84 protein-coding genes and 3 pseudogenes (1 of these 87 running past the window's edge) are annotated in these 115343 nt (G+C 61.6%); 56 read left to right on the top strand and 31 right to left on the bottom strand.

Going from position 1 to position 115343, the window contains the following annotated elements:
• Positions 1–597 carry the 3' portion of an NmrA family NAD(P)-binding protein gene (locus HV675_RS06740; protein ID WP_175110098.1) on the top strand. 498 nt of this gene lie to the left of the window's left edge, so only the last 597 of its 1095 coding nucleotides appear in the window; the start codon falls outside the window, past its left edge; it ends in the stop codon at positions 595–597.
• 161 nt (positions 598–758) lie between these two features.
• Here the strand turns inward: HV675_RS06740 and HV675_RS06735 are convergent, their stop codons facing one another.
• Positions 759–1673, bottom strand: coding sequence for a pirin family protein (locus HV675_RS06735; RefSeq protein ID WP_175110097.1), 915 nt, complete (start codon positions 1671–1673; stop codon positions 759–761).
• A 341-nt stretch (positions 1674–2014) separates the two neighbouring features.
• On the opposite strand from HV675_RS06735, the gene HV675_RS06730 reads away from it, so the two are divergent.
• The 3 genes from HV675_RS06730 (at position 2015) to HV675_RS06720 (ending at position 3924) form a co-directional block, all read left to right on the top strand.
• The gene (locus tag HV675_RS06730) at positions 2015–2536 is read left to right on the top strand and encodes a tautomerase family protein (RefSeq protein WP_175110096.1); all 522 of its coding nucleotides are present in this window, start codon (positions 2015–2017) and stop codon (positions 2534–2536) included.
• Positions 2537–2808: 272 nt separating this feature from the next.
• Positions 2809–3306: a DUF302 domain-containing protein gene (locus tag HV675_RS06725; RefSeq protein ID WP_175110095.1), complete on the top strand. Its 498-nt coding sequence runs from the start codon at positions 2809–2811 to the stop codon at positions 3304–3306.
• A 168-nt stretch (positions 3307–3474) separates the two neighbouring features.
• Positions 3475–3924: a tautomerase family protein gene (locus tag HV675_RS06720; RefSeq protein ID WP_175110094.1), complete on the top strand. Its 450-nt coding sequence runs from the start codon at positions 3475–3477 to the stop codon at positions 3922–3924.
• Positions 3925–4157: 233 nt separating this feature from the next.
• On the opposite strand, the gene HV675_RS06715 is transcribed toward HV675_RS06720, so the two are convergent.
• The 3 genes from HV675_RS06715 to HV675_RS06705 form a co-directional block, all read right to left on the bottom strand.
• Positions 4158–5225, bottom strand: coding sequence for an NAD(P)/FAD-dependent oxidoreductase (locus tag HV675_RS06715; protein ID WP_281364010.1), 1068 nt, complete (start codon positions 5223–5225; stop codon positions 4158–4160).
• Positions 5201–7636 carry a hypothetical protein gene (locus HV675_RS06710; RefSeq protein WP_175110092.1) on the bottom strand — a complete coding sequence of 812 codons (2436 nt, stop codon included), beginning with the start codon at positions 7634–7636 and terminating at the stop codon, positions 5201–5203. The genes HV675_RS06715 and HV675_RS06710 overlap by 25 nt, the downstream gene beginning before the upstream one ends.
• A 439-nt stretch (positions 7637–8075) precedes the next feature.
• Positions 8076–8939 carry an SDR family oxidoreductase gene (locus tag HV675_RS06705; protein ID WP_175110091.1) on the bottom strand — a complete coding sequence of 288 codons (864 nt, stop codon included), beginning with the start codon at positions 8937–8939 and terminating at the stop codon, positions 8076–8078.
• Positions 8940–9049: 110 nt separating this feature from the next.
• On the opposite strand from HV675_RS06705, the gene HV675_RS06700 reads away from it, so the two are divergent.
• Positions 9050–9382, top strand: a complete 333-nt coding sequence (locus HV675_RS06700; protein ID WP_175110090.1) for a winged helix-turn-helix transcriptional regulator — start codon at positions 9050–9052, stop codon at positions 9380–9382.
• 274 nt (positions 9383–9656) lie between these two features.
• Here the strand turns inward: HV675_RS06700 and HV675_RS06695 are convergent, their stop codons facing one another.
• The gene (locus HV675_RS06695; RefSeq protein ID WP_175110089.1) at positions 9657–10994 is read right to left on the bottom strand and encodes an MFS transporter; all 1338 of its coding nucleotides are present in this window, start codon (positions 10992–10994) and stop codon (positions 9657–9659) included.
• A 127-nt stretch (positions 10995–11121) separates the two neighbouring features.
• Complete coding sequence (kce, locus tag HV675_RS06690) at positions 11122–12060, bottom strand: 3,5-dioxohexanoate:acetyl-CoA acetone transferase (RefSeq protein ID WP_175110088.1); 939 nt, start codon at positions 12058–12060, stop codon at positions 11122–11124.
• 167 nt (positions 12061–12227) lie between these two features.
• Here kce and HV675_RS06685 point away from each other — a divergent pair, with 167 nt between their 5' ends.
• Positions 12228–13256, top strand: a complete 1029-nt coding sequence (locus HV675_RS06685) for an AraC family transcriptional regulator (protein ID WP_175110087.1) — start codon at positions 12228–12230, stop codon at positions 13254–13256.
• Positions 13257–13582: 326 nt separating this feature from the next.
• Here HV675_RS06685 and HV675_RS06680 read toward each other — a convergent pair whose 3' ends face one another.
• Entirely contained in the window at positions 13583–15343 is a 1761-nt protein-coding gene (locus tag HV675_RS06680; RefSeq protein ID WP_175110086.1) for a phospholipase D-like domain-containing protein, read from the bottom strand.
• 125 nt (positions 15344–15468) lie between these two features.
• Positions 15469–16068, bottom strand: a complete 600-nt coding sequence (locus HV675_RS06675; RefSeq protein WP_175110085.1) for a hypothetical protein — start codon at positions 16066–16068, stop codon at positions 15469–15471.
• Positions 16069–16210: 142 nt separating this feature from the next.
• Here HV675_RS06675 and HV675_RS06670 point away from each other — a divergent pair, with 142 nt between their 5' ends.
• Entirely contained in the window at positions 16211–16381 is a 171-nt protein-coding gene (locus HV675_RS06670) for a hypothetical protein (RefSeq protein ID WP_175110084.1), read from the top strand.
• On the opposite strand, the gene HV675_RS06665 is transcribed toward HV675_RS06670, so the two are convergent.
• Positions 16348–18579 carry a GGDEF domain-containing protein gene (locus HV675_RS06665; RefSeq protein ID WP_175110083.1) on the bottom strand — a complete coding sequence of 744 codons (2232 nt, stop codon included), beginning with the start codon at positions 18577–18579 and terminating at the stop codon, positions 16348–16350. The genes HV675_RS06670 and HV675_RS06665 overlap by 34 nt on opposite strands.
• A gap of 580 nt (positions 18580–19159) precedes the next feature.
• On the opposite strand from HV675_RS06665, the gene HV675_RS32200 reads away from it, so the two are divergent.
• From HV675_RS32200 to HV675_RS06650, 3 genes are all read left to right on the top strand, one after another.
• Positions 19160–20083, top strand: coding sequence for an NUDIX domain-containing protein (locus tag HV675_RS32200; protein ID WP_217478033.1), 924 nt, complete (start codon positions 19160–19162; stop codon positions 20081–20083).
• A gap of 377 nt (positions 20084–20460) precedes the next feature.
• Positions 20461–23088, top strand: a complete 2628-nt coding sequence (locus HV675_RS06655) for a sensor histidine kinase (RefSeq protein WP_175110082.1) — start codon at positions 20461–20463, stop codon at positions 23086–23088.
• Complete coding sequence (locus HV675_RS06650) at positions 23085–23786, top strand: response regulator (RefSeq protein WP_175110081.1); 702 nt, start codon at positions 23085–23087, stop codon at positions 23784–23786. Before HV675_RS06655 ends, HV675_RS06650 begins: the two co-directional genes overlap by 4 nt.
• A 33-nt stretch (positions 23787–23819) precedes the next feature.
• Here the strand turns inward: HV675_RS06650 and HV675_RS06645 are convergent, their stop codons facing one another.
• The 4 genes from HV675_RS06645 to aspT form a co-directional block, all read right to left on the bottom strand.
• The gene (locus HV675_RS06645; protein WP_175110080.1) at positions 23820–25550 is read right to left on the bottom strand and encodes a SulP family inorganic anion transporter; all 1731 of its coding nucleotides are present in this window, start codon (positions 25548–25550) and stop codon (positions 23820–23822) included.
• 122 nt (positions 25551–25672) lie between these two features.
• A complete protein-coding gene (ppk2, locus tag HV675_RS06640; protein WP_175110079.1) occupies positions 25673–26575 on the bottom strand; it encodes a polyphosphate kinase 2 in 903 nt (300 codons plus the stop codon).
• Positions 26576–26737: 162 nt separating this feature from the next.
• Positions 26738–28117 carry a glutamate decarboxylase gene (gene gad, locus HV675_RS06635; protein WP_175110078.1) on the bottom strand — a complete coding sequence of 460 codons (1380 nt, stop codon included), beginning with the start codon at positions 28115–28117 and terminating at the stop codon, positions 26738–26740.
• A gap of 93 nt (positions 28118–28210) precedes the next feature.
• Positions 28211–29902: an aspartate-alanine antiporter gene (gene aspT, locus HV675_RS06630; protein ID WP_175110077.1), complete on the bottom strand. Its 1692-nt coding sequence runs from the start codon at positions 29900–29902 to the stop codon at positions 28211–28213.
• A gap of 859 nt (positions 29903–30761) precedes the next feature.
• On the opposite strand from aspT, the gene HV675_RS06625 reads away from it, so the two are divergent.
• The 9 genes from HV675_RS06625 (at position 30762) to HV675_RS32390 (ending at position 40622) form a co-directional block, all read left to right on the top strand.
• Positions 30762–33188, top strand: a complete 2427-nt coding sequence (locus HV675_RS06625) for a DUF3141 domain-containing protein (protein ID WP_175110076.1) — start codon at positions 30762–30764, stop codon at positions 33186–33188.
• 73 nt (positions 33189–33261) lie between these two features.
• A complete protein-coding gene (locus tag HV675_RS06620; protein ID WP_175110075.1) occupies positions 33262–34200 on the top strand; it encodes a phosphate acetyltransferase in 939 nt (312 codons plus the stop codon).
• A gap of 4 nt (positions 34201–34204) precedes the next feature.
• Positions 34205–35401 carry an acetate/propionate family kinase gene (locus HV675_RS06615; protein ID WP_175110074.1) on the top strand — a complete coding sequence of 399 codons (1197 nt, stop codon included), beginning with the start codon at positions 34205–34207 and terminating at the stop codon, positions 35399–35401.
• A 22-nt stretch (positions 35402–35423) separates the two neighbouring features.
• Complete coding sequence (fabI, locus tag HV675_RS06610) at positions 35424–36206, top strand: enoyl-ACP reductase FabI (protein ID WP_175110073.1); 783 nt, start codon at positions 35424–35426, stop codon at positions 36204–36206.
• Between the two features lie 38 nt (positions 36207–36244).
• On the top strand, positions 36245–36499 hold the full coding sequence (locus HV675_RS06605; protein WP_175110072.1) for an RNA recognition motif domain-containing protein: 255 nt from the start codon (positions 36245–36247) through the stop codon (positions 36497–36499).
• A 36-nt stretch (positions 36500–36535) separates the two neighbouring features.
• Positions 36536–37579, top strand: a complete 1044-nt coding sequence (locus tag HV675_RS06600; RefSeq protein ID WP_175110071.1) for a coiled-coil domain-containing protein — start codon at positions 36536–36538, stop codon at positions 37577–37579.
• 264 nt (positions 37580–37843) lie between these two features.
• On the top strand, positions 37844–38725 hold the full coding sequence (locus HV675_RS06595) for an oxidoreductase (protein WP_175110070.1): 882 nt from the start codon (positions 37844–37846) through the stop codon (positions 38723–38725).
• A 200-nt stretch (positions 38726–38925) separates the two neighbouring features.
• Positions 38926–39342, top strand: coding sequence for a universal stress protein (locus tag HV675_RS06590; protein ID WP_175110069.1), 417 nt, complete (start codon positions 38926–38928; stop codon positions 39340–39342).
• Between the two features lie 164 nt (positions 39343–39506).
• On the top strand, positions 39507–40622 hold the full coding sequence (locus HV675_RS32390) for a PTS sugar transporter subunit IIA (RefSeq protein ID WP_246270123.1): 1116 nt from the start codon (positions 39507–39509) through the stop codon (positions 40620–40622).
• A gap of 30 nt (positions 40623–40652) precedes the next feature.
• On the opposite strand, the gene HV675_RS06580 is transcribed toward HV675_RS32390, so the two are convergent.
• Positions 40653–41360, bottom strand: coding sequence for a glutathione S-transferase C-terminal domain-containing protein (locus HV675_RS06580; RefSeq protein WP_175110068.1), 708 nt, complete (start codon positions 41358–41360; stop codon positions 40653–40655).
• 306 nt (positions 41361–41666) lie between these two features.
• On the opposite strand from HV675_RS06580, the gene HV675_RS06575 reads away from it, so the two are divergent.
• From HV675_RS06575 to HV675_RS06565, 3 genes are read left to right on the top strand one after another with little or no spacing between them, the layout of a single operon-like run.
• Positions 41667–42389, top strand: a complete 723-nt coding sequence (locus HV675_RS06575; protein ID WP_175110067.1) for a (2Fe-2S)-binding protein — start codon at positions 41667–41669, stop codon at positions 42387–42389.
• A complete protein-coding gene (locus tag HV675_RS06570) occupies positions 42389–43372 on the top strand; it encodes an FAD binding domain-containing protein (RefSeq protein ID WP_175110066.1) in 984 nt (327 codons plus the stop codon). Before HV675_RS06575 ends, HV675_RS06570 begins: the two co-directional genes overlap by 1 nt.
• Before the next feature lie 33 nt (positions 43373–43405).
• Complete coding sequence (locus HV675_RS06565; protein ID WP_175110065.1) at positions 43406–45637, top strand: xanthine dehydrogenase family protein molybdopterin-binding subunit; 2232 nt, start codon at positions 43406–43408, stop codon at positions 45635–45637.
• A 201-nt stretch (positions 45638–45838) separates the two neighbouring features.
• On the opposite strand, the gene HV675_RS06560 is transcribed toward HV675_RS06565, so the two are convergent.
• The 14 genes from HV675_RS06560 to tssK all read right to left on the bottom strand — a co-directional run bounded on the left by HV675_RS06560 (position 45839) and on the right by tssK (position 62724).
• A complete protein-coding gene (locus HV675_RS06560; RefSeq protein ID WP_175110064.1) occupies positions 45839–46774 on the bottom strand; it encodes a LysR family transcriptional regulator in 936 nt (311 codons plus the stop codon).
• A gap of 364 nt (positions 46775–47138) precedes the next feature.
• Positions 47139–47840: an HAD hydrolase-like protein gene (locus HV675_RS06555; RefSeq protein WP_175110063.1), complete on the bottom strand. Its 702-nt coding sequence runs from the start codon at positions 47838–47840 to the stop codon at positions 47139–47141.
• Positions 47841–48038: 198 nt separating this feature from the next.
• A complete protein-coding gene (locus tag HV675_RS06550; protein ID WP_175110062.1) occupies positions 48039–48956 on the bottom strand; it encodes a pirin family protein in 918 nt (305 codons plus the stop codon).
• Positions 48957–49455: 499 nt separating this feature from the next.
• On the bottom strand, positions 49456–49785 hold the full coding sequence (locus HV675_RS06545; RefSeq protein WP_175110061.1) for a DUF4148 domain-containing protein: 330 nt from the start codon (positions 49783–49785) through the stop codon (positions 49456–49458).
• Positions 49786–50333: 548 nt separating this feature from the next.
• Positions 50334–50744: an oxalurate catabolism protein HpxZ gene (hpxZ, locus tag HV675_RS06540; RefSeq protein ID WP_175110060.1), complete on the bottom strand. Its 411-nt coding sequence runs from the start codon at positions 50742–50744 to the stop codon at positions 50334–50336.
• A 226-nt stretch (positions 50745–50970) separates the two neighbouring features.
• Entirely contained in the window at positions 50971–52113 is a 1143-nt protein-coding gene (locus HV675_RS06535) for a porin (protein ID WP_175110059.1), read from the bottom strand.
• Positions 52114–52715: 602 nt separating this feature from the next.
• A complete protein-coding gene (locus tag HV675_RS06530; RefSeq protein ID WP_175110058.1) occupies positions 52716–53870 on the bottom strand; it encodes a methionine aminotransferase in 1155 nt (384 codons plus the stop codon).
• Positions 53871–53996: 126 nt separating this feature from the next.
• Positions 53997–54800 carry an alpha/beta fold hydrolase gene (locus HV675_RS06525; RefSeq protein ID WP_217478031.1) on the bottom strand — a complete coding sequence of 268 codons (804 nt, stop codon included), beginning with the start codon at positions 54798–54800 and terminating at the stop codon, positions 53997–53999.
• 238 nt (positions 54801–55038) lie between these two features.
• Positions 55039–55470, bottom strand: coding sequence for a type VI secretion system baseplate subunit TssE (gene tssE / locus HV675_RS06520; protein ID WP_175110140.1), 432 nt, complete (start codon positions 55468–55470; stop codon positions 55039–55041).
• Between the two features lie 34 nt (positions 55471–55504).
• Complete coding sequence (gene tssH / locus HV675_RS06515; RefSeq protein WP_175110056.1) at positions 55505–58219, bottom strand: type VI secretion system ATPase TssH; 2715 nt, start codon at positions 58217–58219, stop codon at positions 55505–55507.
• A gap of 150 nt (positions 58220–58369) precedes the next feature.
• Entirely contained in the window at positions 58370–58855 is a 486-nt protein-coding gene (locus HV675_RS06510) for an Hcp family type VI secretion system effector (RefSeq protein ID WP_175110055.1), read from the bottom strand.
• A gap of 103 nt (positions 58856–58958) precedes the next feature.
• A complete protein-coding gene (locus tag HV675_RS06505) occupies positions 58959–60701 on the bottom strand; it encodes an OmpA family protein (protein WP_175110054.1) in 1743 nt (580 codons plus the stop codon).
• Complete coding sequence (locus HV675_RS06500) at positions 60701–61366, bottom strand: DotU family type IV/VI secretion system protein (protein ID WP_175110053.1); 666 nt, start codon at positions 61364–61366, stop codon at positions 60701–60703. Before HV675_RS06500 ends, HV675_RS06505 begins: the two co-directional genes overlap by 1 nt.
• A gap of 8 nt (positions 61367–61374) precedes the next feature.
• Positions 61375–62724: a type VI secretion system baseplate subunit TssK gene (tssK, locus tag HV675_RS06495; protein ID WP_175110052.1), complete on the bottom strand. Its 1350-nt coding sequence runs from the start codon at positions 62722–62724 to the stop codon at positions 61375–61377.
• Between the two features lie 518 nt (positions 62725–63242).
• Between tssK and tssB the strand changes: the two genes are divergently transcribed.
• The 31 genes and pseudogenes from tssB (at position 63243) to HV675_RS06345 (ending at position 109297) form a co-directional block, all read left to right on the top strand.
• On the top strand, positions 63243–63758 hold the full coding sequence (gene tssB / locus HV675_RS06490; RefSeq protein ID WP_175110139.1) for a type VI secretion system contractile sheath small subunit: 516 nt from the start codon (positions 63243–63245) through the stop codon (positions 63756–63758).
• 73 nt (positions 63759–63831) lie between these two features.
• Positions 63832–65367, top strand: a complete 1536-nt coding sequence (tssC, locus tag HV675_RS06485; protein WP_175110051.1) for a type VI secretion system contractile sheath large subunit — start codon at positions 63832–63834, stop codon at positions 65365–65367.
• Positions 65368–65519: 152 nt separating this feature from the next.
• Complete coding sequence (locus tag HV675_RS06480; protein ID WP_246270127.1) at positions 65520–67898, top strand: type VI secretion system Vgr family protein; 2379 nt, start codon at positions 65520–65522, stop codon at positions 67896–67898.
• Between the two features lies 1 nt (position 67899).
• Positions 67900–68772: a DUF4123 domain-containing protein gene (locus tag HV675_RS06475; protein WP_175110049.1), complete on the top strand. Its 873-nt coding sequence runs from the start codon at positions 67900–67902 to the stop codon at positions 68770–68772.
• Complete coding sequence (locus HV675_RS06470) at positions 68769–71498, top strand: T6SS effector BTH_I2691 family protein (protein WP_175110048.1); 2730 nt, start codon at positions 68769–68771, stop codon at positions 71496–71498. Before HV675_RS06475 ends, HV675_RS06470 begins: the two co-directional genes overlap by 4 nt.
• A gap of 3 nt (positions 71499–71501) precedes the next feature.
• A complete protein-coding gene (locus HV675_RS06465) occupies positions 71502–72491 on the top strand; it encodes a DUF6708 domain-containing protein (protein ID WP_175110047.1) in 990 nt (329 codons plus the stop codon).
• A 160-nt stretch (positions 72492–72651) separates the two neighbouring features.
• A complete protein-coding gene (locus tag HV675_RS06460) occupies positions 72652–73644 on the top strand; it encodes a DUF6708 domain-containing protein (protein WP_175110046.1) in 993 nt (330 codons plus the stop codon).
• 112 nt (positions 73645–73756) lie between these two features.
• Positions 73757–74749 carry a DUF6708 domain-containing protein gene (locus tag HV675_RS06455; RefSeq protein WP_175110045.1) on the top strand — a complete coding sequence of 331 codons (993 nt, stop codon included), beginning with the start codon at positions 73757–73759 and terminating at the stop codon, positions 74747–74749.
• Between the two features lie 112 nt (positions 74750–74861).
• Complete coding sequence (locus tag HV675_RS06450; RefSeq protein WP_175110044.1) at positions 74862–75854, top strand: DUF6708 domain-containing protein; 993 nt, start codon at positions 74862–74864, stop codon at positions 75852–75854.
• A 71-nt stretch (positions 75855–75925) separates the two neighbouring features.
• Positions 75926–76177 (top strand): PAAR domain-containing protein, encoded by a 252-nt coding sequence (locus HV675_RS06445; protein WP_175110043.1) that lies wholly within the window; start codon positions 75926–75928, stop codon positions 76175–76177.
• 11 nt (positions 76178–76188) lie between these two features.
• Positions 76189–77436, top strand: coding sequence for a hypothetical protein (locus HV675_RS06440; protein WP_175110042.1), 1248 nt, complete (start codon positions 76189–76191; stop codon positions 77434–77436).
• Positions 77433–81014, top strand: coding sequence for an ImcF-related family protein (locus HV675_RS06435; RefSeq protein WP_175110041.1), 3582 nt, complete (start codon positions 77433–77435; stop codon positions 81012–81014). Before HV675_RS06440 ends, HV675_RS06435 begins: the two co-directional genes overlap by 4 nt.
• Complete coding sequence (gene tssA, locus HV675_RS06430) at positions 81014–82606, top strand: type VI secretion system protein TssA (protein WP_377700593.1); 1593 nt, start codon at positions 81014–81016, stop codon at positions 82604–82606. The genes HV675_RS06435 and tssA overlap by 1 nt, the downstream gene beginning before the upstream one ends.
• Before the next feature lie 29 nt (positions 82607–82635).
• The gene (gene tssF, locus HV675_RS06425) at positions 82636–84414 is read left to right on the top strand and encodes a type VI secretion system baseplate subunit TssF (RefSeq protein WP_175110039.1); all 1779 of its coding nucleotides are present in this window, start codon (positions 82636–82638) and stop codon (positions 84412–84414) included.
• Complete coding sequence (gene tssG, locus HV675_RS06420; protein WP_175110038.1) at positions 84378–85514, top strand: type VI secretion system baseplate subunit TssG; 1137 nt, start codon at positions 84378–84380, stop codon at positions 85512–85514. The genes tssF and tssG overlap by 37 nt, the downstream gene beginning before the upstream one ends.
• A 9-nt stretch (positions 85515–85523) precedes the next feature.
• The gene (gene tssJ / locus HV675_RS06415) at positions 85524–86057 is read left to right on the top strand and encodes a type VI secretion system lipoprotein TssJ (RefSeq protein ID WP_175110037.1); all 534 of its coding nucleotides are present in this window, start codon (positions 85524–85526) and stop codon (positions 86055–86057) included.
• Positions 86058–86287: 230 nt separating this feature from the next.
• Positions 86288–86518 (top strand): hypothetical protein, encoded by a 231-nt coding sequence (locus tag HV675_RS06410; RefSeq protein ID WP_175110036.1) that lies wholly within the window; start codon positions 86288–86290, stop codon positions 86516–86518.
• Positions 86519–86651: 133 nt separating this feature from the next.
• Entirely contained in the window at positions 86652–89327 is a 2676-nt protein-coding gene (locus HV675_RS06405) for a winged helix-turn-helix domain-containing protein (RefSeq protein WP_246270121.1), read from the top strand.
• Between the two features lie 545 nt (positions 89328–89872).
• Positions 89873–90571 carry a response regulator transcription factor gene (locus HV675_RS06400; protein ID WP_175110034.1) on the top strand — a complete coding sequence of 233 codons (699 nt, stop codon included), beginning with the start codon at positions 89873–89875 and terminating at the stop codon, positions 90569–90571.
• Positions 90568–91965, top strand: coding sequence for a FecR family protein (locus HV675_RS06395; protein WP_175110033.1), 1398 nt, complete (start codon positions 90568–90570; stop codon positions 91963–91965). The genes HV675_RS06400 and HV675_RS06395 overlap by 4 nt, the downstream gene beginning before the upstream one ends.
• A gap of 19 nt (positions 91966–91984) precedes the next feature.
• Positions 91985–94414, top strand: a complete 2430-nt coding sequence (locus HV675_RS06390) for a CHASE2 domain-containing protein (protein ID WP_175110032.1) — start codon at positions 91985–91987, stop codon at positions 94412–94414.
• Positions 94415–94462: 48 nt separating this feature from the next.
• Positions 94463–95068, top strand: coding sequence for a DUF4136 domain-containing protein (locus tag HV675_RS06385; RefSeq protein ID WP_175110030.1), 606 nt, complete (start codon positions 94463–94465; stop codon positions 95066–95068).
• Between the two features lie 357 nt (positions 95069–95425).
• Positions 95426–96685, top strand: a complete 1260-nt coding sequence (locus tag HV675_RS06380; protein ID WP_175110028.1) for an EAL domain-containing protein — start codon at positions 95426–95428, stop codon at positions 96683–96685.
• A gap of 153 nt (positions 96686–96838) precedes the next feature.
• Positions 96839–96964 (top strand): annotated as a pseudogene (locus HV675_RS32925) (ESPR-type extended signal peptide-containing protein); the annotation flags it as partial.
• A 324-nt stretch (positions 96965–97288) separates the two neighbouring features.
• Complete coding sequence (locus HV675_RS06375) at positions 97289–102460, top strand: YadA-like family protein (RefSeq protein ID WP_377785490.1); 5172 nt, start codon at positions 97289–97291, stop codon at positions 102458–102460.
• A 162-nt stretch (positions 102461–102622) separates the two neighbouring features.
• Positions 102623–103747 (top strand): DUF2827 domain-containing protein, encoded by a 1125-nt coding sequence (locus tag HV675_RS06370; RefSeq protein WP_175110024.1) that lies wholly within the window; start codon positions 102623–102625, stop codon positions 103745–103747.
• A gap of 38 nt (positions 103748–103785) precedes the next feature.
• Entirely contained in the window at positions 103786–104295 is a 510-nt protein-coding gene (locus tag HV675_RS06365) for an OmpA family protein (RefSeq protein WP_175110022.1), read from the top strand.
• Between the two features lie 241 nt (positions 104296–104536).
• The gene (locus HV675_RS06360; protein WP_175110020.1) at positions 104537–105682 is read left to right on the top strand and encodes a DUF2827 domain-containing protein; all 1146 of its coding nucleotides are present in this window, start codon (positions 104537–104539) and stop codon (positions 105680–105682) included.
• Between the two features lie 17 nt (positions 105683–105699).
• Entirely contained in the window at positions 105700–106848 is a 1149-nt protein-coding gene (locus tag HV675_RS06355; RefSeq protein WP_175110018.1) for a DUF2827 domain-containing protein, read from the top strand.
• 159 nt (positions 106849–107007) lie between these two features.
• Positions 107008–107961 (top strand): GlxA family transcriptional regulator, encoded by a 954-nt coding sequence (locus HV675_RS06350; RefSeq protein WP_175110016.1) that lies wholly within the window; start codon positions 107008–107010, stop codon positions 107959–107961.
• A 451-nt stretch (positions 107962–108412) separates the two neighbouring features.
• Entirely contained in the window at positions 108413–109297 is an 885-nt protein-coding gene (locus tag HV675_RS06345; protein ID WP_175110014.1) for an FkbM family methyltransferase, read from the top strand.
• A gap of 247 nt (positions 109298–109544) precedes the next feature.
• Here HV675_RS06345 and HV675_RS06340 read toward each other — a convergent pair whose 3' ends face one another.
• Complete coding sequence (locus HV675_RS06340; RefSeq protein WP_175110012.1) at positions 109545–110756, bottom strand: MFS transporter; 1212 nt, start codon at positions 110754–110756, stop codon at positions 109545–109547.
• Positions 110757–110896: 140 nt separating this feature from the next.
• Here HV675_RS06340 and HV675_RS06335 point away from each other — a divergent pair.
• Positions 110897–111016 (top strand): annotated as a pseudogene (locus HV675_RS06335) (IS6 family transposase); the annotation flags it as partial.
• A 268-nt stretch (positions 111017–111284) separates the two neighbouring features.
• Here HV675_RS06335 and HV675_RS06330 read toward each other — a convergent pair.
• Positions 111285–112541 (bottom strand): class I adenylate-forming enzyme family protein, encoded by a 1257-nt coding sequence (locus tag HV675_RS06330; protein ID WP_175110010.1) that lies wholly within the window; start codon positions 112539–112541, stop codon positions 111285–111287.
• A 108-nt stretch (positions 112542–112649) separates the two neighbouring features.
• On the opposite strand from HV675_RS06330, the pseudogene HV675_RS06325 reads away from it, so the two are divergent.
• Both HV675_RS06325 and HV675_RS06320 read left to right on the top strand, forming a co-directional pair.
• Positions 112650–113096 (top strand): annotated as a pseudogene (locus HV675_RS06325) (DDE-type integrase/transposase/recombinase); the annotation flags it as partial.
• Positions 113097–113347: 251 nt separating this feature from the next.
• Positions 113348–114097 (top strand): SDR family oxidoreductase, encoded by a 750-nt coding sequence (locus HV675_RS06320; protein WP_175110006.1) that lies wholly within the window; start codon positions 113348–113350, stop codon positions 114095–114097.
• 306 nt (positions 114098–114403) lie between these two features.
• Here HV675_RS06320 and HV675_RS06315 read toward each other — a convergent pair.
• A partial coding sequence (locus HV675_RS06315; RefSeq protein WP_175110004.1) for an ISNCY family transposase occupies positions 114404–115343 on the bottom strand: 940 nt, incomplete at its 5' end.

Here is a 115343-nt window from a genome sequence, read left to right as displayed (position 1 = left end):
GAGATGGCGATTTCGGCAATGACGCCCATGTCGCCCATGGTGGAAGACGGGATCTTGACCTGGAGAGTACCGCTCGGCAGCGGGGCCGTGCCTCACGTTGCGCTCGATGACTGCGGATATTACGCACGATGGCTCTTCGACAATGCGGAGCGCGCGAATGGCATGGATCTCGAAGTCGCTATCGAGCATGTCGGGTATCAAAAGCTTGCTGAGGCATTCGAGAAGGTGACGGGGCATCCGGCACGCTACATCGACACTGATTTGGATACCTACTGGAATGGTGCGCTCAGGATGGCCGCCGCTTTGCCCGCCGGGTACAACGCGGATATCAATGACAAAAGCACCATGAGTTTCCGGGATAATTTCACCGGGTTCTGGAATGTCTGGAAACACGGTGTCATTCAGCGGGACTATGCGTTACTGGACGAAATTCATCCCAATCGGATCAGAAGCGTTGAAGCGTGGCTTAGGCGCGAGGATCAACTCGGTAGAGCACTTGGAAAAGGGAGCCTTTGGGAGCGGGTCCAGCCAGAAAACCTCTATAAATCGCCTCCGCTTCTTAAGCTGAGTGAGGACGGGCGAAAGGGGAGACTGTAAAGGCATGGCGACGGGACGTGGGCGCGAAACCTGATCGGACCTTCCCCCGTTGGGGCGAGGGTCCGTATCAGGGCGCGTCTGCCCGGCGCGGACCGGTCAACGCGGCCCACTCCGTAGGTTCGACGTCGGGCCGGCTTTGGCCAGTATTGAGTGAAACTAACTTACTGGCCGTGCCCAGTCATGGTCGACATTTGACGTTCGACGCGGGCCGCCTGCTCGGGGGCTAGCCTGCCGTCTACGCACAGTTGGGCCCCGAGGCGCCTGATCTCCGCCTCGCCGTATTGAAGGGCTGCAGTGTTTGTATGCACAGAGTAATAGCCTTCGACCAGATCGAATGGGCTGTGCGCGGCCGATCCCAATACAAAACCGCAGTTCGCGCTTGCAACAAAGTCGACGCTGCGCTCGGATTGCTCGAAAATCGCCAGCTCGCCTTCTGAAACGTGCTCACCCGCGTCGAGAGATCCGGAATACAGGGATATCCACAAGACATCGTGCCCGGCAGGAGGGGTGTAGCGCCAATTTTCGCCTTCCCTAAGACGAACATGCAGGTAAGTAATGGGCTGAGGCTCGCAGATCGGACTTGCCCGTCCGTTCAGAGAACCCAGCAAAACGTGCGCGGGGCCGTCCGAAGGGACGTCTTCGGGGCGCAGGAACATTTGGGACGGCGCGCTCAATTCGAGCGGTGGCGGCAGTCCAATCCACAACTGATACATCCTGGCCGTGCCGGTGCTGCTGACGGAGCCGCCATGCCAGATACCGCGACCCGCCTGCATCCATTCGACGCCCCCATCCATCACGGATCTCGGTTGTCCGTTGCTGTCCTGGAAATGAAGCGATCCGCCCACGAGCGTCGTAAGCGTTGCAATGCCCGAATGAGGATGCAGCCGGGCGTCGATCGGTGAAGGCAAGTCGAGCTCGGCATAGTCCAGGAGCACAAACGGCTTGATCAATTGCCCAATGTCCGACGGGCTTGCCAGCCGAGTGATCGGGCCGGTGGTTTTTCCGCTGGTTCGTTGCAGAATTCGGCGTGCTTGCTGCGAGTCGACTGCTGCTGGAGGACGTGTCTCTGAATCCATCGCTTCACCATTTTGTCAGGATCGAGGTGGTAGTACTGGGCGCCGCAACCACGTGTCTGCGGTGAGTCATCGTGCTTTCGAGTGACCAATGGCAACCCCAGGCGTTGCTGCCATGTCCGTAACATTTCAACGCATCATGTGTTCCTTTGCCTGACGAGAGCCATACGGCTAGAAATAAAAAGCGATCTCGTCATTCGACGTAAAAGTCGACGAACTCGCCTGTGGTTCACGCGCCGGCTCGCTGTGAACGGACCGGACGATGAAAGGCATGCGAGTTTCTTGACTTATTACCAGCATATGCAGATACCGGATTCATCGCAACCGAAATGGAGCTTGCTGCCATGCCATGGGTCGAAATCACCACGCGCGAACCGCTGAGCGATGACGTTCGGGCGAACCTCGCGCGAAGCATCTCGGACACGATGGAGATCATTGAGTTCGGCCGCCCCACAGAGAAGGCCCGTAAGATGGACTGGGTATGGTTCCATGTGCTGGCTGCCGATAGGTGGGCCATTGGCGGTCGGCTTGACGATACCTATTTGCAAGGACGCAAGATGGCTTTCGCGCGGATCATCGCGCCCGAAGGTTTCATGAACTCGGAACTCAAGGCAAGAGCTTTAAGCGAAGTGGCGAAGAATATCCGCGAGGCGCTCGCAGTCGGCCCCGACGATGACGCAACCGGCATCTGGGTGGTGTGCACGGAAGAGCGCGAGTTGCACTGGCTTGTCGGGCACCGCACAACCCCGTTGAGAGAAATCGTCGACATGATGGACGGCGATGTTTCGCAGCAGCGTCGCGACGAAATGCAAGCTCTGTTCGACGGTCAAGCCAAGCTTAAAGCCGAATTCGGCATCCCTCGATAGCGCGCGCGTCAAAGATGCATCATTAATCACCGTCACGAACGTTTTCGGGTTTTCGATCATCGTTCCGTTAAGTCATGCTTATCATGACAATGATTCTCTGGAGGTAAGTCATGAGCGAGCTTAACCTGATCCAATCTCCCGCGCCTGACGAACTGATCGACTCACGCGAACGACAGATGTAACGAAAGTGTTCTACAAGGCAATCGCAAGCGGTATTCGCGCGCAACGTGCATTACTCCATCCCTGTGAAGTATTTTCCAGAAGGAAGCATGATGATTGAACAGATCACGGTAGACCACGTCACCATCTCGACGAAACGTTCGTTCGACGAGGTCGTGAACGCTTTCGAATCGCTGGTTGGCAGTGCGGAAATCGACGGATTGTCATCGATGGCAGAACGCGCAACGGACAAAGCCGACTTCGAAAAACGCGTCACGGCGACGCTTGGCTCGAGCGGCTTAACCCGCTTCATCACATTCGATCACGGTCAATGGGCGGCTCTCGAAGGCCACCCGCACAAGATGCGCATGTACGTCATCGGCAATCCGTTGATTGCCATCACGATGATTCGGCACGATATCGGGGCGGGGCTGGACGTACCTGTGCGCGTTGCCATTTACGAAACCACGAATGGCGAGACCCGTTTCATGTACAACAAACCGTCGACCCTGATGAGCGGCCTGAAAAATGCTGCGTTACACGAAGCCGCGTTGAAGCTCGACGCGAAATTGCTCGCCCTTGCAGAATCGTCCACCGGCGCCCGCGCCTGATCTGACGCCGCGTCTTTCTGTGAGTCAAACTGTGGCGCCGGTGGGGTTCATCAGCAGGGAAAGTTGCTGGATCGCGCCGTCGCCATCGCGGCAAGGAAGGGTGGGCAAACAGGCTGGCGTATGCCAGTGTATGCAACTGCATTTCCTTAGACGTTTTGGAGATTCGAAATGCCGAGTTATCGAGTAACGGCAACGAGGGGTACCCTCAGCCCGGAGCATAAGGTAAGGCTCGCGCAGGCAATTACGGCAGCTCACAGCGACATAACAGGCGCGGATGTGTTCTTTGCGCAGGTCATGTTCCACGATCTCGAGTCAGGCGATTTTTTCCTCGGCGGCACGCCGGTTGAGGGACAACAAATCTTTGTTCACGCCTTCATACGAGCGAGGTCCCTTGAACTCGAGGAGAAACTCATTGCCCGCCTTCTAGCAAACACGATGGAGACGACAGGGCTCCCGTCCCGTTTCATTTGGGTATACGTTTCTGATCTGCCGCAAGAGTTGATGATCGAGTACGGTCACGTATTGCCCAAACCCGGGCAGGAAGCGAAGTGGAAGGAAGGGTTCTCCGCGGTCGATCTGGAATATATGCAACGCACGGAGTATACGAGGCCGCGGTAAGTCATCGCTTTAGAACATGCACGTTGCAGCAAGAGGTGCAGCGCGTGGTTGCAAATGTGGCTTTTACCCATTTCGATTTGCCACCTCCTTGCACAACGCTGATCTTCAAGCCTGGCGTCTTACTCATGGAACAGGCCCGGGGTGCACCCGGCCTGTCGTCGTTGCGGTGTCAGACGTACAAATCGTTGCCTGGGGACTGCGCAACCGCGGCGCCTTCGATCAGGCCACCTTGATCAGTCCAGGCTGTCGCGGCGCGATGCCGGCGGAACACGCGAACTCAGCTCCGCGCATTTGTGGCGAAATTCGCTCATGACGAATGCGTCGTAAGTTGCTGCTTCGAAGGAGCGCAAATGCGGCGCCTGCTCGACAGCAATGATCGAGCGCGCTGCCGCTATTGCTGAGAGCAGCGCAAACAGCACACCTTGCCCAGTGCGAGGGTCGAGCAGTGCGGCAGCGTCGCCGACGATCCAGTAAGCTGCGCCGGCAGTCGGTCGGACCACGCGCCAACTCACATCGAATCCGCGCGCATGTGCAACATCGCATAGGCCGGTGTCGTCCGGAGAGGGCGCCCGCGGCGGTCGGTTCGCGTCACCAGCCCACGTCCAGGCCAGCGAACCGTCGTCGAGCGGCGCTTGCCACAGCCAGCTCGAGCCGAACGTTTGATACGTCGGCATTGACGATGTTTTTCTGTCGTTCGCTTCAATATTGCCGCGATCGCGTTGAATGCGCGTCACACCGCGCCACGCGAACATTTGCTTGCCCGGCCGGAGCACGGCAAGGCGGCATAAGCGCTGCAGCACACCGCTGCGCCCGGACGCGTCGACCAGCCAGCGCGCCCGAACCGATGCAGAGAGGCTTTGCGCCATGACGCCATCCCGCGTGAATTCTACCGCGGTGAGCCGCTCGCGCATGATCGTCACATCCTGCTCGAATACATGATTCAACAGAACCCGATCGAATAGCCGCCTATCCACATGCCAGCCCTCACCGGGCATGTGAGACGTACCGGTTTCTTCCAGAAAAGGGCGCACGACGCCGTCCGACACGATGCCGTGAAAACGCCCGGCAATTGCATCGGCGAAGTGGTGGTGGGGCAGTCCGGCGGCTTCAAGCAGGCGGGGCACGTTCGGCGGCAGGCTCTCGATTGCGCCTTCGCGGTTCGCAGGCATTCGCGGCGCGATCATCATGCATCGCAAACCCGCGCGGCGCAGCTTCAACGCGATCATGCAGCCGGCAGGACCATCGCCGACAATCAATACATCACAGGTGGCAGTTGTCACGGCACGTCGCGAACCTGCCATTCGCCGTACCTATCGGTCGCATCGTCGAACCGCGCATAACGGACCGAGCGGGGCACGAGGCCGTCCGGACCGTCAAAGCGGCACTCGGCCTTGATCCGGTTGCCGACTGGTCGCCACACGCGCCAATAACCGGGGGCGGCCGCATTTTCCACTGTGCGCGACTCGACAGTCCGTGCATGGGCGTTATCGGGCACGCACAACTCGAACGTATAGCGTGGCGCACGCGCATCGGTGTCGCGCACGGCCTTTGCCCCGACAACCCAGTAGTGTGTTTCCGAGGGCATTGTCGAGCCCGCCTTCGGAATCGCATCAAGGCATGCGCGAAGCGCCTCTATCCGGCGAATCAACTCATCACTCGAAAGATCGAAGACACGCGACGCGAACGTGTTCTGCGTGGCGTTGTAAACATAGTCCGAGCGTCGAATATCCGCCGAATTGACACCCGGCACGCCATCGCGGGTTTCGAAGAATGGACCGAACTCGCCGTCCCAACCCGGCTTCGCATCAGGCGTGCCGTCCGGGCTTTCCGGGTGAAAGCCCAGTTCGTCGTCGAGCATCGGTACGGCGGTCGGAATGTTCGGCCTCTCGAATGTACGAGCGGCATCGGGCGACGCCGCGGGCCAGTACGCGTTGGCCGATGCGCAGAATTTCACGTCTTCAGGAAACGGTGAACCGAGGCCATGTGTGGTGTAGTAATACGTGCCGTCCAGTTCGTCGTACGACACATCCCATCCCGGCGCGAACTCGTCGGACGCGCTATCAGGCAGGAACCCGCCTGCGTGCCGTCGAAAATCCGCAACCTCGGGCTGCGGGTTTTCCGAGCCTTGCGGCAACGGTCGACCGACCACTGCGGTGGCGGTGTTATCCGCGCGCGTAAAAAGCGGCGCATCGCGCCGCAAATCCTTAAGCAACAGGTTGGGCACAAAACGCCCCGCGGACAGCGGCGTGGGACCGCCTTCCTTGAACTCATGCCACGCAGCGCGCGACGGGTTCGTTTTGCTCCACGCCTGAAGATCTTCTTCGTCCGCGCGCGGGAAGAAATCCGGCGCCGTCACCAGCACGAACGCCGCAGAAGCCGGCACACCGTCTATGTCCGCCCACACGGCGCCGTCCATCGTGCCGTCGTCGAACATGGCCGCTTCGAAGCCGCCGGCGTCGAGTTGCGCTTCATATTCGCCAGGCGGCAACGTATTGCCCAGCACGGTGATACGGCCATCGGGCTCGACACGATGCCGCATATTGACGAACTCCGGCGCGGCCCGCGGCCGAACCTTCGGCAGCGGATAGAGCACACTGGGCAAGACGTGCTCGAACTCCGCAAATACCGCTTCAATCGCAAGACGGGTCTTGCTGGACGGTACCTGCAGCGAAGTGTAGTGGCGGTTTATGCTCAGGTTGCCGACGTCTATGCCATGCCCGCGCAACAGCGACGGCGGCCCTTCGCGCGGCGGCACAACGAATCGCGCAATCTGCGTGTCCTGCGTGGCGACCGAAACGAGCTGCGCACGCGGCCGTGGGCCGACGATGCACGCGCCGTCGAACGTATTCATTTCGATCGCGGTGTCGCTCGTTTGCGAACCGGCGGGTACGTCGAGTTGCGCTTCGTTAACGAAGGGCGGGCGACTGGTGTCGAGCGTACCTGGCACGGCGGCGCCGCTCACATCGATCACACGTTTGAGCTTGTCGCCGAGAAAATGTCCACGAAAGCGGATCGACTGAATCATGGAAGCATTGTGAAGTCGTGCCCCCACGAAAAGCTTGCGTACCGGTAATGCAAAGCTGCGTTGTCCGTCGCCGTCCACGCGATCGAGAATTGACACATTGGCGGCGTTCCCGTCGACGAGACGACAGAGAAACAACCCAAGACGCGCGCGCGTGACGCGAAAACCGTCACCGCCCCAGGATTCCCATGTCTGTCGCTCGGAATCGAAGCGGGCGTCGCGCGTTCCGACGCGAGTGACGGCTACCCGGGAGTAAACCATGTCCGCGTGCAGTCGATGCGCGGTCGCGGCGCGCTTGCGGTATGCGTACGCGAGCACCATCGGTACGAGCGGCTCATCCGGCAACGACTCGTGCTGGCCCAGCAGATAGATATAGTTTTCGACTGCATCGAGCTCGCGCAGAGGTGGCCGATCGAGACCGGGAGTCGAATGCGAACCGGCCCATACGTGGTAGATCACGCTTTTCGCCGGGTCGTTCGGGCACAGTGCTGCATTTGCATCGGCCGCCAGATCGCTGACAAGCGGATCTGCGCGATCGAACGCCGCAAGCGGCCGAAGCAGCGCATCGCGTACCGCTTCAACCGATGCTCCGAAATTGGGCGCGATTCCGAAGCGCGCCAACACGGGTGCCCAGCCAGCCTCGAACCGCTTGTGCAGGATGTCGAGCGCTTGAGTTTCGATGTCAGTCATGTTGGCAATCTCTGGTTGTGGCCGCGCGGCGATTGCCGCCCACCTGTTTCCACCAGAACACGCTTGCATGTCGACTCATTCCGTAGTCAGCTAATCGGCAGTCCAGCTGCGTTGCGGGTTGTCACATGCCATTGCAATGTACGCTCGACGTCGCCCTCGCTGCGGAGCTTTCATCATGCCTCGCATATCAGTTGCCAGAGATGGGTGAAGGATGCCAATTCGTCAGTGACGTGTCACTGACCGATAAGACTGAAGCACCCGATGCATGCATGTTGAACCTGAGCGCCGTCGCAAGATTGCCCAACGCAATGTAAAAGGTCGCGCAGGCCGGTGCCGATCTGTGCTCAACCATGGAGGCAGTTCGTGATGCGATAGTGAAAGGTCGACACCGACACCATCGGCACCTGCGAGCAAATCATCAGCGGCGACGCGGTGTGCCCTATATTCCGAGGTCGCTCAGCCATTGCTGCGTGCTGCGGGGTGTCATTTCCAAAAGATGTTGAACGCTGTACTCCGGCGCCAGAGAGAACGTGGATAACGATGCGATCGCCGTATAGAGCGCGACGATTCTGGCCGCCGTGTCGGCGCCGACCAGGGGAATCATCGATGAGCCAAATTCCTCGGGCGTGATCGCTTCATACTCCACGTTTGTGCCGAGGCCCTCGGAGAATGCGCGAGCGAGGCCGTCGCCGGTGACGGGCGGATACTGGCCGACGGCCACCACGCCGTTGAAGTCGACTCGCTCGAATAGCTTCACTGCGACATCCGCGACATCGAGATGCGAGGCCCAGGACACCGGAAGATCCGCGCGCAACGGGTAGCGCAATACGCCGCGCGAGCGAATCCCGTCAATCACCGGGGGGAGCAGCAGATTTTCGAGGTAGATCCGCGGAGCGACGATCGCATGTGAGAGGCCGAGTTCCGCGACGCCGCGCAGCAGCGTGGGCAACGCGGTTCCAGCGGCCTGCATCAGCGGAGAATCCGGACTGTCGATAATCTGACCGCTGGTCGAGATAACGACACGATCGGGGCGCGCGTCGGCTAACGCGGCAACCATATTGTGCGCGTAGCGCAGGCGAACTTCCTCTGAGCCTAGAGGCAAGTGTATGAATACGCCGGCGGCGCCTCGATACGCGTTGGCAAGCTGCTCGGCGGAACTGTAGTCGGCCGCGATAACGCGCGTCGCCGCGGCATCATTTCCGCTGTTTCGGTCCAATGCCACGACAGGCTTGCCATCGCTGTTGAGCGCGGTCAGTACGGGTCTTCCTTGAGCGCCGGTCGCGCCGTGAATGACATAAGTCATGAATTCTTCAGCCTTGAAAAATTGGGCGGATGCGATGTTTTACACATCGTTCAAGCATGCTACATTTCGAGCGTCAGTTACATCAACTGCACTATTGGAGGTTGCAGCGAATGAGCGGAAAACTTCCCGAATGTGGAGTCGCGCGCTTTCTGGTTCTGCTGGAAGGGCCATGGGCGACGCTCGTCGTGCGAGAGCTCCTTCATGGAACACTTCGCTTCAGTCAGTTGCGCGAGGCGCTGCCCGGAATAAGCCCGCATACGCTGACGAGCCGCCTGCGCCGCTTCGAAGCGTTCGGAATCGTCACGCGCGCGGTTTACGCTGAGGTGCCACCCAGGGTGGAATACACGCTGACGCCGGTCGGTGAGCGCTTGCGGCCCGTGCTCGAAGCGATGGCGGTTTGGGCGTCAAGCGTTCCTCAATTGGCGCCCGCCTCGGCGATTTGAGTTTTAAGAGTCCGAAAAAGCGGCGTGCGCTGTCTATGCGGCGGAATGGTCTCGATCAACCAGGAAACCAGTGCGTGGCCGCAAGAGGTCAAGAGTATTCGTAGGCGTTCACAACCGGTAAATTAGCCGAAGAAGATCCGGGTCCGCGGCTTACCGGTGAATCATCGGCAACTCCGCGGCCGGCGGCGTGAAGATACGCAATGCCATTGCGCCTGATCGGACTCACATGTCTCTTCGTGCATCGCTCGATGCTGGCGAGCCGATCGTGGAAATTTCAATTGAACGCAGCGGCGCGCGCGGCTGCAGGCCGTTGCGCGAGCCGGATCGCTCTTGCAAGAAGCGGCACGAGACACAAGCCGATTGCCGAGGCCGCCACGATCACCTTGAAGCCCGCATCGCTTCGATGGCTCCAGGTCTCCGCGAGTCCGAAAAGATACGGCCCGGCAAAGCCGCCGAGCAATCCGATGGTATTGATGAAGGCGAGACCCGCAGCGGCTTGAATACCCTGCAACCTTTTCATGGCGACCGCCCAGTACGACGGCAGAATGCCACCCGCGAAGAATCCGGTTACGCCGAGAAGGACGATCTGAACGGTCTGGCTTGCGCTCTCGATAAATACGAGCCCGCTGACCACGAGTCCCGCCGTCAGAACGCCAAGGAACGCACAATCGTTGCTCACGCGGCGGTGAATGCGCGGTAGTGCAAGCACGCCCACCAGAAAGCCGAAGCCGACGCTGCTGGACAGCAGTCCGACCAGCAGCGGCGACTTCACGTGCATCTGCGAAACGATTGACGGCGTGAAAAAGTACAGGCCTACGAATGCCACCTGATTCAGGAAGTAGATCAGTGCGATCAGAACGGTGGTCGGCCGCCTGATTGCCGCAAACCAGTCTGGCGAGAACAGTTCGACATGACCATGCGTGTCGATAACCGCATGCGTCTCGAGGGATTGCGCCTGTAGCGGCGTGAGCCATTTGACCGAACCGGGCCGGTCCGGCAGCTTGAAGTAGAGGACGACGCCGGCCACGATGGTCGGCACTCCCTCGAGCAGAAACATCCATTGCCAACCGCGCAGACCGCCGACACCGCCCAGTTGCATCAGCGCCGCGCCAAGCGGAGTGCCGAGCATCAATGCAAGCGAAGGCGCGGTGTAAATCCAGCCGACCGCAACGGCGCGGTCTTTCGGCGCAAACCAGAGCGTCACCATATACATGAGGGCAGGGAAGAGCCCAGCTTCCGCGATGCCTAGCAGAACGCGCAGAACGTAGAACGACCACTCGCCCCGCACGAACATCATCGCCGTCGATAACACGCCCCAACTCACCGCGATGCGCGCGATCCATCTGCGCGGTCCGACGCGATGTGCGATGAGATTGCTGGGCACTTCGAGCAGCGCGTAACCGATAAAGAATATGCCTGCGCCAAGCCCGTATGCGCCGGCACTGATGCCGAGATCCGCGGCAAGCGCGTTCTTGGCCAGTGCGACATTCGTGCGGTCGATAAACGACAGAAAGTAGATCGCGCACATCAACGGCAACAGCCTGAGCATCGCCTTATGCGTCGCAAGACGATGGGTTGCGTCCATGCCTTCGCCAACGGTAGCGGCATTCATATCGTCTCCAGTTGTTGTTCGCCTGCTGCTTTTTACCGGCCCTTGAGTGCTGCAGATGTGCTGGTTGCAGCTTGAAAATGATGTGGCGGTTAGAACAAACGCGTCTTGCGGCAAGCGGTGGTGCGGCTCACAGCGAAACCTTGTCGCGGCCCTTCAACCCAAGCATGGCGCGCGCATCGGCGGGCGTCGCAATCTCGAACGACAGTTCTTCGAGAATGCGACGAATCTTGTGCACCTGTTCGGCGTTGCTGCGGGCTTTCACACCCTTTGCCAGATAGACGCTATCTTCGAGTCCGACGCGTACGTTGCCGCCCAGAATCGCGCCCATGGTGACTAGCGACATCTGATGCCGTCCCGCGCCGAGCACCGAGAATTGATACTGATCGCGGCCGAACAGACGGTCGGCTGTCGAGCGCATCACAACGAGATTCTCCGGATCGGGGCCGATGCCGCCCAGAATGCCGATCACCGACTGAATGAAAAATGGCGGCTTGATCAATCCGGCGTCGACGAAATGGGCGAGCGTGTACAGGTGCCCGACGTCGTAGCATTCGAATTCGAAGCGGGTGCCGTAATCGTTGAATTCGGTCAGGATGTTCCGGATGTCGCGCAATGTGTTGCGGAAGATCATGTCCTCCATTCCCTCGATATATTCCTTCTCCCAATCGAACCGCCACGACGGCATGCGCGCCGCGATCGGGTGCAACGAGAAGTTCATCGAACCCATGTTCAGCGAGCACATTTCGGGTTTCGCGACGCGCGCATAGGCGAGCCTGTCGTCGAGCGTCATGCGCGTGCTGCCGCCGGTCGAAATATTGATGACCGCGTCGGTGCGCTCGGCAATCGCGGGAACAAACTGCCTGAACACTTCAGGCGCCGGCGTGGGCCGGCCGTCCGCCGGATTGCGCGCGTGCAGATGAAGAATGGCGGCGCCCGCTTGCGCCGCGTCGATGGCGTGAGTGCGGATGTCCTCGGGCGTGAACGGCAAATGCTCCGACATCGAAGGGACGTGCGCCGAACCTGTGATGGCGCAGGTGATGATGATCTTGCGATTCAGGTTGCTCATTGATCGATGCCGGCGCAGGGCCGGCTGTCTCCGTCTGGTTGGCGGGCGTTCCGGCTGCAACACGGAATCCCTCTCTTGTTGCACAAGATGATAGTGAGATACGATTCCGTCCGTAAGGTCTATTTCGGACAGAGGGATGTCCGCTCAGGACACTCGGAGGAGGCGCATTGTCTTCCAGATTTCCGCTTCTGAACGAGCGCATTTATGCGCCATACAAAATCGCGGCGTTGGTCGAGGTGCTGGCGGAGCAAGGCATTTCCGCCGAAGACAGTCTTAGCGGAAGCGGCATTGCTCCCAGCCAGATTGACGATGCATCGGCATTGACATCGGTGCGCCAATACGTTGCGGTGTGCGGTAATGCCGTGCGTCTTTCAGCGGATCCGGCCACGCCGTTCAAGACGGGTGCCCGGCTGCATCTCGCCGCTTACGGCATGTATGGATATGCGTTGATGTCTTGCCTGTCGCTGCGCGATTACTTCCGGCTCGGGGTGAAATATCATCGTCTTGCCACACCCACGCTGACGATCGAATGGACGGAGTGTCCGGATAGCGCCGTCTGGACCTTTCCCGATGCGTTCAGGTCGGATCTGCCGCATGACATACAACAGTTTTTGCTCGAGCAGCAGTACACGCAGCACGTCACTCATCTGCAGGATGTCGCGGGGAAAAGCTGTCCGCCGCTGCGGGCGTGTTTTTCTTATGGCGCGCCGCCTCATGCGCGGATGTATTCCCAGTATCTAGGCTGCCCATGCGAGTTCGACGCGCAACAGTGCGAACTCGTGTACGACAGCGCCATACTCGAATTCAAGCCGCAACTGGCTCACAGGCACTCGGCGGCATTGCTTCAGGAAACCTGCGACCGGCTTATCGGGCAAGCGAAAACCTCGTCGGGCGCGTCCGGCGAGGTTTATCAGGAGTTGATGCGCAAACCCGGTGAGTTTCCGAATATGGAAGCGGTGGCCGATACGTTGAAGATGACCAGTAGAACACTGCGCCGCCGGCTCGAGGCGGAAGGCACGTCGTTCGGGGCCATTGTGGACGATGTGCGGTGCTCGTTGGCGACTGAGTATCTGAAAACGACGAGGATGAGCACCGAAGATGTCGCGATGCTGCTTGGGTTCAGCGATGTAGCTAATTTCCGCAGAGCGCTGAAGCGGTGGACCGGGAAAGGGCCGGGAGAGATACGGCAGCAGTAGGGTTTGTGGCGCAGCTTGCGATTGATTGAAGCTGCAGCTATCGACGGTCAATGGACATTCGGCGGCATCGTTGAGGCCAAGGCAGGCGTGGATCTTGTGCTGGCCGCGCGGCCGATGATGCGGCGGCGATCCTGCATGGCGCGTCGATCTGCGCGGCGCAGTCGCGCTGCTGCGAGCCGATCTACAACGTGACCCAAGCCGCGCTGGTGACGTGTTCGAAGAACCTGGCGAACGAGGTGGTCAAAGATAGTCGCCGCTTGGCATGGGCTTCAATCTTTTCGCGAATTCGTTAGCGCGGTTTGGCTGGCGGCCAATCCGGCGGACCATCAACGCACCCAGAAGTCGAGCTCCCTCTTCGCGTCGCCGTTGAGTTGCGCCTTCTGCCAGTCGCCGGTCTCAAGCAGGAAGCCGCCAGGTTGCTTACCCCTCTTCTGCAGATCGTTCACATATGCCAGCCAGCGGTAGTGGTGATACACCGACAGAATGTGCGTGGCATAGTGCAACGCCAGCTCCTGATTGCCGCGCACGATGATGAAGTTGTCGTCATTCTTCTTGCTTGCCGAGCCCGAAAAGTTGTGGCTCCCGGTCACGACGACCGGTTTGGTAAATGGATCGACGACGATCAGCTTTGAATGCACGATCGCGTAGCCGACAACTCCGCCTTGGCGGGTGAGAAACTCGTTGCGGGTGACCGTCGCCGCCCAGTTGGCAAGCTTGTTCATGCCTTCCGGCCGGACGATGTCGAGCGTGGCACTGGCCTTCTTGTTCTGGGTGAACGTCTCGACGGTAACCTCGCTCTCGTCGGTGCTATCCCCATCACTGGGCGGAGTACTGACCACCCCCTTGATGTAGAGCGACTTCCTGGCTGCCTGCAGAGCACGAATCGTGGCGAGCGTGGCCGTGCCGCCGGGTTGAAACATCAGGAACATAACGGCTTCCTTCGCCGAATTGACCACATCGTTCAGCGCCGCCAGATCGACCTCGTTGTGCGTGCGCGTAAACCAGATCTCGCCGGAAGAGGACTGCTTGCCGGACTTGAAAGTGGCAGGCTGATCGTTCGCTTCGACTAGCGCCTTCGGGAACGCGCTTTCGGCGTCCCGGAGCCGCTCCCACTGCGCCAGATATTCGGCGGCCGCACCCGGGCTCTCGATACGCAAACCGTTGTTGATCTGCGTGCAAAGGCCAGTAGTGGTGCAATTTGCGCTGCCGGTCCAGGCAATCTTCGCGTTACCTTTGCTATCAGTTAGCGTAAGAAACTTGTTGTGACCGAGCGCGCCCGGCGATAAAAAGCGGTTAAACACCTCTACTCCGCTGTCCTTCAGCAGTTTGCGGGCGCGCTTGTTTTCATCTCTCCGGCGTGCTTCTTTCGAAGTTTCGGTCTTCTTCTTTTCGATCGATCCATTGGAGAGCACTACATGCGCATTTCCCTTGAGCGCCGTCAGACCTGCAATCAACTCGTCGTCATCGAGTTCGTACAATGCCGCGTAAAGATGGCCTTTCGATTTTTTTGCACTATCGAGCAGCGCCAGCATCTCGGTTCGCAATGTGCCGGAGAGGAAGTTCCGGATGGGCAGCTCGTGCTGGGTCAGGCTGTCCTTGAACAGCTTTAGCGCTTCCTTGCGTGTCTTCAGGTTGTTCTTGACACGAAGATCTTCCAGATAGCGCGACATGAACTGGGAAATGACCAGGCCGCGATTGAAGTATGAGGAGAATCCGTCCTGCGTGCCGCCCGACAGCTTGCTCCATGCGGTCCAATCGCTTTGCTCGCTGACTAGCTGGCGTAGCTTGCCTTGCGTATGGATCATTGGCGTGACGCGATATCGCACCTCGTCACCGAGGTTCGCCGTAAAGTCCGCCCACCAGAATCGCTGGAATGGCCAGTCAGTCGACGGGCGAACCTCACCAAGCTTCGGCTTGTCTCGTTCAAATCCCTTCCGGTTATCGAGTGTGCTACGGACTACCTTGCCGTCGAGTGTTCTCGAATCCTTTTCAATCGCAAAACCCAGGCAATCCGTAATAGGCTTTGCAATGGTCCAGAATATTACCGCGTCGTCGCAATTGACGATCAGGCGAATATTGGTGGTCATGCGGATTCCTTTCTAGCCTATGTGAATCAGTGACAGGAAGAGGAGGATATGTATCCGCTAGCCCTCATTCTGCAAACCGTGTGAGCGCACGGAGACAGCCGGACAGACAAGGCGCTATTGTTCGATTACGTCATTTCACGAACCTGTTCCTTCGTCGCCGTTTCAACAAGACGAGTCGCCGAGGCGACAAGTGGTTCACGAAGCGTTGAGTCCGCTAGCATAGCGGCGGCGTGTCTGAACTGCACCGCCATCAGGAGCAACTCCTCCGGCCGCAGCTTTATCACATCGTCGCCGCCCCAGCCCGGCGGCCAAGGCCAGTGAAACGGAATATGAATCCGGCGCGGCTCGTTCCCGCAGTACCAGTCGACGATTTCCATCATGCGCCGGCTGATCGCGTTCGTCGCGCCCTCGGTACCGCCGGGTCCCATGAGGCAGGCCAGATCATGTTGTGCGACCAGGTACTCGATAGTGGCACGCGCCAATGCGATCGCACGCGTGCCATCCTCGGCCTCCGAAACCGGGCCGCTTTGCGCGCTAATCGATGGATACTGCGTCGACCGTGCCGACGCCCGGTGCAAAGCGCAATCGCGACGAAAATACCAATCCCGATCCGGCAAGAAACGGTTGTCCCAAGGAATTGGAATCAAAAGAGGCGGGGAGGAATAATAGTCTGCCGCGGTGGACGAGGCTTGAACTGAAGCAGTTAGTGTGGCGGGTTCAGGCATGACGGACTCCCTTCATGCGGAAACAGAAGTGCTGCGTTGTCCCGGGGCTGATGCGCGAATGGAAGTGCGAGGATTGCAAACGGCTGATGTTCGTTTGTGGTTCTGACCGACTTTCAGATTCACTATATAGTGCGCGTGCCAAATGGCAAGGTACGATCGCTATCGCTTCAGGGCATGGCAGGCGAAAGGACAGGATGAAGGCAAGACGCTGTTCGACGGCAAGATGAATGGCGACGATAACTGGCCACCAGGAAATCCCACCGATACCAATCCCCAGCACTACAAAGAGTCCACCGACACAGGCGCAGCCTGACTCATACCCGGTTGCGGCGCCAACACAACCTGATTGCGACCATTCGCCTTCGCGCGATACAGCGCGCCGTCGGCCCGCGCGATAAGCTCCGCCGCCGATTCGCCGGCCTCGTATTCGGCCACGCCGAAACTGCACGTGACCGATCCCACCTCGCCGAACACGACATGGCTGATCGCGTCGCGCAGCTTGTCCGCGGCTTGAAACGCCATTGAGCCTGACGTCCCCGGTACCACCATCAGAAACTCCTCTCCGCCCCAGCGAGCAAGGAAATCATTCTTGCGCAGCAGATTGGGCACGAAGCGCGACAGTTGAACCAGCACCTTGTCGCCCACGGGGTGGCCGTAGCTGTCGTTGATTCGCTTGAAGTTGTCGACATCGAACAGGATCAGCGAGAGCGGTGTGCGGTATCGGTCCGAGCGCGCGATCTCGTCAGCAAGCGTCTTGTCCAGCATCAGCCGGTTATACAAGCCCGTTAGCGGGTCCGTGCTCGCCCGCAGACCCAGCTCGATTGCCTGTTGCTGAAGCCTGATACGGTTGCCCGTCTCGATCTCATCCTGAACCCAGCGCCCTCTGCCTAACATGTAAATTAACGCCATGATCGTCACGAGCAGCGTGATGACAATGCCAAGAAAGCGGCTCACAAAGATCTCGTGCGTCGGCTTGAGAATGACCAGCGACCACTGGGTCTGCCCCACAAAGCGGCGGCGCACGTAATTGCGGTCGTTGTCCACGTTGGTCCAGCTGCCGTCGACGACTTCCTTTTCCAGCATCGGCCGCTCGCTGAGCTTTGCGAAGCCGCGTACGATTGGCGACGGAGGCGACCGGCCGCCTGCGGCAACCGGCCAAAGGTGACGCAGTCGCGCGGCCGGCCGGTTCGTCATCACGACGACGCCCTGCGGATCCGCAAAGAAATACGGCCGATCGAATTGCCGGAGATCCGTTTCAAACGTGTCCAGCGACCGGGTCAGCACGGCAACGCCGACCACCGTTCCATCAGGCTCGCGGATCGGATAGCTGGCGTAGTAGTCGAGCGCGCCGGTCGCGGCGTCGTACACGAACTGGTAGCCCGCTTTGCCGGCTAGCGATGTCCGAAAGTACGATGCTGCGCTGCGATCCGGAACACCGGCAATCATCGCTCGCCCGTTCGACGCGGCGACTACCACGCCCGCGGCGTTCAATAGATAGCCTTGCTTCGCGCCCGACGATGCAACGTCGAGATCGAGCGTGGCGCGCGCGGCGGCTTCGTCGCGAACATCGGCTCCTTTCAGCAAGGGCAGTACGGAAGGCGATCCGGCCAGCGCTTTGACCATGCCTTCGACGGTCGCCATCTCGCCTGCCAGCCGGCTGGCAAGCAGATCGATGTCGGCACGCGCCTCCTGCTGCACGTTGCGCCGATAGATCCCTCCCAGGTACTCGGTCAGGGTCCAGCCGCACAGGAGAATCGCGGCCATCGCAACGAGCGTCCACGTGAGATGCCGGCGGACGTAGGCGGTGTAACGCGCCGAAGAGATGTCCGCGGCAATCTGCTGGCAGAAGATGCCCCAGATCGAAAACGACAGCCAGCAGGCGAGCAAGCCGCGGACAAGTTGAACAGGAAGTCCCGTCACACTGGAGAAGGACCGGTAGTTGACGACATTCGCAGGCCAGAATGGCGCTGCAGGCACCACGATGCCTGCAGCGACGGCATAGAGCAGGAAACCGGCGGACGCGAAGACGGCAAATCGCTTTGCTGCGCCGGAAGCGGCGCTGGCCTGCCATGCGAACACCAGGCTCGCCGCGAGTGCGCCCGTCAATCCGATGGCGTACCGCGCGACAATGTGAGCGGGAGTCAGGCCGTAGGCAACGCCGACCAGCACGACACACGTCACCGGGAGCACATGTATCCATCGGCCCGGCACACGCAGACCCCATCCGATTGCCAGCGACCGGGCAAAATCCAGCAGCAGGACGAACGATAGGGCCATGACCGCCGTTCGCATTTCGGCGAACGCGGGGCTGTCGCCCACGATCAGTGCGGAGAGATCCAGCCACTCGCCCAGGCCGTGCACGAAGCCAAACCCGGCCAGCATCCCCCAGGCTGCGCGTGTCGTTCCCATCGAGCTTCTCGCGATGGCGAAACACGTGAAGCCGAGTAGGATGAACGCCAGACCGTAAAAGAAGAAAATGAAGTCGAGCTGGTTACTCATAAAGGCAGCCATGTCTCCCTTCCTTCGTGTCGATTCGGTATCGGCTGCAGCAGAACCCGTCGCGCGATCAGACCGGGCCCGCGCGTCGATTTTCGGTCTTTCGGCCAACCTGGTAACCCGGATTCCACGGTCGCGCCAGGATGGGTTCAGTCCGTATCTGCCACAGCGTATGCGGTTATAAGGTTATACGGTAGCAAGGCACTTGCCAGCGCTGTTTCGTCGTCGAGTCGCGGCTCGAAATCGATCTTCCGCGCATAAATTCGACGCGTGGATTGCCTCCAGGCTCGAAATTCGCTTGAGTGCCGCCGGCAGGGACGTCAAAGCGCTATCGGATCGACGGCTTGGCAGACGCTTCCCGGAACGGCTGCTATCGAGCGTGCCGAGCGCCCCTCGATGGGTCGGTTAAAGACGCGCTCATGCACGTCCGCATTGGCATGTAGCTACTTTGCCTGCCGGGGACGTCCCGATCGCGCGTTCATCCATTTCTCCGCAGTAGGTGGTTCGCTCCGCTGCCGGCTTGCCGCGACAACACGTATCGCGTCCGGCCTGTCGTACCATGACGACAGTTCGAACTACCGTAGCGGGAAACGACATGCCGTTCAAATCGCTGGATGCCGCCGCGATCGAAGCAGCGCTTGCCGGTCACACGCGTCAGTATCTGGCCGGCGCGCTGCAAGCGCCGCAGCCGCTGTCGCATGTTCACGACGAGGACATCGAAGTCGGCATTTCCGACTACGTACACGCCGGGTTCGAACCCGCGCATCGCCACGCACGCGCGAAGGAGTATCAGTACGTGCTGCGCGGCATGACCGAATACCAGGACATCGATACCGGCGACATACACCGCTTTCGCACCGGCGATTTCTACGTGATCTATCCGGGCACCGCATACGTGCAGCGCATCAAGCGCGACACGCGCATTCTCTTTGTCAAATATCCAGCCGGCAACGACAAGCAAACCTTGCCGATGACGCAAGCCGTCGACGCATGGGCACGCGAAACCTTGCGTGTCACGCGTATCGATCTGAACGCGCGGGCAGGGCGCACGGATCACGAAGCGCCCGCGCTACCCGTCGCGAATGCGCTAAAGCCCGCGGTTGCGGTCGCCGTGTTCGACGTTTCGGGCCGGCTCCTGCTCGTCAAGCGCCGCGATAGCGGTTACTGGGCGATGCCCGGCGGCACGATGGAACTGACCGATTCGCTCGAAGGCTGCGCGCGCCGCGAGGTGCGCGAAGAAGCCGGCATCGATATCGCGATTACCGGAATGATCGGCAGCTACACGGACCCGGCGACGATCATCGCGTACTCGGACGGCGAAGTACGCCGCGAGTTTTCGATTCTGCTCGCGGCGTCCGCATCCCCATCGGGCGAACACCTTTCGCACGACGACGAATCGACCGACGCGCAGTGGGTGAAGCTCGACGAACTCGCGCGCTTTCCGATGGTCGCCGCGCAGGCGCGCCGCGTGCAGGATGTGCTCGCGTGGCGCACGCATCGCGAGGTCTTTATCCGTTGATGCCAACGCGCGCTGCGGGGTTCAAACCGGACGCGCTGCACGACTTCATAAACCGTTTTAAGCCGTCTCAACCCGGCGTGATCCCGCTCGCGCTTAAAGGCGCGCGTTATCGCGCGGAACCGCGCAACGCCTGTTGTCGCGTAACTTGTTAATCTACGGAGTGGGCGGTGTGATCGCGCCATTCATCGGCATCAAGCATGATCGACATGCTTATCACGCTATTTTTGTAGAGCTTTCGATACGTCTTTTATACGGTTCTGGCGAAAGTCTTTACAGCATCTTTATGGATCGTTGTGAAGGGAATGCAAAGCGCGTCCGAACCCCGCGTTCAAGGACAGGAATCTCAAGCTCAAGCGTCTGGCGTCGAACGGGGCAGGTTGAAAATTTTCTTCGGCGCCTGTCCCGGCGTCGGCAAGACGTGGGCGATGCTGCAGGCGGTGCGCCGGCAGCGCGACGACGGCATCGATGTCGCGCTCGGCGAGATCGATACGCACGGCAGCGAAGCGCTGCGGCGGCTCGTCGACAACCTGCCGGCGCGGCCGCCGAAGCACGTTCATCATCATGAACGCATGTTGCGCGAATTCGACGTCGACGGCGCGTTGGCTGCGCATCCGCAACTGGTCGCAATCGACGAACTCGCGCGTGCGAACGTGCCTGGCGGACGCCATGCGAAACGCTGGCAGGACGTCGACGAACTGCTCGCAGCGGGCATCGACGTGTACGCGACGCTCGACGTCGCGCAACTGGAGAGTCTCGGCGATACGGTCAGCAATCTGATCGGCCTGCGCGTGCGCGAGACCGTACCCGACCGTTTCTTTTTCGATGCAGCCGATGTCGTGCTGATCGATCTGGCGCCCGACGATCTGCTGGCACGCCTGATGTCGGGCAGCGCGCGGCTCACAGCGGCGACCGAAGGCGCGCGCAGCTACCGCGTGCGCGCCAATCTGCTCGCGTTGCGCGAACTGGCGCTGCGCTGCGTCGCCGATCGTGCGAATGCGGACGTGCATGGGCAGCGTCTGAAAGGGCGTCTGCGCACCGTGAGTGCGGCGCGCGAACGGATCATGGTGGCGATTCGCGCCGAGCCGTCGCACGAGCGGCTGATCCACGAAGGCGCGCGGCTTGCGCAACATCTGCGCGCCGAATGGATAGTCGTGCATGTCGATCAGCCGGCCGACGGCCGCGACCCGCACGGGCGCGAAACGCTGCTCACGCTCGCGAATCTCGCCGACAGCCTCGGCGCCGAGTTTGCGAACCTGCCGGGCGAGGACATCGCCAGCACGCTGGCCGGCTACGCGCACGAGCGCGGCGCGACGCGGCTCGTGCTCGGCAGCGATCCGCCGCGTTCGCGCTGGCGAGCCCTGTGCGCCGCGCTTTCGGGAGCGAACGTTGCCGAACGGATCGTACGCGCGAATCCGCGCGTCGGGCTGGTGGTCGTCGGCACGGCGGACGATGCACAGGCGCCGGCCGCGAAGGCACTGACGCAACGCGCCGCCGACACGCCGTTGAACGGTCTGATACTCGCGGTGATCGCATGCGCGCTGACCACGCTGGTGGCGAGCGTGCTGCTGCACTTCTTCGCGACGCCTAACGTCGTGATGCTGTTTATGCTGAACGTCGTGCTGCTGTCGCTGCGGCTCGGGCGGCTCGCGGGCGCGTGGGCCGCGCTGATCAGTGTGGGCAGCTTCGATTTCTTTTTTGTCGAGCCGCGCTTTTCGTTTGCGGTGTCCGACACGCAATATCTGGTGACGTTCGTGCTGATGCTGACGGTCGCGCTGGTCACGAGTCAGCTCGCGGCGCGGCTGCGCTACAAGGCGAAAGTGGCGACCGCCGGCGAGCGCCGCGCAACCGCGGTCGCGCGCGTCGCGCGGGACCTCTCGAGCGCCATCCGTCCCGCGCAGATCGCCGCGGTGTGCCGGCAAACCATTGCGCCGCTCTTCAATGCGCGCGTCGCACTGGTGTTGCCTGATTTGACAACCGCGTCCAGCACGCCGCAAACGGAATTGCTGCAACCGGCCGGCGAAGAATTCGTCGATACGTCTGTCGCGCAATGGACCTACGACCATGCGGAAGCGGCAGGCGCCGGCACGCCGACCTTAAGCGGTGCGCGCGCGCTGTATCTGCCGTTGAAAGGGCCGATCTCCACGCGCGGCGTGCTCGCGATCTGCGCAGAGGAAGGCGAACTGTCGCACGACGCGGACGACCGGCGCCTGCTCGACGCATGCTGTCTGCTGATTGCGCTCGCGCTCGAGCGCACGCACTTCATCGAGATCGCGCAAGACACACAGGTGCGGATGGAAGGCGAGCGGCTGCGCAACGCGCTGCTGGCGGCCGTGTCGCATGACCTGAAAACGCCGCTCACCGCGATTCGCGGCCTCGCGGAAACCCTCGAGCAGGTCAGCGATCTGCCGGAGCACGAGCGCGTCGCCGCGTCGCGCTCGATCCGCCTGCAAACCGAAGAGCTGCACCGGCTCGTCACGAACCTGCTGGATCTGGCGCGCATGCAGAGCGAAGGCGTGCGCCTGAACAAGGAATGGCACGCGCTCGGCGAGATTACCGGCAGCGCGCTGGCGCGCCTCGGCACCACGCTTGCCGCGCATCGCGTGCGCACAGAGCTGCCGCCCGATTTGCCGCTGATCGAAATCGATGCGATCGCATTCGAGCGCGTGCTGGTCAATCTGATCGACAACGCTGTCAAATATACGCCGGATGGTTCGACGATCCAGATCCGCGCGCGCGCAGTCGGAGACACGATGCATCTGTTTATCGAAGACGACGGCCCGGGTCTGCCGAATGTCGACCCGGAGCATTTCTTTGAAGCATTCACACGTGGCGTACGGGAATCGACGATCTCCGGTGTCGGCCTTGGGCTCGCGCTGTGCCGCACGATCGTCGATGCGCACGAAGGCGCGATCGACGCGGAGCGGCGCGCGCCGCAGGGCACGCGTTTCGAGATCCGTCTGCCGCTGGGCGTCCCGCCTGTCATCGAAGAAGAGAGACCCGCATGAAAAAACCGCGCATTCTGCTTGTCGAAGACGAGTCCGATATCCGGCGCTTTATCCGCATGGCGCTCGAGCGCGACGGGATGACCGTGTTCGAAGCCAGCACGGCGGCGCAGGCGCGGGTCGAAAGCGCGAGCCGGCAGCCGGAACTGCTGATCGTCGACCTCGGCCTGCCCGACGAGGACGGCAAGGTGCTGATCCGCGACGTGCGCAGCTGGTCGCGTGCGCCGGTGCTGGTGCTGTCGGCGCGCGATCGCGAAACCGAAAAGGTGGAAGCGCTGAATATCGGCGCCGACGACTACCTGACCAAACCGTTCGGCGTGCCCGAACTGATCGCGCGCGTGCGCGCGCAGCTGCGCCGCGCAAGCCTCGTGGCAAGCGACGGCCCAACCGCGTCGACCGTGCATTTCGGGGACGTGCGCGTCGATCTGGCGACCTACGAAGTGACGCGCCACGGCGCGCCGGTGCATCTGACGCCGACCGAATTCCGGCTGCTCGCCGCGCTGATTCGCGGCTACGGCAAGGTGATCACGTACCGGCAGTTGCTGCTGGACGTCTGGGGCCCGGGCTATGCGGACCGTCCGCAGTATCTGCGCGTGTATATGGTGACGCTGCGGCAGAAGCTCGAAGACGACCCGACGCAGCCGCGGCATCTGATGACCGAACTGCAGGTCGGTTACCGTCTCGCCGGGCTTGCGTCGTAGCCGCAAGCACAGGCACAGGCGTCGACGCCGCGTTCAGCGTGGGTCGCGCGTCTGGCCGGCCACCGTCGTGCAATACCGTTCGACCGCCTGTTCGAGATTGTGGAACATCCGCTCGCGGCCGAGCGCTTCGCCAAGCGGCGAGCGCTGCACCATGGCGAACACGTCGGGATTCATCGCGGCGAGCCACAGCGTAATGCCGCGCGCGCGCAAGCGCTGCTCGGCATCGGCGAACATCTTGAGCGCCGTGTATTCGATATCGAACACGCCGCTCAGATCGACCACCACCGTTTGCGGCGCGGCGGCCGTGATCAGCTTCAGCATCTTCAGGCCGACATGCTGCACATTCGCGAAGAAGATGCGTCCTTCGGGCAGCAGCAGCAACAGGCCCGGCCATGTCTCGTCGTTCGGATGCGCGGCGGACAGCGGGCGGAACACGTCGGTGTTGCGCTTGCGCGCGAGCACATACACCGGCGGGTCGGAAATCTGATGCGCGAGCGCCGCGAGCGACACGATGATCGCCACCAGAATGCCTTGCAACGTGCCGACCACGACCACGCCGGCCAGCGCCACGAGGGCCCACACGAACTCCATGCGCCGCACGCGGGCAATCGCGCGAAATTCGATCGGATCGAAAAGGCCGATCGAATACACGATCACAACCGCCGCCAGCACCGCATGCGGAATCAGGCCGATCAGCGGCGACAGCAGCAGCATCGCCGCGAGCGCGACGGCCGCCGTGACGAGCGACGACGCCTGGCTGGCGGCGCCGGCGCGCCGGTTCACCGCCGTCTGTGTGGTGCCGCCGCCGCCCGGCATCGCGCCGAACAGCGCGCCGGCGAGATTGGCAAGGCCTGTGGCCAGCAGCTCGCGGTTCGCCACCGGCGTCGGCTCGCCATGCCGCGCGAACGCGCGGCCCGCGGCGGTGGTTTCGGTGAAGCTCATCAGCGCCATGCCGAGCGCGATCGGCCACAGCGCGTGGGCCAGCGCGAAGACCGGCAGCGTCGGGGCGGGCAGTCCCGCAGGCACCGCGCCGACCGTCTCGACGCCGTGCGCATGCAGGTCGAGCAGCCTGGACGCGACGATCGCGCAGCCCACCACGAGCAGCGGGGCCGGCACGCGCGGCACGAAGCGGCGCAACACGATCAGCGCGATCAGCGCGAGCGCCGCGACGATCACCGTCGGTGTCGACGTCCTCGGCAGGCCCTCGACGATATGCGCGACGTTGTAGAAAAACTCGCCCTTCGCGACATGAATGCCGAGCAGCTTCGGCACCTGATCGACAAAGATCACGACCGCGATGCCGGCCTTGAAACCGACCAGCACCGGCTCCGAGATAAAGTTCGCGACGAAGCCGAGGCGCAGCAGCGACGCCACGAGCAGCATCGCGCCGACCAGCACGCCCAGCGTCGCCGCGGCGGCGAGCAGCGTCACTCCGCCGGCGCCTTGCGACACTTCAGCGAGCGCCGATGTGGTCAGAATCGCGAGCGTGGTGGTCGTGCTGACGCTCAGCACCCGCGAGGTGCCGAACATCGCGTAGACCAGCATCGGGATAAACGCGGTGTACAGGCCGGCTTCGATCGGCAGCCCGGCGAGCGTCGCGTACGCGAGCGCGTTCGGAATCACGACCGCCGCGGCGGTCAGACCGGCAGTCAGGTCGTGCCTGATCCATTGCCGTTGATAGTGCAGCAGCCATTCTGGCAGCGGTATCCAGCTGCGTCTGTGGAGTTGCCGAAGCGGGGCGGTTTGCGGGTCGGGCGGCGGCATAGTGGAAGGCCCGATCGGGCGCGAAGGCGCCGGCGGGCACAAAAAAAGACAGCGCGAAAGAGCCGCTGCGCGCCGGCGGCGCGCAGCACCAGTGCCGGTACACGCAGCGCGCGGCGCGTCTTTCAGAACCTTTCGGGTACGTACTTGAACGGGTAGTCCGGTTCGCGATAGTCGCCGCGCTTCTGCCGTTTCGGCAGCGTGATTTTCGCACGCGGCATCGCCCGGTACGGAATGCTCGACAGCAGATGGCTGATCAGGTTCAGCCTTGCGCGCTTCTTGTCGTCGGAACGCACGACGTGCCACGGCGCGACGCCGGTGTCCGTTTCGACGAACATCTCATCGCGCGCACGAGAATAGTCGTACCAGCGTTCATACGAGCGAAGATCCATCGGCGAGAGTTTCCAGATCTTGCGCGCGTCAGTGATGCGCGCTTCGAGCCGGCGCGTCTGCTCCTCTTCGCTGACTTCAAGCCAGTACTTGAGCAGAATCACGCCGGACGCGAGAATCGCGCGTTCGATGAGCGGCACGCCTTTCAGGAAATGCCGCGCCTGCTCTTCGGTGCAAAAGCCCATCACACGCTCGACGCCCGCGCGGTTGTACCAGCTACGGTCGAATATCACGATTTCGCCGGCGGCGGGCAGATGCGGCAGATAGCGCTGCACGTACATCTGCGATTTCTCGCGCTCGGTCGGCGCAGGCAGCGCGACCACGCGGAACACGCGCGGACTCACGCGTTCGGTGAGCGCCTTGATCGTGCCGCCTTTGCCGGCGCCGTCGCGCCCCTCGAACACCACGCAGATTTTCGCGCCGGTCTGCACCGCCCATTCCTGCAGCTTGACGAGTTCCACATGCAGACGCGCGAGTTCCTTTTCATATTCCTTGTTCGACAGCTTGCCGGGCAGGCTGGCGCCGTCGGCGACGCCTGCTTGGCTGGCCTCTTTTGCGGCGTTGCTGGCGGTGTCCTTAGCGGACTTTGCGGAAGTCTTTCCGGGCGCTTTTTCGGCGGCTTTTTTCATCTGAGCCATGGCGGGGTCCCCTCGAACGGTCGTACCGATGCGATGATGCGGTTCCCTATCGAGTATGGTCGGGCGTCGGCGGCGCCGCAACTGGACTTTGGTCCAATGCGCGGCGCTTGCCTGCCTGCTTTCTTGTGGCCCACCGGCCTTTGGTCAGCCAGCGTACATGCGTCAGCATTTGGCCGGCGACGTCTTTTCGTCCGCATGCGCATGCAGCTCGGGCGGCTTCGCGCTGCCGCCGTGCTTTTCGAGGTATTGGCACGCGCTGACGATATCGTTCCCGAGCAGACACGCGACGTTGTGATTGATATGCGGCCGCACGACCACGCGCAGGCTCATCACCTTTTCGGCAGCGGGCGGCATCGAGTAAGCGGACAGCACCCAGCCTTTTTCACGCACCTTGTTCGACACGTCGAATTCGTTGAAATTCTTGATCTTGCTGTCGAGCGTGACCGCCACCACCGGAATGCGCTGCGTCTCGTTCATGATCGTGAAGTAGCCGCTGTCGACCAGTTTCTTGCGCAACGTGATCGCGTTGTTCAGCGTGTGCTGCATCACGCGCTTGTAGCCGTCGAAGCCGAGCCGCAGGAACTGGTAATACTGCACCGCGATCTGAAAACCATTGCGGCTGAAGTTCAGCGTCGCGGTCGGCATTTCGCCGCCCAGGTAGTTGACGTAGAACACGAGGTCCTCGTTGAATATCTTGCGTTCGCGGAACACCACCCAGCCGAGCCCCGGCGGCGTGAGCCCGTATTTGTGGCCCGACGCGTTGATCGACTGCACGCGCGGCAGCCGGAAATCCCATTTGTAGTCCGGATACAGGAACGGGTTCACAAAGCCGCCGGACGCCCCGTCGATATGCATCGGAATCGAGATGCCGGTGCGTTTTTCGTAGGCGTCGAGCCAGTCGTGAATTTCCTGAATGTCGTCGTCTTCGCCGGTGAAGGTCTGCCCGGCGATCGCCACCACCGCGATCGTGTTTTCGTCGACATACCGTTCGAGGTGCTCGGCGGTGAGCCGGTAGTTGCCGGGTTTCAACGGCACGATGCGCGGCTCGACGTCGAAATAGCGCATGAATTTCTTCCAGACAATCTGCACGTTGCCGCCGGTCACGAGGTTCGGGCGGCTGCCGTCCTTGCCTTCGCGCTCGCGCTTTTGCCGCCAGTTCCACTTATGCGCGAGGCCCGCGAGCATGCACGCTTCCGATGAACCGACGGTCGCGGTGCCATACACCTCGACGCCCTTCGGGCCGTGCCACAGCTGATGCAGCCAGCGCACCATGCGCGTTTCCATCGCGAAGAGCTGCGGATACATATCGTGGTCGATGTAGTTCTTGAAGATATTGCGGCGCGCGGTTTCGGCGGCTTCCGGTTCCGCGAAGGTCGTGACGAACGACGACATGTTCAGCATCGGGTTGGTATCGGTCCATTCGTCGCTGATCACGATCGCCGCGGCGGCGCGAGCCGACACGCCGCTTTTCGGAAACTCGTGCTCGGGCACTTCGAAATTGAACTCGTCGTACGGCGTGAGTTTTTCGACTGGGGTCTGCATATGTCGCTCTTTCCCATTCAAGGACCAGCAGGAACCCGCCGCGCGACGTCGTGCGCGCGGCGGACAAGAGGACAACGTGAGGGAGGGCGCGTGCTAGCTCAGCAGCATCACGACGATCATCCCCCAGATGGTCAGCAGCGTATTGCCGACCGCATAGGTGACCGTGTAGCCGAGGCCCGGCACCTGGCTTTTCGCCGCGTCGCAGATCATGCCGAGCGCAGCGGTCGTGGTGCGCGCGCCCGCGCAGACGCCGAGCAGGATGGCCGGATGGAAACGGAACACATACTTCGCGATAAACATGCCGAGAATCAGCGGCACCGCGGTCGCGACGATGCCCCACAGGAACAGGCTGATGCCGAGTTGCTGCAGCCCCGCGACAAAGCCGGGCCCCGCGGTGATGCCGACCACCGCGATAAACACATTCAGGCCGACCGAGTTCATGAACCAGAGTGTCGAATCCGGAATGCGGCCGAAGGTCGGATGGATCGCACGCAGCCAGCCGAACACGATGCCGGAGATCAGCGCGCCGCCCGCGGTGGACAGCGTGATCGGCACCGCGCCGACCTTGATCACGATCGCGCCGATCAGCGCGCCGATCGTGATCGCGATGCCGATAAACGCGACATCCGCGGAGGCGGACGGGCGATCGATCACACCGATCACCTTCGCCGCGGCCGTCGTGTCCTGCGTGCGGCCGACGATCATCACGGTATCGCCGCGATGCAGTTGCGTGTTCGGCAAGACCGGAATCAGCGTTTCAGTCGGGCCGCGCTTGATGCGCCGGATATACACGCCGCGCGCGTTCGGCCGTTTGCCGAGATCGGCCAGAGTTTTGCCCTCGACGTCCTTGTTCGTCACGTAGACGTCGACGCCTTCGGCCGGCACCGCGAGCAGTTCCGGATCGTCGACTTCAGTGCCGAGCGGCCCGAGCAGCTCGACCAGCAGCTCCCGTGCGCCGACAATCGCGACGATGTCGTCCGGCTGCAATACCGTGTCGATGCGCGCCTCCTCGATCGTGCCGCCGCGCCGGATGCGCTCGATGTAGAGACGGCTGCCGTCCGGCACCAGCGCTTCGGCCTGGCTCACCGTCAGGCCGACCGCGCGGCCGCCCTGCTGAACGCGGTACGCGCGCAACTCGTACTGGTGCCACGCCTGGCCCGCGCCGCCCATTTCCTTCGCGCCGCCGAGGCTCGCTTCGTATTCCTTGCAGGCGGCCACGAGGTCGATGCCGAGCAGCTTCGGCCCGAGCGCCGCGAGAATCAGTGCCGAGCCGACGGTGCCGAAGATGTAGGTCACCGCATATGCGGTTGGCATCGCATTGAGCAGGGCCTTGGTGTCGTCTGCCGGTAAGCCGAGACGGTTGATCGCATCGGTCGCGAGGCCCATCGACGCGGAAATGGTTTGCGATCCCGCAAACAGGCCCGCGGCGGACCCGATCGAGTAGCCGGCGAGTTTCGCCGCGATCACCGGCGCAGCCAGACACAGCAGGCATTGCACGACGGAGAAGATGGCTTGCGGAATGCCGTCCTTTGCGATGCCGCGCACGAACTGCGGCCCGACGCCGTAGCCGACCGCGAACAGAAACATCAGGAAGAACACCGCTTTCACGTTTGCCGAAATCGTGATGCCCAACTGGCCGATCGCGATGGCGGCAAGCAGGGTCGCGGTGACCGCGCCGAGACTGAACCCTTTATAGCTTTTGCCGCCGACCCAATAACCGATGCCGAGCGACAGGAAAACCGCGATTTCCGGATATTGCCGAAGTGTTTGTACTAGCCAGTCCATGCTCGCTCCTCATCATCGTTCGTTATAGAGACGTGCAACCGGAACAGAACCGTAACGGGGACTCGGGTGACGCGGCGAACACACCTCGTGCTGGACAGGTGACCGGGCAACGATGTGTTCCGTCATCGAGGCTGCAGTGGCGGCAAAGCGCGGCAATGACCGCCGCACGCACTCGCGGAATCGCGCGACGTGCGCATGCAAACGCGTGATGCATAAAGCCCGGACATGGGGGCGCAAAGTGCGGTCCGGCTGCAAGCAAACACGAAACACAGTAACTGCGCGGTAAATCGCACGATATGCGGCGTGGTGCGCCGGCGACGCGCGATTTCATAGATGGCTTACTAAACGAAAGTCAGTATAGGCAACGCCGATCGAATATTCCATGATGAAGCTTATACGTTTAGTTCGACTGATGTCATGGCGAGAATGTCAATGTTTGGCATCGCTGTTTTTTGCGTCTTCGGGTCTTTGCGGATGCCTTTTTAAATACCGCATGCAATCGGCGCCGCGCAAACACCACGCAAACACCACGCAAGCACCGCGCACGCGCGGTTGCGCTCTTTTGTCACGCGTCATGGGACCTTGGTCCAATTGACCGGACCGAACGCCGCACGCCACAATGCACAAGCGCTGATTCAGCGTTGCGCCCATGCGTTGGGCGCATCTCCCTCGCGCGTTGCCCAATTGTTTCCTGATTGACATCGCGACGACACCCGCGTCTTATACGTTCACATACGCGGTTAAACGTGTTTCCCGAACGAGGCATCGGCCACGAGCCGGATGCTGGCGCCCGAATGCGCGGCGCCCGGATTGCCGTCTGTCCACGGCTATGCGGTCTTCGACCACGAGGTCCCACGTTATGAACGCAGGTACTCCATTCGCGCACAGTCAACAGATCGGCGCAAAGGTCGCAAGAATCTTCCAGAAGCGTGCGCAGGTCGCGCAGCACAACTTCACCGAACGCTTGCATGACGCGCTCGACACGAAGACCGGCGACGGCGCCGCGCCGGGCGCATCGAGCGACGCAACGGCTGCGCCGCCTGGCGCGGCGTTCACCACGCCCGCCGCATGGGCCGCTCCGTTCACCGCGCCATTTTCAGGCGCGCTCAACGCGGCATTCGACCCGTTCAGCGCATACCGCTATGCGATCGACTTCGCGCAACGAAGCGTGCTCTTCTGGGACACGCTGCGTCAGCGCGGCAACCAGTTCGTCGATCAGACCGCGCAAGGTCTGAAGCCCGTGCTGCATTTCGACTATGAAACCGTGCTCGACGGCCGCACGTTCGAGCGGCCCGTGAACTATGCGCTGTTGCGCATCCGCGCGCCGGAAGGCGTGACGATCGACGCGCGCAAGCGGCCGTATGTGATCATCGATCCGCGTGCGGGGCACGGCCCCGGTATCGGCGGTTTCAAGGACGATTCGCAGGTCGGCGTCGCGTTGCGCGCGGGCAGCCCGGTCTACTTCGTGGTGTTTTTCCGCGACCCCGAACCCGGCCAGACGATGCTCGACGTGTGCGCGGCCGAGCAGCGCTTTGTCAAAACGGTGCGCGAACTGCATCCGGATAGCCCGAAGCCGGCGATCGTCGGCAACTGCCAGGGCGGCTGGGCCGCGATGATGATCGCGACGTCCGATCCGGACGATACCGGCCCGGTCGTGATCAACGGCGCGCCGATGTCGTACTGGAGCGGCGCATGGAGCGAAGGCGAGGGCGACAATCCGATGCGCTACGCGGGCGGCATGCTGGGCGGCACATGGCTTGCGTCGCTTACCGCCGACCTCGGCAACGGCAAGTTCGACGGCGCGCATCTCGTGCAGAACTTTGAAAATCTGAACCCCGCGAACAGCCTGTGGGACAAGTACTACCACGTGTTCGACCATGCCGATACGGAACCGCCGCGTTTTCTCGACTTCGAGCGCTGGTGGGGTGGCTACTACCTGATGAACCGCGACGAGATCGAATGGATCACGCGCAATCTGTTCGTCGGCAACAAGCTATGGGCGGGTGAAGTGCGCGGCACCGGCGGCGCGGCATTCGACCTGCGCGACATCAAGTCGCCGATCGTCCTGTTCGCGTCGCTCGGCGACAACATCACGCCGCCGCAGCAGGCGTTCAACTGGGTTGCGGATATCTACGGCAGCACTGATGAGATCAAGGCGCGCGGTCAGGTGATCATCGGCCTCACGCATCAGAGCATCGGCCATCTGGGCATTTTCGTATCGGGCAAGGTCGCGAAGAAGGAACATTCGCAAATCGTTTCGGTACTCGAAGCGATCGAAGCCTTTCCGCCGGGGCTGTACGGTATGGAAATCGCGGAGCGCAAAGGGGCGGACGGCAAGCCCGAATACGATGTGAATTTTCACGAGCACCGGCTCGAAGATATCGCGGCGAAGTTCAACCGGTTCAAGCGTGTCGACGAGTTGCCGTTCAACGCGGTCGAACAGGTGTCGGAGTTCAATCAGCGTGCGTACGAACTGTTCACGCAGCCGTTCGTGCAGGCGTTGTCGAACGAAACCAGCGCGGGCCTGCTGCGTCAATTCCATCCGTTGCGCGCGCAACGCTGGATGTTCTCCGATCTGAACCCATGGCTTGCATGGCTCGGCCCGGCCGCGAACGCGGTGAAGGCGAACCGCATCAGGAGCGATGCCGATGGTCCGAACCCGCTTCGCCAGGCCGAGCGGCGCGGCGCCGAAGTGGTCAGCGCGTCGCTCGACTTCTACCGGGCGATGCGCGATGCGGCGACCGAGAGCCTGTTCTTCGGCCTCTACGGCAACATGTTCGCCGCGCGTTCGCCGGATAAGGTCGAGCTCGACGGACCGCTTGCGGCGCCTGTTGCGGATCCGAAAGACTTGCCGTTCGTAAAGGAGGCGCTGGCGTCGATCGCGCAAGGCGGCTATACGGAAGCGATTGCACGGGCCGCGTGTCTGCTCGCACGGCACGGCGAACCGCTGCCGCTCACGCGGCTCGCGATTCGCCGCGAACTCGCCGATGAGTATGCGGAGTACCTGCCCGCACTCGAACACGATGCGTGGCGGCGCATACGCGGCGAGCAGGAGATCATCGTCCGCTACGAGCCGGAACGCGCGCTGGCATCGCTGCCCACGCTGCTCGAGGATGCCGGCGAGCGCAAGCGTTTCCTCACGCTGGTCGATAAACTCGCTCAGGACGAGCGCGTGCAGGGCATGGCGCTGACGGCAGCGCAACTCGAGATGGTCGGGCGCATTCGCGCGTTGCTGCCGCTGAAAGCCGCCCGTAGTGCGCGTCCCGCATCCTCTGCCGTACATTGAACGCTCATTGAACGCTCATTGAACGATGCACCATGCCGGCGCGCACTGCGCCGGCTGTCTGCGAGGGACCTCCATGGAACGTCACCACGAGAAGTATCAACGGCTGATCGACTATTGCAAGACCGCGCCGCCGACGCCGACCGCCGTCGCGCATCCATGCGACGAGAGCTCGCTGCGGGGTGCGGTCGAGGCGGCGCAAATGGGCCTGATCGCGCCGATTCTCGTCGGACCCGGCGAGCGGATCGTCGCGCTTGCCGCGCAGTCGGGCATCGATATTGCGCCGTATCCGATCGTCGACGCGCCGTTCAGTCACGCGGCGGCGGCTGCGGCCGTGCAACTGGTGCGCGAAGGCAACGCGCAGGCGCTGATGAAAGGCAGCCTGCATACCGATGAACTGATGAGCGCGGTCGTCAGCCGCGAGCATGGGCTGCGCACCGCGCGGCGCGTGAGCCATTGCTTCGTGATGGACGTGCCGGGCCATCCGGATGCGTTGATCATTACCGATGCGGCGGTCAATATCGCGCCATCGCTCGACGAGAAAATCGATATTTTGCAGAACGCCATCGATCTCGGCCACGCGCTGAAGTTCGAACAGGTGCGCGTCGCGATCCTGTCGGCGATGGAGACGGTCAATCCGAAAGTGCCGTCGACGATCGAAGCGGCCGCGTTGTGCAAGATGGTCGATCGGCATCAGATTACCGGTGCGCTCGTCGATGGGCCGCTTGCGCTCGACAACGCAATCGACCTCGAGGCCGCGCGCATCAAGAAGATCGACTCGCCGGTGGCGGGACGTGCGAACGTGCTGATGGTGCCGGATCTCGAAGCAGGCAATATGCTGGCGAAGAGCCTGTCGTTTCTGGCGGGGGCGGATGCGGCGGGTGTCGTGCTCGGCGCGCGTGTGCCGATCATCCTGACGAGCCGCGCCGATTCGGTGATGACGCGGCTCGCGTCCTGCGCGGTCGCGGTGCTGGTCGCGCGGGCGCGTGCGCAAACGACAAAAGTGGTGGGGTAATGCAATGACCGATGTGATTCTCGTGCTGAACGCAGGTTCATCCAGCATCAAGTTCCGCGCTTATTACGTGGAAGGCGACGTGGCCGACGGCGAGCTCGGCCTCGGCCTGCATGGCCAGGTGGAGGCGCTGTTCAGCGCACCGCATTTTATCGCTTATGACCAGCACGGCGCGCAGGTCGGCGAAAAGCACTGGGGCGACGGCGCAAAACTGTCGCACGAAGACGGCATTCAAACCATCTCGGACTTTCTCACCAGTCACCGCGGCGATAGCCGCCTGATTGCGGTCGGTCATCGTGTGGTGCATGGCGGCGAGAAGTTCGCGAAATCGGTGCTCGCGACACCGCAGGTGCTCGACGAACTCGACAAGCTGACGCCGCTTGCGCCGCTGCATCAGCCGCATAACCTGAAGCCGATCCGCATCGTCGCGGCGATGCACCCGCATCTGCCGCAGGTCGCATGCTTCGATACCGCGTTTCACCGCTCTCAGGCCGAGCTCGCGCAGGCGTTCGCGCTGCCCGAATCGATCACCTCGCGCGGCGTGCGGCGCTACGGGTTTCATGGGCTGTCGTACGAGTACATCGCGCAGGCCTTGCCCGATTTCTCCGCGCGCGCCGCGGCGGGACGCACGATCGTCGCGCATCTGGGCAACGGCGCCAGCATGTGCGCGATGCAGGCCGGGCGCAGCGTCGCGAGCACGATGGGCTTTACCGCCGTCGACGGCTTGCCGATGGGCACGCGTTGCGGCAGTCTGGATCCCGGCGTGATCCTGTATCTGCTCGAAGAACTGAAAATGGATGCGCACGCCATTGAAGATCTGATTTACAAGGAATCGGGTTTGCTCGGCGTGTCCGGCGTATCAGGCGATATGCGCAAGCTGCTCGCGAGCGACGCGCCGCGCGCGCGTTTTGCGATCGACCTGTACGCATACCGGATCGGACGTGAAATCGGCTCGCTCGCGGCTGCGCTTCAGGGGCTCGATGCACTGGTGTTCACGGCCGGCATCGGCGAAAACTCGGCCGAGGTCCGCCGGCGCGCGGCGCAACAGGCCGCGTGGCTCGGCATCGAACTGGACGGCGCAGCGAACGACGCGGGCGGCCCGCGCATCAGCACGCCGTCGAGCAACGTCGAGGTCTGGACCATTCCGACCGACGAGGAACTGATGATCGCGCGGCATACGCAGGCGGTCATCGGCACATTGTGATTCGCGCACGAGGAGTCCGACCATGACGAACACCGCTAACGGCCCGATTCTGCACAACATGAAGGCGCTCGTCACCGGCATCGCCAACGAGCATTCGATTGCATATGGCTGCGCGAAAGCGTTTCGCGAGCTCGGTGCGGAACTGGCCATCACGTATGCGGACGACAAGGCGAAGCCCTATGTCGAGCCGCTCGCGCGCGAACTCGGCGCGCCGATTTTCATGCCGCTGAACGCGTCGAACCCGGACGATTTCGACAAGGTGTTTTCGCGCATTCAGAGCGACTGGGGCAAGCTCGACATTCTTGTCCATTCGATCGCATGGGCGCCGAAGGACGATCTGCAAGGCGGTCTGCTCAACTGCTCGGCGCAGGGTTTCGCCAGCGCGATGGACATTTCATGTCATTCGTTTATCCGCATGGCGCGCCTTGCCGCACCGTTGATGAAAGACGGCGGCTCGATGTTCACCATGAGCTACTACGGCGCGAACAAGGTCGTGCCCAACTACAACGTGATGGGGCCGGTGAAGGCCGCGCTCGAAGCAAGCGCGCGATATCTCGCCTACGAACTCGGTCCGCAGCGCATCCGCGTGCATGCGATCTCACCAGGGCCGCTGAAAACGCGGGCCGCGTCGGGCCTGAAAGACTTCGCTCTGCTGCTGACCGAAGCCGCCGAGCGCGCACCGCTCGGCGAACTCGTCGACATCATGGATGTCGGCTTCACCTGCGCGTTTCTCGCGACGCGCTACGCAAGACGCCTGTCGGGCGAAACGCTGTACGTCGACGGCGGCGTGAACATCATGGGCTAGCCACGCAGGTGGCGGTATTCAAGTGAAGGAGAGTGGCCATGGCGGACATGGTGATCGGCAATCTCGAGGATGGCACGTCGGATGAAGAGATTCAGGCGCTGCTCGTCAAATACGGCTTTCCGGTCTACGACCAGATCCAGCACGTGCCCGGCGACGGTTCGCGTCCCGCGGTGCTGGTGAACTTCAACGGCACGGAACCGGCCGCGCTGCGCATGCTGCAGCCGCGCATTCACAACCTGTTCTGGAAAAATCGCCGGCTCAATGTCGTGATCCTGCAGGAGCGCAATGAGTGACGGCGGACGGCGCCGGCTGACACGGAGAAACGGGAGATGGGTTTTCTGAGCCGGTTGTGGCGCCGCACAGGTGACAAGGAACAAGGCGATTCCAGCCGTTCGTCAGATCGCGCCGACGAGGTCGCGCAGACAATCGCGCGCGTTGCAAAGGCGATTCCGAAACTCACGCTCGCGGCGCGATACGAATCGCGTCTCGCACCGGCCGTACGCGGTACGCTCGATTACGCGAGCGGGATTGTCGCGGCGTTGCCTCGGCCGCGCGACGCAGCCGCGAGCGCATGGTCGAGCGACCCTTATATTCATGCGTTCTTTGCGACATCCGACGATGTCTGCGAGACGTTCGGCCGCTCGCACGAATTGCGCGATTGGTTTAACGAACATATCGATTGCGCGGAAGTTTACGCGGTGCTCGGCATGGAGATGGCCGAACGCACCGCGCTCGGCGTGGCGCAGCAGGACGGCAGGACGCGCACCGACGTGCGGCAGACCACGATCAGCTTCAGCGATCATCGCGTGCGGATTTGCGGACGCACGGAGGCCGATCTGCATGACGAGATCGTGCGGCGTCTGGTCGATCAACTGGCGCTCGAAGCGCTCGAACAGATCGCGGAAGACAAGTCGCGCCGCGATGCGCTCGAAGAAGAGCGCGCGCTGCTCAAGGCGCGCCTGCAGCTGTTGCAGCGGCAGGGCGCGGGCATGCATGCGGTGACATCCGGTGCGGCGCCGGTCGACCTGGCCGAGGTCGCACGCTTGCAGCGCGAGCTCGACGCGAACGAACGCAGCCTCGCGGCACTGGGCTCGCCGACCGAGGCGATCGAACGTCAGTTCGATATCGTGCAGCGCATCTACGCGGATCCGGCCGCATACACGTATGTGACGGTCAAACAGGTGCGGCTCGACAGAATGAATGTGATGGTCGATATAAGCGCAACGCAGCCCGCGGCGGACCTCGAATTGCGTGTCGCGCGCATTCCGGCGAGCCCATCCGATACGCGCGCGTTCGCGATCGTGCGGTTCAGGCGCGCGGATCTGCCGCCCGCCGGCAGTCTGTTCGGCGATACGAGCCGGGTGATCGTATAAAGGCGCATAGAAACTGCGTGTGAAGCGGGCATCCGCGCGATGCGCCGCGCGTGACGATGGCCACTTTCAGCGCGATGCCGATCGCGTTCTTCACATGCGCGTGCCGCATCGAATATCCGTCATGCCGGAGTGCCCCGGGAAGGAATGCTTTTAGATATCTATCTCGCATGGCCTTATGATTTGAGGTCGAAGCGCAGACTTGGGTAAGATCGCATCCTCGGCTTGTCAGCTCGACCTTCACAATCAAATACTCCGGAGACCATCATGACTTCCACTACAACGCCAGTCTGGTTCATCACGGGTTGTTCAACCGGATTCGGCCGGCAACTGGCGCATGCGGTACTCGCGCGCGGCTGGCGCTGCGTCGCGACGGCGCGCAACAAGGCGTCGCTCGCCGGGCTCGCCGGCGAGGTGGACAAGGCGGGCGAGGTGGGCGATGTGGCCGGGCGGCTCCTCACGATCGATCTCGACGTGACCGACGCGCGGCAGATCGGCAGCACGGTCGAAGCGGCGCTCAAGCGATTCGGTGCGATCGACGTGCTCGTGAACAACGCCGGTTACGGGTATCAGGCGGCGATCGAGGAGGGGGTCGAGGCCGAGATTCGCGCGCAGTTCGACGTCAATGTGTTCGGCCTCTTCGCGATGACGCGTGCGGTGTTGCCCACCATGCGCGCGCGCCGCAAAGGTCACGTGCTGAACATCACATCGCTGGCCGGTCTTGCCGGCTATGCGGGCTCCGGCTACTACGCAGCCAGCAAGCACGCCGTGGAAGGCTGGTCCGACTCGCTCGCGGTGGAAGTCGAGCCGCTCGGCATCAAGGTCACCTGTATCGAACCGGGGCCGTTTCGCACCGACTGGGCCGGCCGCTCGCTCAAGCAGACGCCGAACCGTATCGCCGACTACGCGGAGACGGCCGGCAAGCGCATGCAGGTCACCGCGCAAAGCAGCGGGACGCAGCACGGCGACCCGGTCCGTGCCGCGCAGGCGATGCTGTCCATCACCGAGGTCAGCGACCCGCCGCGCAACCTGGCGCTCGGCGCGGGGGCGCTCGACGGCGGCACCAAACGGCTGCACGCGCTGCTGGCGGACTTCGACAAGTGGCGCGATACGAGTCTCGGGGCCGATTTTCCGGAAGGCGGGAAATAATGTTTTCGGCTTGTCGAACTTGACGCAACCTTAACGCGCGGCGGCTCGCTGCGCGTGCCCCGCGCGCGGTCGGCGCGATGCGCAACGGCGCGCACGGCATTGACGGCTTTTTTATGACACGCGGCGCACATTTTGCCGCGTGTTGATGTGCCGCTTGCTTCAATACGGCCGTATCCCTTCATCGTTGAGCGGACGTCCCGATGCTACGGCTGTTGATTCCTGTGATCCATCACGACGGCGCGCTGCAGGCCGCGCGTCACGCCGCGTTCCTGTATGCGGAGCGCTGTGTGTCGGAAGTCGAAATTGTCGAAGTGCTCGAGCCGCTCGACTGGGGACGCACGAGCGCGTTCCATTCGCGCGGCGCGCTGCGCCTGTACGACCGGCGTCAGATCATGAGTCCGCTGATGAATACTCGCGCGATTCTCGACGACGCCGGTGTTCCGTACCGCTGGAGCCGCGCATTCGGCCCCGTCGCCGAAACGATCGCCGCGCGTGCGGCGCTGCAACAGTCCGATGCGGTGATTGTCGATGCAAGCCAGATCGGCTTTCTGACCCGCTGGTGGATCATCGCGAGGCTGTGGCGGCTGACGAAAGCGCCGGTCACGATGCTGCACTAGCACGCATGGGCGCCGCCACTGCATGCGCACTCGCCGCACCGCGCGATGTGTGTATCGCGCACGAACCTGCCGGGATCGTTTTTACACCCGTGAAGGCGCCTTTTTATGCGGCTTTTGCGCCGCGTCGGATATCCTTTCAGCATGCAATAAACGATGAGGGCGACATGGCGCACCCATTGGCGGGCCTGCAAGCATGGCTAAAGCGCGGCAAATCCGAAGCGCGCGCGCAGCACCGGGCACAGTCGCGACACGAGCCCGGGCGCAATGTGATGCTGCATGTGACGGTCGATGCGCAACACACGACGCCGTTTCGGGAAGCATTGATTCGCGATTGCGGCAACCAGCAATGGACACTGCGTGTCGCGCCGCTGCGCGATAGCGCCCGCGTGCAGCTGTCGCTGTATCTGCCGAAAGCCGATGTCGGACATGCGATGCAGCGGCTGTCGCAATTGACGCCGGACGCCGAAGTCGGTCAGGTAGTCGAAATTCCCGATACGCCAAGCCACGCGTGGCGCAGTCTGATTCACGCGGATGCGAATGGGCAGGCGAACGGGCAGGCCGATGCGCCGGGCCGGCCCGCGACGCGCCGCCACGACGCGAACGGCAAGCGCCGTAACGGTAGCGGGCGCGGTGCAGCTCAGGGTGCAAGTCCGGGTGCAAGTCACGGTGCTCACCGAACGATCGATAACCATGCCGATGCCACCGCTCTCAAAGCGTCCACAGTGAATACGCCACGCGACGAAGCCATGGATGTCGCCGATGTCGCCGCCGAAAGCATCATCCCTGTGCAACCGGGCCTTGCCCAATTGCTGCCCGCGAGCCACGTGCTGCTCGCACTGAGCGTGGCGGACCGCGAACAGCTATTCGCGCAACTCAGCCAGGCGTTCGAAACACTGTGCGGGGTGCCGGCCGAAATCGTGACCGCCGGCCTCGCGTCGCGGGAAGCGCTCGGTTCGACCGGGCTCGGGCGCGGCGTCGCGGTGCCGCACGGTCATATCGCGGACCTCGCGCAGCCCGTCGCGCTCTACGCGCGGCTCGCTGAACCGATTGCATTCGATGCGCCCGACGGGCAGCCGGTCAGCGACATCGTCGCGCTACTCGTGCCGCAATGGGCGGACAGCGCGCATCTGCATCTGCTCGCGGAGGTCGCGCAGTGCTTTTGCGATCATCAGTTCCGCGACCGCCTGCACGCGTGCGCGGACGCCGGCGCGGTATGCCGGCTGTTCAACGGGCGCGATACGCTCGAGCAGGCCGAACGCGGCGCGCGGCGGATCACCTGAAGGCGTCGCGTCACGCTGCATATCAACCGGCTAGCGCGCCGCGCGGCCTCTCGCCACCGCGTCGCGCATCGCGACGCAATAGCGGACCAGCTGCGGCTGCGACACGACGAACTGTTTGAGCGGCGTATCGATATCGTAGAAGTAGATATTGGCGACGAAACCGTACACCGCCGCATCGATGCTCGCCGGCTGGTCGCCGAACAGAAAGCCGCTGTCGTGGATCAGGTTGGCGATCGCCTGCAGGTCCGCGATGCCGCGCGCATACGCGTCGTCCGGTTCGTAGCGGCCGATGCCCTGATAGTGATACCGGTTGAAGTTGTACTGGCGCGCGGCTTCGAGCGCATCGACGCCGACATCCGGATGCTGTGCGAGCAGCGCGGCCTGGAAAGCCGGCCAGTAACGGTCGTCGCGCCAGCGCGAATACGACATCACCCAGTACAAATCGTCGAGCGTACGGCGCAGCATCAGGTCGAGATCGCGTTGCGCGGCGGAGTGCGTGTTGTCGATCGGCAGCGCGTATTGGCGTTTCAGGTAAGACAGAATCGCGTCGCTGTCGCCGATTGTTTGCTCTCCATCGACCAGATACGGCAACTGGCCGCGCGGCGCCGCTTTCGTATCGAGCACGTGGCGATGCTCGAACGGCAGTCCGCATAGCCGCAGGAACGCAAATACCTTCAGACCGTACGGGTTGTTGTCTTCGAGGCCGAATAGCTCGGGGTACGAATACAGCGTCATCATTTTTATTTCTCCTTGAGCGCCGCCGGGCAACGCGACCGCTTCCGCAGCGTCACGTGCACCGGGCTTACGCGATTGTATGCCGCGCGCAGCGCCGGTCAAACGGCTTGCGCGGGGCATCCGCATGCCATCCGGCCGTCGTCGCGTGAGCTTTCTTTAGTTTTGGTTCAAGCGGTATGAAGCCGCGGCCAATGGTCATCGGAAATACGCTATGGCATCGTCATCGTCGATGATGCGATGGTGTTTCCTGGCGAATCGCTATCGCATGTCTTCCGAATCACTGATCCATCAGCAACCGGGGAAATGCAAATGACAGCGTATAACGATGGGGGCCGCGAGTCGTCGCCGGGCGAATCGGCGAACGGCGCCGGCTCCGCGCCGGCCGCGCCGCGCGACGATGCGGCGAGCCCGGGCGGCGTCACGCGACGCGGCTTTCTGCAATCGATCGGCGCATCGGGGCTCGCAGTCGCGGGGACGTCGATGATGTCCGCCGCGGTGCTCGCCGACGAAGCGCCGCCTGCCACGCCGGCGCCGGCGGAAGCTGCGAACGCAAGCGGCCCCTACACCGTGCATTTCATCGTGAATGGCGTCGCACACAAACTGAACGTCGAACCGAACGCAGTGCTGCTCGACGTGCTGCGCGACCGCTTGCACCTGACCGGCACCAAGAAGGGCTGCGACCACGGCCAATGCGGCGCTTGCACCGTGCACGTGAACGGCGTGTCGGTGAACTCGTGCCTGTCGCTCGCGGTCATGCACGACGGCGATCAGATCACGACGGTCGAAGGTCTCGCGAAAAACGGCAAGCTGCATCCGGTGCAACAGGCGTTCTGGGAGCACGATGCTTACCAGTGCGGCTACTGCACTTCCGGGCAGATGATGAGCGCGGTCGCGGTGCTGCACGACTCGCGCGTGCCCGCCGACGATCATTCGCTACGCGAAGCGATGAGCGGCAATATCTGCCGCTGCGGCGCCTACAAGAACATCGTCGCCGCGATTCAGGACGCGCGCGGCAAGATGCGGAGGGCGTGATGCGCTCATTCGACTACACGCGTGCGTCGAGCGTCGACGATGCGATTGCCGCGCATGCGCAAACCAATACGGTATTCCTCGCCGGCGGCACGACGCTGCTCGATCTGATGAAACTCGATGTGATGCGTCCCGCACGCGTCGTCGATATCCACAAGCTTGCGCTCACGCAGATCGAGGTGCTCGACGACGGCCGCGTGCGTGTCGGCGCGATGGTCAGCAACACCGATCTCGCGCGTCATGAGGCGATCCGCACACGTTACCCGGTGCTGTCGCAGGCGTTGCTGTCGGGCGCGAGCACGCAGCTGCGCAACAAGGCGACCACGGCCGGCAACGTCATGCAGCGCGTGCGCTGCGGGTACTTTCGCGATGGCGTGTCGCCGTGCAACAAGCGTGTGCCGGGTTCGGGGTGCGCGGCGATCGACGGTCAGAACCGCAACGTGCATGCGGTGCTGGGCGGCAGCGACCAGTGCATCGCCGCACATCCGTCCGACATGTGCGTCGCGATGGCCGCGATCGGCGCAACGGTCCATGTGCAAGGCCCGAACGGCGTCGCGCGCGACATCGACTTTCTCGAGTTTCATCGGCTGCCGGGCGATACGCCGTGGAAAGAGCATGCGTTGAACGACGGCGAAATGATCACGCACGTCACGCTCGATGCACCGTTGCCGCATAGCCGCTCCGCGTATCTGAAGCTGCGCGACCGCGCGTCGTATCAGTTCGCGCTCGCGTCGAGCGCGGTGATCGTCGTGCTTGACGGCAGCACGATTCGCGACGCGCGCATTGCGATGGGCGGCGTCGGCACGAAGCCGTGGCGCGCGCAGCAGGCGGAAGCCGTGCTCAAAGGGCAGCCCGCGACGCAGGCCGTGTTCCAGCAGGCCGCCGCGGCGGCGATGCAAGGCGCGCGCTCGTACGGGCAGAACGGCTTCAAGATCGCGCTCGGCCAGCAGGCGATCGTCCGTAATCTGAGCACACTGGTCGCATAAAGCGCGGCTTGCCTATCCGACTGTGAGGACACAATGAACAATGACATCATCGGCGATTCGATGCGCCGGGTGGACGGGCGCCTGAAAGTGACGGGCGCCGCGCATTACGCGGCGGATCAGAGCCTGCCGGGCATGGTCTACGCGTACGGCGTTTTCAGCACGATTTCGAGCGGGCGCATTCTGCGCATCGATACCGCCGATGCGCGCCGCACGCCCGGCGTGATCGAGATTTTCAGCCACGAGCAGTTTCCGCGTTTGTACCGCGCGCCGCGCACGATCAGTTCGTTCAACGACATCCTGAGCGCGTCGATTACCGACGAGCGCCGTCTGCCGTTCGAGGACGCAACCGTAAACTACGCGGGGCAGTTCGTCGCGCTGGTCGTCGCCGACACGTTCGAGCATGCGCGTGAAGCGGCGTACAAGGTCGACGTGAAGTACGCGACCAACAAGCCGATCGCGAATCTGGAGCAAGGCGTCGCGGCCGGCGGCACGCGCGACGGCGGCCGCGGCCATACGCGCGGCGACGCGGCAGCCGCGTTCGACGGCGCGCCGCACCAGCTGGACGCGGTGTACCGCACGCCGGTCGAAACGCATAACCCGATGGAGATGCACGCTACGCTGGCCCATTGGGAAGGCGACGAACTGCATCTGTACGAGGCATCGCAGGGCGTCACTGTGCACCGGAATACGATCGCGCGAATTTTCGGGCTGTCGCCGGACCAGGTGACGGTCGAAGCACCGTTTATCGGCTCGGGCTTCGGCAGCAAGCTGTTTATCTGGCCGCATTCGGTCGCGGCGAGCGCCGCGTCGCGCGTGGTCGGGCGGCCGGTCAAACTGGTCGTGCCGCGCGCGCAGATGTTTACGACCACCGGCCATCGCCCCGAAACACAGCAGCACGTGCGGCTGTCGGCCGATGCGAGCGGGCGGCTCACGTCGCTGCGGCATGAGTCGGTGAATACGACCTCGTTGACCGACCAGTACGTCGAGAACTGCGGCGGTGTCTCCAAGAGCCTGTACTCGTGCCCGAACGTGGTGGTGAGCCACGCGGTCACGCGCGTGAACCAGGGCTCGCCGACCTCGATGCGCGCGCCCGGCGCGGCGCCGGGCCTGTTCGCGCTCGAATCGGCCATCGACGAACTCGCGCTGCAGGCGAATCTGGACCCGCGCGAATTCCGGCTGCGCAATATTTCGACGCTCGATGAGAGCGTGAACCTGCCGTGGTCGAGCAACCACCTGCACGAGGCGATCGTGCAGGCTGGCGACCGCTTCGGCTGGCAGAAGCGCACGGCCGCGGTCGGCTCGATGCGCGACGGTCATGAGATCGTCGGCTACGGGATGGCCGCGTGCAACTGGGATGCGTATCGCACGCCCGCGCAGGCGCGCGTCGAGCTGCGCAGCGACGGCACCGCATGTGTGATCTGCGCGGTGCAGGACATCGGCACCGGCACGTATACGATCGCCGCGCAAACGGTCGGCAGCATGACGGGCGTGCCGATCGAGCGCATCGAGGTGAAGCTCGGCGATTCGTCGTTTCCGGATGCGCCGCTGTCGGGCGGCTCGTGGGCCACCGCGAGCGTGATGCCGGCCATCGCCGAAGCGACGCGCAATGCGATCGCGCAACTGAAGCTGTTCGCGACGCAGAATGGCGCGATTTTCGACGGCGCGAAGCCCGAGACGCTGAAGTTCGAGAACGGCCGGCTCGTGAACGGCGAGCGCTCGGTCGACTTCGCGACGCTGCTGAAATCGCAGCGGCTTGCGAGCGCCGAGGGTCAGGCGCATACGCCTGGCGCGCCGTCCGGCAAGTTTTCGTTCCGTTCGTTCGGCGTGCATTACGTCGAGGTGCGCTGGGATCCGGGCATCTCGCATCTGCGCGTGGCGCGCGTGGTGAGTGCAATCGACGTCGGCCGCGTGGTCAATCCGATGACCGCGCGCAACCAGGTGGAAGGCGCGATTGTGATGGGCATCGGCATGGCGCTTTTCGAAGGCACCGAATACGACCCGCGCAGCGGGCTGCCGGCGAATAACAACTACGCGGAGTACGTGGTGCCCGTGCATGCGGACCAGCCGCAGATCGACGTGATCCTGCTCGATTACCCGGACTATGAGCTCAATGAGTTCGGCGTGCGCGGGATTGGCGAGATCGGCATCACGGGGCTCGCGGCGGCGGTCGCGAACGCGACGTATCACGCGACCGGCAAGCGGGTGCGCGATTTGCCGATCACGATGGACAAGCTGATGGATCAATCGGCGCCGTTCAACGCGTGATGTGCGAGGCGGGGAGAGGCGGCGCCGTTTTGATGCGTGATGCCCGTGGCGGGCGTGGCGCTGTTTAACGCGTGGTGTTCATCGCGAAGCGGCACCGTTTGAAGTTTGATAGACGTGGCCAGGTGAAGCACAGGGCAGCGCGGCCTTCGGCAGCGCCGGCCCGCTGGCGCCCCAGTGTCAGTGCCGGCGCCAACGCCAGTCTCAGCGCAAAATCGCCTCGACCTGCGCGGTCGGCAGACCGGTCACCTGTTCCTCTTTCAGGAAATCGATCAGCGCGCGCAGCTTCGGCGGCACGCGGCGGCGGTCGGTGTAATAGAGCGCGAAGCCCGGCAGCGGCGGGCTCCAGTCGGCCAGCACGCGCACAAGGCGGCCGGATTCGAGCAACCCGTCGATAAAGCCGTTGATCATATAAACGATGCCGATCCCGTCGAGGGCGGCTTGGACCGCGGCGGCCGAGTCGTTGACGATCAGCCGGCCGTTCACCGCGAGCTCGAGCGTTTCGCCGCCTTTTGACAGCAGCCAGCGTTCGAGCTGTCCGCTCGTCGCGCGCCGGAAGCAGACGCACGCGTGCGACAGCAGATCGCGCGGATGATGCGGCGTGCCGTGCATCGCGAGATAGTCCGGCGACGCGACGATCTGCGCGGTAATCGGCGGCCCGATATTCACCGCGACCATATCGCGCTCGACCATATCGCCGAAGCGGATGCCCGCGTCGTAGCGCTGGCCGACGATGTCGGTCAGGCCCGGTTCGATCGCGACGTCGAGCCGGATATCCGGATAGCGGTCGAGAAAGCGCCGCATGATCGGTTGCAGCACGGTCAGATAGCCGGCGCGCGCGACGCTGATGCGCAGCACGCCGGCCGGGCGGTCGAGCGCGGCGCCGAGTTCCTCGGACGCGGCGGTCAGTTCGCGCACCGCCGGCAGCACACGCTCGAAGTACGTCGCGCCGGCTTCGGTGAGGCTTACGCCGCGCGTATTGCGGTTAAAGAGCGCGAGGCCGACGCGCGTCTCGAGATGGCGGATGGTCTGGCTGACCGCCGACGGCGAAACGCCCAGGCGCACGGCGGCCGCGGAAAATCCCTGTTCCTCCGCGACGATGATGAACGTGACGATGCCGTCCAGTTGGTCCTGACGCAAGCGTTGTTTCCTCCAGGCAGGCGGCGGTGCGGCGCGCGCGAGGCCGCACCGGCGGTCGCGCACCGCCACCAAGGACGGATCATACCCGTCACGTTGCCGATCGGCACGCGGCGGTTTTAACCGAGCGGCTGCCGCATGCGGGCCAGCGGGCGAGTCGCGCTGCCCCGTGGAGACGGGCTGTACGACGAGTTCCGGATGAAAGCTCGCTGCGCTTTGCGGTGGGTGATGTGCGGCTGTGCGCGATCGCGTTTCCGATTCGCTGCGACGCATGGGTTGTGAAACCACCGCGCGCTGCGCAAGGCTTCCGACGCAAAGGCTGGTGATTCGCTGCCGATATCGCGGCGTGCCGCGAACCGCCGCGAGGCTAGTTCGTGTCGCGCCGGCGCAGCAGCGCGACAGGTTCGGCAGCGCTCCGGCTGGCCGGCCGCGCTTCCGACGCGGGCTCATACAGCATCGAAAGATCGGCGGGCACGGCGAACGCCATCGCCGGATTCGTCAGCAGTAACGCGTCGAAATGCGTATAGCCCCACGCCACTGCGCCGAATGCGACCCCGATCCGTTGCGCCGCTTCGGCATCGCGCAACTCGTCGCCGATATAGATCGCGTCGGCGGCATCGGTGCCGGTCTGCCGGAGGATATGACGCAGGCGGTGGGACTTGCCGAATAGCGCCGACCCGCATTCGAGCGCCGCGAACCGCGCGACCAGTTCAGGGCCCAATACCGCGTTCACGTTGTCGGCCGTGTTGGAGGTCGCCACCGCGAGCGCGACGCCGTGCTCGAGCAGCGCCTCGAGCGCCGCGACGGTGCCCGCGAAAGGCTGCACTTCGCCAATGCGCCTGTGCAGCATCTTCCGGTAGTCGGACAACACCGCCGGCACGCGCCACAATGGCAGGCGCAACTCGCGGAGGATCTCGGCCGCGCTCATCGAGCGCATCTGCGGCTCGTCTTCCGGCGTGACCTGACGAAACCGGTGCTTGACCGCGAGCGTGTTGAGCGACTCGCCGAATACCGTGAAGGTATTCGCCAGCGTGCCGTCGAAATCGAAAATGGCGAGTTTGATCGTCATGAGTCTGCGAGAGGCCGCACGTGGCGGGGATCAGGCCGGGCACGACATTATGACGGTATCGGGCCTAGACCGCGTGAATCTCCGCCATGGCGCGGCGCAGCCGGCAACGAGCGGGGAATGCGCGGCAACCGAACGGATGCTGGTTGAAACGCGTTCAGAAGGCGGCCGCGATGAGCGCGGCGCGGCCGCCCGAGCGATTCACGCGCTCGAACGGATTTTCTTCGCGACGCACTCCGCCTGTGCCGCATCGAGCCGCCCCTCGGCGCGCAACTGCGCGGCCACACGCGCGATTTCGAGTTCGCCGAACTGCAGCGCCGCGGCGTTCGTATGAACCGAGTAGTAGCCTTCGACGAGATCGTACGGACTGCATTGTGCGGAGCCGAGCATAAAACCGCAGTTGTCGTGCGCGACGAAGTCGACGCCGTTTTCCGACGCGTTGAACACGACCATTTCGCCCGCTTCGACCCGCTCGCCTGCGTCGAGCGACCCGGAATACACGGCGATCCACAGCACTTCGTGTCCTGGCGGCGGATCGTAACGCCAGTGTTCGCCGGCATTCAGTTCGACATGGAGATAGGTCAACGAGAGCGGGATGGGCAGCGGGCTTTCGACGCCGTTGAATTGCCCGAGCAGCACGCGCGCGGGACCTTCGAGGGGAATATGGTCGGCCGGCAGAAACGCCTCATACGGTTCAGCCAGTTCCAGTTCGGGCGGCAGCGCGACCCACAATTGATAGCCGCGCACCACACCGGTCGTGCTGACCGGGCCGCCGTGCCACGTGCCGCGGCCCGCCTGCATCCACTCGGTGGCGCCCGGCGTCAGCGTCTGCGGCTTGCCTTTGCTGGTGACGATATGCAGGCTGCCGTCGAGCAGCGCCGTCAGCGTGGCGATGCCCGAATGCGGATGCATCGGAAAGTTGAACGCCGCCTGCGCCTCCAGCACGAAGCGATCGACCAGCACGAACGGCTTGATCGACTGTCCGATGTCGGATGGGCTGGCGAGGCGCGTCAACGGGCCTTCGGTACGACCTTTCGTGCGCAGGAAGATGGTGCGAGCCGGTTGTAATGCGGGGGTTGGCTGCGCGTTCGATACCGTCTTTCTTGATGTTGCCCCCATATGCCCTCCAGTTCGAAACGTTTAATCAATGATTTCCGCGCGATGTGATTGGAGATCGGGCGGCACAACTGACCCATGCGCGAGTCCGTTCAGCTTCAAAACACCTGATCCCGGACTTCTATTCTGTGAAAATCGCAATGAAACCGCGTGATTTGGCGAATTACATTCGGAAACGGACAGCAATCTGCCGATACCGGTTGACGCATTCTCAATGCGCACGCGCGTCGCGGCACACCGCGCCTACGAAGACGTTGCCGCGTAGGCGAAGCAAAGAAAGGATCGACGCGGATCGCGTAATTCGCATCGGAACCCACGTCTGGTAAGGAACATTCAATGCGAGCCGCAGGCAAGGGCGCGACGAGGACAGACAAACTGCACGCGCGTGAAGCGCGTTCAGTTCGCGCGTGATCCCGCTCGATGCTCGGGGTTGCAGAATATCGACGACCCAATAAAAAACCGGCGCCGGTGAACTGGCGCCGGTTTTGGGCTATCGGTGCGATCAATGATGCTGATAGAGGCCGCCGGTTTGCACCGAGATCGGCATGCCGCCGCGGTTGCCGCTCGCGGCCGTACCGTCGGCCGCCGGACCATAGCTGCTATTGCCGATGGCGGCGTTCTGCGGAGACAGCTTGCTCTCCGCGGCCTGAACGTCTGCCGGATAGCGCTGCGAGTTGGTATGCGGGTCGTAGCCGGCCTGCTCGACACGCACGAGATCGTCTTGCACGTCGGCGCGCGTGACCGGCGCGTGGGTGGTTTGCGCTTGCGACGCGAGCGGCGCGCCGATCGCGAAGAGAGCGGCAAGAAGGGTGGTTGCGCGAGCGAATTTCATTATGATGTTCTCCTATAAGGATGTATTGGATCAAGCGGGGCAGCATCGAACCCACACGATGGATGCAGATTAGCGGGCTCACACGCATTGATCGATAGCCTCGACGTCATCACACCGATGCCATCGCGGCACGATTCCGGCGCATTGACGATGCGTTGCATTCCTAAAACACCTGAGGTCGCCCGCTATTCCGGTGACGCATGGTTGACCTCACCCTGCAGCCGAGGCCGGTGCGTCTGTATCGAATTGCCTGTGAGGCGAGCAATGACAGACCCGTCAATCATGCGGGAAGCAGGCACATGCAGGCGGCGGCTCATGCCGGGCGCGTTCGCGCGCGCGCACCCAGGTGTATGTGAATTGACGATGGGGTAGATATACGGCGCTGACATCGGCCTGAGGTTGCACGTGTCGCTCAAGCGTGACGCGACTGGCGGGAGCGGACCGCACCGTACGATGGCAAGTCGTTGCGAATGCAACGGACCGCGCATGACTGATGTGATGCGCACGCGCGGGTTCTATCGGAAAGAACCCGCGCGCCGCGTTGAAACTCAAGGCTTGTCTATCAGGCTCACATGTGCGGCGACGATGCGCCATTCTCCATGCAGACCGGCCTCCGGCTGCGAGTCGGGGCCGACTTTGGCCCAGGTTTGCATCTGGCGGCCGACCTGATCGGTCTCCATGCTGATGAACTCGGTGCTGACCGTGGCGAAATCGGTGCCGAACGTCGACACGACCGTGTGCTGCAGGCGCCGCGATTTCGGCACCGGCGGGCAGGTTCGACGAAACGCGCGAATCTGCTCGCCGCCGTACTGGATATCGGCAAGACCATAACGCACGGTTTCGGGACGCTGCCAGAAAAGCGCATTGATCATGAAGTTGTCGTGATCGGCGAGCGCGCGCTCGTAGGCGGCAAAGGCGGCGGAAACTTCGGCTACGACATGGGGCAGATTGAGTTGCATCGCGAAAGTCCGTGGCTGATTGAAGGGCGTACCGGCGTTGCATGCAACGCGCCGGGCGAACATTCGTGATGACAGTTGGCGAGACCCGTTTATTCCCGAGCCGGTGTTTTTTTGCGCTGTGGTTTGCCTCCATGCCGCTTATGCCGCACTGCTCCCAGGGCGACGGCGGACGAATGCCAGCCGCGGCAGGCGCGCTCCAACACGCGCGTGCGCGGCTCGCTATCCGTTAGAAATGCACGCGCATCCCCGCGATGCCAACTACCTGGTTGCTGGTCGACGAGGCGCCGCCCGAGTTGTAGACGAACGCGGTAAAGCCACGGCCGCTCACGTGCTGATAGACGCCTTCGACGTACAGATCCGTGCGCTTGGACAGGTAGTACACGGTTTGCAGGCCAATCTGGTTCCACTTCGGCGACGAACCGAACGTCGCCGTCTTGTTCACGTGACCATCCGTAAACACGTATTCGGCGCCGATCGCGAGCTGTGGCAGTACATAGTACCTGCCGTTGAGCTCGAAGTTGTCGAAGCGCACCGTGCCGCCCTGCGAGCCGAACGAGGTCGAGCCCTCGAACTGCGTGTGCGTGTAGACAAAACCGACCTTTGCCTTGCCGAAGTCATAGTTCACGCCGGCGCCCGCCACGCGTTGAACATCGGCGCCGAGCACGAAGCCCGCCGTGTTGTTCGCCTGTGACTCGTTGATGTCGACCGTTCCCGGACTGTTGATCGTCGTGTTCTGCGTGCCGTTGAGCTGGAAGTACGCAATGCCGGCACTCAGCGGACCGCCGCTATACGCGAGGCCGACGCTGTATGCCCGGTTCACGGCGAAGTCCGTGCTGTTCGAAAACGCGTATTGCGCCTCGAGCTTCAGGCCGTGATACACGGGGCTCACATACTTTGCCGTGTTGCTCAGACGGAATGAGTGAATCATGTCGTCGTTGTCGAACGGGTGCGCAAACGCGGTATCGGCGAAGTCGAGCGAGGTGGCTGACAACGGTATCAGCGTGTCGGTGAAGGCATCATATTGACGGCCTAACGAAATCCGGCCGTACTTGTCGCTGTTCAAGCCGACCCAGGCCTGGCGGCCGAACAATCGGCCGTCCTGGGCGGACTTGCCGTTGTTGAGGCCGAAACCGCCTTCAAGTACGAATTGCGCGCTCAGGCCGCCGCCGAGATCTTCGTTGCCGCGAAACCCGAAGCGGCTGCCGTTCAGGTTGCCGCTCGTCTGGCGAATCAGCGAGCCACCGTTGGCGACGTTATTGGTGTATTGGAACCCCGCGTCGAGAATGCCATACAGGGTCACGGAACTTTGTGCATGGGCGACTTGAGTGGCGAGCAAGCCCGAACATGCAAGGATGTATCTCTTCTTCATTCGTCTCCTTATCTCCGTTGTCGGAATCTGTGAAGGAACAGATCCCTCGCGATAACTGGCGGCGAATGTACGATGCGATGTAATGATTTGAAAATACTCGCATCAGGAAATTTAAAATTGCTGGAATGGAAATGTCGGCTTGCGCAGGTTCCATTTCGGACGGCTTGCGGTATGTAGCAAGGATGCCCGGGAAAGTGCCGCATGCGTCGATGCTATTGTTGCGTACCGCATCGCTGAAAATCGCTTCGCGCCGCTGTAACCAGATTCGTGCACGCAACGAATTTATTCCCAGGCGTGGGTGTACGGCGCGGCGCCACGCTTCGCGTATGCGAAGGATGCTGCGAAGAGACGGGTGCGTTCGCGCACACGTGGTGCGCATGCCGCTTCGTTTTAGCGGGCAACGGGTGCGTGCGAATCGAACGCGTATGTGTGATTGGCGAACGGTGGGGTCGCGTCGCACGACGGCATGCATGCGACGCGACGACCGGAATTGACGTGAGTCAGATTGTTACGCCGACGCTCAAGACAGCTTTTCCGTAGACATGGCTAATGGCGCTAGCGGGGGCACGTGGAATCGAAGCGGCGGTGCGCAGGTCGACATTTTATAGAGTCGACAGTCGCCGGCCGCCTTCCCTTAGCGTCTCGTCATCCTTGCAGAAGCTCAAGCGGATCATGCCGGTCTCGGCGCCGTGGCCATAGAAGACCGATAACGGAATCGTGCCGACACCTTTCTCGACCAGCAGTTGCTTTGCAAAGTCGAAGTCGTTCAGATCGGAGAAATGATCGAACGACGCGAGCACGAAGAAGCTGCCATGACTTGGGCGCAGCTTGAAGCGTGAGGTGGATAGCGCTTGCGTGAGAATGTCGCGTTTCTGCTCATAGAAGCCGCGCAGCCGTTGGTAACTTTCCGGTCGGGAGACTTCCTTGGCGACCGCGACCTGAAGCGGAGTGGGGGCGCTGAACACAAGATACTGATGGATTTTCCGGATTTCGCTTGTGAGGTCCGCAGGCGCGACGCAATAGCCGATTCTCCAGCCCGTCACATGATAGGTCTTGCCCAGCGAGAACACGACCACGCTGCGCTCGGCCAGCTCCGGATATCGGCACATGCTGCGATGTTCCATGCCGTCGAATATCACGTGTTCATAGACTTCATCCGCGAGAACGATAATGTTCGAATCGCGCGTGATCGCGGTAAGCGCGGCGATGTCTTCATCCTCCATGACGATACCGGTCGGATTGTGCGGCGTGTTCACGATGATCATGCGCGTACGCGGCGTCACGGCGGCGGCGACCTCGTTCCAATCGATTTTCAGCCGATCCAGCGGTATCTGGATGGGCACCGGCTTTGCGCCCTGCAGTCGCACAACCGGTTCGTAGACCTCGAAGGCGGGCTCGAAGAAAATCACTTCGTCGCCTTGCTTGACGAGCGCGGCAATCGTTGCGTAAATGGCTTCGCTGCCGCCCGCGGTAATCGTGATTTCCGTTTCCGGGTCGTAGCGTGTGCCATAGAGCGTTGCGATCTTCTCTGTCAATGCTTCGCGCAATGTGGCCACACCGGTCATCGCGGAATATTGATTGAACCCGGCCTTCATTGCTTCGGTAGCCGAATCAATCAAGGTCTGATCGGGTGAATAGTTGGGGGCGCCTTGCCATAGGTTCACCGCGTTGTATCGGGCGGCCAGTGCGGCAATCTGTGAAAAGACGGAAACGCCGTGAGTAGGGAGTTTGGTTTCGATCGACAGCGAGCTTTTCATGAGGTCGGGAAATTCAAATGAGGGGGCGTGGAGCAACTATACGGCATCGTCGCCCATGCGTCATACAACGCCGGGGCCGGCGCGACGCCGATCCACGCCACCGCTTACACCTTCCGCTTGCACCTTTTACCGGCCGCTTTCGATGTCACGCAGAAATCGATCGAGCAGCGGGTTGAATTGCGTCGGGTCTTCCCAGAATGACGCATGCCCGAGGCCGGGGAGCCGATGGCAACGCCCTTCCCACAAATTTCCGTAACTGAGCGTGTCGAGGTAGTCGAGCTTGACGATGCGATCGGTGTCTCCGTTCACCACCGCGAGCGGCACGCGGCTTTCCTTTACCGTCACGCGCTGATCCGTATAGTCCGCTTCGGTGCGTATGGCTTCGAACAGACGGCTGCGAAAACGTCCGTCGGTCCGCACGACCGCGTCGCGCAGAAACGGCTCGGCCGATGCGCCGAAGATCGCCGCGACGAAGTCGTCGATCTCCGCATCGGACAACTGCTCGCGGCTCGCGGCGCGTGCGTGCGGCAAGCCGGTGAACCCGGCCGCCATATTGTCGCGCCCGACGGGCGGCGTTCCGATGATCATCAGACCGCGCAAGCCAGGAAAGCGCGCAATCATGTCGATCGCGATATGGCCGCCGAGCGACCAGCCAACCACGACGGCCTCGCTTACCTGCAGTTGCGCGAGCAGTTCGACTGCCGCATCCGCGATGCTGGGCCGCGTGTAGCTCCGGATCGGATCGGGCGCGTTGTCCGATCCGCCATGGCCGGGCAGATCGAACGCGATCAGCCTGCGGCCGTGCGCGAGTGCGCTCTGCAATTGTTTGCGAAATACGCCGCGGCAGGAGGAATTGCCGTGAATCAGCAGGACGGGCAAACCGTCGTGTCCTTGCTCTTCGACGGCAATGCGGCCGTGGGACGTGGTCACGAAAGAACGCTGAGAGGATGAGTTCATGTCCTGGGCAGAATGAGGGGCTGGCTCATGCAGGATAGGTCAATAGTTATCCTTCTGGTGGCAAGACAAGTGTAGTTGGATGAGACGAAGCGGTAGCGTCGCATCGGAATGGCCGCGTGCGAATGCGAAAGCGCGGCGCTTTTCGCAAAAACCGGGAGACCGGCGAACGCTGGGGCCCGCCGGGAGCGCTGCCCGACATGCATGTGTGACGTCACATGTCCCGTTTCGGTCGCTGCATGTGTTCCACTCGCATACGCCCAGGCGGTTCGAAGTAGGTACCGAAACGAACGAGCCCAGCCTTCTTCAGGTGACAGGTCATCCAGAAGCTGGCCAGCAGGCCAGGATCGGGGCTGTCGTCGATCTCGACATCGATTGAGCGGATACGCGGTTCAAACTTCAGCAGCGTGGCCTCCATCTGGTTTCGGAGGTCGTGGACGGAGGCGGGAAGATTCCGGTACACGTCGGTGAGATCAGGCAACCCATAGTCGGGCACGTGCTTCAGTGCCCCGGCGCGCGTGTTCAGAATGCGCCGGATATTCGCCTGAACGCTGAGGATTTCCAGCGTTTTATCGTCGTGAGCGTCGAGCGGCTCGCCGTCGATATGGCCGAGCAGCATGTCGTAGAGAGAGGGGCCGGTTGTCATCACATCAGGTATCGCATCAGGTATCGCATTGAGCTCAGATCGCTGCTTCAGCGCAGTGGTTCGGCATGCCCGTCGTGTCGGGTTTGCCATCGGTCCGATCGACAAAATCAATCATCAGATTGCCATCTGCGGACATCGACAGGCGAATCTCAGCGGGCGCCAGGCCATCGGCCATCCGCGCCAGCAGTTCGCGCGATACGGCAGGCAGAATCCGCTGGTTCAGGAACGCATCGACGTTGCGCGCACCGGACTCCCGCGCGAGACACAGTTGCGCGAGGGACGCAGTGAGCGCCTCATCGCTCGTCAGCGTAACGTTGTGCTGTCTGCGCAGACGTTCGGCCACCTTGCCGATCTTCAGTTTTGCAATACGCTCCAGCGCCGCCGCCTCGAGCGGGCGGTAGACCAGCGTCTGGAAGCGTGCCAGCAACGCCGGCTGGAAGTGTGCGACCAGCCGTGGATGGATCGCGTCAAGCAGTTCGCGTTGCGAGAGGGCGGGATGTTCCGCCGTCGCCTCGTCGATCTCGGCGCTGCCGAGATTCGACGTCATCAGGATCACGCAGTTGCGGAAATCGATCTCGCGGCCCTCGCCGTCGCGCATCGTGCCGCGATCGAATACCTGATAGAAGAGGTCGAGCACGTCGCGGTGCGCTTTTTCAACTTCATCCAGCAGCACCACACAGTACGGTCGTTGCCGCACCGCTTCGGTCAGTACGCCGCCCTTGCCGTAGCCGACATAGCCCGGCGGCGACCCCTTGAGTTGCGAGACGGTGTGGGCTTCCTGGTATTCCGACATATTGATGACGGTCAGCGCCGATTCGCCTCCGAACAGCAGGTCGGCAAGCGCGAGTGCCGTTTCCGTCTTGCCGACTCCGGATGGGCCGGCCAGCAGGAAAACACCCAGCGGAGCGTGTTCGGCTTTCAGGCCTGCCTTGGCAGTACGCAGGCTCTCGGCGAGCGCAGCGAGCGCATCGTCTTGCGCGACGACGCGCTGGGCCAGACCCTGTTCGATCGCAAGCAGACTGCGCAGTTCGTCTTCGACCAGGTTGCCGACGGGCACCCCGGTCCATTCGGACACCACGCGCGCGATCGCCTGCGCGTCGACGTCCGCGAAAATCAGCGGCGTCGTGCCCTGCGCATCCGACAGACTGCGTTGTACGGCTTCGAGCGTTGCGCCGTCGCTGCCGGCTTCGCGATGGCCGAGTAACGCGCCGACCAGTTCCCGTTCACGCGTGTAGCGCTGCTGAAACTGCTCGCTTTCCGCTCTCGCGGCGGTGAGCGCTTCGTTCAGCGTCTCACGCGTACCCGCGAGCCCAGGCACACCAACCTGCCGATCAGAATCGACGGTGGCAAGCTCGAGTTCCAGCGCGGCCACCGTTGCGGCCGCGCGCTGCAAGTCCGGCGGTGGCGATTCAAGCCCCATGCGCACGCGTGCGGCGGCCGTGTCGATCAGATCGACTGCTTTGTCCGGCAGTTGACGCGCAGGGATGTAGCGACGCGACAGCTTGACCGCGGCTGTCATGGCTTCGCCGCGGATATGCACGTTGTGATGTTTCGCGTAGCGGCTCGCCAGTCCGCGTAGCATCAGGCACGCGGCATCGTCGTCCGGTTCCTCGACCTTGATGATCTGGAAGCGCCGCTCGAGCGCGGCGTCGCGCTCGAAGTATTGCTTGTACTCGGCCCATGTGGTCGCCGCGATCGTGCGCAACTCGCCTCGCGCGAGCGCCGGCTTCAGCAGATTCGCCGCGTCGGCGCCGCCGGCGGCGTTGCCTGCGCCGATCAGCGTATGCGCTTCGTCGATAAAAATCAGGATTGGCACGGGCGAGGCCTGTACCTCATCAATCACGTTTTTCAGGCGTTGTTCGAATTCGCCTTTTACGCCTGCGCCCGCCTGAAGCAGGCCGAGATCGAGCGTCAGAATGCGCACGTCTCGCATCACGTTCGGCACGCTGCCTTCGGCCACGCGCAACGCGAGCCCCTCGACCAGCGCGGTCTTTCCGACACCCGGCTCGCCGACGAGAATCGGATTGTTCTTGCGACGACGCGCGAGCACGTCGACCATTTGCTGGATTTCGCGATCGCGGCCGAAGACCGGGTCGATATCGCCGCGCCGCGCTTTTTCAGTCAGGTCGATGGCGAAGCGGGCGAGGGCGTCACCGTCTGTACCGCGGTTGATGCCGGGCGACGATGGACGCGCCGCGCGTTCTGTCATCGCGGCAACAGTGTGGGGCAAAGCCGGTGCTTCGCTTCCCGCAGTGTCTTCAGCGTCTCGTTGTATCCCCTCGACCGAGTGCCGGTCCAACTCGCGCAGCAGCCGCTGGATCTGGGTCGAACTCACGGACAGAAGCGGCCAGGCATCGGTCGCGCGCAGCACATGCGGCGCATCGGCAATCGCTTGCAGCAGGTTCGCGGAGCGGATCGGCTGCGCGGAATCGCCGACTGAAGCATGGAGCCAGGCGTTTTCAAGCACACTCGCCAACGGCCGGGAAAGGGACGGTTTGCCTCGCAGTTCGCGAGGCAAACGGTCAATGGCCGCGAGCAGCGCATTCCATATGGCATCGGCGTCGATCTCGTAGCGGCGCAGTATGGCGGGAATATCGCCTTCGCCTGCTTCGATCAGCTTGAGCAGCCAGTGCTCAAGGGTAATTTCGCCGGCCAGACGTGCATTGCAGAGATTCGCGGCGGCTTCGAGCGCGCTCGCGCAATGGGGATTGAGCTTGCGAAGCAGGTGTGTGGTGTCGCGCATGGTCATGTTCGTACCCGGTCCTGGGGGCGCGGCGGCGAGGGAGGTCCGCCGGTAACAAAAAACGCCAGTTCACGGCGTGAACTGGCGAAAAGGAAGGCCGGCACACAACGGATACGCAGATCAGTCGGGCCTGTACCGGCTTCCTGAGACGGTCTCTCAGGAGCGCTCGTTCCACGTGTCCTTGTGGATGATGTTGCCGTCCTTGTACGACCACGTGATGGTTTCGTAGCGCAACTCGACCTCTTCAAGGTGGTTGTGCTTTTCGTAATCAGGGTTCTTGATGTCGAGCATCATCGGTCGAACGGCAACGATCTTCACGTTGTCGAGCTTCGTGTTGAAGTACTCCTTTTCCTTGCCCGCGTCGTCGATCTTGTACCACTTGACCTCGACGGACTTGAGCGTCTGGCCGCTCGTGACCGCCTTGTACAGGTACGGCGTCGACGCATCCGTTTCCTTGGTCAGCGTGATCGGCTTGTGCACGCGCGTGCCTGTGAGTTTGCCGGTGTTGCCGTCGGTCGGAATGTGGACGCCGTGATCGAACGCGGTGATTTCGACGCTGCCTTCACGCCCCTGGACCGTGACCGAACCCTTGACGTCCGCACCGCCGTCATCCTTGATCCACGCATATGCCGGAATTGCCATTCTTCTACTCCTTTTACAGGTACTGCGACCATCGCCCGGAGCGAGCCCCTGAGCCAAGTTGTCCCGAAGCGCTCGCTTCGGGGGCTAAAACGTCGCGGCGAGTTCAACCGCCTGGATCGTCGGTCCCATCGGGAACATGGGGAACATCGGGGACGAGCGTGATTTCGACGCGCCGGTTTTTTGCCCGCCCGTCAGGGTTGTCGTTAGCCGCAACCGGCCGTGTTTGCCCGTATCCCTGAATGGCGAACCGCGTGACCGGCAGGCCGGAGACCTCAACGAGCCAGTCGCGCACTGCTCCGGCACGCGCGACCGACAGCCTGAGATTGCTGTCGGGATTGCCGACGTTGTCCGTGTAGCCGGCAACCAGAATCCGCTTGTCCGGATGTGCCTTGATCAATTCAAGGGCGCCGACCATTGCACGCGTTGAGCCGGGCTTGAGCTGGGCGCGTCCGCTATCGAATAGCGACATGCTGTCGAGCGTTACGACCGCAGGCCGAGCAGGGGGCGGCTGATACGAGGCAATCGCATGGTTGAGCGCGGGTAGCAACGCGATGGCCCGGTACATGCCGAACGAAAGTCGTAGCGGCACGCCGCTGCGCTGGTATTCCTGCAGCCGGTCGCGATCCGTCACGAGCGCATTGAGTGCGTCAAGCCGTGCCGCGTCATGCGTGGGTGGAATCATCCAGAACCGGCCCAGATGTGCGCCCACTTGTGTGAGCTCCGTCCGGTTGTTTTGCCCGGAGAACCAGAACGCAACAGCGGCTGCGCATCCCACCATAAACAGCGCGTAAGCCAGCGCGCGAACTCGCGGTGAATTCCAGAGCCGCCGCGGCAGCGCCTGAATAAGCGCTTGCGGCAGCGGCCACGGCGCCGGGGACGCGTTAAAGGAAGGTGGTGTCAGTTGCGTACGCGCCTGCAGGGCGGCGCCCCAGGCGCTGCGATTCTGGTCCGCCGGTCCGCAGTCCACCCAGCCCACACCGTACAGCGAGCAGGGCGCGGCCGGCTGCAGGCGATCGCTTAGCGGACCGACAATCGCCCGTTGGGTCCAGTCGACGAGCGCCGACAGGCTGGCGGCACGCCAGGCAACGGAACGATCCGCGTCCGGACTTCGCGCCAGACCTTCCGCGCGCTGGATAACGGATTCGAACCGGCTCGCGCTTGTGACCGGCACAGCCGACGATACGCCGAACCACGCAGGCGAATGGTCCGCGTCCCGTGAACTGGCCGTCAGCCTCTGGTAGACCGCGATATACGCGGGCAGACGGGTGCCGAGCATGCGCGACGCGTCGCTGAGCGCCTGGCGCGTGACGCGCATTCTTTGTGTCAGGACGTCATCGTCCGGGTATAACGCTGGGGCGACGGTCAACACCACACCATCGGGCACGCGTCCATCGCGCCAGCGTCGCACGGCGACGCTGAACTGGGAGAGGCGTTGGGGATCGTCCACGCGCAGCCAGATCGCTCCGTCGCCCACGTGCGCGAGCCGCTCATTGTCGGCGCCGCGATTGAAGATCGCATCCAGCCCGTCGCCTGTGACGAGCACGACGGGCATTCGTGTGCGCAGGCTTTCAGGGAGCGCGGCCATGCCGCGGGTTAGCGCCGCGAGCACAACGGTGTCCTGCTCCATGCGGTGATGCAAACTATAGGTTCGCAAGGCGATCCAAGCGGCGCCGATCGCGAGCACGGCCCCCGCCAGGCTCCAGGCGAGTCCCTTCCCGACCGGTGCGACCGCCAGCACGACGAAAACCGCAAGAATGGTCGCAAACGCAACCAGTGTCCGGTAGGGGAAGCCGGAACGATAGCCGCCATGAACCGGCGCGGATGCGGATGCCGACTCTGCGGACATTACGATTTCCCCGCGAGCAGATGCGACACCTGCAGATCGAGCGCCTGTCCCACGGCGACAAACACGATCACCGCAGCGGCGCAGGCAACGCCCGCCATTGCCCAGGGCGAGAGCCGGTAGAACCAGTCCAATGCGCGCGTGCGTGCCGCATCGACAATAAACCCACCATCCCCGCTTGGCGCGGACCGTGCAAGAAGGTCGCTTAGTGTCTTGATGACGGCCACACGCTGCGACTCGCCTTCACGTGCGTAGCGCCCTTTGAATCCGAGCCTGAGCACGGCTGCGTAGCATTCCAGCACATCGATATTGGGTGGTGCTTCGCGCATCCGTTCAGATAGCCGGTCGAAAACATGTTCGCCGGCGTCGTGCTTGCCGAACCGCTCCACCTGCAGCGGCTGCGCTTCCCACTGCGACCGGCTTGCTTCCGGCAGATGCACGAGGACAGTTTCGTCAAGCAAGCCGCATTGCGCGTAAAGCGCGTCGTGCCGGACGTCCGCAGCGGCATGACGCGCTTCGAGTGCGCGGTCGAATTCCGCGACGAGCGCGAGGCAGTGCTGCCTCAACTGCGGAACGTCCATGGTGGTTGCACCCTGTGCAAGCAGGGACACCTCGAGTGCCGTGTTCCGCAGCAGCGCGACGAGGGGAAGCGGGGCGAGTGTCGTCATCGAAGGGCTCACGATGTCAGCACGGCATACAGTTCAAGGGACGCATCCGCTACCGTCGTCGGCAGATAGATCTGGCAAGCGTGGGCCGCAAGCATTCGCGCGTGCGCGGCATCGCTGGCGTCGAGCGCGAAGTACTGGTTTTCGAGGCGTACCGGAATGGCCGCCGGCACGCGCTGCACGGCCTTGAGGGGGACGCCCGGAAGCGCCGAATTGACAATGTGCGCGATGTCGTCCGGCGCTCCGATCTTGCAGAGCCTGGGAATCTGTTCAGCGAGATCGAAAGCCGGCAGTGCCGCGTTGACCGACAGGTAGTAGTCGGCGCCTTCGAGCAGTCGCTCGTCCTCGAATTGTCCGGCCCACGTTGTCGGGGTCTTCTTCGTGAGACCGATCGGGATCACCCGCGATGGAATCACCGCATCCAGCAGATCGCGAATCAACGATTCGAGCTTCCCGAAGATTTCATCCTGACGCGCGTGCTCGTACGGTGGAATGTCGGTGAGAGCCGTGCGGGTCGAGAACGTCATCAATGCCCCTGTAAGGCGCGCAAGCACGCTATACAGTCGCTCGGGCGGCTGATAGGGATGGTTCGCAAAAAAGCGCAGCTCCGGCCAGTGCGTATGAAGGCAGTGCATCAGCCAGAAAAGCGACACGTCCGCCACGCCGAATTCCGCAACCTGGTCGATACGCTCACTGCGTCTGCCGGCTAGCGCCGTCGCTTTTGCGAGCAGAATGTCCGCCATCCGCGCGACCCGATCCTCATGGCGCGTGTGGCCGCTAAGCGTCAGGCACGGCGGAACATACGTGGGGTCGACCTCGAAGACGCCCTGCGTACCCCGCACAAGCCGCGCAATCGGGCAAACGACATCATCCGCGTGCGATTCGAAGTCGAACAGCAGGCGCACCGCGTGACGCTCGACCGCCATCTCCACATCGAGCGAGCCGTTCACATCCGGGACCTGCACATACTCGCGAAAGTACCGCCGCGGACGCGCGAGCGTCTCTTCTTCCATCTTGCAGTTGTTCCCTTCCGCATTGACAAGTGGAAGGGCGGCCAGCACGACGACGCTCTGTACGTCGAGAGCAATGTCTCGTCCCAGATCGCGCGCGGGCGGCAGTGCGTCGGCAATCGATGTGTCGATCGGCGTGCCGTCCTGGAACCGGAGCTTGAGCCCCGCGAGCTTCAGACGACCCAGTTCGAGCGCTTTGCTGTCGACGTCAACGGTCAGCACGCCCCAAGGCTCGGCGACTGCCAGCGGCGCGAACTGCTGGTGTGCAAATCCCCACCAGCGATCCTGCTGCTGGAAGTGATGCTGGGCAAGGACGAGCCCCTCCTGCCACAGCGGTTTGAAGGTCCGCATGGTTTAGTTGGTGAGTTTGACTAATGATTGTGAGGACGGATTTTAACCATAGTCGGTGGTGAAATGTCTATAAAAAATGTCAGCTATCTCTATTTAAAGCGAGACCAATATTTAGAGACAAAGAAACGGATTTCGGATTGACAATTTTTAACATTCTCTTATGAACGATTTTCACAAAAAATGTTGTCGTCAAACCGATCTACGTGTATTGGCGAGGGCCAAGTTCGATGGATTTCTTTCTTGAAATTGTGGCGTCGACTGATGTCGGCACATTGATTTGATGCCGATCGGTTAATTTAACAATTGTTTGCAATTGCGGGCGCGTTATTAGGCGTACTCCTATTTGACGGATGACGGGTTTACCGCTTCTAATGCATCCCTCGCTTAAGTGTTGAGTAGTGTTGCACGACGATATCGGGCTGTGAGACAGGGTTGGTCATACGCGTGAGAAGTCTTGTGCCGAATATCGTTTGATGCACGCCGCGCACGCTCGAGTTCATCTACCGTTAGAGGGATGCATGGCAGACAGTTTCCAGAAAGAGATTCCCAAATCGAGAGTTCAGATCTCGGTTGACCTGCACACGGGCGGCGCGCAAAAGCGCATGGAGCTCCCGCTCAAGCTGCTTATCGCGGGCGACTTTAGTGCCGGCAAGGCGCAGGGCTCGCTTGCGGAGCGCAAGAAGGTCGAAATCAACAAGCTGAACTTCGACAGTGTGCTGGGTGAGTTCAACCCGCAACTGAAAATTGCCGCGCAGAACACGCTCGCTGGCGATGGTTCCGAGTTGCCGGTGTCGCTCAGCTTCAAGTCGATGAAGGACTTTGAACCCGAGCAGGTGGCCCGTCAGATTCCCGAACTACAGGCGCTGCTGGCAATGCGCAATCTGTTGCGGGACCTGAAATCGAACCTGCTCGATAACGGCACGTTTCGCCGTGAGTTCGAGAAGATCCTGAAGGATTCGGCGCTTTCCGACCGTCTACGCGGCGAGCTTGCACAGATCGCGACGGCGGCGACGCAGCCAGAAGGTCATGCCTAAGGATGGCAAATCCGGCAGCAGGCCCAAGGCCGCTGTGACCGCATCCCGCACACATGTAGCGATAGGACATTCCATGGAACGCAACGAATCCCAGCAAGGCGGCGCGACCGAGACGGTCGTGCTTGAAAGTAGCAGCGTCTACGAGTCGCTGTGCAACAAGATCAACCTGAAACCCGTTAGTGCGGCTCGACCGCTCGAGGCCTTCCAGGATAACGATCTTCTGTCGGAATCGTCGGCCGACGAGCGTCTCGCGCGAGCGATGAGCGTTTTTATGAATCTGGTTGTCGACGCAAGCAAGCCGGTTGATCGTCTGGACAAGTCGCTGCTCGATTTCCATATTGGCCGGCTCGATGAACAGATCAGCCGGCAGCTCGATGCCGTGATGCATACGCCCGAGTTCCAGGCGCTCGAGGGACGCTGGCGGGGGGCGAAGTTCGACATCGACCGTACGGACTTCCGCAGGAACGTGCGGATTGAACTTCTCGACCTGTCGAAGGAAGCGTTGATGCGCGACTTCGAGGACACGCCTGAGATTATCCAGAGCGGACTGTACCGGCACACGTACATTGACGAATACGACACGCCGGGCGGTCAGCCGATCAGCGCGCTGATCAGCGACTACGAGTTCACCAACTCGCCGCAGGATATCGCGCTGCTGCGTAACATCTCGAAGGTGGCGGCGGCCGCTCATATGCCGTTTATCGGCTCGGTCGGGCCGAAGTTCTTCGGCAAGGAGACGATGGAAGAGGTCGCGGCTATTCAGGACATCGCCAACTACTTCGACCGCGCGGAATTTATCAAATGGAAGTCGTTCCGCGATACGGACGACGCCCGCTATGTGGGGCTGACGATGCCTCGGGTGCTCGGCCGTCTGCCGTATGGCCCGGACACGACGCCGGTGCGTGGGTTTAATTACCAGGAAGACGTCAAGGGTCCGGACCACGACCGCTATCTGTGGGTCAATGCGTCGTTCGCGTTTGCTGCGAACATGGTGCGCAGCTTTATGGATAACGGCTGGTGCGTGCAGATTCGTGGTCCGCAGGCTGGCGGCAAGGTTGAGGATCTGCCGCTGCACCTCTATGACCTGGGTACCGGCTATCAGCCGAAAATTCCCACGGAAGTGCTGATTCCGGAGACGCGCGAGTTCGAATTTGCCAACCTTGGTTTTATCCCGCTGTCGTTCTACAAGAATCACGACTTCGCGTGCTTCTTCTCGGCTAATTCGGCGCAAAAGCCGGTGTTGTATGAGACCAAAGAGGCGACGGCCAACAGCCGTATCAATGCGCGTCTGCCGTACATTTTCCTGCTGTCGCGTATCGCTCATTATCTGAAGCTGATCCAGCGAGAGAACATCGGCACGACCAAGGACCGGCGTCTGCTCGAGCTTGAGCTCAATACGTGGATCAAGGGGCTGGTGACCGAGATGAAGGACCCGGGTGACGAGCTGCAGTCGTCGCACCCGCTGCGCGAGGCTAAGGTCATTGTCGAGGATATCGAGGATAACCCGGGCTTTTTCCGCATCAAGCTGTTTATCGTGCCGCACTTCCAGATCGAGGGGATGGATATCGGTCTATCGCTGGTGTCGCAGATGCCTAAGGCCAAGAGTTAAGACGCGGTTAAGGCTGCGTGCTGACCTGCGTGAGCCTCTTTGTGACGTGCGCGGTTAGCAACTGCATTGACTAACGGTTTGACGCTGCGCGGTGCCCAAGCTTGTTTTGGGCACCGCGCAGCGATTGACGTTATGACGGAGCGGCGAAATTGGTGGGTGTGAATGAAGCGATTGGCGCTCTTAAGGGGGGCATCCTGCAGCCGTATTATCTTGACGTGCCCGGTACTGCGGCTGCGTCGGGATTGGATGTGGTCGAATTCAGAGGCGTCGAGGAAGCAGGTGCACCGACCGCCTGCAAGATTACGCTCACGCATGCCGTAGCCGATTTGCCGCGTGCGGATTTTCTGACGAAGACCGCGACGTTTTCGATTCGTCCGCCGACGCTGGCTGGGGTGTCGTTGCCGGGTGGGTCCTGGCGGCGATTCCAAGGCGTTATCACCCAGTTTAACCAGCTTTCGAGCAGTCGCGATCAGACGACCTACGAGGTTGTGCTCGAATCGCGTCTGGCGTTGCTGCGCAATGTGCGCCGTTGTCGCTTCTTCCTGAACCAGACGTTTCCGCAGATTGTCGAGCAGATCCTGCGTGAACATGGGTTTGGGGCGGGTACGAGTGACTTCGAGTTCACGCTTTTGCGCGACTACGAAAAGCGCGCTTTAGTCACGCAGTGGGGCGAGACAGATCTGCAGTTCATCACGCGGCTTGCCCGACGCTCAGGGATGTGGTTCGTGATGCGCGAGGGCGAGTATGGAGAGGTCGTGCACTTCGGTGACGACTTCACGCATTACGAGCGAAATGCGGCGTTTGCTGCTCCTTACAGGCCTTCCGCAGGACTCGAGAGCAATGGGGCTGAAGCGGTTGAGTCGTTCGAGACACGCACGAAGACGATCGCGCAGTCGGTGTCGGTGCGCCACTACAACTACAACGCCGCACCGCAAAAGATTGACGGTGAGGCGAATGTCGCGCCCGACGACAAGACGACGTATGGCACGCCGGATGTTTGGGCTGCGGGTCATCTGACGGAAGATCAGGCCGAATGGGAAGCGCAGTTGCGGCATCAGGCGCTGCTGTGTGAACAGGTGGTTTATGCCGGTACGGGGAATGCGCTGTGTGTGGCGCCGGGAAGGGTTTTCAAGTTTACGAATCGCACGCTGCCGGATGCGGAATATGGGCAGTTCATTACGCGCGTAGAGCACAGTGGGTCGCGGAGGGTTGCGTATCAGAATACCTACACTGCGATTCCGTCGCACCTGATCTATCGACTGCCGTTGCTCGAAGAGATGTGGCCGAAGGTCCAGGGGACGGTCAGTGGCCGCGTTACGTCGCCGGATCGGTACAAGTTGGGCTATATCAACAGCAAGGGCGAATATCAGGTTGCGCTCGATCCGGATCGTGATCCGCGCATGGCGGGATTGACTAGCTGCTGGATGCGGTTGGCCAAGCCCTTCGCGGGGGCGAAGAATACCGGTTTCCATTTTCCTTTGATCGATGGGACCGAGGTACAGATTGCCTTTGAAAACGGCAATCCGGATCTGCCTTTTATCGCTCATGTGATGCACGATGGGGTGAACCCCGATCTGATCACGAGCGATAACCGCTGGATGAGCCGCAACGCGATTCATACGCAGTCGAACAATACTGTTCAGCTTGAGGATTTTCCTGGGGAAGAACATGTGAAGGTTGCGACCGAGGGGGGCGGCAAGGCACAGCTCAACCTCGGGCATATGGTCAACTCGCAGCGGGAAAAGCGCGGTGAAGGTGCTGAACTACGTGCCGACGAGCATGTATCCGTTCGCGGAGGGGCGGGTGTGCTGCTCTCCGCCGATACACAGCCCCGTGCGAAAGGGCAGCAACTCGATATGAGTGCAGCGCAAGCCCTGCTGGAGCAGGCGCTTGCTCAAATGCAGGCCCTGACCGATGCAGCGAAGGCAGCGCAGGCAAATGCGGCTGAAGTCGAACAGCAGAAAGCGCTTCTGGAGCAGACACTCAAGGGCCTGAAGCAGGCCGGTATCCTGGTGAGCGCTCCGGCCGGTATGGGACTCGTCTCCGGGGATCACCTGCAGGTTAGCGCGCAGCACAACCTGATCGCCACGGCGGGTGGCAACGCTGAAATCGGCGTGCTCAGGAAGTTTACTGTTGCGGCTGGCGAGGCGGTGTCGCTGTTCGCGCAGAAGCTTGGTATCAAACTGTTTGCCGGCAAGGGAAAAGTGGAGATTCAGGCACAGGGCGACGAAATGGCGCTGGCTGCACTCAAGGACATCACCATCACCAGTACCAACGGAAAACTCATCCTGACTGCGAAGGACGAGGTGTGGATTGGCGCCGGCGGATCGTACATCAAGATCAACAGCAACCGCATCGAGAACGCCACGTCCGGTGACATCTATGAAAAGTGCGCATCGTGGAGCAAGACGTCGTCGTCCTCTGCCAATGTTGCTGCACCGTCATTGCCTCAAAGCAGTCTCAGGCAGTGCACGCTACGTGGCGAGCAGGCGAATTCCGACAACGGCGCGCTGATGAGCGGCGGGGCGTGAAATGAACGCAACGACACTGAGCGCGCCTTGGAGCGATAGTCATGCGCCGATGTTCGATTTTGCGCTGATCAATGCTGCGCAAACGGATCGGTCATATTGGGAAGACCTGGCTCCGACTCCTGTGGTCCCAGAACTCTTTCGCGAGCAGCCGGAACTTTTTCCGGCCCTCGTTGCGATCCATGCACTGGATCGCGACATGCGATCGGCGATGGCGAGGCGCGCTTCGGCGTGGGAGCAGGACAGCGGAACACCGTATTTCATGGCGTTGCTGGATGCTCCGGTCGCTGCATCTCAGCTGGCTGCGCACCTCACGCGGCGCATGGTTGTACGACGTCCAGACGGTCAAGAGGACGTTCTGCGCTTCCATGATCCGTTTGTGTTCCGCCACCTTCGCTGGCTGCTGACGTCAGAACAGATGGATAGTTTGCTTGGGCCGGTCGAGCGTTGGCGGTGGCGCGAGCCCAGTGGGGTCTGGCATGTTCACCCACGCTCTGCGACGCAACCCAGCCTTCGACCGCTCCGATTATCGCCAGAGCAGTGGCCCACTCTGGTCAGGGTGGCCGATATCAATCGAGCGCTGTCTCAACTGGCGCGTCTGACTCCCTCACTCCCCGATGACGCAGACACGGCACGGGAGCTGGACCGGCACCTGGATGAAGCATGGCAGCGCTATCGCATGAACGACCGTCAGGATCGTGTGCTGTACGCCATGCAAGCTGTGCGCTTTCATCGGCAAATTCATCGGCATCCGATACTTCGGGAGCGACTGAGGCTGATAGCCGATGGGCAACTGAGCTTCACGGGGGCGTGCGCCGAGCTGAACGACGCCATGCTGTATCGCATGGCGCAAGACCTTGAACAAACCCACTTATGACCACGCCCCAGTCCTCCACGCCCTCCGCTGTCTGCGCGTTCTGCGACAAGCAGGGTTTGCCGATCCTGCCGGTGCGGTATGCCATCGCGCGTGCCGACATGGGGCATGCTCCAGTACTGCCGGCGACCTTCAAGGCCGATGTCGCAGCAATTGATTTACCGGCCGACACGGCGCGCTATACGCTGCGCCTGCTGCGCCCCGGTTTCCTTTATGTCTTCGACGAGCAGCGTAACGAATGGTCCGGTTATGTCGTGAACGAACAGAGCTATCTCTATGCGTTCGACGTGCATGCCAAATCGCCGCCTCAAGTCGGCAATAAGACCTTCAATGATGCGTGTAAGGCAAAAAGCGATCCTTATAAGGCCCGTTGCATCACTGTCAAGGACGCCGCACACGCCACCCGGGTGTGGCTCGGTTTCAGCGATACACCATGGACCAGCGCGGTGCTCAGCAAACACTCAACGTCCGCGTACCGCACGGCGCATATGCAGTGCATCGATGTGGCAAGCTGGCGCGGCGGTGGTACGCCGGCGCATATGGCGGCATTCGACTCCCTTAACCAGGTTGCCGAATTCGCGGCCGACGGAGCGGCCTTGCAGAAAGAAACACGAACCCACGTTCAGCGATTTCTGCCTGCGCCTTATCGACAGCCCGAAGACCTGATAAGAACTGACGCGGCCAGTCAGCAGGCTCTGGGCATGTTGCCCCCCAAAGTGCAGCAATGGGTGGCGAGCTCGATCGGCAAGCCGGCAATGAGTGGGCCGGTCAAAACGGCTGCGTGGGCGTTTTCGCCGCACGAATTTTTTCTGACTCGCGAGGAAACGGCTGCTCTCGCGGCATGGGGCGCGACCGCTGGCAAGCCGTGGCGCCCGGCGCTGGTGGGTTTGCTCGACCCGGTTGGCATTGCGATGGAGCTTAACGGACTGGCCATCCAGCGCTGCGTCGAATTTGCAGAACAGGCTGACCGGAAATGGCAAATGGAGACAGCCGGTGCCATCGAAGCGATTCACAAGGCCGTATTGAACGGCGCGATGGAAGGGCAGAGTCAAAAGCAGCAGGCTGCAGCGGCAATCGCTTTGCCGTTTGTGCCGACGCAACTGATCCGCGATAGTGGCAACCTCACTGACATGAGCCGGAACCTTGAGCAGGCTGGCCAGGTCAGCCCGGCCGACAAGGTGCGACTGGACGCCGACGTATGGCCACGTTATGCGGGGATGCTGGACCCGCAATCTTTGAGCACAGCCAAAAAACAGTATCGCGACGAGCTGGGCAAGCTGGATCGCGAGGTCGTCGCGCCGATCGACCAGGCGTACCTAGCCTGGTTAAAGAGTAAAGCGTTTACCAACTGCTTCTCGCACAACTTTGATCCGGACGACGCTAACAACGGGGTCATCTACCAGCAGGTAGTCCACGGTTGTATCGCGCACGCCAGTGGGCGCATCGGGTCTTCCAGCTATTTTGCTGAATGCCTCGGCCAGGATCCGGCGCAATCAACCAGCGTGGTACTGCGCGCGCTGATCTTTAATCAGCAGCAGCTGGCGGTGAAGTGGACTGATGCCGCCGTCGAGAAAGCAGGCTCCCATGTGGAGTGGTGGGAAGTGGGCGGCAAGTTCTACGAGGCAGTGAAGGACACATTTGCGGCAAGCAGTTTGGGGCGGGACATTGAAGGTCCGCTACGTAACATCTCGAAATGTCTGTACCAACTCGCTGGGCCAATTACCCAGCTGCTGGGTGAGGCTGTGAACCAGGTGGCCGACATCGGTCTGGCGAGGTTGCCTGAGCGTCGTTTGATGACCCTGATGATGGCGGTGCTGCATGCGGAACACCCTAACCTTGAACTGGTCGATCTGCGCGGCATGCAGACGCCGCGGCAGGGTGCCAAGGCGCTGGCGCGTGCTATCGCTGCCATGTCCGGTGGCGGTGCGCAGAACCTGTACAAGAGCGCTGAAACGCTTCTGAGAGAACCGGAAGGTGCGTCGGGCGTTGCCTTCAGGGGCCTGTTCCTGATCGACAGGGACAAGCTTAAAGCGATGAAGGGCGCTAATAACGCTGCGCGGTTAATGACGGTGAAACCTGAAACGTTCGAGGCGTTATTGGAAGACAGTACCCGCGCACTGGTCAATCCGGAAGTTAAGGCGGGCATCGTAAGCGCGATCCTGAATGCTGTCTCCGTGGGAGCGTCCTACAAGGAACTGATCAAGGCTGATGACAAGGGAGTCAAGTCCATGAATTTTGTGGCGGGGGTGACCTCGCTGGTCGGCGGTTCGGTTGAGACCGCCGGTCATGCTATCGAGAAGATGCCGTGGGTTGAGTCTGCGGTCAGTTTGGCACTGCGCAAGATAGGTGTCGCCCAAGAATTTAGCGCTAAGTGGCTCATCGGCACGGGGAGGTGGCTGGGGGTGGCGGGTGGCGTACTGGCGGGTCTGCTTCAGATGTGGGATGGGCGGGATGAATACGAGTACAACCCGACCCTTGGAGTCACGATGATTGTTCTCGGATTTCTAGAGGGTACGGCTGCAATCTTGGTTATTACTCCGTGGACGGGAGTAGGTCTGGTGATAGGCCTGCTGATCGTGGCAGCTGTCTGGGTAGTCGGGCACTTCAAGACCGACGATATCCAGAAGTGGTTGGCGAAATCAAAATTCGGTTTTCTTGAAGACAAGCGCGAGCAGTTCCAGAGTTTACTGGAACAACAGTCTGCACTCTCAAAACTGGCGAAAGGCTAAGTCATGGAAAGCGGCTTTTTCTATCCATTCAGAACACCGAAACAGTACAGTCCCGGCGAGCGTCGCCTAGAGGGACTCTCACCCGACCTCAAGCGAGTCGGCGATGTTGAGGCCGACGATCGCGCCAGCCTCATCCATCTCAACTCGACCTACCTCGATATGATCGATCGCTGGTTCACGATACGCGGCGGGATGAGCAGCATTTTGGCGTTGGTCGTCACGATCATTCTGGTCGTTGCCTATTTTCTTGCTGTTTTCATTCTGGTCTTGCCAGATGTCGAAAGAGGTCGTGTGCCGTTCGTGGTATTTATCACTTTTTTCTGCGTTATGTCCGGGATACTTTTTTTTGTTCTCATGCTGGCCAAACGCACGATAGGCCGTGAATTCTTCACCTACACTCATTTCCCGATCCGCTTCAACCGCAAGACACGGATGATCCACGTGTTTCGCCACAACGGACCAGGTGGCGTACTCACCGTGCCATGGGATCAGGCCTATTTCCATATCGGCCAGGGAACACAGGCGCGGAGCCTGCTCGATCTGCGCGGGCATGTGATGGACGGTGACACCGTGGTCGACACTTTCGCCGTGGGCAACTTCTTCGACACCGAGGAACCCATCCGCCAGATATGGAAATTCATTGTCCTCTATATGGAGCAGGGGCCGCAGGCGTTACCCAAGGACATCTATATCCTCAAGTCGGTGAATGTGAGCCTGAAGAACCAATTTATCTGCGCCGTCTCCTATTGCAACATTTTTTTGCGGATCCCACTGATCAAATGGGTGTTCGTTGCATTGATTACCGGCATGCGCTGGCTAGTGATGAAAAGCTGCAAGGAGCCCGCATGGCCATCGGAAATTGTGGGCGATTCGGCTATCGCGCCCGATGACGCTCATCGCTGGGGGGAGCCATCCTTCACTGGAGGACCAGTCAAGGATGGGAAGGCGGAGTGGGAAGCCATGCAGGCGCGCGAACGCCGCCTGAACAAATGACCTGGACATGCATGTCGTGTGGGTAAGTGGTGTGCATCAAGACCATCGACATCCAGAAATGGTGAGTTCGAAGTTCGCTTCGGTTGAAGACAAGCGTGACCAGTGCCAGAGTTTGCTGAAACAGCAGACTGCACTGTCAAAACTGGCCAAAGGCTAAATCATGGAAAGCGGCTTCTTCTATCCGTTCAGAATACCGAAGCAGTACAGCGCCGGCGAGCGACGTTCGGAAGGGCTTTCCCTTGACCTAGAGCGATTCGACGACGTTGAGGCCGACGATCGTGCCAGCGTCATTCATCTCAACTCGACCTACCTCGATATGATCGATCGCTGGTTCACGATACGCGGTGGAATGAGCAGTATTCTTGCTTTGGTCATCACGTTCATATTGATTGTTGCCTATTGGTTTATTGTTTTTTTGCATGCCTTATCAGATTTTGAAAAAGGCAGGATGTCGCTTGCGGTGTTTGTCATCCTTTTTGGTGTCATGTCGGGGCTACTTTTTTTTGTTCTCATGCTGGCCAAACGCACGATAGGCCGTGAATTCTTCACCTACACTCATTTCCCGATCCGCTTTAATCGCAAGACACGGATGATCCACGTGTTTCGCCACAACGGACCAGGTGGCGTACTCACCGTGCCATGGGATCAGGCCTATTTTCATATCGGCCAGGGAACACAGGCGCGGAGCCTGCTCGATCTGCGCGGGCATGTGATGGACGGTGACACCGTGGTCGACACCTTCGCTGTGGGAAACTTCTTCAACACCGAGGAACCCATCCGCCAGATCTGGAAATTCATCGTCGTTTATATGGAGCAGGGGCCGCAGGCGCTGCCCAACGATCTTTTTATCTGCACGTCCACCAGCACGCGCTGGCTGAATTGTTTCCTGCAGGCCAATGCCTATTGCGACATTTTTTTGCGAATCCCACTGATCAAATGGGTGTTCGTCGCATTGATCGCCGGCATGCGCTGGCTGGTGATGAAAAGCTGCCGGGAACCGGCATGGCCCTCCGAAATCGTGGATGAGTCAGCGATCGCGCCCGACGATGTTTATCGCTGGGCCGAACCGGCTGTTTCGGGCGCACTGGCCACAGATGACAAGGCGTGGGCGGCTCTGCAAGCGCGGCAAGTGCGACGGCAGAAGAAACATTGAAGGCTCAGACGAGCACAAATTGAATTTCGGCTCACTTGAGGATAAGCACGACCGGTTCCAGAGTTTACTGGAACAGCAGGCCGCACTCTCAAAACTGGCAAAAGGCTAAATCATGGAAAGCGGATTCTTCTATCCATTCCGAACACCGAAGCAGTACAGTCCCGGGGAGCGGCGCTCGGGGGGATTGTCACTCGACCTCAAGCGATTCGACGACGTTGAGGCAGATGATCGCGCCAGCCTTATTCACCTCAACTCGACCTACCTCGACATGATCGATCGCTCATTTACGATACGCGGTGGGATCAGCAGCATTCTGGCGACGGTGATGGGGCTGGGGCTCGCGGGCATCATGCTCGTTGTTATTTTTGTTTTGATCATCCCAGGTCTAGAAAATGGTCGCCTCTCTCTCCTGGCAGGACTATTTTTTTTCTGCGTTTCAGTGGGCTTACTTTGTGGTGATCTTCTGCTCACCAAGCGTACTGTGGGCCGGGAGTTTTTCACCTATACCCACTTCCCGATCCGCTTTAACCGCAAGACACGGATGATCCACGTGTTTCGCCACAACGGGCCAGGCGGCGTGCTGACCGTGCCATGGGAGCACGCGTATTTCCATATCGGTCAGGGAACGCAGGCTCGGAGCCTGCTCGATCTGCGCGGGCATGTGATGGACGGCGACACCGTGGTCGACACCTTCGCTGTGGGAAACTTCTTCAACACCGAGGAACCCATCCGCCAGATCTGGAAATTCATCGTCGTTTATATGGAGCAGGGGCCGCAAGCGTTGCCCAACGATCTTTTTATCTGCACGTCCACCAGCACGCGCTGGCTGAATTGTTTCCTGCAGGCCAATGCCTATTGCGACATTTTTTTGCGAGTCCCACTGATCAAATGGGTGTTCGTCGCATTGATCACCGGCATGCGCTGGCTGGTGATGAAAAGCTGCCGGGAACCGGCATGGCCCTCCGAAATCGTGGATGAGTCAGCGATCGCGCCCGACGATGTTTATCGCTGGGCCGAACCGGCTGTTTCGGGCGCACTGGCCACAGATGACAAGGCGTGGGCGGCTCTGCAAGCGCGGCAAGCGCGACGGCAGAAGAAACATTGAAGGCTCAGACGAGCACAAATTGAATTTCGGCTCACTTGAAGATAAGCACGACCAGTTCCAGAGTTTGCTGGAACAGCAGACTGCACTGTCAAAACTGGCCAAAGGCTAAATCATGGAAAGCGGCTTCTTTTACCCCTTCAGAACACCGAAACAGTACAGTCCAGGCGAGCGGCGCTCTGAGGGCCTTTCACCCGACCCCAAGCGATTCGGCGATGTTGAGGCCGACGATCGCGCGAGCCTGACTCACTTGAATTCGACCTACCTCGACATGATCGATCGCTGGTTTACGATACGCGGTGGAATGAGCAGTATTTTGGCGCTGATCATCTCGGTCATAATGGTCGTCGGTTGTTTTGCTACTGTTTTTTTTGCATTGATTCCGGGTTTTGAAAAAGGCCGCATCTCGCTGGCGGTGTTTGTTATATTTTTGTGCGTTTTTTCAGGGCTGGTTGCTCTGACTCTCGTCCTCGCCAAACGCACGATAGGCCGCGAATTCTTCACCTACACTCATTTCCCGATCCGCTTCAACCGCAAGACACGGATGATCCACGTGTTTCGCCACAACGGACCAGGTGGCGTACTCACCGTGCCATGGGATCAGGCCTATTTCCATATCGGCCAGGGAACACAGGCGCGGAGCCTGCTCGATCTGCGCGGACATCTGATGGACGGCGACACGGTGGTCGACACGTTCGCTGTGGGAAACTTCTTCAACACCGAGGAACCCATTCGCGAGATCTGGAAATTGATTGTCGTTTATATGGAGCAGGGGCCGCGGGCGTTGCCCAAGAATCTTTTCATCGGAACGTCAACCAGCACTAGCTGGCTGAATTGCTTCCTGCTGGCAAATTCCTACTGCAACATTTTTTTACGGATCCCACTGATCAAATGGGTGTTCGTCGCATTGATCACCGTCATGCGCTGGCTGGTGATGAAAAGCTGCAGGGAACCGGTATGGCCAGCGGAAATCACGGCTGAATCCGCTATTGCACCCGATGACCTTTATTGCTGGGCTGAGCCGGCTGTCACCGGCGAACCGGCCACAGATGACAAAGTGTGGGCAGAACTTCAAGCGCGGCAAGCGCGACGGCAGAAGAAACATTAAAGGCTCGGACGAGCACAAATCGAATTTCAGTTTACCTAAAGATAAGCGTGCCCCGTTCCAAAGGAAGAAAAATGACTGACCTTATCCGTCTCGGTGACGATACAGACCACGGAGGCAAGGTGATTAGCGCATCCTCCACGATGAGATACGACGACCGGTTTGTGGCGCGCAAGGGCGACGAAGTGTCGTGCCCCAAGCACCCTGACATTCGACCCAACCGGATTATCGACGGGGACGAAACGACGGCTGACGATGGCATCCCCGTTGCACGTCACGGATATCGGGCCATGTGCGGTTGCCGGCTCATTTCAAGCCTGCTGTAAGGCCCGACGTCATGCCCGTGGAATTGCCCCGTCCGCAGGGGGACATTACGCCGCCTACACCGCCGACTCCGATCGTCTGGTTGATCGTGTTTCTTGTTGTGCTGGTGGCTGGCGTGGTTTCGACATTGTTGACATGGCCCAAGGGAGAGCCTACAGGGACCGCCTGGTTCTGGCTTCGCCTGCTGGCTTTTCCTGCCATGGCAGGGAGCCTGTTATATGGCTTGAGGCTGTACTACTACCAGGAAGAGATGACCCGGCTGGAGGCGGAGACCGAGACGCTTGCGGATGATCGTGAGAACGCCATCAGCTTTGCCCGCGAACCGCTAGCGGTTCTGGCCATGGCCTATCTCTGCGCGATTGGCACGAGGGATGTCGCACAGCGCGTCGCCGCAAAAAACACGTCGCTCGAATCACGCGACGCGCCGCAAGATGACGCGACAGTCGCGTCAGTGCGCCACACCGTGTTGACGCTTCCTGGCGATTCGCTGCGTGAAAACCGCTACCGGTCGTGCTTTGTTGAATTGCTGGAACGACTGGATCAGTCCCTCTGCAGTCTTCCGCAGCAGATTCCATTAGAGGTGTACTTGCAGTTGCCTGAAGGCGTGGCGCACGACGAGATACGGGCTATATGGCAGTCCTGTTGGGACGCGTTCGGGCATCGTCCTGGCGCACTCTCGATGCTGGCGCCGGAAAGCGGTCTCATGGCGCTCGATGAGTGGCTGGATGTTTATGGTGGCCCGGCGCTAGAAAAATTCGCCGTCTTCGTCGCCGTGCAACTGTATGACACACCGCCCGCGAACAGCGCGGAAGCTGCGACAGCTCTGCTGCTTGGGTGGGCTCCTCTGGCCGAGCGCAAAGGTCTGGTTTCGTTGGCCGAGCTACATCGGCCGGTGCAAGCCGAGCAGGATCAGATCAACGAAGCGGCATCTCGCGCGCTGTTATGGGGCGCGGTAGAACCCGAAGAAATCAGCGATATGTGGCAAGGGGGCCTGGAGCGCGCCGACAGATCCGCGTTGACGCAGGCGTCCTCGGATCTCGCGCTGGCTGTATCGAATACCGATCAGCTTGCGGGCATCCATGACGTCGACGCCGCGATAGGTGACGCGGGCGTCGCTTCCCCGTGGCTCGTCATCGCTCTCGCGGCTGAACACGCTGCGACTACCGGAAAGCCGCAACTGGCCGCCAGTCGGCAACACACGCTTCGACTGACGGTGGTGCAGCCGGTTGGCGAAACAAACGAAGCAGGACGGCAAGGATGAGCAATCGAACGATATCGGGTTACTGGATCGTCGTAGGCACGATGACATTGGCAGCATCCGTGACCGCATGGTTTCAAGGTGCGGCGTTGCTTGCGTCGCCGTACTTCCGGGTCACGATTGTCCTGTTGACCGGCGCGATTTTGCTCTTGCTGAGAGGTCCACTGACGAGCGCATGGCGTTGGGCCGCTCGTCTTGCGCCTCATCGGGAGCCCAGGCGGCATTCGCGCGATCCAGCAGCCCGTCTCGGTGCCTCGAAGAGCGCAGATGGCACGCTCGCACCGACATGGCATTCCGATATGACGCACGCTTTGCGCGGAAGGTACGGATGGCATTGGCGCTATCGCTTGCCGTGGCTGCTGATTACGGGCAATGCCAAGGTCATCGCTGACCAGTTGCCTACGCTTGTCGAACGCGGCTGGCTGGCGACTGGCGATGTCGTGTTGCTGTGGCGAGCGAGCGCCGCGAACGGGCTGCCTGATGATGGCTGGCTCAAACAACTTTACAAGCTACGGCGGCGTAGGCCCGTCGACGCCATTGTGGTCGCGCTCGACGGCAGAAGCGAATCATTTGCTTCGCCAGGCAGCACGAGCGCGTTGAGCACAGGCCTCTCGCGCATCGCGAGTGTTCTCCGTTGGTCCGCGCCAGTCCATATGCTTGCCGACACAGGCCTCGACGCGTTCAAGCGAGACGTGGACGAGCCCATCGGCTGTGTTTTGCCTCGCCGCTACGACGAGGCAGCTACGCTTCGCGCTCTGAAGGTGCTTGGCGATCGACTTGCGATCGCCGGTACTACACGCGTCGAAAAGGACAGTCGCAGCCGTTATATGGCAGCTTTGTCGCTTCGCCTCGATCAGTCGGCCATGACGATGGCCCGACTCTGCACTGAGCTGACCAACGCTACCCATATCCCCATGGCGCCGCGTGGCGTCTGGTTTCTACCGGCCGGAGAGGGCCCTGCGGTAACGCAGGATGAGGGAATAAGGGGCGCGGTCTTTTGGCGGCAACTCGGTGTGCAAGGTCGTCGTGCGGGTGGTCGTCGGGTCGGCTGGCATCCGAGCACGATAGGCGCAACCATCGTAACGGCGTGCGCGTGTCTATGGATCACCGGCATGGCGATCTCGGCCGGAGCGAACACGCGCGAACTGCTTTTCGCGAAGAATGTAGCGCAGGGGGCTGCAAAGGCGCGCGACGACAACCCGGGCTTGCGCGCACTACTAGATCTGCAGCACGACATTGAACGGTTCGAATACCGCGCGACGAACGGTGCTCCGTGGTATGCCCGCTTCGGACTGAACCGCGATGCTGCCATCCTGAGCGGGCTGTGGCAGGCGTACGGCCCGGCCAGCCACAGCCTGCTGGTAGCACCCACGCAACAGGGCCTCGAAAACACACTCGCATCCATCGCAGCCATGCGCACCGACATCGCTGACTCAGCAACGACCCAGCAGGCGGTACAAGGCCACAAGACGCTCAAGACCTACCTCATGATGGCCGAACCGCAACGCGCCGACGCGAAGCAGATGGAGCCAGAAATGACACACAACTGGTTAACGCGTGCGGCGTTGACACTCGGCGAACGCCAGGACCTCGCGCATCAATTTTTCCCGTTCTTTGCCCAGCATCTACCGACTCATCCCGGCTGGGCGATCCAGCCCCGCACCGATCTGGTTAACCGCACGCGCCAAACGCTGCTTGCAATCACAGGCGTGAAGAACTCGACAGACACCCTCTACCATTCGATCCTCGACGCAGCGGCAGGAAAATACGGCGACCAGAGCCTCGCAACGATGCTCGCCGGCACCGATGCAAGAGGCCTTTTCCACACATCGGCGACGGTACCGGGCGTCTATACGCGGCAGGCCTTCGACGGCCAGATTGTGCAGGCAATCGACGAAGCCGCCGCGCGCCAGGACGTTTCAACAGACTGGACACTTGGCGTAACGTCTTCCATTCAGCCACGCTTAGAGTCAGCCGCGGTACTGCGCAACGAGCTGCGTCAGATGTACTTCGACGACTACGCGCAGCATTGGCAGAGCTTCGCCAACTCAATCCAGTGGGAACCCGCCGCCACACTTCCAGCGGTCGCCGAACAATTGCGCCTCTTCGCGGATGCACGGCAATCGCCTCTGATCGCACTGATGAAAACGCTCGATTACCAGGGCCGCGCGGGCGAGAACGTGGAGTCGCTGTCCGACACACTCGTCGCCAAGGCGCAGAATCTGATCGGCAAGCACGAGTACGCCGGCCAGGTGGAAGGCCAGGCCGAGGGGCAGGTGAAGGCCATGCTGCCCGCCGCACCGCTCGATGCAGCGTTCGGTCCGGTGCTGCGCCTCGTCAGTCCGGCCCAGCTGCAAGGCAGTGCAGCATCGAACATGAGCATGTCGCGCTATCTCGACGCGGTGACGACCTTACGCCTGAAACTCGAAGCGATGACCAACAGCGGCAGCATGGACGACCAGGCGAAGCAGGTCGCGCAGTCGCTGTTTCAGGGAAAGAACTCCGACCTGTCCGATACCCGCAACTATGCGAGCCTGATTGCGGCAAGCCTCGGCGAGCAATGGTCAGGCCTCGGTGATTCACTGTTTCTGCGCCCGGTCGATCAGGCAATGCAGGCCGTGCTGCGACCCGCGCAGGCGAGCCTGAACGATGCATGGCGGCAAAGCGTCGTGGAACCGTGGGCGCGGTCCTTCCAGGGACGTTACCCGTTTGCGTCCAGCGGCGACGATGCGTCGTTTCCCGAACTGGTGCGTTTCATCCGCGACCAGACCGGACTTATTCCGGCATTCATCAACCAGCAACTGGCCGGCGCCCTTGAATTGCACGGTGACCAGTGGGTTCCGGGCAGCGCAGGCGGCCAGGGCATACGGTTCGACCCAGCGTTCCTGCGCAGCCTTAACGTGCTGCAAGGCATTGCGTCGCACCTGCTTGCGTCGGGCGCCGCGCAGTATCGTTTCGACCTGATGCCGCAGCCGACGGGCGACGTGACCGAAACGCTGCTGACAATCGACGGCCAGAAGCTGAAGTATTTCAACCAGGCCGATCGCTGGCAGCCCTTTGTGTGGCCCGGCAACGATCTGCTTGTCACCGGTACCCGCCTCGAATGGCAGACCGTTCAGTCGGGGCTGAACAAAAGCTTCGAACGCGATGGCCGCTGGGCATTCATCCGCATGCTGGAGTCGGCGCAAGTCGAACCACTGTCGGATGCGCGGTTCAAGCTCACATGGTCGGCGACGCCAGGCGCCTCGGGCAGCGCGCCTGCGTCAACGGCTACCGGCGCAGTGCCGGCACCGGCGAACGACACAGGCAGCCTGTTGCCGGGCGCGCCGCTGGTCGCGCTCCCGAAGACCTTCACGCATCCGATCACTTACGTAATGCGCACGGACGCAGGCAAGGGGCCGCTCGAACTGCTTGCGCTGCGTGGCTTCACGATGCCCACGCGGATTTTTGCGCCGGCGCCGACTCCAACTTCCGCTGCCATGAAAAGCGCTGGCCCGCCGCCGCTGCCTGCCTCAGCCATCGCCGCAGCCCGGCATGCGGCCGTGCCGCTGCCGCACGGCGCCATCCCTGACGTCGAGTGATCATGTTCGCGAATTTTCTCAAACAGCTTTTCGGCGCGCGCAATCCGGACGAACTCGTGCGCGCACGCATCGATACGTGGTCCGACTGGCTACAGCCGCTTATCTCAGTAGACGGTAACGGTGTAGGGCGAGACCCCGGGTATGACGACGCGTTCATGGTTGTCAAGGAAGAGATCGGCAAGCTCTCCGATATCGACAACGCCTTGATTGCCAGTTCGTGCGAGCACCTCATTAAGGAAGTCGGCAAGGATCTGCGCCTCGCCGGTTACTACGTGTTCGCACGGGTGCGGCAGGACGGCGCAGCGGGCTTCGCCGATGGACTCGAACTGGCCGCGGCGCTCGTCGATCGCTTCGGACCTGCATTGCTGCCTGCCCGTGACGAAGCGAAGCGCATCGCGCTCGAATGGGTTGCAACGGCGCGCGTGCTCGATCAGCTCGACCGGCACGACGCCTTTGCACCCGCCGATCTCGAACGCGCGATGGCGGCCCTGAATCTCATCATGGGTCGCACCGGCGAATGGCCCGATGCGGCCAGACCGAATCTCCAGCCGCTCATTTCGCGCTTCGAGGGCAAGGAGGAGCCGGCGCGGGCAGACTCCGCCGCATCCATAACGCACCCGGGCGCATCCGGCTTGCTGCTGTCAGGCGGTACGGCAATCGCGTCGACACGCGACGCACTCGAGCAGTCCCGCCTGATCGCCCAGTTCCTGCGCGATCAGGAGCACGGCTACCTGCCATCGGTTCGCCTGATCCGGTGCGTGCGTTGGGACACGCTTCACGATGTGCCACCGGCCGACGCGCAAGGGCGTACACGGCTTGCGCCACCGCGCTCCGAACTTCGCCAGCAACTCAAACGCCTTGTGCTGCAGAAGCAGTGGCACGAACTGCTGGAGCGCGTGGAAGGCGCCTACATGGAGGGCGTCAATCATCTGTGGCTCGACCTGCAGTACTTCCAGCACATCGCGCTTGATCATGCCGGCGCACCGTACACGGAGTGGCGGGACATCCTGCGGGCCGATTTTGCGCTGTTCCTCGAGCGTCTGAACGGAATCGAACGGCTCGCGTTCAACGACGGTACCGCATTCGCCGACGATGCCACGCTGGAATGGATCGCAAGTCACGCGGTCGTGCGTAATCTCGACGAAGGCGAGGCCGTTGCCGCGCTGCCCGTATCGACCGACGACGAAAACGGCGCGTCGGGCAACTGGCAGGAGATGGAGCAGCAGGCGCGCGAACTCACGCAGTCGCAAGGCCTTGACGCCGCGCTCGCCTGGCTCGCGGCGCTGCCCGGTATCCGGTCCGGGCGTCAGCGCTATCTGCAGCGCTGGGTGATGGCGCGCGTGGCCGGCCACGCGGGCAGGGCCGACACGGCCTTGCATCTGCTGGGTGAACTCGACGAGGACGGACAGGCGTATCGGCTTGCAAGCTGGGAGCCGTCCCTGACCTTCGAAGTCAAGCATCACCTGCTCACCACGCTCAAGGCGCTGCTGACGCGCAAGGATGCCGACAAACTCGCACTCGCTCAGCGCATCGAGAAGCTGCGCGGCGAACTGACCGTGCTCGACCCGGCTCGCGCGGTGGCGCTGCTGTAGCCGTTAGCCCAATACGACAGGACATCTTCATGGACGACGACTCCACACTGAACTACTACGAAGCCGAGATGCGCTATCTGCGCGAAGCCGGCCGGGAGTTCGCGCAAGCACATCCGGATCGCGCGCACATGCTCAATCTCGACCGCGTAGGCGACCGGGACCCGTATGTGGAACGCCTTTTCGAGGGCTTTGCATTTCTCACCGGGCGTTTGCGCAAGAAGCTCGACGACGAGCTGCCGGAGATTACCGAATCGCTGGTGAGCCTGTTGTGGCCGCACTATCTGCGCACGCTGCCATCGCTCTCCGTGCTCGAATTCGAACCGGATTTCGGCACGCTTCAGAAACTCGAATCGGTTCCCGCGGGCATCGAGGTCCGTTCCGACCCGATCGGCGCCGAAGGCACGCGTTGTACATACCGCACGACGCAGCCCGTCGACCTGCTGCCGTTGCGCCTGAAAACGGCGGGGGTCGCGTCGCGGGCCGACGGGCGCTCGACCATCCGCCTGTCGTTCCAGATCGAGGCGCAGTCGCGACAGGACACGCTCAGTGCGCGTTACCTGCGGCTCTATCTGAACGCCGACCGGCCGGTCGCGATGGCGCTGCACCTTGCGCTCACGCGCCATGTCGACGATGTCCTGCTGCGCATTCCCGACGCGCACGCGGGCGAACCCCGCTCGCTTCGCGATGCGTATTTCGCGCCCGCCGGCTTCGGCACGGAGGAGCGGTTGTGGCCGAAGCCGGACAACGCGTTCGGCGGCTATCAACTGCTGCTCGAATATTTCAGCTTTCCCGAGAAATTCCTGTTCGTGGATCTGTTCGGTATCGATCTCGCCGCACTGGCGCCGACCGTCACTGAATTCGAGGTCGAGGTTGTGCTCAACCAGACCTATCCGGCGGACCTGCGATTTTCCGAAAAGAACATCCGGCTCTTCTGCACGCCGATCATCAACCTGTTCCGGCTCGATGCGGAGCCGGTTCGCGTGGACCACCACGAAACCGAATACGTGGTGCGGCCGCGTCAGCGCCACGGCGGCCACGTCGAAACCTATTCGGTCGACGCCGTCGACGCACACGATCACGACTCGGGAGCGCGTGTCGAGTACGTGCCGTTCTCCAGTTTCAAACATCGCGGCGGCATGCTGCGACACGACGCGCCGGAACGGTACTATCACACGCGCGTGCAGCAGGGCGTGAAGGGCCTTTACGAAACGTGGGTGGTGCTCGGTGGCCACGCGTGGGAGAACGCGGAAGGACTGCCGCGCGAGACGCTCTCGTTGCGCGTGACCGGCACAAACGGGATGCTGCCGCGCAAAGGTCTCCGCGAGGCCGGCATCAATGAACTGATGAGCGGTGTGCCGAACGTAGCGCGCGTGCGCAATCTCGTGTCGCCGACTCTGCCATTGCACCCGCCGACGGGCGACCGCTTCCAGTGGCGCCTGCTGTCCCATCTAACGCCGAACTACCTGTCGCTGATCGATGCCGAAGTGCTGCGCGGCACGCTTGCGCTATACGACTGGACCGATGGCGAAATGAACCGGCGGCGTCTTGACGGCATCCAGAAGGTCACCCGAAAAGGCGTGCGCAAGGTGATGGGCGGCGCGGTGGAACGCGGTCTGCAGATCGAGGTGACGCTCGACAGCCGGGCGTTCGCGGGCGTCGGCGATCTGATGCTCTTCGGGGAACTGCTGCACCGCTTCTTCGAACTGTATGCCGACGTGAATCTGTTCACGCAACTGGTGATGATCAGTCTGCCGTCTCAGGAGCGTATCGAATGGCCGGCGAGCAAGTCGGATCGGGCGCCGATATGAGTGAAGCTGACGACGTGCGCTACGACGTGGGTTTTCGAAGGCCCAAGCTCGCACCGTTCGTGCGTGAGGTGCTGGCCAGCGCGCCGCGGATGAACATCTTTCAGCTGTGCCGCCTGCTCGAGTCGCATACGCCGGATCTCCCGCGCTTTGGCTCACAGGACGCGCTGGAACACGAACCCGTGCGCTTTCGGCCCAAAGGACGCGTAGGCTTTCCGGGTTCCGAAGTCGCGGCGGTGGAGTTCGATGAAGAGCGGCCGGACGCGCCGCCCGCGGTGCGCACGACCTTCCTGGGGCTGTACGGCGTAAACGCCGCGATGCCGTCGCACCTGATCGACGATATCGTGCTGCGACGCGAAGGACACGAGAAGGCGATGGCCTTTCTCGACATCTTCAATCATCGCGTCGTCACGCTTCTCTATCGCGCGTGGCTCAAATACCACTATCCGGTCAACTTCCGTGCTGGCGGGACCGATGATATCTCGAACTATCTGCTGTGCCTGGCGGGTCTCGGGATAGGCAACGCGGCGTACAAGTCAGGCCTCGCTCCTTCAAGACTGCTGGCTCTGCTTGGGCTGTTTACGCAACGCACGCGTCCAGCTGAAGGGCTTGCAGGCGTGGTGCGGCATCTGCTGGACGGTGCACAGGTTGCGGTGCGCGAGTTCTATCCGGTGTGGACACCTGTCGGCACGCCTCAGGGGCTGACAGCCAGGTCGCCGCAGCGGGCCGCTGCCGCAGGCACGGCGCTAAGCGGCCTCGGTGACGGGCATGTACTCGGTTCGCGCCTGCTCGACCACTCACAGGCGGTGCTCGTCACCATCCTGCCGCGTGATGCCGCGCAGACCCACGCGCTGCTGCCGGGTGAACCACTACACCACGACCTGATGCGCTTCGTGGCGGTGTATCTGGGCCAAAAGGCCGATGCGATTCTCTGCATGAAGATCCCGGCATCGAATGCGCCTCAACTTGCGCTGACGGCTGGCACTGCGCCCGCGGGCGTGCACCGGCCGCGTCTCGCGTGGACGGCGATGATCTCGCCGGCAGCCGACCAGATGGTGACGATACGCCTTGGCCGGTACGACTCTCTCGAATGCCAAAATTAAGGAGATCCGATGCAGATAATCCCAACCATGACCGTTGTTTGCGCAAGCGTGCTGTTATCGGCGTGCGGTGCGTGGCAGTCGGTGTCGGACGGTACCGCGAACACGTATAACGCCGTATTCCACAAGACGATCAAGACACTGAACGTGGACCTGAGCGCCCGCGCTTCCCTGAACAGCGGGACGGCCGAACAGCCACTGTCGGTCGCGATACGCGTGTACCAGTTGAAGGACCGCAAGACATTCGATGCCGCGTCTTACGATGAACTGCTGCAGAACGACCGCACCGTGCTTGCCCAGGATCTGCAGGATACGGCGAGCGCGATTGTCACGCCGGGCGGCGCTGTGAACCTGTCGCAGCCGATGCGCGCCGATACGCAGTATGTGGCCGTCGTCGCATTCTTTCGCGACGCTGCGGGCGGCGCTAACTGGCGCCGCGTGTTCCCGAAGAAAAGCCTCTCTGCCGACGACCCGCTGAAGCTGCAACTGGTCGACGACGAACTGGTCGTGGCTGGCGATATCCCGAAGGAGAGGCCCGCTCCGTGATTGTCGTGGACGTGCTGCGCAATGTATTGCGCATGCCTGAAGTCGCGGAAGTTGCCTATCGCGTGCGGCCTCGTCGGATGGCAATCCACCGGTTCGCATCCGCGACAACACGATGCAAAAGACGACGTCAGAAAATGTTTTTTCACCCGGCCAGCGCCGTTGCCTGAGATATTGCAGAACTGAACTACAACTTGCGAATGTGCACCTCCCGCCCCCATCACAAACGACCGATGCGATCTTTCACCTTGGCCTATCAATTAAATCCGGCCTCGCTTCCCACGCTGGCAAGAACAAACAACATCGCCTGTCTCCCGGTCGACCGCGCGCTTTTGCAGCGATATCTGAACGTTTGGATTACCATCGGCTTCCTTGATGCAGCAAAGGCTCTTGCCGCAGGCCCAGCAGATGCCGATCGCGACGTCAGAAAGCGCCCATGGAGACAATGGAAGCCGTCGATGTGAAGTCTTCGAGGGAAAGGAATAAATAGTCATGGGAACGTATTCAGACGGCGCCGCTCGCAAATGGAGCGTGTCGCTAATCCAAACAAAAATGATGCCACCCCGTCTTCCATCGGGATGGGTACAACGACCTGGTTTGATCGAACGGCTCCGTGAACGACGGCCGGGCAGCGTCACCATCGTCACCGCGCCTGCGGGTTTCGGCAAGACGACATTGCTTGCAGGATGGAGTGAAGCGCTGTCGAAGCAAAAGTATCCTGTCGCGTGGCTGAGCCTCGACGGAGAGGACGACGACCCTCAGCAGTTCGGCGCCTATCTGGTAGCGGCATTTTCCCGCGCGTCGGAAGACATCGCCTCGCCGGCGCAACAACTCCTGAACAATGATGCGCTGACCCCGATCAAAACAGTCGTGTCGGTGCTCCTGAACGGCATCGCCGCGTATGGTCAAAGTGTTTTCCTCGTGCTCGACGACGTCGACCGTCTGACCGCGAAGCCGGTTCTCGCGGTGGTGTCGCGTCTGCTGCGCTATGCACCCGAGAACTTGCATGTCCTGCTCGGCGCGCGCGGTGAACCGGCCTTGACGCTCGGTCAGCTTAGATCGCCAGAGAAGCTGATGCGCATCAATGTCGACGATCTCCGCTTTTCAATGGACGATGCACAGGCGTTTTTCAACCAGACCGGCACGGTGCTGCTCGACCGAAATAGTGTCGAGCTATTGAACGAAGCGACTGAAGGGTGGGTAGCAGGTTTGCAACTGGCCACCCTGGCACTGAATCAGGCCGGCGATGCGGCTAAGGTTGCCAGTAATCTCGCTGGAACCAGCTCGGGAATCGATCGCTATCTGGACGATACGGTGCTTGCACATTTGCCGCCGCCGATGCTGAAGTTCTTGCTGCACACATCCATTCTCGAGCGACTCAACCAAGCCGTCTGCGATGCCGTTATGGGCGGCGCAGCAGAAAGCGGGGAAAAGCTCGATTGGCTGGAGCGGAACAATGTGTTCATCCGGCCGCTTGATGACAAGCAGGACTGGTACCGCTATCACGCATTGCTATCCGACGCGCTTCGGCGACGCCTGATCCGGCAGATGCCGCGCGAGGTTCCATTGCTGCATCGCCGCGCGTACCAATGGTTCGCGCAAGCCGGTCTCTGGCCCGAAGCAGTCAGGCACGCGTTAGCCGCGGGTGAACTCGAACAGGCCGCACAGTGGGTCGAAAACTGTGCGATGGAGATGCTCGAGCGTGCTGAGCCGCACACGTTGTTAGGGTGGATCGGGAAACTGCCACCGGATGCCATCGCGGGACGCGTGCGTTTGCGTCTTGCGAAAGCGTGGGCGCTTGCGTTCTCGCTGCAACCGGCTCGCGCCACGAAGGAAATTAGCGTGATTACCGATGAAATCAATCGGTCGCGCCGCGATGACGGTGACGTCGTCGAAGCAGCCACATTGTCGGAGGTGAACGCAGTCAGCGCAATGATTGCCGGTATCAGCGACGACAGCGAACGCGCGCTTGCACTCGGCTTCGCCGCCGAGGCCTCGATGATGTCTACGGCGCCTTGGGCAAAGCGTTATGCACAGATTGCGCAATTCTTCGGTTTGATGTACCGGGGCAGGTTTGACCAGATACGCAGCATATGGGAAGTCGCCAAGGAGCGGGTAGGCAATAGCCGCGAGCCGATCTACTCCGATATGGTTCGACACGCGATGTACGGCCTTGCCGCCCTGGTCTATGGGGAGATGCATGAGGCAAGGCACGCTTTCGAGTCGGCGCTCCAGCGCACTGAGATCGCTATCGGCCGATCGTCAGCCGGCGTGGCTGGACTAGCCGGTTGTCTTGCATCGATCTGTTACGAATGCAACGAGGTGCAGCGAGCACGGGAGTTGATCGCGGGTCGCACCACGCTTGCGTTGGAAACGTCCCCGCTTGGGGCGCTGATACGGCATACGCTTTGTGCGTCACGCCTCTTGTGGCGCAACGGAGAAACCGGTTCGGCGCTAGCCATTCTCGAAGACGGCCGACAGGTCGCGCTCACCCGGCAGTGGCTGCGTCTCAAGCTAGCGTGCGATGCCGAGACGGTCAGATTGTTCCTTTTTGAAGGCAACATTGCCCAAGCAAGACAGGTTGCTGACGAACTCAGCGCGACTGTTCCAGCGATGTGCGAGGGGCGGATGGGCTCCGCCGTGGAAACCTGGACAAGCTACTGCCTGCTCCAGGCCCGGGTGCTGATTGCCGAAAACCTGGCTGACGAGGCCGCCGCGTTGCTTGCACGTTCGCTTGATACCGTGGCCGCGCTGGGCTGGCGTGGTCACGAGGCGCTGATCGCCGTGCTGCTTTCTGTTGCGCTCGAGCAGTGCGGAGATTCCGACAAGGCGTTCGTCGTACTCGGGCGCGCGCTAAGCATCGGACGAGCGATAGGCATGGTCAATAGCTTCGTGGATGAAGGGCAGCCGGTGCGTGCGTTGCTGCAGCGATTTCGCCAGATTTCAAAGGGCGTTTCCACGCCGGAAACGGTCTATGTCGACCGGTTATTGGCCGCCTTCGATGACCTCGGCATTCTATCGCTTGCATCCCCCGCAACCATCCAGGCCGTGACGACTGCAACAGATATGCTTAGCGCGAGAGAACTCGAGATTCTCAACCACGTCGCCCGTGGCCTGTCGAACAAGGAAATCGGTCGATCGTTGAAAGTGGCGCCTGAAACAGTCAAGTGGCATTTGAAGAACATCTTCGAAAAGCTGAATGTAAGCTCGCGAATCGAAGCCGTGCAGAGTGTCCTTGGGCTCGGCACGGAAAGCGGCCGCACCGCCGTTTAGTGACCGATGTCGGCTTAGCCCCCCCCCACATGGGGGGCTGCATTATCGCCTGGCGTAATTTATCGTCTCGTCACCGAACTCACCCTGTCAGCGGATGAGCGCCGCATATGGGGCGGAAGAGGGATTTTCCCGCGACTGTCTGGCCCCAGCCCACCACCCGGCATAAAGATGCAAAGCGTTAACGTGATTGCCGATTGAGTGGTGGGTCTGCTTCGCTCTCATGCGATTTAAATAAAAAAATAGCCTGAAAAAGCATCCATCCGGCTGACAGGTCACTTGGCATCGGCGCGACAGGGTCAGGGCTTCTATAGCCCTGCACCAGATTTTTTTGTCACGCGTGCCTTTTCGAATCGAGTTGGGCTGTGTATGTGTCGAGTTCTAGCGTCGCTAGCGTGATCACGCGCGCGGCGATAGTGGCCGTTTGTCGATGTCGATCGTGCTTGCTCATTCAGGGCGGCAAAGTTGCGCCCAGTTCCACTGGTTTTCGTCGTCAGCCGATAACCGCGCAATCGAGACTCGAAGAATGAATTTGCGTGCGGGGCGTTATGAGAATTGCAGTTCTGGACGATGATCCGGCGCAAGCCGATTTCGTGTATCAAACCTTGTCGGCGGAAGGGCATGTATGCCATGCCTTTGCGGAAGGCCGCGCGCTGGTCAAGCAGTTGCGCAGGCAAACCTTCGATTTGCTGGTGCTCGACTGGAACGTGCCCGACATGTCGGGCGACGAAGTGCTGCGCTGGGTGCGGCAGAGCTTGCCCGCGCATCTGCCGGTGCTGTTCATGACGAGCCGCAGCCGGGAGACCGACATTTCATCGATGCTGAACATCGGCGCCGATGACTATATCGTCAAGCCGGTCTCGGCAGGCCTGCTGCTCGCACGTGTCGGCTCGCTGCTGCGCCGCGCGTATCAACTCAATCAGGCGTCGACCAAGGAAGTGTTCGGCGAGATCGAGTTCGATCTGAAAGCCAAACAGGTGACCGCACGCGGCGAGCCCGTCTCGCTCACCCTCAAAGAGTTCGAGCTGGCGCTGCTGCTGTTCCAGCACCTGAGCCGCCCGCTGTCGCGCGCGCACATCATGGACGTGATCTGGAAACAGGCGACCGACATCCCGTCGCGCACGATGGACACCCACATATCGATGCTGCGCGCCAAGCTCGGTCTGCGGCCGGAAAACGGCTATCGCCTGACGCCGATCTACGGCTACGGGTATCGGCTAGAAAAAGTCGACAAGGGGGAGGCGTGAGCACAACCGCACCGCTTGCGCTGCGCAGCGTCCTAGCCTGCGCAGTCGCCGTGTTCGGGCTGCTGCCTGAACTCGCCTGCGCGCAAAGCGCTGGCGCTCATACCGCACCCAAGGCGCCGTCGGAGACAGTCACCTATACAACCCAATCCGGCGACACACTTTACGATATCGCGTCGCGCTATCTTCGCGATCCGCACGACTGGTCGGTGTTGCGCCGCGTGAATCGCGTGTCGGCGGCGCACCGCTTGCAGCCGGGTATCGAATTGCGCTTGCCGGTCGTATTGCTGAAGCAGGAGCCACAGTCCGCGCGCGTCGTTGCGACCAGCGGCCCGGTCGAGCACGCGTATCGCCAGAATGTGTTCGTCCCCGTGGCCGTCGGCATGACGCTCGGCGAAGGCGACCGGTTGCGCACCGGCCACGACGGTTTCGTCACGCTGGCGCTCGACGACGGCTCGCATCTGTCGCTGCCGCAGGACAGCATGATCGACATCGGCACGCTGCGCAGCACCGCGCTGACCGGCACGAAAGATCGCGTGATTCTCCTGCGGCGCGGTGAGGTGGACAGCGAAGTGACGCACGCGACGCGGCCCGCCGATCGTTTTCAGATTCATTCGCCATCGGTGGTGGCGGGCGTGCGCGGCACGCGTTTTCGCGTGAACTACGATAGCGACCAACGCTCGACCGCGGTCGAGGTGCTCGACGGCGCAGTCGGCGTCGATGCGGCGGCCGCGCGCGATGTCGCGCCGCCTGGCCAGCCGCTGCAGGCGTCCGCGCAACTGATCCGCGCGAAGTTCGGCAACGTGACCGGTGAGTCCGGCCGCGTGGGTGCGCCGATCGAGTTGCTGCCGCCCCCGGAACTGGTCAAGCCCGGCAAGGTTCAGGACGGCAAGGACGTCACTTTCGACCTGGTGCCGTACGCCGGCGCGCACGCGTACCGCGTGCAGATCGCGCGCGACGCGGACCTGCTCGATCTGATGCGCGACCAGCGCGTGAGCGTGCCGCATGCGACGTTCAGCGATATTCCGAACGGCACGTACTTCGTGCGCATTGCATCGATCGACGAAAACGGGCTTGAGGGCCTGCCGCAGATCTTCGCTTTCGAGCGGCGCCAGCTTGGTGTCGCCGCGTCGGCACAACGCCTCGGCAGCAGCACGCTCGACTTCCGCTGGGTGGTCGATCAACCGCACGTCGCAACGCGCTTTCGCTTCGTGCTGGCGAGCACGCCCGACCTGCAGAACCCCATCGTCGATCAAACGGATTTGACGGCCGGCGGGATCGTCGTGTCGGACCTGCAACCGGGCGTTTACTACTGGACCGTCGTCGTCGAGCAGTTTGAGAATGGCCGCTTCTACCAGAAGGGTAGTGCGGTCCGCTCATTCACGCTCGCCCGGTGACGCCCGTTGCGAGACGCTCATGATCTTCTACCCGCGTACATGGCTCGGCCAGCCCGTCGGACGTCGATTCCTGTATGAGTGGCTCGTAGTCGGCTGTCTCGGCGTCGTCGTCATCCTGCTCGGCGCGCTGTACGGCCTGACGGCGAGTGTCGATCATCTGATTTTCGACCGCTATCTGCGCCTCAATCCGCAGCCGGCGATGCCCGATATCGTCGTCGTCGAGATCGACAACGAGAGCATCGAGAAACTCGGGCGCTGGCCCTGGCCGCGCAGCGTACATGCGCGCCTGCTCGACGAGATCGCGAAAGCGCAACCGGCCGCGGTGGTGTACGACGTGCTATTCACCGAGCCGAGCGACGACGATGCGCAACTCGCCCGCGCGGTCGCCGCGAGCCCGACCTATCTGCCGATCCTGCTGACGCCGGAAGACATTCACGGCGAGCGCATCGCAATCAAGCCAGTCGAGCCGCTGGCGCGCGCCGCGGCGGGTCTCGGACACATCAACTTCGAAGTGAACAGTGACGGCGTGGTACGCAGCGTCGCGATGTTCGAAGGCGATGCCAATGCGCGCTGGCCGCAATTGATGGTGCCGCTCGCACGCGCGATCGGCAACGGCACCGTGAAGCTGCGCGACGGCGTCGGCGCGAGGGCGATGGCACGCATGCGTGAGGCGCGCGCGCTCGCCGGCAACGACGAAGGGCGCTTTATGATTCCCTTCAGACCGCTCGCCCACCCGTATCAAAAGATCTCGTTCGCCACGCTGCTCGAAGGCGGTGTGCCGCAAAGCATGCTGCGCGGCAAGATCGTGCTGATCGGCGTCACCGCCTCGGGCCTGTACGACCGATTCTCGACACCGATGTCAGGCGAGCTCGGCCCGCTGCCCGGCGTCTATATCCACGCGACCGTGCTCGACACGCTGCTGACGGGGCGCGAGATCGATCCCGCCAGCGGGTTGCTGGTGTTCGTGGTGTCGCTTGCACCGCTCATCGCGCTGCTGGCGGGCCTGTTGATGTTGTCGCCGTTGCGCTCGCTGCTGCTGACGACCTTGCTGGGCGCGATGATGATGCTCATCAGCGCGGCGGCGTTAGCCGGCCTGCAGCTATGGATCTCGCCGATTCCGGCGATCGCGGGGCTAGCGGTCGTCTATCCGATCTGGAACTGGCGGCGCCTCGAAATGACGATGGCGTATTTGCGCAAGGAACTGCAGCGGCTCGCCGACGAACCGTATCTGCTGCCCGAAACGCCGCGCGAGCGGCGCGAGTTCGGCGGCGATGTGCTCGAGCAGCATATGGCGCTGATGGCGCAAGCGGCGCAACGCGTGCAGGACATGAAGCGCTTCGTCTGGGACAGCCTCGACAGCGTGCCCGAGCCGATTCTCGTCAGCGAATTGCGCGGCGTCGTGGTGATCGCGAATCATGCGGCGAAACTGCATTTCGACACGCTCAATGCCGCAAACCCGGTCGGCAAATCGATGCGCGAGATGTTCGGCGATCTCGCGTTCGTCAAGACGATCGATGCCGGCGACAGCGCCGATGCGTGGATCCGCGCGCACTGGCCGGCCATGCTCGATCCGACCCGCCAGGAGTTTTCCGCACTGATGGAGCAGGGCATCGAGGTGCGCGATCGCAATGAGCGCGACCACCTGTTGCGCTACGCGAAGTGCGCGAACGCGCAAGGCGAAGCGACCGGCTGGATTGCGGGCCTGGTCGACGTGACGGCCCTGCATGCGGCTGAGCGTCAGCGTGAAGATGCGTTGCGCCTGCTGTCGCACGACATGCGCTCGCCGCAGGCGTCGATTCTCGCGCTGATCGAAATCGAGCGCACCCGCACGGTTGAATCGGAACGCATGCGCGAGCTGCTGTTGCGCATCGAACGCTACGCAAAGCGCTCGCTGACAATGGCCGACGATTTCGTGCAGCTCGCCCGCGCGGAGTCGCAAGCGTACGTGCTTGAACCGGTGAGCCTGCTCGAACTCGTAATCGACGCCAGCGACGAAGTGTGGCCGCAGGCGCAAGCGAAGCAAATCCGCCTCGATGCGCAATGCGACGAGCAAAGCGCCGGCCACTGGATCAACGCCGACCGTTCGCTGATGACGCGCGCGCTGGTGAACATCCTGAACAACGCCGTCAAATACAGCCCGGGCGGCACGCAGATCGTCTGCACGATCGGGCATGATGCGCCGCCGTCCGACGACCAGCCGGCACACGTGCTGTGCACGGTGCGCGACGAGGGCTACGGCATTCCCGCCGGACAGCAGGACCATCTGTTCGAGCGGTTTCAGCGCTTTCACGAGACCGAACGTCCGGAAGTGGGCGGCGCGGGGCTCGGGATGGCGTTCGTGAAGACGGTCGTGACCCGGCACGGCGGCGACATCCGCGTCGTGAGCGCGCCGGGCACGGGCACCGCGATCACGATCATGCTGCCGGTGCTCGACGAGGCCACCGCTTAAACCCCTTACAACGCTTGACTGGACCCCATCCAGTCGAAGGGACAGGAAATGAGAAATCCGCGAATCGGCGCCGCATGCGCGGCGGCGAGCCTTTGTTTGTTGGCCGGCTGCGCCGGCGTTCGGACCGAAGTACTCACGTCGCAAACGCAGAACGACCTTCGGCTCGAGCATAGCTACGTGATCGCGCGTTCGCCGCTGCAGGAGGCGAGCTCAGACCAGGCACGTTACGAGGCATTGGTGCGCCGTGAACTGGGCCGCTACGGCCTCGTCGATGCCGCTGCCGGGCAAGCGCACTATGTATTGTCGATTGCGTATGACACGCGGCCGGCGAGCGTCGCGATCGACGCCGGCGATTGCGCGGAAGCGTCTTGCCGCAACACGGACAGTGCGCGCTTCCTCTGGTTCAACCGTTCGTGGAAGCACACGCTGACGCTGCGCTTCCTCGACCCTGCGAGCGGCGACGAGGTGTATAAGGTCAGCGCGACGAGCCGCGACGGCGATGCCGACGCGCAGCGCGCCGCTCCTTATCTCGTGAAGAGTGCGCTTGCACAACTGCCGTTTGCGCAGCACCGGCACTGGCGCATCGAGCTACGCCCGGCCGCAGTGCCCAACGATACGCCGTCACTCGTGTCCGTTAAGCCGGTTCAACAGTGACGGCGAAGCATTTGTGAATGGGATGTGAATGCACACCATTGTCATGGCTTCACCGGTAGATATTCCATAAATCGTTAAAGATAGTTAGTTCCGCGGCAATTTTCTGGACATGAAAGCCTGCATGTCCCATCCTTCTCAAAAATGCTCGAACAGGTCGTAACCCACTGATAGATAAAGGTGGAATCGAGCATCGCAGCACCCTGGAGCGCAATCATTTAGATAAAAAATCTGGAAATCATTGTATATAAAAAATTCCGCAATTTGACAAAATTTAAAGAATAAGCGGAATTTGAAACGGCGGTTTTTATGGTCCGCCGGAAGCAATGGTGCCAGTCCGTATTGAGCATCGGAAAAAACATGAACGAGTGGACCAAGCCGTTACACGAGCCGATCGCGCCCTGGGATGCGCGTTCCCGCGCAGACCTGGATATGCGCGTAGCGGGCTCGGTGATCGACGCGATCGAAAACGACCGTGTGTTGCTGTTCTGTCAACCGGTGTGCAGCGCGGGAGACCTGGGGGAGGTGCTGTACTTCGAATGCCTCGTGCGTTTGCTGCGTGAAGATCGGCAGACGATCGAGTATCCGGGGAGTTTCATTCCGAGCCTCGAACGGCTCGGCATGATGCAGTGCCTCGACCGACATGTGGTGTCGCTCGTGATTGACCTGTTAAAGGCGCATTCGCATCTGTACCTCGGCGCGAACATTTCCGCGCAAAGCGCAGCAGAAGACGACTGGTGGGCATCGACGTTCATGCAGCTGGCGACGATGCCGGACGTTGCGCGGCGTCTCGTGATCGAGATCACCGAGACCGCGCCGCTCGACGTGGGAGCCGGTCGCGCGTTTGTCAGGCGCGTGCAGCAACTGGGCTGCCGGGTCGCGATCGACGACTTCGGCACCGGCTATGCGGTCGAGACAGGCACGCAGATCTGCTCGCCGGACGTTGTGAAAATCGCCGGCGAAATGCTGGCGGGCAATAACGATCGCGATGGGCGCAACGATGAGCTTGCGCGGCTCGTCGCGCTTGCAAGAGATATCGCACCGTGCGTCGTGCTCGAAGGGATCGAGAGCGCGCATGCGCTCGAGCTGGCGCGCGATGCGGGCATCGATTGCGTGCAGGGCTATTACATCGGCAAGCCGCAAAACCTTGCGATACACGTGCCGCAGGAGCCGGTGTGCGACTCCGGCACATGCGATGAGGCGGGCCTGCCCGGTAACGAAATCAGCCTGATGCCATTTGTGGAGTTGTCCGATCTGCTCATGGAGTCGGACATGACCCGTGAGATTAAGACGCCGCTGACCGGCGCCGCGCTCGAACAGGCCGTGCAGTTGCTCGAGAAAAACGCGGAGGCGATTGTCGAGCAGAGCGTGTGCTGCAAGTTGCGTGAGTACGCGAAACTGGCCTACGTGACGGGCCTCACGAGCAGCGTGTACGGCAAGCAATCGGCGATCGCGGCGACGTTGCGGGAGGAGATGGCTGGCGTCATTCGAGAAGGAAAAGACCACCCGGAACGATCGGTCCGGCTATTGCGATGTATTGCGGCGTTTGGTCGGTTGCATGGGCAATTGATTGTGTGCCCGTTCGGGATGGAAGAGACGCGGGGTAAATCGCGGGCCTGATGTTGGTGGAATGCGTAGGTCGATTATCGGCAACTAGGTACTCTATATATCGTTAGGAATGCAAATATTAAATGAGAATCGCCAGAAACCGATGGCGATTCCGTTCGCGCGAACGGGCTGATGCCGTAGCGAACTCCCTTGGAGAGAATACAAATGAATAAAGTCTATCGTCTGGTGGCCAATCGCCGAACAGGAAAAATCACGGTTGTTGCGGAGGACGTGCGGGGGCAGGGGAAGGGAGGGGAGGCGGGTTCAGGTGAAGCGCGCCTTGAAAACCGCAGGACGCTCGGTCGTTTGTCGGCGATTGCTTTCCTTGTTACAGGTGGGTTAGGAGTTTCGTCTACAGCACTGGCTGGGGGCGGTTTGCAATTGTGTCCTGGAAGTACCACCGCTGCAACCGGTGCATCGTGGGGCTCAGGCAGCGCTGCTGCGGGGAGCGCTTTAAGCTGCGGCACAAGCGGTGCTGCTTTCGCGCTCAACAATACCGGGTCGACCACCGGAGGCGGCGGATTCGGCACGTCGACGGCGAGTGTGGCGGGGTTTAGCAACGGTTTGCTTCAGCTGCAGGGGAACGCTGGGATTTCAATGCTCGGTGTCGTGCAGATGAATTCCAACACGATCACGGCACTTGCCGCGGGCGCAGTGTCCGCGACGAGCACAGACGCGATAAATGGATCTCAGCTCTTTACGTTGTCGACGGCTACGTCGACGGGCATCAGCACAGTACAAAGTGGGGTGGACTCGTTGTCCACCGGTCTGTCGACGACGAACAGCAGTGTCGCCGTACTATCGACCTCGGCTTCATCGGGCATCAGCACCGCGCAAAGCGGTGTCGCCGCGCTGAACACGGGCCTGTCCACCACCAACAGCAATGTGGGCGTGCTGAGCACCGGGTTGTCGACCACGAACAATAACGTTACGACTCTGTCGACCTCGGCTTCGTCGGGCATCAGCACTGCGCAAAGCGGTGTCGCCGCGCTGAACACCGGCTTGTCCACCACCAACAGCAATGTGGGCGTGTTGAGCACCGGGCTGTCGACTACGAACAATAACGTTACGACGCTGTCGACCTCGGCTTCGTCCGGCATCAGCACCGCGCAAAGCGGTGTCGCCGCGCTGAACGCGGGCTTGTCCACCACCAACAGCAATGTGGGCGTGCTGAGCACCGGGCTGTCGACCACGAACAATAACGTGACGACGCTGTCGACCTCGACGTCCACCGCGCTCGGTTCGCTGTCGACGGGCGTGGCCGCGGCGGTCCAGTACGACAATACGACGCATACGAAGGTCACGCTGGGCGGTGCGGGTTCCACCACGCCGATCACGCTGACGAACGTCGCGGCAGGCGTGAATCCGACCGACGCGGTGAACTTCGGCCAGTTGACCACGCTGTCGACCACCACATCGACCATGGGCAGTTCACTGTCGACCAGCATCTCGACCACGAATACCAACGTGGCGACGCTTTCGACTTCGGCCTCGACCGGCATCAGCACGGCCCAGGCGGGCGTGAACACGCTGACCACCGGGCTGTCTACGAACAACAGCAATGTCGCCGTGCTGTCGACGGCAGTATCGGCCACGAACAGCAATCTGACGACGCTCTCCAACGCGACCTCGGCAGCCATCAACTCGCTGTCGACCGGTGCGGCCGCTGCGGTTCAGTACGACGACACGACGCATACGAAGGTCACGCTGGGCGGCGTCGGCGCCCCCGGGCCCGTCACGCTGACCAATGTCGCGGCAGGCGTGAACCCGACCGATGCGGTGAACGTCAGCCAGTTGACCACGCTGTCCACTTCCGCCTCGACGGGCGTCAGTTCGTTGTCGACCGCGCTGTCCTCGACGGGTAGCAGCGTTGGCTCGCTGTCCACGGGACTGTCGACGGTCGGCAGCAACGTGGCCACGCTGTCGACGTCGACCTCCACGGGCATCAGCACCGCACAGAGCGGCGTCAATTCGCTGTCGAGCGGCCTGTCGACCACCAGCAGCAACGTCGCGGTGTTGTCGACGTCCGCGTCGAGCGGTATCAGCACGGCACAAAGCGGAGTCGGCTCCCTGTCGACCGGGCTGTCGACGACCAGCAGCAATGTGACCGCACTGTCGACGTCGGCTTCGACGGGCATCAGTACCGCGCAAAGCGGCGTGAATTCGCTGTCCACGGCGCAGTCGTCGACGAACAGCAGCGTTGGCGCGCTGTCGACGGGTCTTTCGACGACCAATAGCAATGTCGCGGTGCTGTCGACCTCGGCTTCGACCGGCATTAGCACCGCACAGAGCGGCGTGACTTCGCTGTCGACGGGCCTCTCGACGACCGACAGCAATGTCGCGGTGCTGTCGACCTCGGCTTCGACCGGCATCAGCACGGCACAGAGCGGTGTGACCTCGCTGTCCACCGGACTGTCGACGACCGATAGCAATGTCGCGGTGTTGTCGACCTCGGCTTCGACTGGCATTAGCACGGCACAAAGCGGCGTTACCTCGCTGTCGACGGGCCTCTCGACGACCGACAGCAATGTCGCCGTACTGTCGACCTCGGCTTCGACCGGCATCAGCACCGCTCAAAGCGGTGTAAGCTCACTGTCCACCGGCCTGTCGACCACCAACAGCAACGTGACGACGCTCTCCACATCGACCTCGACGGCACTCAGCACGCTGTCGAATGCCGCCGTGCAGTACGACGACACCACGCATACGAAGGTCACGCTCGGCGGTGTGGGTGCACCGGGCCCGGTCACGCTGACCAACGTCGCAGCCGGCGTGAACCCGACCGACGCGGTGAACTTCAGCCAGCTGACCACACTGTCCACGTCAACCTCGACCGGGATCAGCTCGCTGTCGACGGCTCTCACGCAGACCGCCGCCAGCGGCATCAGCACCGCGCAGAGCGGGGTGGATTCGCTCTCGACGGCGCTGTCGTCGACTGACAGCAACGTCGGCTCGCTGTCGACGGGTCTTTCGACGACCGACAGCAATATCGCGGTGCTGTCGACCTCGGCTTCGACCGGCATCAGCACGGCACAAAGTGGCGTTACCTCGCTGTCCACCGGACTGTCGACGACCGATAGCAATGTCGCTGTGTTGTCGACCTCGGCTTCGACTGGCATCAGCACTGCACAGAGCGGTGTGACGTCGCTGTCCACCGGCCTGTCGACCACCAACAGCAATGTCACGACGCTCTCCACGTCAACTTCGACGGCACTCAGCACGCTGTCGAACGCTGCCGTGCAGTACGACGACACCACGCATACGAAGGTCACCCTCGGCGGTGTGGGTGCACCGGGCCCGGTCACGCTGACCAATGTCGCCGCCGGCGTGAACCCGACCGACGCGGTGAACTTCAGCCAGCTGACCACGCTGTCCACATCGACCTCGACCGGTATCAGCTCGCTGTCGACGGCTCTCACGCAGACCGCCGCCAGCGGCATCAGCACCGCGCAGAGCGGGGTGGATTCGCTTTCGACGGCGCTGTCGTCGACTGATAGCAACGTCGGCTCGCTGTCGACGGGTCTTTCGACGACCGACAGCAATATCGCGGTGCTGTCGACCTCGGCTTCGACTGGCATCAGCACGGCACAAAGCGGCGTTACCTCGCTGTCCACCGGACTGTCGACGACCGATAGCAATGTCGCTGTGTTGTCGACCTCGGCTTCGACTGGCATCAGCACTGCACAGAGCGGTGTGACGTCGCTGTCCACCGGCCTGTCGACCACCAACAGCAATGTCACGACGCTCTCCACGTCAACTTCGACGGCACTCAGCACGCTGTCGAACGCTGCCGTGCAGTACGACGACACCACGCATACGAAGGTCACCCTCGGCGGTGTGGGTGCACCGGGCCCGGTCACGCTGACCAATGTCGCCGCCGGCGTGAACCCGACCGACGCGGTGAACTTCAGCCAGCTGACCACGCTGTCCACATCGACCTCGACCGGTATCAGCTCGCTGTCGACGGCTCTCACGCAGACCGCCGCCAGCGGCATCAGCACCGCGCAGAGCGGGGTGGATTCGCTTTCGACGGCGCTGTCGTCGACTGACAGCAACGTCGGCTCGCTGTCGACAGGGCTCTCGACGACCGATAGCAATGTTGCTGTACTGTCGACGTCGGCTTCGACCGGCATCAGCACCGCTCAAAGCGGTGTGACCTCGCTGTCGACGGGCCTGTCGACGACCGATAGCAATGTCGCCGTGCTGTCGACGTCGGCCTCCACGGGCATCAGCACGGCACAGAGCGGTGTAACCTCACTGTCCACCGGCCTGTCGACCACCAACAGCAACGTGACGACGCTCTCCACGTCAACTTCGACCGCACTCAGCACGCTGTCGAATGCCGCCGTGCAGTACGACGACACCACGCATACGAAGGTCACGCTCGGCGGTGTGGGTGCACCGGGCCCGGTCACGCTGACCAACGTCGCAGCCGGCGTAAACCCGACCGACGCGGTGAACTTCGGCCAGCTGACCACGCTGTCCACGTCCACGTCGACCGGTATCAGCTCACTGTCCACCGCCATCACGCAAACGGTCGACAGCGGCCTCAGCACCGCGCAAAGCAATGTCGATTCACTCTCGACCGCACTGTCATCGACCGACAGCAACGTCGGCTCGCTGTCCACCGGACTGTCGACCGCCGACAGCAATATCGCGACGCTGTCGACCTCGATGAGCACGCTGTCGAACGCCGCCGTGCAGTACGACGACACGTCGCACACGCAGGTCACCCTCGGCGGCATCGGTGCAACCGCACCCGTGCGGCTGACCAACGTCGCAGCCGGCGTGAACCCGACCGATGCCGTGAACTTCAGCCAGTTGACCTCGCTGTCCACGTCGGTGTCGAGCGCGCTGTCGACCACCAACAGCACCGTCTCATCGCTGTCCACTTCAACGTCGACCACCATCGGCACCACGCAAAGCAGCGTGAATTCGCTGTCGACCGGCGTATCGACGGCCAACAGCAATGTCGCGTCGCTGTCGACGTCGACCTCGAGCGCGGTCAGCACCGCCCAAAGCGGCGTCGATTCGCTGTCGACCGGCCTGTCCACGACCAACAGCAATGTCGCGTCGCTGTCGACCGGCCTCAGCACAACCGACAGCAACGTGAGTTCGCTGTCGCAGGCCGTCTCGTCGATGGGCAACGGCAGCGGCGCGAACACGTCCACCGCGGACGGCGGCACGGGTCTCGGCACCGGCTCGGCAGCGACCGCGCAGAACGCGACGGCAGTCGGTGCGGGCGCAACGGCATCGCAGTCGAACGCAACGGCGCTCGGCTGGCATGCGTCGGCTTCCGCGGATAGCAGCACCGCGCTGGGCTCGAGCTCCTCGGCGTCCGCCCAGAGCGCGACCGCGGTAGGCGCGAACGCATCGGCGATGGCGCCCAATTCGGTGGCGCTCGGCGCGGGCTCGGTGGCCAGCGAAGAGAACACCGTGTCGGTCGGCTCGCCAGGCAGCGAACGGCGGATCACCAACGTCGCGCCGGGCGTGAACGGTACCGATGCAGTGAACATGAACCAGTTGAACGGCGTGCAGTCGAGCGTCAACAGCGTCGCCCGCGACGCCTATTCGGGCATCGCCGCAGCCACCGCGCTGACGATGATTCCGGAGGTCGATCCGGGCAAGACGCTGTCGATCGGCATCGGCGCCGCGACCTACCACGGCTACAGCGCAACAGCGTTCGGCATGAACGCGCGCATTACGCAGAACCTGAAGATCAAGGCGGGCGTGGGCGTAAGCTCGGCAGGTACGGCGGTGGGCGCGGGTATCGGGTATCAGTGGTAACGGCAGGACGGCAGCAGGCAGGCGGTAACGGGATGCGCCCACAGGGCGCATCCCCGACGGAAACAACAAAAAAACAACCGTGTCCCGGGATTCACGAAAGCGACACGAACACCAGCAAGTCTCAAGATGCACGCGCGGCGGGCGCGTTCAGGAGAAAAAGCAATGAAGAACGGCAAGCGTTTGAAAGTCGGTGTGACGATCTACCTGCGCGACGGTGCGCAGTCGATCTGGGAAAACGGCATCTTCCAGAACTGCTTTTTTATGGTGATGCTGCTCAAGCGTTCACCGGTAGTCGATGAAGTATTTCTGGTAAAGGGCGGCGACGGCCGAATCGAAGCGGCGGGCGATTTTCTCGCGCTCGCGCCCGCGCCGGTGATCGACATGGAAACCGCGCAGCAGAAGCTCGACGTCGTTATCGAACTGAGTGCACAGCTCGATGCGAATTGGGCACGCGCATTCCGTGAGCGGGGCGGACATGTGATCGGCATGCGCGTCGCCAACGACTATGTGATCGACATCGAACGGATGATGTTCAACCTGCCGCACGGCACGCTGATATCCGAAACGCCGTATAGCGCGGCGTGGACGTTGCCCGCTTTCGAAGCGACCTGCGCGGACTACTACGCAGCGACGATGCGTGCGCCGGTGCGTGCGATGCCGCATCTGTGGAGTCCGGTGCTGCTCGAGCGCGCCATTAGCGCGGGCGGGGCGGAAGGGCGTTTCGAGTATCAGCCGGGCCGGCGGCGCTGGCGGCTGGCGATTCTGGAACCGAACATCTGCATGGTGAAGACCTCCCATATTCCGATGCTCGCCGCGGATGTCGCGCACCGCCAGGACCCGGACATGATCGAAGTGCTGCGGGTCTTCAACACGTTTCACATGAAAGAGGACGGCGTGTTCTTCGGCTTTGCGCGCAGCCTCGATCTCGTGCGTCATGGCATTGCTTCCTTCGAACCGCGTCTGCCGGTCTATCAGATCATGGGACAGCAGGCCGACGCGATCATCGCGCATCACTGGGAAAACGGACAGAACTACGTGTACTACGAAGCCCTCTACGGCGGTTTTCCGCTGATTCACAACTCATCTTTTATCGGCTACTGCGGCTACCGCTATGCGGACTTCGACTGTGGCGACGGCGCGCTCGCGCTACGCCGCGCGTTCACCGAACACGATGCGCAGCTCGCCAGCTACCGGGACACCGCACGCGATTTCCTCGCGACGCTGGATCCGGAGTCGCCGGCGAACGTCGAATGCTATACCGCGGAAATCGAAGCACTGTATCGCTAAAAAACCATATCGACCATCTAAAAAGGGGAAACGGGGAAATGTTGAAACTGCAAGCCATCGTAGGGGCCGCCGCCGTGATGCTCGCGGCCTGCACGACCACCACGCCGCCTGTGTCGCACGCGCGGCCGGTCGAGCCGCAGCCGGCTGCGCGCGTTCCGGCTGCGGGCGACGCGCCAATGCAGGCGGAGCACTTCACGTTACGCGGCGACGCGAGCTTCGACACGGACAGCGCGACGCTGACGGCATCGGCCGCCCGCGAACTAGACCGCCTGATTGAAGGTACGCGCCGCACCACGATCGACGCGATCTTGATTTCCGGCTACACGGATGCATCCGGTTCAGAAGCGCATAACCAGGAACTGTCGGAACGGCGCGCGCTGTCGGTTGCGCAATACCTGGCCGCGTATGGCCTCAAGGCGCGCCGCTCCGTACAGGTGCACGGGTACGGCGACGCGAACCCGATGGCGCCGAATACGACCGCGGAAGGGCGAGCGCACAACCGCCGTGTCGAGATCGTACTCGAAACACAGAAGGTGAAGTCGCAGTAACACGCTTCTCTGGCCGTGCTACCCCGCATCGATGTGTCTCCGTCAGCATCGGAAGTAGCGCGGCTTTTACAGGGCGATGGCCGTCAGGCCGTCGCCCTCTTTTCCCGGTAGCGGCAATGGGAAATATGCGGATGACGGAACAAGACGGACGGCAGGCATCGTAGCGGCAACGCGGCGCCTGCACGAAAAATAAATTCGAAATAAGCGGTAGTTTCGCAATCAGAGAAAGGAGCGGTACATCATGCGGATTGGAATTTCAGTGCTGACGCACGAAGGCCAGAGCATCTGGGAAAACGGACTCGGCCAGAACGTGCTGTTTCTCGCGCAGTTGCTGCGGGCATTGCCTGCGGTGACCGACGTGATTCTGCTCAATTGCGGCGACCAGGCTGCGCTGCCGCCGGAGGCGGAGCAGGCGGAGCTCGGGTTGCCGCTCGTGCCGCTGCGCGCGGCGACGGATCGCATCGATGTTGCGATCGAGATGGGCGGCGGACTCGATATCGAGTGGGTCGACTACATTCGAGCGCTCGGCAAGAAAGTGGTGTTCATGTGCTGCGGGCAGTCGTATGTCGGGCTGGTCGAGCCGACGGTCTTCAAGAAACGCGGCTTCTTTTCGCGTGCGCAGCGCTGCGACGAAGTCTGGATCTTGCCGAAAGATCGTACTTTGGCGCCGATGCTGGAGGCGCTGCATCGCTGCCCGGTGTTCGAAGTGCCGTATCTGTGGGATCCGCTTTTTCTCGAGCGTCGCGCGCAGGTGGTCAAGGATGCCGGCCTTGCGTTCGGCTATCAGCCGGCGGCGGACGGCACGGATGCGCCGCGCGCGCTGCGCGTCGCGATCTTCGAGCCGAACATCTCGGTGGTCAAGTGCTTCGCGATTCCCGCGCTCGTGTGCGATACCGCATTCCGCATGGAGCCCGCGACCATTGCCCGCATGCACGTGCTCAACACGGTGCAGATGAACGAACAACTCACATTCTCGTTCCTGATGCGCTCTCTCGATCTGCACAAGAACGACAAGGTGCATCTCGACAAGCGCCACGACTTTGCCGGTTATATGAGTCAGTTCGCAGATGTGGTCGTTAGCCATCAGTGGCAGAACGATCAGAACTTCCTTTACCTCGACGCGCTATACGGCGGCTATCCGCTCGTGCATAACTCGCCGTGGCTAAAGGACGCCGGCTACTACTACGAGGGATCGGATATCCAGGCCGGTGCGCGACAACTGCTGCGCATCGCGCACGAACACGACGCGGATCATGATGGCTACGTGCGCCGCTCGCGCGAGCTGATTGCGACGTTAAGCCCGCTGCACGCGGCTAACCGCGAGCGCTATACGCAGCGTGTGCTCAATCTGAATGCCCGGCCCGCTAGTGCGGCACGCGCGGACTGAACAGGGAGAACGGAACCATGACACAGCAACGCGCACTGCGGATCGGCATGACGATCGGCATTCGCAGCGAAGGCGAGGGCATGTGGGTGAACGGCATCAAGCAGAATGCGCTGTACCTCGCGAAGCTGTTCCAGCACTCGCCGCTCGGGCATTCGGTGGTGCTTGTGAACACAACCGCGGTCGTGCTGTCCGGCGCGCTGCCGTGGGACACCGCACGCTTCCCGGTGCGGTCGTTCGACGAAATGAAGGACGCACTCGATGTGCTGATCGAGCTTGGCGGCCAGATCAGCGAAGAGCAGACGCGTTACCTGAAAGCACGCGGCACGAGACTCGTCAGCTACTGCTGCGGGCCCGAATACGTGCAGATGATCGAGGCGATGATCTTCAACCGGCGCCTCGCCGACACGGTGTTCATCAACCAGCAATACGACGCGATCTGGGCGATTCCACAGGTGATGGAAACCAGCGCGCCTTTTTTCGGCACGTTGCGCCGCGTGCCGGTGCGCGAAGTGCCGTTCGTCTGGGACCCGATGTGCCTGAACATGCGCACGCGCGATCTGCCGTTCGAAGGCGAGTATCGGCCGCAGGGGGGCGAAACACCGTCGTCGAAGCGGTTGACGGTGATGGAGCCGAATATCGACGTGCTGAAATTCTGCCTGTATCCGCTGCTGATCGCGGAGCAGGCGTTTCGGAGCGTCGGCGACGCGATCGCGCATCTGCACGTGACCAATGCCGAGCATCTGGCGCGCCATAGCCCCGAATTTATCGGCATCGCACGGTATCTCGATCTCGTCAGGCAGGGCAAAGCCAGCTTCGTCGGCCGCTACGATACGCCGCAGTTTCTTTCCGAGCACACGGACATCGTGATCTCGCATCAGTGGGGCCTTGCGCTCAACTACTTCTATTTTGACGTGTGCTGGAATGGGTATGCGTTGGTGCACAACGCGCAACTGTGTCGCGAGATCGGCTACTACTACGCAGGGAACGACGTCGAAGAGGGTGCGCGGCAAGTGGTTCATGCGGTGCAGCATCACGATGACGATTGGGTAGCGTACCGTTCGAAACAGCGCAAGGCGATTGTGCCGTACCTCGCGACGAATCCTGAACTGATCGCGAGCTACGATGCGCTGCTTGCAGGTCTGTTCGATATGCGACCCGGCGGGTAGCATCTGTCTGTGCGGGCCACGCCGGTCACTCGACTTGACGCCGTGCACGGTCGCAGTCAATCGCTCCGGCGCGTGATCGTGAGCCGAAGGGCAGTGCCTGTTGACCGCGTCTGAAAGGTCGTATATTCATTAGGTTTCGGACGTGCCGCTGGAGGACATATGCACACAATCGGCTATGTCGTTTTCCCCAACTTCCATCTGATGGGTTTCGCCGCGGTCACCGCGTTCGAACTCGCGAATCTCGTGCTCGGCGAGCGGGCGTATGAAGTGACGGCGCTTTCCGAAACGGGCGGAATGATATCGGCCGCAGCGGGAATCCGGTTCGAGACACAACCGTTCGGCGACGCTGTTTTCGATACCGTCATATTCGCTTCGGGCGTCGAAACCGACCTCGCTTCTCCCGCATTGGGCGCTTTTGTCAAACATGCACTCAAAACGTCACGGCGCGTCGCGGCTCCCTGCACGGGGGCTTTTGTTCTGGCCGAAGCAGGCGTACTCGACGGCCGGCGTGCGACGACTCACTGGCGATTTACGAGCGATCTGCAGGAGCGCTTTCCAAAGGTATCTGTCGAAGAGGATTCGATTTTTATCGTGGATGGCTCGATCTGGACCTCGGCGGGCATGGCAGCCACCATCGATATGGCGCTTGCGATGATCGAGAAGGATCACGGCAAACAGGTGTCGCGTACGGTGGCGCGCAAGCTCGTTGTCTACCATCGGCGCTCGGGCGGCCAGTCGCAATTCTCCACGCTGCTTGAACTGGAGCCGAAATCCGACAGGATTCAGAAGGCTCTTGTCTATGCGAATGCGAATTTGCGCAGCGCGCTCACCGTCGAGGAACTTGCTGGCGTCGCGAATCTCAGCCCGCGCCAGTTCAGTCGAGCATTCACTGCGGAAACCGGTCAGTCGCCCGCAAAGGCCATCGAGCAATTGCGCGTGGAAGCGGCCAGGTTGATGCTCGAGCAGGGGCGCCATTCTTTAGACGTGATCGCCGACGTAGTGGGTTTTGCCGACCGGGATCGTATGAGACGCGCGTTCCTTCGTACGTTGGGTCAGCCGCCGCAGGCCGTCCGGCGCTCGGGCAGGGAAAGCCGTGCGCCGTCGGAAATTTGAAGTGCTTGGGATGTCGCAGTGTATGTCCCGAGACAGCGGCCAAAGTCGACGACGCTCGGGCTTACCACCAGCAACCGATCGATACGCTGGCGTGCCACGCAAGTCGACATGATGGGGGCATTCACGTTGAACTATATCGATGAAGCGTGGGCTGAGGCATAAGCGCGCGGCATATCATTCCAACTACATTACGAAAGATTTGCTGGACCATGCAAGGAACGAAAAGTGGTATTGAACAAGCATGGCGGTTACCGTTCGAAAATGCCCCCCGGATAGGGAGCTGCATTGCTATCCAGCGTAATTTATCGTCTTACCACGGAAGACTGCAGTATCAATAAATGACAGCCGCGTACGGTGCGTATGGGGGATTTCTTGCCCATCGTGGCGATGACCCGTTCAGGTTATCGGCGGTAAATAATCAAACTCTCTAGTGCGGTGAGCACACAACGCGATGATTAACAAAAATATCTATCAGCTTGTAGATGGTCGTCATGGTCGCTTTCTGGTCAATCCGCGCGATCAGTACATTGGCAAAAGTTTGATCGCCTACGGGGAGTGGGGCGAAGCAGAAGTTCGTCTGTTTACCCAGGTGCTGCGTCCCGGCGACATTGCCGTCGAGGTCGGAGCGAATATTGGTAGCCATACGGTACCCCTTTCAAAGGCAGTCGGTGCGTCAGGAGTTGTCCACGTTTTTGAACCTCAGCGGCTGGTTTATCAACTTCTGTGTGCGAATGCAGCTCTCAACGATTGTCATAATATCCACACGCATCTGGCCGCCGTGGGCTGCGAATCCGGGCAGGTAGATATCTGCACGATCCCTCCACACCACGAATACAATTACGGAGCGATCAGACTAGGCGCAGACTACGGCGGTGATACTGTCATGGAGCATGTGCCCCTGCTGACTCTTGACAGTCTGAATCTTCCACGAGTGGATTTTCTCAAGATCGACGCCGAAGGTTATGACTTGCGTGTGCTACAGGGCGCAGAAGCTACGATTTCCCGTTGCCGTCCGTTCATCTTTGTTGAGGCAGATGAGCAGAGCACTACGGACATTACCAACCTTCTGACCAGCAATGGGTACGATTGCTGGTGGTATTTCACCACGTTGTTCGAAAAACAAAATTATCGCTCCAATCCCGAGAATATCTGGTCATATCTCGGCTATACGTTAGCTAGCGCCGACATGCTTGCTGTTCCGAAAGAACAGCAATGGCAAGTGCAGGGTTTGGTCCATGCGCACGACAAAATCGATTGGGGTCATATGCCGCTGTCCGCGGACAATTTTCGCACTGGTTTCGATATTCGACGAACTGGACCGGATCATCGGGGTTGATCCCACATTGCTATAACCCGTCACACTGCTCACGACGCATGTGAATCGCGCAAAAGCGTTAGGCATTCTAATGGCTTACGTCAAGCAAAGCGGTTTGAGTCGTTCCTGAGAGAAGCGATCATGGTCAGGGGTTCTCGTTCCACGAACAAAGATGGACCGAAGTCGCGACGACGGCAACCTCTGTTCAACTGTTCCGGGCGGCGTCCGGCGTCGTCTTGTCGATCGGCTAGCACGGGTACGGTCACGGTTATTTGCCGCTGCGCAAATAGCTCAGCACAAGTATCAGCAAAGCTGCGCACATGAAGCCTGAAGTAACCCAATGCAGGTCATCGAGATTGAAGCCACTGTGAATTATCCCGGCGCCGACTGACGTGCCCGCGGCAACGCCAATATAGAGGAAGGAATTGTTCAGAGCCAGTACAACCTGCGCGTGGCGCGCCTCGACAATCAACAGCAGGCGGGCCTGCTGCGGGGGAAGAAAGAGCCAGCCGCTCCCTGAGAGAAACAGTACAGAGAGCGTAACGCTCCAAAACGACACTTCCGGGTAACCGAACAGCGCGGCATTGATCGATGTTGCCGCGAACGTGATGACGAGCACGGCAATGGGCCTAAAGCGAGCGCCCAGGTGGCCACCCGTAAAACTTCCAATCACTGCGCCGACACCTGACGCGAGGAAGATCACTGCGATCTGGCTGGCAGGAAAACCGTGTGCGCCGAGTATTGCGCCAAGGTAGGTGTAGAAGCAGAAGTAGCCTGCGGAGAAGATGCAGACAGGCATCAGCGCAAGCAGGGTTGATCCATGCACCAACGGCTCAAAGCGCGCAACGAGTCCGGGAGACGTCGAGTAGGACGCGTCACCGGGCGACATTCGACTCGCGCCGATCACGACCGCAGCCGATACCGATAGTGCAACCACTAGCCAGAACGCGCCATGCCACCCGAAATGCTGCCCCAGCAGCGTGCCGATCGGCACCCCCAGTGCGGTCGCAAAAGTCAGTCCCAATAGGACAGCCGCAAGAGCCTTGCTCTTTTTTTCAGGCGCAGCGAGCGCAGCTGCAAGGGTAAAGGCGGTCGGCGTGTACAGAGCGCCGGCAATTCCGGCCACCACGCGTGCGGCGATCAGAATGGCGAAGCTCATCGTGACCGCACATACGATGTTCGCTGCGGAGAAGAGGACGAGTGCAGCGATGATGACGTACGTCCGGTTTGCGCGTCCGACAAGCGCCGCTAACACCGGCGCAGCAATCGCGTAGGTCAGCGAGTACCACGTGACGATCTGCCCCGCGGTATTTACCGCAATATGCAGATCGCGTGCAACACCGGGCAGGATACCGGAAATGACATACGCGTCGGTGCCGATTGCGAAGGTGCCCAATGCCAGAATCCAGACTCGCGGATCGAATGTACGTGAGTCGTAAGGTCGCTTACCAGCAAGCGTTTGTTCAGAACGTGAATTCATGGTCTCTGTGCCTGCTGGAAGTCCGAAGTGCTCTTCATGGAACACGCACGGCATGACACTTATTCCCGCTCCCCGCGTTGTTGCCGCAGACGCACCTCGTCAAGGATCCGATACGAGGGGCCGCCGCTTAGCGATTACTCATCCTCGAGTGCGCGCGCATTCTGCTGGGCGGCATTGAACTGATGCACGTGATCAGGAAGGGGAAAATGCACGATAGTCGCCAGACGCTTGCCGAACAGTTTTGTGCACCCGGCAAATAAGCATGACTTATCGTATCGCCCTTGCTCGACCAATCATCCTTATTGCGACCGAACCTCATAGCGTGCCGCTGCAGCCGCAACGAGCTGCACAAACGCAAGGCACGCGCACAAGATTTCATGGCCAGGGAGGGGGCGTCGCGCGCCCACATGGCGGCGTTGCCAGTTCCAATCGCCGTCGCTCGTACGCTTACCGGGCAAGCGGACAATGCGTCTGCTCGATTTCTGCAGGCGCAACGTTCTCGCCGCCGCGTACGATTATTTCCTACGATCACGAAAGATAGGTCAGATCGCCGTGCTCGTCCTGCCGCGCGAGCGCGCCGGTGTGAAACCAGCCATTGGCGTCGCGCGCGGCGTCGATGACGCCTGGCGAAATCCAGTAGCCCTGAAATAGCGTATCCACGTTCAGGCACAGTTCACCCGGCATGGCGATAGTGACGTCGTCGCCGTTGCCGTCGACGAGCCGTGCGGTGCCCGGCCGTGCACGCACAGTACGGTTGGTGTGCCCTGGCACGACGAACGACGGCGCCTCTGTCATGCCGAAGCGGCATAGCGGCGGTATGCCGAAGGTCTGCTCAAAACGCTGATGAAGCTCGACAGAGCAAGCGTCGTCGGTCACCACGCATGTGCGCAACGAATCGGTTATACGACGGCGGATCAGTTGCGTACGGATCATTTCTGCAGCGCCGAATGAGGTCACCGTAATGTCCGTGCAACGGTGCTGCTCGATCGCGTCGAGAAACGCGGCGCCGTCGAAATCGGTGCACGACGGCAATACCATGCACGCGCCCGTCGAAACGGACGCGCACAACTGCACGATGCCAGGCATATTAAACAGAGGCGTAGGCAGTAGTAACCGCGTGCTGGGACCAAAGCCGGAATCTTGCATATAGCGGACCGCGTGCAAGAGAGAGCGTTGCGCATGCGCAACCAGCTTCGGTTCGCCGTTGCTGCCCGACGTGCAAAGCAAAAGCGCGGTCGCATCAGGATCCTGCCTGGGAAATTGCCGTACTTCACGTGCGGACGCGATGAACGCCTGCCACGTGTCGTTGGCATGAGCGAGGCAGTCGGAACGCTGCGAGGCCAGCTTGTCGACGACGTAAAAGCGGCGTTCGCTCGGCAGCAGGTGGGCTGCGATCTCATCAATGGATTTTCGCTGTGCAAGATGGCCAAAATACGCAGCAGGTTGAAGCCGACGTATCAGTCCGATGAGTTCATGCGGCTTGTAATGAACGTTCAGTGGTACGGCAATGGCGCCGAGCATCATCACGGCATAGCAGGCGATCGCGGATTCGTTGCAATTGCCGAGGTGCAGGATGACACGGTCTCCCGGCCTGACGCCGATATCGAACAGACTCGTCGAAAGTTTTCGCACCTGGTCCGCGTATCGTCTATAGGTAATTGTTATATCGCCCTCGATAACGACGGGCGCGTTGGGATGTGCGTCCGCCTGCGTCAGCAACGAAGCGACGAGGTCGGGCAGTGCAGTAGTTGTGGGTTGGCTGATGGATGGAGAGTTTGCGTTCATTTCACGTGCCCTTGTCTTGAATCCTGTTGGAGTTCGGTGGGGACTTCCTGCACATGAACGCTTGGCGCCTTACCTCTATTCGATGTGTGAAGAATATTGTCAACGGACGACGAGATGTTCATCACGCGGCAAGGTGAACCGCACCCGCCGTGGCGAGCCGTTGACGAGCATCACGCCACACTCGACATGCCGCTGCAAAAGCGGCGCGACAAGGCCGCGGCCAAACGCTTCTTCGAGCGCGCGCTGCGCTCGAACCCGGTGCCGCGCAAGATCGTGAATCAAGGACGTGAACATTTTGATCATGGAAAAGTCCTGTTTCAGGATATCTGGCTCGGGTTCTTTCGAGCTAACATATGCAATCGCAATGACGTGCGCGGCGTTTTACACCGTAGACGAAGTCTTCTCAGTATCATCGGGACATTCAGCGGATCGTCATATCGATCAGCGGGTTTCAAATATTTTCGTTGCGCCCGCACTATCCTGTCGGATACCGAAGTGATGCATATGAAGAGTCAGAAGAAGGACGATGTCATTGCGCGCACGGCTACCGAATGATGCTATGGCAAGTCGCCGCGCCACTCACTTTCCGCCCAAGGCTGTGAATCAGTCGAGTTCCTAAGACTGCAGTTTTAAGTAAATTCGGCTTACTACATAATAATTGGATATTTCTCGACTAGTGTGTTGTCAAGGTTGACCCGAGAAATGGGGAAGGGGCTGAAAAGTAGTCCACCTTCAAGAGACGGCTCCGCGATTTTATAGAGCATCAACTTCGACCTCAAGATAAGCGCACATAGAGGAATAGAACCATGAAACTGACAGGAAATACCGTTTTCATCACGGGCGGGGGATCGGGCATCGGACGCGGTATTGCGGAGGCTTTTCACGATCTCGGCAACAAGGTCATCATTTCAGGCCGTCGGAAAAGCCTTCTGGACGAGGTGACTGCCGCCAACCCGGGAATGGGTTACCTGGAACTCGATATCGAGAACGCATCCAGCATAACGTCGGTTTCACAGACGCTTACCGAGCGGTATCCAGACCTGAATGTCGTCTTCAACAATGCCGGCATCATGCAGTTTGATGACGCGGCGGGTGCCATCGATGAAAACTTGCTGACTTCAACTATCGCCACGAATTTACTCGGTCCGATTCGGCTCACCTCGGCCCTGATCGAACACCTCAAGAGGCAGAAAGAAGCAGCGATTCTGTACAACACCTCGTGGTTGGCCTTCATCCCGTTCGCTGCTTCTGCAGTGTATTGCTCGACAAAAGCTGCACTGCACTCCTATGCGCTGTCCCAGCGCTACAAGCTGCGCGAGACCTCCGTGCGAGTAATCGAGATTGTGCCGCCCTGGACCCAGACCGACTTGTTGAACAGCACGAAAGAACCTCGTGCGACTCTGCTACCTGAGTGCCTCGATGAAATCATGCGCCTCCTGGGCACCGATGCAGACGAAGTTGTGCTCGAACGGGCAAAGCAACTGCGCAACAATGCAGGCCCGAACGAACATGCCCATGTCATGGAGTTCAACAACTGGCTGCTTGGAGCGGCGTAGTTCTGCGCCTCTGCGGCGAATCGCTCGGCGGCACGCCACGGCCACGGCCTGAGCACGCCGTCGGCCACGTCCTGAATCACCTTGTATCTGTCCAGCTCGCGCATCGTCATCGTTATCCGTTCTGTCGCGGCCATCAAAGCTCCCGGCGCCGGACAACCGGCAGCCGGACAGCTTACGTGTCACGAAAAGCGGACATTTGAGCGTGGCTAAAAGCGGACATTACAACTTAGCCACTACATCCAGTGTCGAGGCCATTCTGAAGTGTCGGGGTGGCAGCAAAGTAGAGATGTCGGGGTTTGAGCCTTGTTATCTCTTTGACTGGGGTCTGAGTACAGGGTCCTGGAGGCTGACCACGGTCCGGCCAATCGCGGTGTTCAGATCATCAACGCTGATTTCCCGCTGCTTTTTTGTACCGGTGCGGCGTTCCTTCAATCGCGGCGCCTGCCCCTGATTGGTCCGTGACGGTGAGCCCGAGGCACGACGGTTATCCCGATCGGCCTGGACCAGTTGCGCGACCTGCAGCACGTGCCCCAGCCGCTTGTGATCGACCACTGCGCCCTGATCAATCTCGGAGAGCCGGTCGTATGGCATGAAGGGAAGGGCGATGCCATCCGCACGGATTTCGATGCGACCGTCCGGATATTCGTACACGTCGATGTAACGTCCCACCAGCCTGCGGTTTGCTTGCGTATCGTCCAGCAGGTAGATCACCCGGTCATACTGCAGCGTCAGCGAACGCGTGACCCGGCGCGGTTCACGCCACGTCAGGATGGTATCGAGATCCTCGTCCGCACGCAGTGGCCGGTGTGCGTTAAACGCGCTCCTTGGCGCCTTGCCAAAGCGCGCGTTGTAGTCCGCAATGAAGCGGGGCGCATAGGCATTGGCCGCTTCCCGCGTGCTGATGCCACGCAGCCTCAGTTCCTTCACCAGCCGGTCCTGCAGCGTCAGGTTCGCGCGCTCGACGCGCCCCTTGGCCTGACTTGAATTCGCACATAACCCATCGATGTTCAGCTCGAACATCGCCCGGCCAAAGTGGGTCACGCCTTTGCCACCGGTCGTCGCCGTCTGCGTCGAGCGAAACACGCTTGCCTTGTCGCTATAGAACGCCACCGGCTTGCCGTGCTGTTCCAGATACGTCCGGGTCACTTCGAAGTAGCTGAAGGTCGATTCGGTCGCCGTGAAATGCAGCGCCATCAGCCGGCTCGTCGCATCGTCGACATACACCAGCAGCGTGCACGCCGGCGCC

This window comes from Paraburkholderia solisilvae, from assembly GCF_902859875.1.
Taxonomy (GTDB): Bacteria; Pseudomonadota; Gammaproteobacteria; order Burkholderiales; family Burkholderiaceae; genus Paraburkholderia; species Paraburkholderia solisilvae.
Note: the sequence above shows the minus strand (reverse complement) of the source record. Positions and strands in the feature narration are given on the sequence as shown.

What these genes read in the sequence shown, in the direction of transcription:
- HV675_RS06735 (WP_175110097.1), bottom strand. Translation starts at nt 1,673, where the DNA reads ATGGATTCAGAGACACGTCCTCCAGCAGCAGTCGACTCGCAGCAAGCA.
- HV675_RS06730 (WP_175110096.1), top strand. Translation starts at nt 2,015, where the DNA reads ATGCCATGGGTCGAAATCACCACGCGCGAACCGCTGAGCGATGACGTT.
- HV675_RS06725 (WP_175110095.1), top strand. Translation starts at nt 2,809, where the DNA reads ATGATTGAACAGATCACGGTAGACCACGTCACCATCTCGACGAAACGT.
- HV675_RS06720 (WP_175110094.1), top strand. Translation starts at nt 3,475, where the DNA reads ATGCCGAGTTATCGAGTAACGGCAACGAGGGGTACCCTCAGCCCGGAG.
- HV675_RS06715 (WP_281364010.1), bottom strand. Translation starts at nt 5,225, where the DNA reads ATGGCAGGTTCGCGACGTGCCGTGACAACTGCCACCTGTGATGTATTG.
- HV675_RS06710 (WP_175110092.1), bottom strand. Translation starts at nt 7,636, where the DNA reads ATGACTGACATCGAAACTCAAGCGCTCGACATCCTGCACAAGCGGTTC.
- HV675_RS06705 (WP_175110091.1), bottom strand. Translation starts at nt 8,939, where the DNA reads ATGACTTATGTCATTCACGGCGCGACCGGCGCTCAAGGAAGACCCGTA.
- HV675_RS06700 (WP_175110090.1), top strand. Translation starts at nt 9,050, where the DNA reads ATGAGCGGAAAACTTCCCGAATGTGGAGTCGCGCGCTTTCTGGTTCTG.
- HV675_RS06695 (WP_175110089.1), bottom strand. Translation starts at nt 10,994, where the DNA reads ATGAATGCCGCTACCGTTGGCGAAGGCATGGACGCAACCCATCGTCTT.
- kce (WP_175110088.1), bottom strand. Translation starts at nt 12,060, where the DNA reads ATGAGCAACCTGAATCGCAAGATCATCATCACCTGCGCCATCACAGGT.
- HV675_RS06680 (WP_175110086.1), bottom strand. Translation starts at nt 15,343, where the DNA reads ATGACCACCAATATTCGCCTGATCGTCAATTGCGACGACGCGGTAATA.
- HV675_RS06675 (WP_175110085.1), bottom strand. Translation starts at nt 16,068, where the DNA reads ATGCCTGAACCCGCCACACTAACTGCTTCAGTTCAAGCCTCGTCCACC.
- HV675_RS06670 (WP_175110084.1), top strand. Translation starts at nt 16,211, where the DNA reads ATGGCAAGGTACGATCGCTATCGCTTCAGGGCATGGCAGGCGAAAGGA.
- HV675_RS06665 (WP_175110083.1), bottom strand. Translation starts at nt 18,579, where the DNA reads ATGGCTGCCTTTATGAGTAACCAGCTCGACTTCATTTTCTTCTTTTAC.
- HV675_RS32200 (WP_217478033.1), top strand. Translation starts at nt 19,160, where the DNA reads ATGCCGTTCAAATCGCTGGATGCCGCCGCGATCGAAGCAGCGCTTGCC.
- HV675_RS06650 (WP_175110081.1), top strand. Translation starts at nt 23,085, where the DNA reads ATGAAAAAACCGCGCATTCTGCTTGTCGAAGACGAGTCCGATATCCGG.
- HV675_RS06645 (WP_175110080.1), bottom strand. Translation starts at nt 25,550, where the DNA reads ATGCCGCCGCCCGACCCGCAAACCGCCCCGCTTCGGCAACTCCACAGA.
- ppk2 (WP_175110079.1), bottom strand. Translation starts at nt 26,575, where the DNA reads ATGGCTCAGATGAAAAAAGCCGCCGAAAAAGCGCCCGGAAAGACTTCC.
- gad (WP_175110078.1), bottom strand. Translation starts at nt 28,117, where the DNA reads ATGCAGACCCCAGTCGAAAAACTCACGCCGTACGACGAGTTCAATTTC.
- aspT (WP_175110077.1), bottom strand. Translation starts at nt 29,902, where the DNA reads ATGGACTGGCTAGTACAAACACTTCGGCAATATCCGGAAATCGCGGTT.
- HV675_RS06625 (WP_175110076.1), top strand. Translation starts at nt 30,762, where the DNA reads ATGAACGCAGGTACTCCATTCGCGCACAGTCAACAGATCGGCGCAAAG.
- HV675_RS06620 (WP_175110075.1), top strand. Translation starts at nt 33,262, where the DNA reads ATGGAACGTCACCACGAGAAGTATCAACGGCTGATCGACTATTGCAAG.
- HV675_RS06615 (WP_175110074.1), top strand. Translation starts at nt 34,205, where the DNA reads ATGACCGATGTGATTCTCGTGCTGAACGCAGGTTCATCCAGCATCAAG.
- fabI (WP_175110073.1), top strand. Translation starts at nt 35,424, where the DNA reads ATGACGAACACCGCTAACGGCCCGATTCTGCACAACATGAAGGCGCTC.
- HV675_RS06605 (WP_175110072.1), top strand. Translation starts at nt 36,245, where the DNA reads ATGGCGGACATGGTGATCGGCAATCTCGAGGATGGCACGTCGGATGAA.
- HV675_RS06600 (WP_175110071.1), top strand. Translation starts at nt 36,536, where the DNA reads ATGGGTTTTCTGAGCCGGTTGTGGCGCCGCACAGGTGACAAGGAACAA.
- HV675_RS06595 (WP_175110070.1), top strand. Translation starts at nt 37,844, where the DNA reads ATGACTTCCACTACAACGCCAGTCTGGTTCATCACGGGTTGTTCAACC.
- HV675_RS06590 (WP_175110069.1), top strand. Translation starts at nt 38,926, where the DNA reads ATGCTACGGCTGTTGATTCCTGTGATCCATCACGACGGCGCGCTGCAG.
- HV675_RS32390 (WP_246270123.1), top strand. Translation starts at nt 39,507, where the DNA reads ATGGCGCACCCATTGGCGGGCCTGCAAGCATGGCTAAAGCGCGGCAAA.
- HV675_RS06580 (WP_175110068.1), bottom strand. Translation starts at nt 41,360, where the DNA reads ATGATGACGCTGTATTCGTACCCCGAGCTATTCGGCCTCGAAGACAAC.
- HV675_RS06575 (WP_175110067.1), top strand. Translation starts at nt 41,667, where the DNA reads ATGACAGCGTATAACGATGGGGGCCGCGAGTCGTCGCCGGGCGAATCG.
- HV675_RS06570 (WP_175110066.1), top strand. Translation starts at nt 42,389, where the DNA reads ATGCGCTCATTCGACTACACGCGTGCGTCGAGCGTCGACGATGCGATT.
- HV675_RS06565 (WP_175110065.1), top strand. Translation starts at nt 43,406, where the DNA reads ATGAACAATGACATCATCGGCGATTCGATGCGCCGGGTGGACGGGCGC.
- HV675_RS06555 (WP_175110063.1), bottom strand. Translation starts at nt 47,840, where the DNA reads ATGACGATCAAACTCGCCATTTTCGATTTCGACGGCACGCTGGCGAAT.
- HV675_RS06550 (WP_175110062.1), bottom strand. Translation starts at nt 48,956, where the DNA reads ATGGGGGCAACATCAAGAAAGACGGTATCGAACGCGCAGCCAACCCCC.
- HV675_RS06545 (WP_175110061.1), bottom strand. Translation starts at nt 49,785, where the DNA reads ATGAAATTCGCTCGCGCAACCACCCTTCTTGCCGCTCTCTTCGCGATC.
- hpxZ (WP_175110060.1), bottom strand. Translation starts at nt 50,744, where the DNA reads ATGCAACTCAATCTGCCCCATGTCGTAGCCGAAGTTTCCGCCGCCTTT.
- HV675_RS06535 (WP_175110059.1), bottom strand. Translation starts at nt 52,113, where the DNA reads ATGAAGAAGAGATACATCCTTGCATGTTCGGGCTTGCTCGCCACTCAA.
- HV675_RS06530 (WP_175110058.1), bottom strand. Translation starts at nt 53,870, where the DNA reads ATGAAAAGCTCGCTGTCGATCGAAACCAAACTCCCTACTCACGGCGTT.
- tssE (WP_175110140.1), bottom strand. Translation starts at nt 55,470, where the DNA reads ATGACAACCGGCCCCTCTCTCTACGACATGCTGCTCGGCCATATCGAC.
- tssH (WP_175110056.1), bottom strand. Translation starts at nt 58,219, where the DNA reads ATGACCATGCGCGACACCACACACCTGCTTCGCAAGCTCAATCCCCAT.
- HV675_RS06510 (WP_175110055.1), bottom strand. Translation starts at nt 58,855, where the DNA reads ATGGCAATTCCGGCATATGCGTGGATCAAGGATGACGGCGGTGCGGAC.
- HV675_RS06505 (WP_175110054.1), bottom strand. Translation starts at nt 60,701, where the DNA reads ATGTCCGCAGAGTCGGCATCCGCATCCGCGCCGGTTCATGGCGGCTAT.
- HV675_RS06500 (WP_175110053.1), bottom strand. Translation starts at nt 61,366, where the DNA reads ATGACGACACTCGCCCCGCTTCCCCTCGTCGCGCTGCTGCGGAACACG.
- tssK (WP_175110052.1), bottom strand. Translation starts at nt 62,724, where the DNA reads ATGCGGACCTTCAAACCGCTGTGGCAGGAGGGGCTCGTCCTTGCCCAG.
- tssB (WP_175110139.1), top strand. Translation starts at nt 63,243, where the DNA reads ATGGCAGACAGTTTCCAGAAAGAGATTCCCAAATCGAGAGTTCAGATC.
- tssC (WP_175110051.1), top strand. Translation starts at nt 63,832, where the DNA reads ATGGAACGCAACGAATCCCAGCAAGGCGGCGCGACCGAGACGGTCGTG.
- HV675_RS06475 (WP_175110049.1), top strand. Translation starts at nt 67,900, where the DNA reads ATGAACGCAACGACACTGAGCGCGCCTTGGAGCGATAGTCATGCGCCG.
- HV675_RS06470 (WP_175110048.1), top strand. Translation starts at nt 68,769, where the DNA reads ATGACCACGCCCCAGTCCTCCACGCCCTCCGCTGTCTGCGCGTTCTGC.
- HV675_RS06465 (WP_175110047.1), top strand. Translation starts at nt 71,502, where the DNA reads ATGGAAAGCGGCTTTTTCTATCCATTCAGAACACCGAAACAGTACAGT.
- HV675_RS06460 (WP_175110046.1), top strand. Translation starts at nt 72,652, where the DNA reads ATGGAAAGCGGCTTCTTCTATCCGTTCAGAATACCGAAGCAGTACAGC.
- HV675_RS06455 (WP_175110045.1), top strand. Translation starts at nt 73,757, where the DNA reads ATGGAAAGCGGATTCTTCTATCCATTCCGAACACCGAAGCAGTACAGT.
- HV675_RS06450 (WP_175110044.1), top strand. Translation starts at nt 74,862, where the DNA reads ATGGAAAGCGGCTTCTTTTACCCCTTCAGAACACCGAAACAGTACAGT.
- HV675_RS06445 (WP_175110043.1), top strand. Translation starts at nt 75,926, where the DNA reads ATGACTGACCTTATCCGTCTCGGTGACGATACAGACCACGGAGGCAAG.
- HV675_RS06440 (WP_175110042.1), top strand. Translation starts at nt 76,189, where the DNA reads ATGCCCGTGGAATTGCCCCGTCCGCAGGGGGACATTACGCCGCCTACA.
- HV675_RS06435 (WP_175110041.1), top strand. Translation starts at nt 77,433, where the DNA reads ATGAGCAATCGAACGATATCGGGTTACTGGATCGTCGTAGGCACGATG.
- tssF (WP_175110039.1), top strand. Translation starts at nt 82,636, where the DNA reads ATGGACGACGACTCCACACTGAACTACTACGAAGCCGAGATGCGCTAT.
- tssG (WP_175110038.1), top strand. Translation starts at nt 84,378, where the DNA reads ATGGCCGGCGAGCAAGTCGGATCGGGCGCCGATATGAGTGAAGCTGAC.
- tssJ (WP_175110037.1), top strand. Translation starts at nt 85,524, where the DNA reads ATGCAGATAATCCCAACCATGACCGTTGTTTGCGCAAGCGTGCTGTTA.
- HV675_RS06410 (WP_175110036.1), top strand. Translation starts at nt 86,288, where the DNA reads ATGCGATCTTTCACCTTGGCCTATCAATTAAATCCGGCCTCGCTTCCC.
- HV675_RS06400 (WP_175110034.1), top strand. Translation starts at nt 89,873, where the DNA reads ATGAGAATTGCAGTTCTGGACGATGATCCGGCGCAAGCCGATTTCGTG.
- HV675_RS06390 (WP_175110032.1), top strand. Translation starts at nt 91,985, where the DNA reads ATGATCTTCTACCCGCGTACATGGCTCGGCCAGCCCGTCGGACGTCGA.
- HV675_RS06385 (WP_175110030.1), top strand. Translation starts at nt 94,463, where the DNA reads ATGAGAAATCCGCGAATCGGCGCCGCATGCGCGGCGGCGAGCCTTTGT.
- HV675_RS06380 (WP_175110028.1), top strand. Translation starts at nt 95,426, where the DNA reads ATGAACGAGTGGACCAAGCCGTTACACGAGCCGATCGCGCCCTGGGAT.
- HV675_RS06375 (WP_377785490.1), top strand. Translation starts at nt 97,289, where the DNA reads ATGAATTCCAACACGATCACGGCACTTGCCGCGGGCGCAGTGTCCGCG.
- HV675_RS06370 (WP_175110024.1), top strand. Translation starts at nt 102,623, where the DNA reads ATGAAGAACGGCAAGCGTTTGAAAGTCGGTGTGACGATCTACCTGCGC.
- HV675_RS06365 (WP_175110022.1), top strand. Translation starts at nt 103,786, where the DNA reads ATGTTGAAACTGCAAGCCATCGTAGGGGCCGCCGCCGTGATGCTCGCG.
- HV675_RS06360 (WP_175110020.1), top strand. Translation starts at nt 104,537, where the DNA reads ATGCGGATTGGAATTTCAGTGCTGACGCACGAAGGCCAGAGCATCTGG.
- HV675_RS06355 (WP_175110018.1), top strand. Translation starts at nt 105,700, where the DNA reads ATGACACAGCAACGCGCACTGCGGATCGGCATGACGATCGGCATTCGC.
- HV675_RS06350 (WP_175110016.1), top strand. Translation starts at nt 107,008, where the DNA reads ATGCACACAATCGGCTATGTCGTTTTCCCCAACTTCCATCTGATGGGT.
- HV675_RS06345 (WP_175110014.1), top strand. Translation starts at nt 108,413, where the DNA reads ATGATTAACAAAAATATCTATCAGCTTGTAGATGGTCGTCATGGTCGC.
- HV675_RS06340 (WP_175110012.1), bottom strand. Translation starts at nt 110,756, where the DNA reads ATGAATTCACGTTCTGAACAAACGCTTGCTGGTAAGCGACCTTACGAC.
- HV675_RS06330 (WP_175110010.1), bottom strand. Translation starts at nt 112,541, where the DNA reads ATGAACGCAAACTCTCCATCCATCAGCCAACCCACAACTACTGCACTG.
- HV675_RS06320 (WP_175110006.1), top strand. Translation starts at nt 113,348, where the DNA reads ATGAAACTGACAGGAAATACCGTTTTCATCACGGGCGGGGGATCGGGC.